Raw genomic sequence first — 96,282 nt, forward strand, 5'->3', positions numbered from 1 at the left:
GGCACTTGAAATGGTTCACAAAAAACATTTCTGCTTTTTTAATAATTTTATGTATCATCTCCATTTGTGATGTGTAAGCAAACAATTTTGCCGCATTGCATGATAAGAGAGATTGAAATAAGAAAACCTTACGATATTTGAGCTTTCTCATTAATATGCAAAATAACGAATTCTTCTTATAAATTGATAAAGCATTATTAAACTCTTAAAAGGATTTATACACATTTATAAAACCTTAAAAGCACCACAAAAATTCTATGTGGTGCTTCTAAATAATACTATACACATCATTTTGATGCGTTGCATGCGAATATTATTCCAATGCAAAACTATTTAGGTGCTATCACCATCATCATTTGCCGGCCTTCAAGCTTTGGCTCCAATTCGATTTTGGCAATTTCACTTGTATCTTCTTTCACACGCTGAAGAAGCTTTAATCCAAGATCTTGGTGAGCCATCTCACGACCACGAAAACGCAAAGTAATCTTTACTTTATCACCATGATCAATAAAGCGATGAACAGCCTTGAGTTTAACTCCATAATCATGGACATCAACATTTGGGCGCATCTTAATCTCTTTGATTTCGATGACTTTTTGCTTCTTACGTGTTTCAGCAGCTTTTTTTTGGGTTTGATATTTTAATTTTCCCAAATCGATGATTTTACATACAGGTGGCTCCGCATTTGGTACAATTTCAACCAAATCAAGTCCCGCATCTGCAGCCATAGCAAGAGCTTCTTGTATCGCAACAACTCCCTGATGTTGTCCCTCATCATTGATAAGCTGAACATGAGGTACCCGAATATCCTGATTTGAACGTGGTCCGTCTTTTTGGGTAGGTGTCATTTTAAACGGTTTACGAATGGTTTATGCTCCTTAAATTTTGATTCAACTACAGTTAATTTAATATACAATTATGTACCTAAAAACAACTATAATTCGTGTTATTTTCATTATTTGATTTATTACTTTTTGGAATGATTTAGATTATAAAAGTTTTTCTCTTAATTTACAGAAATTGTTTTATAGAGGATAAAAAATCATGGATCAAAATATTCCTTGTCAGTTTTTTTCATTTGAGAACACCGCACTTGCAGTACGCTATCGCAAGGGGCGCCAATCTCCAGGTTTGGTTTGGCTTCCTGGCTATCAATCCGATATGTTAGGAAGTAAGGCAACGTTAGTTGATCAGTTTGCTCAGAAGAATGATTTGTCTTGTTTACGTTTTGATTATTCTGGACATGGAGAATCTGAAGGTGATTTTTTTCAAGGAACAATTTCGCGTTGGGTTAAGGAAAGTTTAGCGACTTTTGAAACCTATTGTGAGGGTCCACAAATTTTGATTGGTTCCTCTATGGGGGGGTGGATTGCGCTAAGGCTTGCAATGATGCTAGCACAGAAAAATAAGAAGCTTGCTGGCATGATATTGATTGCTCCAGCACCTGATTTTACACAAACATTGGTGGAACCAAAATTAGGCCCAGAAGAATGGAAGATTTTGGAGGATAAAGGCTATATTGAACGACCTGCAGTTGATGATACAGAGCCAATGCCCTTTACAAAAACATTGATTGAAGATGGGCGCGAAAATTGTGTTATGAAAGGATGCATTGATGTTGGATGTCCAGTCCATATTCTACAAGGGATGGAAGATGAAGATATCCCCTATCAGCATACATTGACTTTACTTGATCATTTACCTCTCCATGATGTAACATTGACACTTGTTCGTGATGCGGATCATCGCTTTTCTCGTCCACAAGATTTAGATTGCCTTGAAACAGTATTGAGATCTTTTATTAATCAGATTAATGCAAAGTAAGGGGTACATTTATTGATGAAGATAAAAATATATGAGCATTTCTAAACAGCATTTTATTTTTTCTGAGCGCTCTGTACCTGTACGGGTGCGGGAAAATAAGTATGCGCGCCGTCTTACCTTACGTATTGATGCCAGAAGTCAGGAGATTTGTGTAACAACACCACCAGCAATAAATCTCTATGCGGTTGAAAATTTTATTGAAAAGCATCGATCTTGGATTGAGGCACGTCTTGCTCATGTACAAATCTCTCATAAAAATGCTTATCTCAAAGAGGGGGCGACAATTCCCTTATTGGGTGTTTCTCATACCATAAAGCATAGAGAGGGACGTGGGGTAACAGAAATCATTACAGCAGATGCGGAGCAAGGGCCTGAAATTATTGTTTATGGTCAATTAGAATATCTCCCAAGACGCATTGCTGACGTTTTGAAAAAACAAGCGGCGCTTATTATAACGCCTTTGGTGGCACATTATGCTCATCAGGTAGAGCGTAAAGTCAAATCCATTTGTTATAAAGATACGAGAAGTCGTTGGGGCTCTTGTTCAATCGATAAGCGTCTTTCTTTTTCTTGGCGCCTTATTATGGCACCAAAAGAAGTTGTTGAGTATGTTGTTGCCCATGAAGTTGCTCATCTTGTTGAAATGAATCATGGGCCAAGATTTTGGGCTCTTTGTGAAGAGCTATGTCCTGATAGTAAAACATATCGTGCTTGGTTGAAAGAAAATGCTCCTAGACTGCATGCAATTAATTTTGATTCATATAATTTAGAGGCGTAAAAAACTTTCAAATGAAGGCAATATTTAACGGAACTTTTTGTTGAGTGTTTTGTTGAGTGTGTGCTTGCTCATGCATAATGAGGAAGCCATTGAAGCTCTCAGCACGATTGTTCTCCCCTGCTTGGTTTGCTGAGTGTCTTCAATGTTTTGCTTTATCTTTTTTGTAATTCAGCGTAATAACCCTAAGTTCCGATGACTTATAAAAAAATGGGAAGGTTTTTTATGTCTGTTCTTACAGATCCACTTCAGCTATTACAGGCACTTATTCGTTGTCCTTCTGTTACACCTCATGAAGCAGGGGCTTTATCAACTTTGGAACAATTTTTGAAAAAAATGGGATTTCACGTCGATCGCCCTGTTTTTACGGATAAAAATACAGATAATGTTGAAAATCTTTATGCAAAAATGGGGAGTGAAGGACCCCATCTTATGTTTGCGGGTCATACGGATGTCGTACCGCCAGGTGCATTGGAAGATTGGACTTACCCACCTTTTGAAGCTGTTATAGATCAGGGGAAATTATATGGGCGGGGTGCTGTTGATATGAAGGGTGGTATCGCTTGTTTTATTGCGGCTCTAGCGCGAGTTCTTGAGAAACGACCCATTAAAGGAAGGGTAAGCCTTTTAATTACTGGTGACGAAGAGGGGCCTGCTGTTAATGGTACGGTAAAACTTCTCAAATGGGCAGAAAAAAAAGGCGAAAAATGGACTGCGGCTCTTGTGGGAGAACCAACAAGCGTAAAGACTGTTGGTGATATTATCAAAATTGGTCGCCGCGGATCGATTTCTGGTGTCATTACCGTGAAGGGTCGTCAAGGTCATGTTGCTTTTCCAGAGAGGGCTGCCAATCCCTTGCCTTTGGCAAGTAAGCTTATTCAAGCATTGACACAAACCGTTTTAGATAAAGGGACAGAAAATTTTCAACCCAGTAATTTAGAGCTAACAAGCATCGATACCGGTAATTTAGCGGTCAATGTTATTCCAGCGCAGACAACAGTTCATTTTAATATACGCTACAATGATCTTTGGACAAAAGAAACACTGATGAAGGAAATTGAAAAGCGTCTTGCTTTGGTGCAATCAAAAAACAATGGTGACCAATATCCCTCTTATCAGCTTGAATGGATTCCAAGTTTAGGAGATGTTTTTTTGACCAAAAATGATAAACTCATTCAAACTTTATCCAATGCTATTAAAAGTGTAACAGGGAATATACCAGAATGTTCCACTTCTGGTGGTACTTCAGATGCACGATTTATTAAGGATTATTGCCCAGTGGTCGAATTTGGCTTACCGGGGCAAACGATGCATATGGTAGATGAGTGTGTAGCCCTTGATGCAATAGAAACACTTACTACTATTTATGAGCGTTTTATTATTGAATTTTTTGCATAAAGAAAAGGTTGCTGGTTCAAAAATACCTTTATCTTGTTGTGCCATAAGATATTGCCATTTATGGTGTGGTGATACGAGACTCGTAAATTAATATATTAAGTAGTCTTAGAGTAAGTGATGAATATTCTTAAGTTGGGATTCTTGCCTGTAGAGTCTTTAGTTAAGTGAATTACATAATTGAAAAGCCAAAAGAGATCTGCTTGAAGAAGCAGAACTGTTTAGACCATATTGGATTGAAAATATTCGTTCTTTAAAGTGTAGAAAGGAAGTCACACGCAATCATATATGGAAAACAATGAATATTATATCATCATTGTGTGATGACAGGTTGATGCCATAAAGACACACAAAAACATGCTGCTATTGTAAAAAGTTCGTACAACATAAATGCGCTCATTCACAGCTCATGTTTTTATATGTTTTCTGCACTCGCATAAAAGGTACTTCTTGTTCCAATTAGACTCTCTTAGAATAAAGCCTATAGGAAAAGCGCTTTAAGTTTGTTTTATTTCATATATTTTGCTCTGCTTTTTTGTCCCCAAGAACTTCCGTTGCAAATCATTACGAGATAGAAGGTGAGCTTATTTAATCAGCTTTAATATTGGTTATGATAAAGATACACAGAATTTTTTGTAGCAGCAGGTTGATTTCTTTAACCAAAGATTGTCCTAGTATTATTCTCAATTTTTTAAATTAAATAACTTTAAAGGACGGGTACAGACACTTATAAGCATATACGCATACAAGTAAGATCATATGAGATTAACATCGTTTCGCTCGCTAACAAAGCAATACCGATTCATATTTAGTATATTTGCCATTTGAGCGCATTATTTGTTTAGTAAAGCTCATGATGTTGCTGTTACCTATAAATTAATACCGATCATACAGCCGCGTATCTCAAATAAATATTGGTTCAGTATTTTTTGCGACAACAGCTTTTATATGCCAAAATGGGATAAAAGCATTGTGTATATCTATTTTTTATAATCTCTGAAACAGACATACAATCTCATTGAGGAAAAATATAAAGGTATAAAGGTGAAAATCAGCGTGCTTTTTTACTTTCTTTTTTATTCGGCTTTACGGTTTTCAAAAGTAACTAGAGTAATATCTTTTTAAATAATCAGAGACTGATGCATGGCTTCATGCTTATTTCTCTGGTTCTTTAAATGGTGCCACGATTTCATAAAGAACAATACATTATCGTATTATGCATTCACATACTTGTTTTAAAGAAATTTTCTCAATGTTTATCACATTTGTGCTACTACGGTGCTTATGAATGTTGTAATATAAAATCTATAATGCCTCCCCATCTTTATGTTTATGAAAAATAAAGTTAGAGCACCATACACTTTCTAGCTCAAAATATTGCAATAGCTTTTAGCACTTAAGAGTGTTCATAAGAGGCCTTTTTACTCCTTTTTTATAGTTTTTATCCACAAGCTTCTCTATTTTTAAGGTGTAAGCAAATGGCGATAACTAACTTGCTATAAATAGTTTTGAAATGAGAGAATCTCACAATATTCTAGTCTCACCTTGCTATGAAAAATGATAATTATGATTAAAATAAGTATGTTGTTATAAAAACTTTAATTTGCAAGTTGGCTGATGATGTGATCAAGAACAATACGTCCTTTGGTTGTTGCTTTTAAGCGTTGGTTATCCACCATTTCTATCAATTCTTGGTGTTGTAAATCGATCAGTTTTTCCATTGGGATACGTTTAGGGCTTAAGGTTTCATAGCGTATAAGTTCTAAGCCTTCGCAAAGGCGTAATCCCATAAGGAGCATTTCATTTGCCTGTTGTTCAGTGGTTAAATGTTCCGTTTCAATACAGCCATGTCCTGTTGTTTCTACCAAATTAAGCCACTGTTCGGGATGCTTTTCATTTATTGTGACATAACGTTCGCGGTTTTCAAGGTGTGATGACAATGTTTTTGAACAGAAAGAGGAATGATTCGGTGCGTGCTCAATGAAACGTCCATGTGCTCCTGGACCAAAACCTGCATATTGGTGATAACGCCAATAAAGAAGATTGTGTGCTGATTCGGCACCGGGCATTGCATGGTTTGAGATTTCATAGGCAGGAAGTCCATGTAGTGCCGTTATTTCTTGAGTAAGATGATACAGATCTGCTGCTAGCTCTGATGGGGGAAGGATAAGTCTTCCTGCATCATGAAGCCGTTTAAAGGCGGTTCCTTCTTCGATCGTCAATTGATAAAGAGAAAGATGGTCCGCTGCTAAATCAATTGCTTGTACAAGTTCAGATTTCCATTGTTCAAGGGTTTGTTCGGGGCGGGCATAAATGAGATCAAAAGATAAACGTGGAAAAATTTGCCGTGCTAAAGTAATAGCGCAAAGAGCTTGTTCCACATTATGGAGTCGGCCAAGTTTGCGCAATGCTTTATCATTGAGCGCTTGTATCCCTAGAGATAAGCGATTAACACCTGCCGCACGGTATCCACGAAAGCGCTCTGCTTCCACACTGGATGGATTAGCTTCTAATGTAATTTCAACTTTATCATCGACTACCCATTTTTTTGCAAGTGCTTGCAATAGGGCATCGACAGTTTGCGGCTCCATAAGGGAAGGGGTTCCTCCACCAATAAAAATACTTGTAATATGGCGTGGGCCTATTTTGTGGTATTGCGTTTCTATTTCGCGCTTAAAGGCGGTGACAAAACGTGGTTGATCAACACCATGGATGCGAACATGCGAATTAAAGTCACAATAAGGACATTTAGCTACACAAAAGGGCCAATGAATGTAAATGCCAAAAGGTTCATTCATGAGAATGCTAAAAGGTTTTCTGCCAAAAGTTTGAAAGCACGTGCGCGATGTGAAAGAGGGGGAATATCATTACGTTTCCAGTTGTGTTTTTGCTCTGTTGACATTTCTCCAAAGGTATTTTCATATCCATCGGGTAAAAAAATAGGATCAAAACCAAAGCCTTTATCTCCCCGTGGAGGCCAAATGAACGTTCCTTCAACGCATCCACGGAAGTAATCTGCATGAGCATCAGGCCATGCAATGCAAATGACGGATATAAAACGGCATTTCCGTTGGCTTTTTTCTTGTGCTCCGACTTTTTGGAGTTCATTTTCTATTTTTTTCATAGCTTTTGGAAAATTACGTGTACCATCGGTTTGAATTGCCCAATCAGCGGTATAAACGCCTGGCGCACCTTCCAATGCATCTACCTCTAAGCCTGAATCATCAGAGAAGGCAGGAAGTCCTGTTTTTTTTGCTGCTGAAAAAGCTTTAATATAAGCATTTTCTTCAAATGTTTTTCCCGTTTCTTTTGGTTCTGGCAAGCCTAGTTCTTTTGCCGATTGTATTATTAAACCGAAAGGCGTAATTAAAGTAGTGATTTCATGCAATTTTCCGGTGTTATGTGTAGCAATGACAAGTTTTTTATCTGCTATGCTTCTCATATAGATTTCTCCAAAAATGAAAGGGGAATTATTTTTGTGCTAAAAAACGGTTTAAATGCTCATACACACATATTCTGCTTGATTTCACATAATATGATTATTTTACACGTTTTATGATATTTTATTCCAATAAAATTTTTTATCTTGCACGAAGATAACCTTGCAAAGATAGGAAAGACATGTCTTTTTTATGATAGCATTTTATGGTAAACTTCCAATTTTCTGCTTACTCTAAAGGGTGAAATTTTCTATTTACAGCGGTTTTTAATCAATCTAGATTCTCTTTACAAGTCCCTACAGCAGACCACTTTACAGATCAATTCTTAATCTTAAATATTTCTCACACACTCTAACAAAAATATTTCCTGCGTAATTTATCAAGCATCACTCTGAAAGGTAGCATTTTACAGCTCAATAGGATAATATGTTTTTATACTACTTTAGACTATTTGACCAAACCTTGGCAAAACTTATATAAGAGATGAGGATTTTAAAAGTAGTGAAACAATTGTGATGAAGCACAAAACTATTGATAATGAACTAAAATATCTTGATGAACGTTCGCGTGATATTTTTCGCCATATTGTTGAAGCTTATCTTAATGATGGTGAACCTGTAGGGTCACGTAATCTTTCGCGGCTTTTACAACAGACATTATCGCCTGCGACGATTCGCAATGTGATGAGTGATCTTGAACATCTCGGTTTGATTTATGCACCACATGTTTCTGCGGGTCGAATGCCAACACAATCAGGTTTACGCTTTTTTGTTGATGCATTTATGGAAGCGGGTGATTTGCCAAACGAAGAGCGAGAAAATATTGAAATGCAAGTCAAAGAGGCTGGTCATGCACAATCGGTTGAACATTTTCTTGTTCAAGCAAGCCGAGTTCTTTCAGATCTTTCACGTGGGGCAGGGCTTGTTTTAGCAACAAAACAAGAAGGAACATTGAAACATATTGAATTTGTGCGCCTTGATAGAGAGCACGCTCTTGCCGTTTTGGTGACTCAACAAGGTGAAGTTGAAAATCGTATTGTTCATTTACCAGAAGGGGTTACCCATGCACAATTGACGGAAGCAACGAATTTTCTCAATGCCCATATTCAAGGGCGTACATTGAGTGAAGCTAAAGGGGAAATTGCCCGCTTATGCGCAGAAACAAGGGCCGCACTTGATGATTTATCACATCATCTTGTTGAAACGGGATTAGCTCTTTGGGGAGGAGAAGATGCTGATCATAAAATACACCTCATTGTTCGCGGGCGTAGCAATTTACTTGAAGATGTGAAAGCAGAAGAAGATTTAGAACGGTTACGCCATTTGTTTGATGATCTTGAAACGCGCGAGAGTATGGCACAGCTTCTCGATTTAACGGATGAAGGTTCTGGGGTTAGAATTTTTATTGGTTCAGAAAATAAGTTATTTTCTCTTTCTGGTTCTTCTTTAGTTGTAGCACCTTATCGTGATTCACAACAAAGAGTCATTGGTGCTTTAGGTGTTATTGGTCCTACACGGCTTAATTATGCAAGGATCGTGCCCATGGTTGATTATACAGCTCAACTTGTGTCACAGTTATTGCGTTAAAACGATGCAAGTAAGTATTTGTACTATAAAAGCTCATTGTATTATATACATTGCTACCCCTTGATTTTTGTCTGTAGAATTTCGATATCGAGAATAACGAATCTTATGAAGGAATAAAATTTTTATGTCTGATGAAAAAAACAAATTTACTGACGCTTCATTTGAAAATTGTGATTTAAAAAATCCAGCTGATCGTAATACACTTAAACAGGCAGCCGATGAATTTTTAAAAACACATAAAACAGAGGAACACGAAGTCGTTGAAACAGAAAGCAATGAGGTTAGTGATCTTTTAGCGTCTTTGCAGGATGAAAATAAAGAACTGAAAGATCAGCTTTTACGTCTTGTTGCAGATATGGAAAATCTTCGACGCCGTACTATGCGAGATGTGGCGGATGCAAGAGCTTATTCCATTGCTAATTTTGCACGGGATATGTTATCGGTTTCTGACAATCTCAATCGTGCTTTGGAAGCTATTCCAGAAGGTGCACGGGAGAGTGATGCTGGTTTGAAATCATTGGCAGAAGGCGTTGAAATGACTGAACGTGCCATGATGGCAGCATTAGAACGTCATGGGGTGCAAAAAATTCATCCAGAGGGGCAAAAATTTGATCCTCACTTTCATCAAGCGATGTTTGAAATTCCCAATGCTGATGTTCCAGATAATACTGTTCAACAAGTGGTTCAGGCAGGTTATATTATCGGGGAAAGGGTGTTACGTCCAGCTATAGTGGGTGTAGCTAAAGGAGGAGCAAAAGAAGCTTCTGTTGAAGCTGATTCGGCTTAAAACACATCAATAACAAACCTCTATCGTAAAATGCAGTATTCCCTGCAGTTTCATATATATAGGGTCTTTTCTCAAAGAGTTTTTAAAGGGTGTGACAAACACCCTTTAATTTTTGAAGTGGCCAATTTCCTTTTACAATATAGGGAGCCTTATTTAAGGGAGAGGCCGATAACAATAAAACAAAATGATCAACTTCAAAAGGAGGGACAAAAAAATCATCTTGAAAAGATAGATAAGAAGAAAGATCTTTAAGATTAATATCAAATATTCGTGCAAGAGTGATATGCGGAATGAACAGTCTTTCATCAGGCTTTAACTCTAATTTATTCCGAATATATTGCATCTTTTCATGTAAAAGAGTAAGCTTTTCACAAGGTTCAATGCGAACCACAAGAGAATGAGGAGCATTTTCTGAACCCAAAACTTCAAAACCTTTTATCTGTAGCGTAAAAGAAGGAAGTTCTATAGTGTTAAAGGTATGCATAATTTCATCTGCTAAGGAGCTTTCAACTTCGCCAAAAAAAGATAAGGTGACATGAAAATTTTGCGGGTTGATCCATTGCGCTTTTGGTAAGCCATTTTGCAATGATACGAGGGCTTTTGTTGTTTGTTGAGGAATCTGAAGAGCACTAAATAGACGACCCATGATATTATCTCCTGATAATGAAAGATGCTATCCCAAGCACAATATAGATAATAAGGGCGGGGCACGTACCACAGAAAACAAGGCAATAATATAGAAAAAGAATGTCTAAAAAATGCTTACTATAATTATGAGCGTACAAAGCTTATTCGTTTTAAGAAAATGGTTATGACATTGATAAGAATTGCGTTTTCAGGATCTGTATCACAATGATGTGCAATGGAAGATTACTTGTGTATTATAAAGGCTACAAAGTTAGCAGAAAATAAGAAAAGTTGATAGATTTTTGATGTGCGAAATTATTTTGACATTTATCTTTAGCCTAAAATAAAGCATACTTTAATACAAGGTAAAGAGTACTCTTTTCTGTAAAAATTTAATTATATGATTAAGTCGGGGAATAGCCATAATACGCAAAACTATTCAAATTGGTCAAATAATGTTAGGAAAGGAAGAAAAAAATCGAGCATAACAAAATTACTATAAGCTTTTACATTTATGATAATTATGCCAATCTATAATGGATATGAATATTGGTATAAAAGCGGGAAGAGAAATTAAAATTCAAAATAATGACGGAAAGTTCCTATTTTCTAAGAATTATCATCTTTGTTTATGATGAAAAAGCACTAGTTTTCCTCTCCAAAGTTGTTATTGATGAGCTTTTCAAGAGCATTAAGAGCATCTGTTGCTTCTGGTCCTGAAACACGAATGGTGAGGTTGCAACCGGATGAAGCCGCTAGCATCATAAGTCCCATAATTGATGATCCGCCAACAATTTTCCCGTCCTTTTCAACTTCAACAGTAACATTAAAATTGTCAACAGTTTGTACAAATTTTGCAGAAGCACGTGCATGCAACCCACGTTTATTACAGATATTGAAATGACGACTTATACATGGGAGGGTATCTTTGGAAAACATTGGTATTTTATTATCCGCTATAAAATCATACTTGGTACATTAATATATTTACGCCCTGCTTCTTGTGCTATTCTTAACGCGTCTGATAATGAAATATCAGGACATTTGCGAATAGAAATCAGTTTAATAAGCATGGGCAAATTAACACCCGCAATCATTTCAACGCGTCCTTTTTCAATAGCAGGAATAGCTATATTTGATGGTGTTCCACCGAACACATCTGTTAATATGATGACGCCATGATCCGTATCTGTATCGGTTACTGCGGCTATAATATCACCTCGGCGCTGATCTATATCGTCATCGGGATAAACGCATATTGTTGCGAACTTTTCTTGTACTCCAACAACATGTTCCACGGCATGTAAAAATTCGACAGCCAGCTCACCGTGCGTTACAAGCACGAGTCCAATCATTTACGCAAACTCCTGTTAACTAATAAGACCCAACCATAGTTGGTGGGAAAGACATTGTACAAGGCTTTATCTTGCTGCCAAGAAAAATTTGCAAAAAAAAGGCAAAAATTGTGATTTTTTTATCTTTAGAAAAAAATTAGACAGATTTTTGCCATATTTTTCTAAACAAAAATGCTTCAATAGCTTGACAAATGGCTGTACAATCGGCTTCACGAAGAGAGGGAAGTTTTAAAAGAGGAATGTGCAAATTTTCAAATTGAAAAGTTTTATTTGTGGAAAAACGTTCATATTCCGGACCGAGAAAAATAACACAATCGATAGTTGTGTGCTTTTCAAATTCTATCATATAAAGACCAACGCCACGAATCTCGATGCCGCCCTCTAAATTATCAGGAGTGTATCCGTGAAGCTTTCCATTTTCCGCACGCAACATTGTATAATCATCACTGATAAGCTTCGCTTCACGTTTTGACCACTCAGCGCGGTCAAGCAAAGAAAGGGTGATGGTTGATTTTCCTGATCCAGATGGACCTATAATTAACAGCCCCTTGCCGCCTAGTTGAAGGCAATTTGCGTGGAGTATTTCACATTTTGTTTTCATGTTTTTTACTTTGGATAAAAGATTTATTTAGCAAGCGGAAGCATAATAGTAAAACGTGCACCAGTTTTACACTTCCCAAGTGTAGGATCAATAATATTTTCGGCTGTAATTGTCCCATTATGAGCCTCGATGATTTGCCGACTAATAGAAAGGCCAAGTCCAGAGTTTTGTCCAAAAGCATCTTCATTTGGTCGATCTGTGTAAAAACGTTCAAAAATGCGTTCAATATTTTCTGAACGAATACCTGGGCCATTATCTTCAATGGTTAAAATAAGGGTTGAAGCATGGCTTTTCATAGTAATGCAAATTTTGCCACGATTCCGAGGAATAAAAGAACGCGCATTTTCAAGAAGATTTGAAATCACTTGTCCTAAACGAAGTTCATGTCCCAATACAAGATAAGCTTTTCCATAAGGACGTGGGACAATATTAAGGCTTATATCAATAGTTTGCGTATTACGATACACTTCCTGAACAGCATGAACAAGACTTTCCAAAAGCGGTGTCATATCAACAATCTCTGCGGTTTCTCGTGCAAGCTCTGCATCGAGTCGCGATGCATCAGAAATATCTGTAATCAACCGATCAAGGCGGCGCACATCATGTTGAATAATTTCCAGCAATTTTTCTTGTGCTTCTTCATTTTTAGCCAGAGGGAGCGTTTCAACAGCACTGCGTAGGGAGGTGAGAGGATTTTTTAATTCGTGGCTTACATCAGCAGCAAAACGTTCAATGGCTTCAATACGCATATAAAGGGCATTGGTCATATCACGAATAGAAGTTGAAAGGTGACCAATTTCATCTTCACGCATTGAAAAATCAGGAATTTCTACACGCTGATTATTGCCATTACGCACTCGATTAGCCGAGGCAGATAATTTACTTAATGGATGGGCAATCGTATGGGCCAAAAAGAGAGAAAGAACCAAAAGTACGCTACCTACAACGGCAAAAACTTTAAAGATAACCAGTCTTTCGCCTTTTACAATGTTATCAATATCGGAACCAGTGGTTGAAAGAAGAAGAGCTCCAACCACTGCGCGATAGCGTTGAACAGGAACGGCAACAGAAACAATTAATTGCCCTTGTCTGTTGCGTCTTTTAGCCGTAGCAAGAGATCCGTTTAATGCGCGGTACACTTCTGGATAAGCAATACCACTGGTTTTTGTTTGTTCTCTGTCAAGAGCAATACCTTTGCCATAAAATGCGCTTGAATACCATGAAGTAAGGCGATCCCACATGTTTTGTTCTGTTTTAAGTGGGGGTAAATCATAACTAAAAACTTCTCCACTAGAATAAAGAACGCGCGAATCAAGAAGGAGAGTAGCATCACGATCATAGATACGTGCTCTTGTCGTTTTAGGTGTAATAAGACGCCGTAAAAGAGGGGCAACTTGCTCAGGGTTAATAGGAAAATCCCAAGAATCGGTTGATTGAGGAGCGGGTGTAACGCTTTCACCAGTCTGTAACTCTAAGAGTTTTTGAGGGTCAATGAGGATAGAATTTGTATCTACTGTTGCAGAAGCAGCAATAGCCCCAGCAATAATTTTTCCTTGGGTACATAAACTTTTGATTTTTGCTTCAATTAAACCATCGCGAAATTGGTTAAGGTATAAAATGCCTGTAACTAAAACGGCAAGAGCAGCAATGTTTAATATAACAATGCGACGTGTGAGGCTGGAAAAAAGCAATTGTCTAAAGAGACGTTGTGTTCGAAGATGCAAACGAGCGAACATAAGAAATGGCGTTGAGGATGTACCATTAACGGTTGTTTTTTGTAAAGTTTCCAGTTGAGAATTGTCTGTCATCGATTTGATTGCCATTCAAATTTTTGCGACAAAGTAGTTTTACACCTCGTGGAAACGATAACCTACACCATAAAGTGTTTCAATCATTGCAAAATCATCATCCACTTGTTTAAACTTTTTACGCAGACGTTTAATGTGACTATCAATGGTGCGATCATCTACGTAGACTTGATCACTATAAGCAGCATCCATTAAAGCATCACGACTTTTTACAACTCCTGGTCTTTGTGCTAAGGTTTGCAGAATCAAAAATTCCGTAACGGTTAAAATAACAGGTTTATCTTTCCATGTACAGGTGTGGCGTTCTTGATCCATCACAAGATCTCCGCGTTTGAGAGAAGAGGTGGAAGAAGTTCCTGTAGAAAGCGGTTGGTTACGTGCATTAGAACGGCGTAAAATAGCTTTCACGCGTTCAATAAGAAGACGTTGGGAGAAAGGTTTAGTAATAAAATCATCAGCTCCCATTTTGAGACCAAATAATTCATCAATTTCATCATCTTTAGAGGTAAGAAAAATAACTGGAAGATCAGATTTTTGACGCAAACGACGCAAAAGTTCCATCCCATCCATTCGGGGCATTTTAATATCAAAAATAGCTAAGTGTGGAGGGTGAAGTGTGAGACCCTTGAGTGCAGATGCTCCATCTGTATAGCTTTCAACCCGATATCCTTCTGTCTCAAGCGCAAAAGATAAAGATGTCAAAATATTGCGATCATCATCAACAAGTACAATCGTTTGCGTGATTGTTGGTGTATCTTTCATGGTTTCTTAGACCTTTCTATTGCTGTGGTAGCAAATTACCCACACTTATTTATATGGGAGTTCATATTTTTTTTGCAAAACAAATATGATACAAATTGTAGCAAAGTAAAAAACCTTTTGTCATTACTGTAAAATCTTGTTTTGCTTTCATAATTTATAATGTTTCTACGTCTATTAAGATCCCTTCATTTGAGAGAAAATTTTCATAAAGGCTTTTTTTATCAAGGTTTATTACAAAGTTTATTATTGTATTTGTCTCATAATTGAACAGATGTAGTTTTGATTGTTGAAGTTTAGAAAATCTGCCTATGTGTTTTAAGAGCAAAGAAAAGAATGTGGCAATATATGCACAAAAATTTGTTTCTGCTACACGAAAGGAGGTCGTAATGGGATTTTTTAATTTTATTAAAACTGTAGGGGAAAAGTTAGGTATTGGGGACCATGAACCAAAAGAAAAGGATTTTAAGAGAGCATTTGATCATTTTCAACTCGGTACAGAAAAAGTCAATATTCAAGTTGAAGACGGTAAAGCTATTTTAAGCGGTGAAGTTCCAGATAGGGAAACACTTGAAAAAGCACTGCTGGTTGTTGGCAATTCACAAGGTATCTCTTCTGTAGATGTTAATCAATTAAAGGTTATAGATACAACGCCTAGAAAAACTTCTCGCTTTTATGAGGTTAAATCTGGTGATAATCTTTGGAAAATTGCTGAAGAGGTTTATGGAAAAGGGCAAGGTAATAAAAACACATTTATTTTTGAAGCCAATAAGCCAATGCTAAAATCTCCCGATAAAATTTATCCTGGACAAGTTTTACGTATTCCTGAAATTGACCATAGTTAATTCATCAAAGGGGATAATTTTTTACTGATGGCATTAAACAAAAAATAAAGAAGCGTAAAAAAATTTCACGCTTCTTCATTTTATAAAGTGTGTATTTATAATAAAAGGAGCTTAGTGAACAGGAGAGGATTTAGAAGGTGATGGTACTTTCATAGCGTTTACAGAGAAATCAACATCAATGGTTCCTGCTTTCTCAAATGTTAATTTTGCGCTAATTTTATCACCTAACTTAAATGGTTGTGAAAGCCCCATGAACATAATATGATCACCGCCAGGCTTAAGCGTGATTTCGCCATTTCCCGGAATTTCAATGCCATTGTGCATTTTTTCCATTTTCATAATATCATTAACGACAGCCATAGAATGTATCTCTGTTGTTTTTACTCCGTTTGTGGAAATAGAAACCAAACGGTCTGGGGTATTACTGTGATTAATAATGTAGAGATAACCGCTACCAACTCTTATACCTCTAGGTGTTTCGCGTGTCCAAGGATTGAGAATTTCTATGTCGCCAAGTTTATATTGCTGAGCACCTGCTGGCAAGGTTATACCAGCAAAGAGAAGAGCACACACGATATTTATGATAACCTTTTTGTATGGATATTGTGTATGTATTATATTCTTAAAGATGAGATTTGTTATTTTTTTAATAATAGATGTCATCATTGATTTACCCTCCTTCATAAGATTCACACTTTGAATATTTTTATTTTAGCAGAGCTTTTATTTAAAATAAAAGAAAGAAATGCTAAAATGAAATTGATTTGAATATAAAAATCATAGAATTCTTGAAATTTAAAAGAAGACAGTAAGATTTACAATGACAACACACCTCTTAACGCTTCCGTGTTCATCTCATAAATAGTATTTGCAAATGGTATAAAATCTATGATGCACTACTATTTTACTTAATGAAGATATAATACAGAACAATCATCAACTACTTTACCAATTTTAATATTATGACAGCTCTTGGCATTTTAAAGCGTTTATACAGAGGTATTTTTATATATTTTCAAAGTTCAAAATTATACAGTTAAGAAAAAACGCTTTAGATGAATTTAAAGCACAGATTTCAAATAGCCGCAAACAATGAGACCGTTAGAAGGAGAATTTTTGAAAGGAGATCGATAGATAATACCTTTACTGATATGAGCATTAGATATGATGACTATTTTAGTCCAAGGAAAATTTATAATATTTGTGATATAAATTATTCGCCTTTTAAAAAGCTTTTACGTGAGTATGATTTTATCAATGATGAGAAGATCAAGAGCGAGAGTGCAATCATTCTTTTATTTTTTAATTTTTATAGAAAGATATATTTTTTGAGAATTGCAAGAAAAATATATTATGCTCTCAAGTCTCTCATAAATATGGTATTTATGGGTCATTAGAGTGCCTATTTTAAAATAAATTTTTTATTTTGGAGATGTTTCTCTCATTATTCTCTTGTAGCAATAAAAGCCTGTTCTTATATACGAGGCAGCAAGGCTTGTTGCGACTTGCAGTTTATTATTATTTATATTGCTTGAAGCAATATACGGGCTTTAGGTGTTATGAGGAGCTATCTTAAAAAGATGCTTTATGAAGGTTGAGGTAGCTTGCTGAATGGAGATTATAATATGGCAAAAGTAATTGGTATTGATTTGGGGACAACGAACTCTTGTGTGGCTGTTATGGATGGCAAAAACGCAAAAGTTATTGAAAACTCAGAAGGAGCGCGAACAACACCTTCCGTTGTTGCCTTTACTGATGGGGGGGAGCGGCTTGTTGGGCAGCCTGCTAAACGGCAGGCGGTGACAAATCCTGAAGGGACAGTTTTTGCAGTTAAACGTTTGATAGGGCGCCGTTTTGATGACCCTATGGTTGAAAAAGATAAAGCGCTTGTTCCTTATAAAATTGTTAAAGGTGACAATGGTGATGCATGGGTTGAAGAGGCGGGAAAGAAATATTCTCCGTCACAAATTTCAGCTATGATTTTGCAAAAGATGAAGGAAACAGCAGAATCTTATCTTGGTGAAAAAGTTGAACAAGCCGTTATTACGGTTCCTGCTTATTTTAATGATGCGCAACGTCAAGCCACGAAAGATGCAGGTAAAATTGCTGGACTTGAAGTTTTACGGATTATTAATGAGCCAACTGCTGCTGCTTTAGCTTATGGTTTGGACAAAAAGGACGGAAAAACAATTGCTGTTTACGACCTTGGTGGTGGTACATTTGATATTTCAGTCCTTGAAATTGGAGATGGCGTTTTTGAAGTTAAGTCAACCAATGGGGATACGTTTTTAGGGGGTGAAGACTTTGACATGCGCTTGGTCGGTTATTTTGCCGATGAATTCAAAAAAGAACAAGGAATTGATCTGAAAAATGATAAACTCGCTTTACAGCGCTTAAAAGAAGCGGCAGAAAAAGCAAAAATTGAGCTTTCTTCGTCACAGCAAACAGAAATCAATTTACCATTTATCACGGCAGATCAATCAGGTCCCAAGCACTTAACAATGAAATTGACTCGGGCAAAATTTGAATCTCTCGTTGACGATTTAGTGCAGCGTACCATTGAACCTTGTAAAGCTGCGTTGAAAGATGCTGGATTAAAGGCCGGTGAGATTGACGAAGTTGTTTTAGTGGGTGGAATGACACGTATGCCCAAGATTCAGCAAGTTGTGCAGAGCTTCTTTGGTAAGGATCCACACAAAGGCGTTAATCCTGATGAAGTGGTCGCAATGGGTGCTGCCATCCAAGGAGGTGTATTGCAAGGCGATGTCAAAGATGTGTTGTTGCTAGATGTAACACCTTTATCTTTGGGTATTGAAACCTTGGGTGGGGTTTTCACACGCCTTATTGAGCGCAATACCACTATCCCGACGAAAAAATCGCAAGTTTTTTCGACAGCTGATGATAACCAGAGTGCTGTGACGATTCGTGTTTTCCAAGGTGAACGGGAAATGGCAAGTGATAATAAGTTATTGGCTCAATTTGATCTTGTTGGTATTCCTCCAGCCCCACGTGGTATACCTCAAATTGAAGTTACTTTTGATATTGATGCGAATGGTATTGTTAATGTTTCGGCCAAAGATAAGGGAACAGGTAAAGAGCATCAAATTCGTATTCAGGCATCAGGTGGTTTAAGTGATGCTGATATTGAAAAAATGGTAAAGGATGCAGAAGAGCACGCGGCTGAGGATAAAAAACGCCGTGAAGGTGTTGAAGCTAGAAATCAAGCGGAGGCTCTTATTCATTCAACTGAAAAGTCGCTCAATGAATATGGCGATAAAGTATCAGCTGAAGAAAAGGGACAGATTGAAACAGCAATATCTGATTTGAAATCTGCGCTTGAAGGCAGTGATACGGAAGAAGTAACAACAAAGATGCAAAAATTAGCAGAAGTCAGTATGAAACTTGGACAGGCTATGTACGAAGCCTCACAAGCAGCGAGCGCTGACACTGAAACAGAGGCAAAGAATGATGATGTTGTTGATGCTGATTTTGAAGAAGTTAATGATAAGAAGAAATAGTGTCAGCATATGTGTTGATTAATTGATAAACCCGGCCTTTGAAATATAAGGCTGGGCTTTATTATTTGAGATAAGTTGCAACTTTGTTGCTAAAAATATAAATTAAAAGCAATATTATCCATAAAGATGGATGACAGAAAAATTATCAGGAATACATGATGAAGGTTGACTATTATGAAATTCTTGGCGTGACTCGCGAATGTGATGATAAAAAGTTGAAATCTGCTTTTCGTAAGTTGGCAATGCAATATCATCCTGATCGCAACGCGGGGGATAAAGAGGCAGAGCGAAAATTCAAAGAAATTGGCGAAGCCTATGAAGTTCTTAAAGATCCCCAGAAGCGTGCTGCTTATGATCGATTTGGCCATGCGGCCTTTGAAAATAGCGGTGGTCAAGGGGGAGCAAATCCCTTTGGTGGTTTTGCTGCTGGTGGTGGATTTGCGGATATTTTCGAAGACTTTTTTGGTGAGATTATGGGAGGGACACACCGTAAGCGTGGTGATAGTCGCGAACGTGGCGCAGATTTGAGTTATAATATGGAAGTGACTTTAGAAGAGGCATTTTCAGGAAAAACTGCAGAAATTAATATTCCCAGTTCCGTTACGTGTGATGTTTGTGAAGGATCAGGAGCGAGAAAAGGCTCTAAGCCGCAAGTTTGTGGAACATGTCATGGATCTGGTCGTGTGCGTGCTGCACAGGGTTTCTTTTCTATTGAGCGGACATGTCCTACATGTCATGGACGTGGTGAAACTATTACGGATCCATGCCCCAAATGTCAGGGGACACGGCGTATAGAGAAAAAACGTTCATTAAGCGTAAATGTTCCAGCTGGTATTGAAGATGGAACGCGTATTCGCCTTTCTGGTGAGGGTGATGCTGGTATTCGTGGTGGCCCCAATGGTGATCTTTATATTTTCCTTTCCATTAAACCGCATGAGTTTTTTCAGCGAGAAGGAGCAGATCTTCACTGTCGCGTTCCTATTTCAATGGTAACAGCTGCTTTAGGAGGAGAGTTTGAAGTTTCCGACCTTGATGGTGTTAAAGCACGCGTTAAGATTCCAGAAGGGACACAAAATGGACGTCAATTCCGCCTTAGAGGCAAAGGTATGCCCATGTTGCGCCATCAGCAAGCAAGGGGTGATCTTTACATCCATATCACGATTGAGACACCGCAGAAATTAACGCAAGAACAACGTGAATTGTTGCAAAAATTTGAGAAACTCTCAAATCATGAAAATTCACCGCAATCACATGGTTTTTTTTCACGTATGAAAGAATTTTTTGAAAATATTTCTGGTTAAAATTATGTGAATGTTCTCAGAATAATTAGAGAGAACTGTGGGAAAGTTATTTTCATTAAGCTTTCTATTGTCTCATTATCTTTGAAAAGCATTTTTTCTTGAAAAGAAAAGAGAGAGACAGCTAATTTAGGATAAATTCCTGCTGCTGATAGTTTTTATATTTCATGAGTTTTATGGATAAGTCTTATTTTTGAGTGTCTATGACATTTTAAAAAGGGCTTATCCATATAAGAACGCAATTGAGTGATTGATAATAAATATTGCCAGTGTCATGATAACTGCCTTTATGCATTCAGTATTTTTGGTGTTTATTTTTTCACTCAAAATTTCTTTTTAAAGGCTCTATAATAAAACTATAAAATAGGTAGCGGCTTGCCAAGAAACGCTAAATAAGCTGTTAGGCAATCCATCTTTTTCAAATAAAGTATCAACTTCTTATAACCGATTTTATTTTTGGCATTTTTCATAGTTTTAATCACTGCTTCCTTTAAAATAAGGATTATTTTGTTCGGAATAGCTTTTACATGCCTCATCTTAGCTTTTAGCAGTAATCATGTCTTTTTAGATGCGGATTTAGTTTTGTATTTCTGATGTCATAAATAGTTCTTCCAGATAATAAAAACACTATAATCAAGTTTATTTTGTTCCAAAGAAATTGTGGAATGAGATAATGTGTGTTGAATGCTAAAGAAGACATAACAAAACACTTTTTGAGGTATTCGATGTATCTCTCTTGTGGGGAAACAGATTCGATGGAATTCACTTAATTGAATTTATTGGCATAATAAAAAGTTGGTGGGAAGATAGAGGAAGTTACCTTTAAAAAGAAAAAACAAATACAATAAAAAAATAGCACAATATGCTTAGAAAACAGCACGATATATTGTTGAAATTGATTGGTGATATGGAAAGAGAAGTATACGAAATGAATCTTTTTTCATAAAATAACATAATTAAAAGAATTAAAAATTCTAAAAAACATTGAATAATTCAAGCATGTATTGCTATGCAAAAAGAAAAACTTAATGACAGATCATGAAAAATGAGAAATTTTATCAAATCTTACGAAGAGAGTAATCTAAACAATTAAATGCTTTTACGAAGATGCTTTTGAAGAGCTATCACAATATATGGATAATGTTGCAAAGCCTTTTTTCGATTTTACGATATAAAAAGATAAATTATTATTATAAATCAACTTATTATGATTCTCCATAAGGAGCGTTCAGTTGACATTTCCTCATGTTTTATGATTGAGAAAAAGTCAAATTTTTAAAACCAAAGTTATAGTTTATTGGGATAAGCTATAAAGCAGTTGAGTGATTTCTTATCTTAGGAATATGTTAATTTTATTATTATAAGAAACTTTATTTTTATCTTAAAAAATCAATGGTTGTATATATTCCTATTCATTGTTAAGTATCCATAGGGATAAACTAATGAGTTGAATGTGCAGCGTAGCTTCAAAATTTTGCTTTTCAATTTTATATATAAGATCATAAAATAATGACGTTTTTTTACGCCTATTTTGTTTAATTTTTCGCTGTCAATTTTTAAAGGAAGTTTTTGTATTTCATTTCGCTATTCCTTTTTCGTAATTTAGAGGAAAATTGACGATTTTCAGGGGGGGGGATAGAGTAAAGTTTGGTTTTATTGTTTTCACTTTTCCTAAATTTCATTAAGAGATGGTAAAAAGTGATGAGGAGGCTCTATTGATGGATGATGCTAAAAACGGTGATGTAGATGTTTTGGAAAAACAAGCAGCATTTTTATCGTCTGCTTTACCCTATATGCAAAAATATGAAAATGAAACGGTCGTGGTAAAATATGGCGGCCATGCTATGGGTGATCCTGCTTTGGGGCGAGCATTTGCGCGTGATGTTGCTCTATTAAAGCAATCGGGGATCAATCCTGTTGTTGTTCATGGTGGTGGGCCTCAAATTGCTGAAATTTTAATGAAAATGGGGATTGAATCGCGATTTGAAAACGGATTACGGGTAACCGATGAGCGGATCGTTGAAGTGGTTGAAATGGTTTTAGCGGGTTCCATAAATAAAGAAATTGTTGCTCTCATCAATGCTGAGGGAGAATGGGCAATAGGATTATGCGGCAAGGATGGCAATATGGTTTTTGCCGAAAAGGCTTATAAAACTGTTATTGATCCTGATTCGCATATTGAACGTGTTTTAGATTTGGGGTTTGTTGGTGAGCCTGTTGAAGTTGACCGCACGTTGCTAGATCTTTTAGCATGTTCTGAAATGATACCGGTTCTTGCTCCTGTGGCTCCAGGACGCGATGGTAAAACTTATAATATTAATGCTGATATTTTTGCTGGAGCTATTGCTGGTGCATTAGAGGCTAAACGCCTTTTATTTCTCACTGATGTTCCTGGTGTTTTGGATAAACAGGGTAAACTTTTAAAAGAATTGACAGTTTCTGAAGCTGAGAAATTTATTAAAAATGGGACAATTTCAGGAGGCATGATTCCAAAAGTAGAGACTTGCATAAAAGCCCTTCAAAATGGTGTGGAAGGTGTTGTCATTTTAAATGGTAAAACTCCTCATTCTGTTTTACTAGAGCTGTTTACCGAAAAGGGAGTTGGAACGCTTATTGTTTCATAAATTGTGGGGAAAATTGGAAGAGAAAGTTTTTCATGGTGAATCTAAAACAGTTTAAATATCCTTTATTAAGTAAGCCAGAATTGGCAATATTTACTGCGACAATATTGTGGGGCATTACATTTTTAGTCATTCACATTGCGGTACGCTATAGCGGTCCTCTGTTTTTTGTTGGATTTCGTTTTATTGTTGCATCTCTTATATGTGGGGTAGTTTTTTGGCGCTCTATAAAAGGGATAACTGTTTATGAAGTTTTCGCTGGGATGGCGATTGGTTTAGCCATGTTTTTGGGTTATGCTTTTCAAGCAGCTGGACTTCAAACGATTATTAGTAGTCAGTCGGCTTTTATCACAGCGCTTTATGTACCTATGGTTCCAATTTTGCAATGGATTGCTTTTAAAAAACCTCCCCGTTTAGCTTGTTGGATTGGCATTATTTTCGCTTTTATTGGGCTTGTATTTATTTCAGGACAAAAGCCGGGAAATTTTGATTTTTCAAAAGGCGAAATTTTAACTTTGTTAGGCGCTTTAGCGATTGCTGGAGAAGTCATACTCATCGGAATTTTTGCGAACAAGGTTGATAGTCGGCGTGTAACCATTATTCAGTTATTTTTTAGTGGTTTTTTTTCATTTGCTTGTATGCCGTTGATGGGTGAAAGCATCCCTGAATTTTCGTGGGTTTGGTTTAATATTGGTATAGGATTGGCATTAATGAGTGCCATCATTCAATTAGCTATGAATTGGGCACAAAAGTCTATTTCCCCTACGCGTGCGACACTCATTTACGCAGGTGAACCGGTATGGGCTGGTATTGTTGGGCGTTTGGCTGGAGAACATTTATCTCCCTTAGCTTTATTGGGCGGTTTGCTTATTCTGATTGGAATCATTGTGGCTGAATTACAACCTTCACAATGGCGTAAAAAAAATAAAGCAATTAAAAAAATTGATTAGCTATACATTTTTTTATTGTGATTTTATTGCATGAGCTTTTTGCTTGTAGAGTTTTCATTTTTGGAGCTTTTTTAATATTCAGATGATTAAGAAGTTCTATAAGTTATTCCAGCTTTTGCATACCAAATTGGAGAAATAGTATGCTTCTATCTGTTTGTCTGATTTCTGAACCGGGCAGACAACCTTCATTGAGCCAAAGCATGAGGTGATATAAAGGTAAAAATTAACGATCATGTTTAAATTTGGCTTTAACAACTTTCAAAAACATCTACGGTAATGTTTTTGAATAATGAAAATTACGCACTGTCGTACGTTATTTCTTTTGTCCTTTAATAGAGTTACGCTTCATAGAGTTACGCTTCATACGCAAAATAGAACGCCCAAAGTACCCCCATAACGTTGTACATTAAAGCGTTTTTTAAAAGATAATTTTCTCAATATACATCATATTCATTGACAGTCCGCATGAAGTATAGAAAAACCACAGAGCATCATCATTTTACTTAAAATAAAGGGCACTAGCATTTTCTTTATCAGTTCTCAATATTATGATAGCCTTTGGCATTTGAAAGAGAGAGGCTCGCGATATTCAGAGTTTTAATTTAAATCGCAAAACAATAAACGATCATTATAAATCAATGCGTTATCCAATGAATCGAAGAGGATTGGTGTGTTTTATGCTTAATGGAGGAAGGAAGGAGTTGTATAAAAAGTACATAAAAACATCATTCAATAGAGCATATTTCTAAATTTTTAAAAATTGAGAAGGAACTCCCTCGATATTCATGTTATTTTATATAAGATTACTAAAAAAGAAGATTATTGCGTACAAATAAAAAGCATTTCTTGCGAATTTTATTGCAAGCCTAAGTGATATACACGCCCATCATATAAATATGATAATACATTGATTTATAATTATAATATAGCATTATTCACAATTGAATTAGAACCCTGAATACCGTAAAATTTTCTCACGTCAAATCATTTTCATGTTAAATCAATCCAAATCACTTGCTTACACATCACAAGTGGGTGGGGGGCATGTGGGTAAAGACTGTACAAGAAAAGCATATCTCTTATAAAATTTTTCAAGTGTAAAGGATCGTCGTAATATTGGAGGCTGGCAAAGTGTGTGATGGTGCCGGCTTACTACAGATATGAGTTATCAAATAAGATGTGAAAGGATCATTTTATCACCCTTGGATTTAATTTAGCAAACAAAAGCCTCATTTTTTAGGCTATAAAAAGTTGTGTTTTGAGAAGATTTTTAGGTTTATATTCTTTTGATAGAAGCCGGAACATAATTGGTCTTTGCGTTTTGTATTATTCTTTGCTAAATCGCCTTATATGACAATAGATCGTAATTATATTCGTAATTTTTCCATCGTGGCGCATATTGATCACGGCAAATCAACTTTAGCTGATCGTTTGATTCAAATAACAGGTGGGCTTGATACACGTGAGATGAAAGAACAAGTACTCGATTCCATGGATATTGAGCGTGAACGTGGAATTACTATTAAAGCACAAACGGTACGTTTACACTATAAGGCAAAGAATGGTGAAACCTATATTTTAAATCTTATGGATACACCTGGTCATGTGGATTTTGCTTATGAGGTTTCGCGTTCATTGGCAGCTTGTGAAGGTTCTCTGTTGGTGGTGGATGCAAGCCAAGGCGTAGAGGCGCAGACGTTAGCAAATGTTTATCAAGCCATTGATAATTCCCATGAGTTGGTTGTTGTTCTCAATAAAGTTGATCTTCCAGCAGCAGAACCTGAGCGTGTTAAAGAACAAATTGAAGATGTAATAGGCATTGATACATCTCAAGCAGTAGAAATATCAGCAAAAACAGGTTTGGGTGTTCCTGATGTTCTGGAGGCAATTGTTGCACAATTACCACCTCCACATACAGGCGATGTTGCAAATCCCTTGAAAGCAATGTTGGTTGATAGCTGGTATGATGCATATCTTGGTGTCATTGTTTTGGTACGGGTGATAGATGGTATTTTAAAAAAAGGCCAAACCATTCGTATGATGGGTACAGGAGCAAAATATCCAGTTGAGCGCGTTGGGGTGTTTACACCTAAAATGGTACAGGTTGATGAATTAGGACCGGGCGAGATTGGTTTTATCACTGCTTCTATCAAAGAGGTAGCAGATACACGGGTTGGGGATACGATTACTGAAGAGCGCCGTCCTTGTGAAAATGCTTTACCTGGTTTTAAGCCTGCGCAACCGGTTGTCTTTTGTGGACTTTTTCCAATTGATGCTGCCGATTTTGATGATTTGCGTGCAGCCATGGGCAAATTACGCTTAAATGATGCGAGTTTTTCTTTTGAAATGGAAACATCTGCGGCTTTGGGGTTTGGTTTTCGCTGTGGCTTTTTGGGACTTCTGCATCTTGAAATTATTCAAGAGCGATTAGAGCGTGAGTTTAATTTGGATTTAATCGCGACAGCACCTTCAGTTGTTTATCGCATGAATATGAATGATGGTTCTGTTAAAGAGTTGCACAATCCAGCGGATATGCCTGATGTGGTTAAAATTTCTTCCATAGAAGAACCGTGGATTCGGGCGACAATCATGACTCCTGATAATTATCTTGGGTCAATTTTAGAGCTATGCCAAGAGCGGCGCGGGGTACAGGTTGGGTTATCCTATGTTGGAACCCGTGCTATGGTAACGTATGATTTACCACTGAATGAAGTTGTTTTTGATTTTTATGACCGGCTAAAATCAATCTCAAAGGGTTATGCTTCTTTTGATTATCAAATGACAGATTATGCAGAAGGTGATTTAGTTAAAATGTCTATTTTGGTGAATGGAGAGCCTATTGATGCATTATCGATGCTTGTTCACCGCACGATTGCAGAAAAGCGTGGGCGTTCAATGTGCGAAAAACTGAAAGATCTTATTCCTCAGCATATGTTTCAGATTCCAGTTCAAGCGGCTATTGGTGGTAAAGTTATAGCGCGCGAAACGATTCGTGCTTTGCGTAAAGATGTAACAGCGAAATGTTACGGGGGTGATGTTACGCGTAAGCGCAAACTTTTGGAAAAGCAAAAAGAAGGCAAAAAGCGGATGCGCCAATTTGGAAAAGTAGAAATTCCACAATCGGCATTTATTCAAGCGCTCAAAATGAACAAATAATGAAAAAAGGGGTATTTTCTCTCATTGATTGCGCTTTTGCTTTTGTCGATTGGTTCAGGTGTTTAAAGAACACTTTTAAATAGAATTGCGTCGTGCTTCATGTTCTTGTGTATTGCATAATGGTGTCACTTTCTCACGTAAAACAGAATGCTTTAAACAAAATACATTTATGTTGCATATTGGCGTGCTCGTTTTCGTAAATCATCACTCAATACATCAAACTCCATTTCACAACGGGGGCTGTGAAAAATATAACGTAAAATACACTGTGAATGATATAAAGTCCATTTGGCATTACCGCTTTTACGCGTCAGAAAGGTGCAAAGCGCACCCATCATACTCTTTTTCAGCTCAAAATATTATGACAGTCCTTATCACTTGAGAGAATTCATTAAAGGTATTTCACTCTTTTCTTGAAGTGTTTCTTACCCACATACCAACTGTGTTTGTAACGAGCAAGGAAATGATAGTGATTGATTCACTATGAAAGGATTTGAAATGAGAGAATCCTTGTATTCGAGGTTATTATTCAAGTTAAAAAACGAGGCAATATTATTATGCATTAATCTTGTGTCTAAGAACGTAAAAGATCATTAATAGATGTTTTTTCTCGTGTTTTTTGATCAACGCGTTTTACAATAACAGCACAATAAAGGTTTGGGCCTGCTTCACCATTTGGTAAAGGTTTTCCGGGGAGAGAACCTGGTACAACCACTGAATAGGCTGGTACTTCACCAATAAAAATTTCACCTGTTGTACGATCAATAATCTTTGTTGATTTTCCAATAAAGACTCCCATTCCCAAAACAGCACCTTCACGGATAATACAGCCTTCAACAATTTCAGAGCGAGCACCGATAAAGCAATGATCTTCAATGATTGTTGGATTTGCTTGCAGTGGTTCTAAAACACCTCCAATACCAACACCGCCAGAAAGATGGACATGTTTACCAATTTGTGCACAAGAACCAACGGTGGTCCATGTATCAACCATTGTGCCCTCATCGATAAAAGCACCAAGATTGACAAAGGATGGCATCAATATAACATTGGGTGCAATGTAAGCAGAATGACGTACAATGGCTCCAGGAACGGAACGGAAATCAGCACTTTTAAAATCTGCCTCTTGCCAACCAGAGAATTTTGAAGGAACTTTATCCCACCAATGTGTCCCATTGATTCCACCAGTAATAATTTGCATAGGATTAAGCCGAAAAGAGAGTAAAACCGCTTTTTTCAACCATTGATGAACATGCCATTGTCCATTTTTTTGTCGTTCTGCAACACGGATTTCACCTTTATCAAGAAGGTTCAATGCATGTTCAACACTCTCACGTATTTCGCCTTTTGTGGTAGTATCGATAGAATCGCGATCGTCAAAAGCTTGTTCGATAATAATTTCAAGTTGTGTGATATGGGTCATGACGAGAGTTCCGTTAAACAAGTTGAAAGCTTCAAGATTTATTCTCTATGAACTACGCGAAGAAATGTGTTCAGTCAATAAAACGATGAGGAAGTAGGACAGGTGCATGAAAAAAAGCTGTAAAGAAAAAAGAAAAAGGGAGCAAGAAAACTGGACGCCACTTCTCCATACGAAGGATGCTCTACAACAGATCCATAAAGTCTCTAATTCAGCACAGGTGCGTTCGTCTACTTATCGTTTAGCCTATATCGATCAAGATTTTATGATGCGTCCAGAGCTGCGTTCACAACGTATTAGTCTTGAATTTTTAAAGCCGGAAATAACCCTTAAAGAATATGATATTCAATCAACAGTTGTTTTATTTGGTGGTGCGCGTATTCCTGAACCTGGGCAAGCAGCGTGGGCTGCAAAGAATGAAATACAAAAGAAAAATTTGCATGCTATGTCACATTATTACGATGAAGCAAGAGAGTTTGCACGTTTGTGCTCACTTTATTCTGCTACGACACAATATCGTGAATTTGTGGTTGTTACAGGGGGCGGACCAGGAATCATGGAGGCGGGAAATCGTGGTGCTTGTGATGTTGGTGCCCCAACGATTGGCTTGAATATTATTTTACCACATGAGCAGGAGCCTAATTCGTATGTGTCACCGCATTTGTGTTTTAATTTCCACTATTTGGGGATGCGCAAAATGCATTTTTTAGTACGAGCGAAAGCCCTAGCCATTTTCCCTGGCGGATTTGGAACTCTGGATGAACTGTTTGAGACGTTAACTTTAGTACAGACGGGGCGTATGAAACAGGTACCAATTTTATTGTTTGGCAAAGAATTTTGGAGCAATACTGTCAATTTTGAGTATCTGTCTGCACAAGGTACAATTTCTCCTACTGATATTAATTTTGTGAAATTTGTTAATACAGCAGCAGAAGCTTTTGAAGAAATTCGTTCTTTTTATAAACTGCCTTAACGACTTTTGAGATGCTCACTCTTGAAGGATAATTAATACTCTACTTTGGTTAAATAAAGTCCTGAGGGGGGGGCAACAACACCACAACGTTTACGATCTTTAGCATGAAGAGCTGTTTCGAGATCTTGAGCTGTCCAACGTCCAATACCCACTTCCATGAGGCTTCCTGCGAATGAACGGATTTGATGATGAAGAAAAGAACGAGCTTGTGCATAAAGGAAAATTTCTTCACCTTCTCTTTGAATATCGAGACGTTCAAGGGTGCGAATAGGGCTTTTGGCTTGGCAATGTGCTGAACGGAAAGTTGTAAAATCATGTTGTCCTACAAGCTTTTGCGCAGCTTCATGCATGGCTTCAGCATGAAGAGGTTTTGGTATCCACCACACGCGTTTGGCATTTAAAGCTGGTGGAGAGCGACGATTAAGTATTTTAAAAAGATAATGGCGTTTTACAGCGGAAAATCGTGCATCAAAGTCATCAGGGACATTTTCTACATTTAAGATTGAAATCGCCTCTCCCTGTTTACGTAAAAGAGCATTGAGCGCGTCACGCACAGTATGGGAGAGCCAGTTTTTTTCAAAATCAACATGCGCAACTTGTCCCGTAGCATGTACGCCCGCATCGGTTCTTCCTGCTGTTGTTATGGTCAATTGTTGTCCACTAAAGCAAAAAATTGCTTGTTCAAGAGCTCCTTGTATCGTGTGAAGTTTTGCTTGACGCTGCCAACCAGCATAATTTGAACCATCATATTCAAGAGTGAGTTTAAAACGTGGCATCTTAAAAAACAGCAGAAATATGAGCACCTCGCAAAAAGGTTGCGCACTCAAGAATTTTACCGCCAGATCTTTGGAGAGAGGTTATTTCTATCCGTCCTTGCCCACAATGGATAATCAAAGAATCTGGTTCTATCCGTCCAATTTCAAGAGAAGGACCTGTTGTTAAACGACTATCAAGAATTTTTACACGTTCTTCTCGTCCACCGATATTCATATTGCACCAGCAACTAGGAGAGGGAGAGAGCGCGCGAATATGCCTATGAATAAACTCTGCAGGTTTTGTCCAATCAATGCGGGTCTCTTCTTTTCTAATTTTGGCGGCATAGGTGATGCCTTCTTCTGATTGTGGGGTCAGTTTAAGTTGTCCTTTTTCAAGAGTGGATAAAGTCTCTACCATAAGTTCTGCGCCAATATGTGAAAGTCTGTTTGAAAGCTCAGCAGTGGTGGTGTTATCAGTAATGGGGATGGAGCGAGAAAGAGCGATAGGCCCCGTATCAAGTCCTTCATCCATTTTCATGATCATGATACCTGTTTCTTTATCACCAGCCATAATTGCTCGTTGAATAGGCGCAGCACCACGCCAACGTGGTAAGAGTGAAGCGTGGGCATTAAAACAACCAAAACGTGGCGTTTCGAGAATAGCTTTGGGTAAAAGGAGTCCATAAGCCACCACAATAGCAGCATCAACAGAAAGTGCTGCAAATTGCTCCTGTTGTTCGATTGTTTTGAGTGTTTGAGGCGTGAAGACAGGAATGGATTTTTCTTTTGCTACGGTGTGAACAGCGGAGGGGATTAATTTAAGCCCTCGACGTCCTGCTGGGCGAGGGGGTTGACTATAAACAGCAACAACATCATGACCTGCATCCAATAAAGCATGTAAAATAGGAACAGAAAAATCTGGTGTTCCCATAAAACTTAATCGTAAAGCCATTACAAAACTGCTTCCTGCATGTTTTTTTCTTTTGCGCGTTTTTTAAATTTTCGTATCACCATATCGCGTTTGATCTTTGAAATGTAATCAATAAAAAGGCGCCCATCTAAATGATCAATTTCATGCTGTAAGCAAGTTGCTAAGAGATCGTCTGCTTCAATTTCTGTTTGTTTTCCTTCACGGTTCTGATAGCGAACACGAAGGCGTTTAGGACGTTCAACTTCTGCAAAATAATCAGGAATAGAAAGACAACCTTCTTTGTAAATATTACGCTCATCTGAAAGCCATAAAATTTCAGGGTTGATAATAACAAGTGGTTTTTCCTGCTCATCTTCAGAATTTCCAGAGACATCTATAACCAACATACGTAGCGGTATACCAATTTGAATAGCAGCAAGACCAACGCCCTTAGAATTATACATGGTTTCCAACATGTCATCCGCAAGTTTTTGGAGAGCTGAATCGACCTGCTCAACAGGTTTGGACACTTCCCGTAAAATCGGATCAGGTAAAGTAACTAAAGATCTCATTGGCATAAGTAGAGATTAATCAATGGTTTGTTATTGGTCAATATTGAATAACGGATTCTTGCGTTTTTTTACAATAAGAGCGTTATATTACAATTTATGTTTGATTCGTTTTTTTCCATACTCGCTGGTGATTTTTTTTCTAAACTAATGCTTTTGCTTTTATTTATACTTGTCTGTTTGGCATTTTTTATGTTGATACATTCTCATCGAAAAAAAGCATTTTTGGAAAATGAAATTGCTGAACGCGCACGTGAGGCACAAATGCAGATGGCTACCTTGCTGAAAACACAAGCTGAAATGCAAGGACGAATGCAAACGATGGCGGAAATTTTTGGTCAACGGCAGGCTGAATTGAATAAATCACTCAGTGAGCAACTCAATGGGATGACAACAAGCTTAGGCCAAACACTTCAGGTACAGACCAAATCCACTTATGAAAATTTGAATCGTTTGCAAGAGCGTTTAGCAGTGATTGATGCAGCACAAAATAATATTCAATCGCTTACGGGACAAGTTGTTCAGTTGCAGTCCATTTTAAGCAATAAGCAGACGCGTGGTACTTTCGGTCAAGGGCGGATGGAAGCAATTATTGCCGATGCCTTACCAACAAACGCTTATGCTTTTCAGGCTGTTCTTTCCAATGGAAAGCGCCCAGATTGTCTCATTCATATGCCCAATAAAGCTCCTTCTCTTGTTGTTGATGCTAAATTTCCTCTGGAAGCTTGGAATGCTATGCGTAAGGCAGAATCAGCGCAAGAGCGTCAAGAGGCAGAACGCCAATTTCGTACCGATATGGAAGTTCATATTCGTGATATTGCACAAAAATATTTGATTCCTGGAGAAACCCATGACACTGCTTTCCTTTTTGTGCCATCTGAATCGATTTTCGCAACAATTTATGAGGATTTTGAGGCATTGGTACAAAAATCCAATAGAGCCCATGTGATTATTGTTTCACCATCTTTGTTGATGCTCTCTGTCCAAGTGGTACAAACCATTATGAAAGATGCGCGTATGCGTGAACAAGCGCATTTAATTCAATCAGAAGTAGCAAAATTGATGGAAGATTTTGGACGAATGGATACGCGTGTTCGCGCACTACAGAAGCACTTTCATAAAGCAGGTGAAGATATAGAGGGAATTTTGATATCGTCCTCCAAAATCATGAAACGGGCAAATCGCATTGAAACTGTCGAATTAAAAGAAAATTACTCTGAACCAACAAAAATGACAACATTGGCTCAGTCGCAAACATTGCGTTTTGCTGATGAGGAATAAAGCAAAGCAAGCTTCTTAAATATTACAAGTTAGATCATGTTCTTTATTGATTGGTAATCATTTTTTAGTATCTCTATCTTGTTTTATTTCTTAAACGAGAGGAATAGGAATATGCGACACCTTTTGTTTTTAGGGGCACTGGTGTTTTTGCTAGAGGGATGCGCAACAACCACTCCCATCCACACAAATAATGCTTGTGCTATTTTAGCACAAAAAAATGGTTTTTTTGACAATTGGGGTAAGGTGTCTCAAAGAGCGGAAATGCGCTATGGAATTCCTATGCCTATTATTCTTGCAACCATTAGGATGGAATCGAGCTTTCGTCACAATGCACGTCCTCCACGCAAAAAACTACTTGGTTTTATTCCATGGAAGCGTCGGTCGACAGCTTATGGTTATGCTCAAGCGCTTGATAGTACATGGGCAATGTATCTTCGCTCTACAGGAAAGTCTTTTGCATGGCGTACGAATTTCGCAGATGCTGCTGATTTTGTTGCTTGGTATCATCGCCAAAGTGTTCAACGCAATGGGGTGAGGTTTGATGATGCATATAGCCTTTATTTAAATTATCATATGGGGCATGGTGCTTATGCACGTAGTGGTGGGCATGTCAGTGCTGCGCTTTCACAGACAGCACAGCGCATGGCAAGGATATCGAGGCTCTATGAACAGCAATTAAAAAGATGTGGATGGCATTAGGGAAGATTTTTGAAAATCTCAATCAGGGAATTGATGGGATAAAATTATTCGAAAGCAAAATTCCGCATGATATGATAAAATAGTGTCGTTTTTCCGATCGTTCAATGAAATAAATTGTTATTTTTTAGAATAAACTCAAGCAACAGAAAGTTTTTGCAATACACAATATATTTGAAGATACTCTCGACATTTTTACCTCCTTTGTTAAAAAAATTTATAATAGAAACCATTTTCTATTTAGTGTTGGCATTTCGCATTGGGCTAAGTACTAGAGGTTATTGAAGAAAAATTTTAAAATATAATATCATTTTTTATTTTCATTATGCGTATTACTGGCTGATTATTATATGAATATTTTCTTTGTTAAGTGTATAAAATAGCAATTAAAACAAATGCAATTCGGGCATCATAAAAAGGGTAAAATATTCAATATAAGAAAACGAGAAATGCATTAAACGAAAAAACGTTGTTTTGTATAAAGAGGGCGCTACAGTCTTCAAAAAAACTAAGTGTATTTAGTATTGTATGAAATAAAACATAGTCGTCCATCCAGTTCATCTTAATTGAAAGAAGTTATCTTATTGTATTGTAAAAACACTCCCGTTTATAGGATGATAAGGTATATGCAACTTTACACACAATGAATATTCAGGGTAGGGAATATTCAGAGAAAGATTTGTAACGCCTATGAAGTAACAAGTCAGTCTCCAATGTTGTGATAGCTTTTGCATTTGAGAATATTTATGAGAAGCATTTTTATTCTTTTTCTTAAATGGTTTAAGCATATTGATTTATAAAGATAATATATCGTTATTCATATTAAAGTAAGAATCTCGAATGGCGTAGGGTTTTATCGTTTCAGATCTCTTGAGGTTGAATCAATAAAACCATTGGCTTGCACATAACAAGCACAATGGGTATGTGGATAAAAACTGTGAAAGAAAAGACTAAAAATGTTTTTTTATGAACATACATTCTCAAATGTGAGAATTATCCGTAACATTGGGAATTAGCACATATAATGATAGCACCACTTTGCTCTTACACCTCGACCTTGTTTATGACGTGCAAGGAAAAAAATTAATTGATTCAATATATTATTTAAGTATTAATATACCTTAGTATTGAGCAGGTATACGCTACTCAAGGTGGATAATTTTTAATTGGCAGAACATCTGATCAGGCTAAAAATACTCGAAAAAAGTTCTGATTCGCAATAATTGAGAAGTATATTTTAATATTTTATTCTCTACTCTTTGTTTAAGTACTTCATATCTTTTAAAAAGATACCGGTAACCAACATATTATGATATTTGTGGAAATATTGTGGTAAAGGAAATTCAAATTTTGTCCTTTAAGACAAGGCGCAGGTTAAACAGCTCATTTTCTATTTCTGTGCAAAGCATAAAAAATTATCTACTTTCACGGTTGCGACAGTAAATTTTATAATCCAACAAATGATTAAAAATGTATTATAATATCATTAAGATGCAAGGAACAGGCGCTATTGGAATGATAATTAAATAGCACATAAACCTTTTAAATTGATGCACACATCTTTTATTGTAATTGATTCCCTTGATAGAACAGTTGGTCTTTTTGGTGGAGCTAAGCGGGATCGAACCGCTGACCTCTTGCATGCCATGCAAGCGCTCTCCCAGCTGAGCTATAGCCCCTATAAAAACAAATTGTCCCAAAAAGACAGTATACAATTCCAGCTTTTCTAGAACGATCAAAATTGAAGATCAAGAAGAATTTACATTCAATAGATAAAGATGTCCTCTTTTACTTCTTTTAAGCATCGTCATCATTAGAAACACCGCCTCCGAGAATATCAGTAACGTCATCATCTTCATCGTCACCATCATGAGACAAAAATGTATCATCATCATCACCAAGATCTACATCACTATCTTCTAAATCAGGAAGATCGTCATCTTTAGAATCCACATCATCATCTTCAAGAAGCATAAAAGCAGATTTTTCAAGTGCTGTATCAAGCTCCTCAGTATCAACTTCTTCTTCATTATTTGCTTCAGCTGCTGCAACTTCAAAGTAAGAACGCGGATAAGAAATTCCTGTATAGGGCGACACAATAGGATCGCGATTTAGATCGTAAAATTTTTTTCCTGTTTCTGGATCAACACGTTTAGTTCCAAGTTCTTGTTTTGCCATAAACCGTGCCTCTTTGATTAACTATTATTCCATTAAAAGATAAATTTTATGGTGCTTAATCGAAAAATAATACCTTTGTCAAAGATAAATACACTGTTCCACAGTGATTTTTTCATGACGTCTTTTAAAGCATGTGCTAAAGGATGCACAATTTCATAAAAGTTAGATAGAATTAAATAGAATTTCCATGCAAAAAGCAATCCCTATAACCACCTATAAATCGAGTAGTCTCTCTGGAAAAATTCAAATACCAGGAGATAAATCAATCTCTCATCGCTCTCTTATATTGGGAGGATTAGCAAGTGGTGAGACATATATTCATGGATTACTTGAAAGCGCTGATGTACTCAACACAGCTGCTGCTATGCAAGCTATGGGTGCCTGTATTATTAAAAAAGATGACTTCTGGATCATACGAGGAACAGGGAATGGTTGCCTTTTAGCTGCACAAAAACCTTTAGACTTTGGAAACGCTGGAACAGGTGCTCGTTTGGTTATGGGAATGGTTGGTCCGTATCATATGAAAACAACCTTTATTGGTGATGCTTCTCTCTCTAAACGTCCAATGGGACGTATCCTTGATCCACTGCGTCTCATGGGGGTTGAAATTGAGGCAACGCGCGACGATCACCTTCCTTTAACGCTTTATGGTCCGAAAATGGCTAATCCGATTCGTTACCGTGTTCCAATAGCTTCCTCCCAAATTAAATCAGCAATCCTGCTTGCTGGACTCAATACCGCCGGCACTACAACTGTTATTGAACCAGTTCTGACACGAGATCATACGGAAAAAATGTTAAAAGCATTCGGTGCGCAACTTGAAATAGAAAAAGATAACGAAGGTGCGCGTTTGATTCATCTTAATGGTCAACCCCATCTTACTGGACAAACGATTCATATTCCGGGTGATCCTTCTTCTGCTGCTTTTCCAATTATCGCAGCCCTTCTTATAGAAGACTCTGATATCACCATTGAAAATGTTTTGATAAATAACTCTCGAATAGGACTTATCGAAACATTGTGGGAAATGGGTGCTCAAATTGAATTTTTGAACCGACGTCAAACAGGTGGAGAGGATGTTGCTGATCTACGGATAAAATCATCGGTCCTTAGAGGCGTTACGGTGCCCAAAGAACGTGCTCCATCGATGATAGATGAATATCCTGCTTTGGCAGTAGCAGCAGCCTTTGCAGAAGGCAAAACAGTGATGCTAGGAATTGAAGAATTGCGTGTAAAAGAATCGGATCGATTGTCTGCTGTTACTCAAGGATTAAAAATTAATTGCGTAGACTGTGAAGAAGGTCAAGATTTTCTTATTGTTTATGGAAAAGGTTCTGCCAAAGGTTTGGGGGGTGGGTATGTTGCCACACATCTTGATCATCGAATTGCTATGTGTTTTCTCATTTTTGGGCTTGTATCAGAAAAACCTGTTACCATTGATGATAAACGAATGATCGCTACGAGCTTTCCAGAATTTATTCCTTTTATAAAACAACTTGGGGGAAAAATCGCTTGAAGCCTTTTGTTATCGCCATTGATGGACCTGCTGCCTCAGGCAAAGGAACCTTAGCACGCAAAATTGCTGCACATTATCGCCTTCGTCATCTCGATACTGGTCTTACTTATCGTAGTGTTGCTCATACGCTTTTACAACAAAATTTAGCTCTTAATGATGAAAAAAATGCTATTATTTATGCTAAAGAACTTGATTTTAATACCTTAAATCCTTCTCTTCTTTCTTCTCATGAACTTGGTGAAGCGGCTTCAAAAATAGCAATTAACCCTGCTGTACGCAAAATTCTTGTCGAAAAACAACGCAACTTTGCTAAAGTTTTGCCCGGCTGTGTGCTTGATGGGCGTGATATCGGAACTATTGTTTGTCCTGATGCCGATATCAAGTTTTATATTCTAGCCAATGTTCAAACACGCGCCAAACGCCGCTACCAAGAGATTTTAAAAAAAGGTGTTCAAGCAAATTATCATGAAATCCTAGCTCAACTTGAACAGCGCGACAGTCGCGATATAACGCGCAAACAAAGTCCACTAAAACCAGCAAAAAACGCCCACTTGCTTGATACGTCAGAATTGAGTATAGAAGCAACATTTGAAATTGCATGCAGTTTTGTTGATCCAATCATAAAAATGCATATAATTGGATAAATTCGTTAAGGTAACTTCCAGCCTAGCGCTAACTTTTTTCCTTTATTCAAGGAAAAGGCTAGGGAGTTACTTATGTTAACACTAACCTAGCGCTCATACCTTATAATACAAGGTATATATTAGGAGTTCTTATGTCACAATACAATCCCACAACAGCGGATTTTGAAGCCCTTTTAACAGAATCTTTTCAAACTAATGATCTTAATGAAGGATCTGTTGTTAAAGGTCGTGTTATTGCAATCGAAAAAGACATGGCCATTATTGATGCTGGTCTTAAAGTCGAAGGACGTATTCCTCTCAAAGAATTTGGAGCTAAAGCAAAAGATGGTTCTTTGCAAGTTGGCGATGAAGTTGAGGTTTACATTGAACGCATTGAAAATGCGATGGGTGAAGCTGTTTTATCGCGTGAAAAAGCACGGCGCGAAGAAAGTTGGGTCCGTTTGGAGGAAAAATTCAATGCTGGTGCACGCGTTGATGGAGTGATCTTTAGCCAAGTAAAAGGTGGTTTTACAGTCGATCTTGATGGTGCCGTTGCTTTCTTGCCTCGCAGCCAAGTTGATATTCGTCCCATTCGTGATGTTTCACCCCTCATGCATAATTCACAGTCCTTTGAAATTTTGAAGATGGATCGTCGTCGTGGCAATATTGTGGTTTCACGTCGCACTGTTTTAGAAGAAAGTCGCGCTGAGCAACGTTCAGAAATCGTACAAAATCTTGAAGAAAACCAAATCGTTGAAGGTGTGGTGAAAAATATTACAGATTATGGTGCCTTTGTTGATCTTGGTGGGATTGATGGTCTCTTGCACGTTACAGATATGGCATGGCGGCGTGTTAATCACCCATCTGAAGTGCTCACAATTGGCCAAACGATTAAAGTACAGATTATTCGCATTAATCAAGATACGCACCGTATTTCTCTTGGAATGAAACAGCTTGAAAGTGATCCTTGGGAAAGCATCAGTGTTCGGTATCCGATTGGTAAAAAAATTACGGGTGCTGTTACCAACATTACTGATTACGGTGGTTTTGTTGAAATTGAACCAGGAATCGAAGGGCTGATCCATGTTTCTGAAATGAGCTGGACAAAGAAAAATGTTCATCCTGGAAAAATTCTGTCTACATCACAAGAAGTAGAAGTGGTTGTTCTTGAGATTGATCCTTCTAAACGGCGTATTTCTCTTGGCTTAAAACAAACATTTGAAAATCCATGGGAAGCTTTTGCCAATAAATTTCCTGTCAATTCGCAAATTGAAGGAGAGGTTAAAAATAAAACAGAATTTGGTCTGTTTATTGGGCTTGAAGGCGATGTTGACGGTATGGTTCATTTGTCTGATCTTGATTGGAACCGTCCTGGTGAACAAGTTATTGATACTTATAATAAAGGCGATATCGTTAAGGCTGTGGTCCTTGATGTTGACATTGAAAAAGAGCGCATTTCTCTTGGAATTAAGCAGCTTTCCAGCGATAAAGTTGGAGAAGCAGCTGCTTCTGGCGAATTGCGAAAAGGTGCAGTTGTAACATGCGAAGTGATTGCTGTTAACGACAATGACATTGGTGTGAAATTGATTGACCACAACCTTGAGACAACCATTCGGCGTGCTGATCTTGCGCGTGATCGTGATGAGCAACGTCCTGAGCGTTTCGCAATTGGGCAAAAGGTTGATGCTCGCATCACAGCATTTGATAAAAAAACACGTAAAATTTCAGTATCGATTAAAGCTTTAGAAATTGCAGAGGAAAAAGAAGCTGTTGCACAATATGGTTCTACAGATTCAGGTGCTTCTCTTGGTGATATTCTGGGTGCAGCTTTGAAAAAACAAGAACAAGATTAATCATCAATCATTAAAGTTGGTTTTATTATTAAGGTCACTCATTAGGAGTGACCTTTTTATTTTATAAAAAAATTGTCTGCTTATTTTTAAATTATTGAAACAAAAATTATAAATGCTTGCAAATAAAAACAAAAAGTTTGTTTTTTGTCTAACAACGGTTCACTATTCAGATAAAATGCTTAAAATTTAAATAAAAAACAATGTAATTGAATAACAATGGGACACTATGACGTGCATAATACCTTTCATAAAGTGCTTTTTTTCTCAAAAAGAGAAAAAAGATCATTTTATTAATACGGATTTTCCTCTTCGTGCAATTTATAAGGTACAGGAAGATCTTTATAACTTAGGGCATGATATAGCTTCTGGTAAAGAAATTTTACTCCCTGAATATGAAGGAGTAGGAGATTTTCGCAAGAGATTGAATGAAAATGCTAAACTTATTCTTCATGCCTTTCATACCAGTGATTTTGCTGCTCGAAATGATGAAACCATCGCACCATCTGCTCAATGGCTCATTGATAATCATTACACCATTGATAAAACCATACAAAAGCTACGTCGTAATCTACCCAAGTCCTTCATAAAGCAACTTCCTCTTTCTACACACAAAGCCGGAATACCACGAATTTTTGCTTTAACTTGGCTTTATATTGCGCATACCGATAGCAGCTTTTCACAAGAAACACTCACTGCTATGACCAACGGATTTCAAGAAGTTTGTGCGCTCACAATTGGTGAATTGTGGGCTCTTCCTTCAGTTATGCAAATGCTGCTCATTGAAAATGTCCGTCGTCTTTCAGTACGTATCGAAAAAGCGCGACATATGCGCCATCTTGCTAGTCAAGTAGCTGATAAAATTTCTCTTGTAGAAAATAAAACAAATCTACACTCTCTTTTTACGCAGTATAAACCATTTACTGTTGATCCAACTTTTTCAGCACATTTATTCTATCGCCTGCGCAGTGCATCTGTCGATTCAACCGTAGCATTAACTTGGCTTGAAAAGCAATTGAAAAGCCAAGGCAGTAGCTTAGAGATTGCAACAGCTGATGAACATACCCGACAAGCAGCAGATGGTGTGACCATGGGAAATATTATCTGTTCTCTTAAAGCTATAGATGATGTTGATTGGACAGCATGGTTTGAAACAGTGAGTTGTGTCGATTCTATTTTGCGTAAAAATAGTGATTTTTCTGAAATTGATGCTCACTCACGCAATATTTATCGACAAGTCATTGAAAAAGTTTCTCGCTTTTCGCCTCTTAGTGAACTGGAAGTTGCACATAAAGTTGTAGAAATGGCAAATTCCACTTCTAAAGATATGCCTCATCATTCTTGTGTGGGGTGGTACCTTGTTGATGATGGTCGTGGCATATTTGAAAAGGCTTGTGGGTATATTCCGCCCTTTCTCATAAAATGGACACGCGCTTCCTGTTGCTCAAAATTGAGAGTCATCGCCGTTCCTGTCTCTTTTCTGACGCTTGCTCTTTTGCTGGTAATTTACGCCCTTTTACAGCTATCTGGCATGACACAATGGATGTCTTTTTGCTTTACTGGATTGGCGCTTTTTCCTGCTATCGATGCTGCTTTTGCTTTATTTAACACTGTTGTTTCGTGGTTTGTCCCATCAAAACAACTCATTGGTTATGAATATAAAGAAGGTATTCCAAAACATGCACGGACAATGGTTGTTGTACCTACTTTGATGACATCACGCGCTGACATTGATGAACAAGTGCGCAATCTTGAAGTGCACTATCTTTCCAATCCTAAAGGTGCCATTCATTTTGCACTCATTACAGATTGGGTGGATGCTCCATTGAGAGAAACGCAAGATGATCTTGATTTATTGCACTATGCGCAAAAGAGTATTGATAAACTCAATAGTCGTTATCATCGTGATAAACTTCCGCTTTTTTTCCTTTTACATCGCCGACGCCTTTATAATACAAGCGAAAAATGTTGGATGGGATGGGAACGAAAGCGAGGAAAACTTCATGAACTTAATCGGCTCTTAAGAGGCGATAAAAATACAAGCTTTTATCCTCCCAATCCACATCTTCCTATGGATTGCCGTTTTGTTATGACGCTGGATTGTGATACACGTCTTACTCCAGAGAGCGTCGCGAAACTTGTTGGAAAGCTTAACCATCCACTCAATTATCCCGTTTTTGATCCACAAAGTGGAAAGGTTGTAAAGGGCTATAGCATTTTACAACCACGCATTATTCCTTCTCTTACAACAGGAAAAAAAACATCAATTCTCCAACGGGTTTTTTCTATAAACCGTGGCATTGATCCTTATGTTTTTGCTGTTTCTGATACTTATCAAGATCTTTTAGGAGAAGGCACCTTTATCGGTAAAGGTCTTTATAATATTGATGCATTTGAACAAGCGCTTGATGGCAAAATTAAAGAAAATACTATTCTTAGCCATGATCTCTTAGAGGGAGGTTATGCTCGTACTGCTCTGGTAAGTAGCATAGAAGTCATTGAAGACTATCCAACTGCTTATAATATTGATGTTATGCGTTATCATCGTTGGGTCCGCGGTGATTGGCAGCTTTTGCCTTATCTTTTTCCCCACCGTCAAATAAGTTCCGTGACGCGTTGGAAAATGCAGGATAATTTACGTCGTTCTCTCACTCCACTTATGTGGTTAATCGCAGCATTTGCAGGATGGGCTTTTTTGTCTTTAAAGAGTGCAATCGTCTGGCAACTATTCTTGTTGTTTAGCTCCTTCATTTCACCCATTCTATGTGTATTAAAAACGCTTGTCTCATCCAATATAGATCATTCTTTGCGTGGACATTTTCAATTAATTTGGAACAAAATTGCTCTTACAAGCGCTGATATATTTCTTAAAACGACGTTTCTTGCTTATTCGGCGTATTTTATGACCGATGCGATTATTCGTACACTCTATCGTATGACGATTTCAAAACAGCATCTTCTTGAATGGAAAACTTCTGCCGCAACAAAATCAATACCCAATAGTTTGCGTTTCTATGTTTTTACAATGGCACCAGCATCGCTTATTGGTATTCTTACTATAGCACTCCCTCTTTTTTCTGATAGTTTTGCAAGCTTGGTTGCTTTGCCTTTTGGGATAGCATGGTTTTTTTCACCCTTCATTGCTTGGATTGTGAGTCAACCTTCAACCTTTCAAGATAGCCTTTATCTTTCTTCAAAAGATGAAAAAAAACTCCGTTCTATTGCACGGCGGACATGGCTTTATTATGCAACCTTTGTCAATGCACAAAACAACCATTTGCCTCCCGATAATTTTCAAGAAGATCCTGAACCTCTTGTTGCTCAACGTACATCGCCTACGAATATTGGGGTTTATCTCCTTTCTATTATTGCTGCACGTGATTTTGGTTGGATTGGTTTTGAAGAGACCATTACCCGTATTGAATGTACATTACGCTCTCTTGCAAAAATGGAAAAGTTCCGCGGTCATCTCTATAATTGGTATGAAACGGATACACTCAGGCCTCTTTTGCCTACTTATGTATCAACCGTTGATTCAGGAAATCTTGCCGGTCATTTGGTAACACTCTCTTCTGCCTTAAGTGAATGGGCTGAAAAACCTCATGTTTTTTTTCAAAGTGATCGAGAAGGCTTATCGGATGTTCTTGCTATTCTTGAAGAAACTGTCAGAGAAATTCCAGATCATCAACCCAGTTTACGCTCTTTACGCCAAAAAATCGAAGAAAACATCACTCGTTTTCATGATTCTATCTTCACTTTTATAGAACAAGAAAATACGATTCCTTCTCACATCATAGATCTTTCACTTGCAGCCCATGATATTGTGCACTTAGTCGGTGAACTTGACCACAAAATTCAAACGATAGAATCTGCTCGTGCGCTTTCTTGGGCTAAATGCCTTATCGACACCTGTAACGCTCATCATAATGATGCGACTGCTCATTGTGATACTGAAAAATTACGTAAAAAACTAAACAGGCTGGCTATAATGGCAAGGCAAATAGCCTTTGATATGAAATTTGACTTTTTAGAACAGCCTAAACGGCATCTCTTATCCATAGGATATCGTGTTCAAGAAAACAAACTCGATGAAAATTGTTATGACCTACTTGCTTCAGAAGCACGTCTTGCAAGCTTTTTTGCCATCGCAAAAGGAGATATAAAACTTAAACATTGGTTTCGTCTTGGTCGACTTCTCGTACCCATAGGTGGGAAAGGTGCACTCCTATCATGGTCTGGATCAATGTTTGAATATCTTATGCCATCTCTCGTAATGCATGAACCTTTAGGATCTCTCCTAGATCAAACAAATCGATTGATTATTCGTTGTCAAATACAATATGCCCATAAACGGGAATTGCCATGGGGTATTTCAGAAGCCGCATTTAATGCTCGCGATCATTTAATGAATTACCAATACGCTCATTTTGGTGTTCCAAACCTCGGACTCCAACGTGGTCTTTCACGCAATGCTGTCATTGCTCCCTATGCCAGCCTTCTAGCGGCACAATATGCTCCTGCTTGCGCTGTCGCTAATTTAAAACGACTCCGTGATCTTGGAGCTTTAGGAACATATGGTTATTATGACTCTGTTGATTTTACTCTAACACGCGTGAAAACAGGGGAAAAATACGCCATTGTACGCAATTATTATGCGCACCATCATGGTATGTCTATCCTTGCTCTTAACAATGTTATTTTTCAAGGGCGAATGCGTGATCGTTTTCACCGTGATCCCGTTATTGAAGCAACACAATTGCTCTTACAGGAAAGAGCGCCTCATCTCATTCCTATTATTCATACCAAAGCTGTTAATCGTATGCGCAATAAGTCTCAAGCATTTGACGCAGCCCCTTTGCACATTATTACAAACCCGTTACTCAAACCACGAGCAACTTTACTTTTGTCTAATGGCTTTTATTCTACCATGTTAACAGCGAACGGTTCTGGTTACAGCCGTTGGCACGATTATGCGATTACGCGCTTTATTCCTGATGCAACAGAAGATCAACAAGGTACTTTATTCTTCTTACGTGATACGCATAGTGGACGGTGGTGGTCTGTTACTGGTGAGCCAACACGTGTTATTGAAGAAGAAGCTGTCAGCATTTTTACAGATGAAAAGGCTGAATATACAAAAATGGTTGATGGTATTAAATCAACACTTGAATGTCTTATTACATCTGAAGGATGTGGCGAAGGGAGACGTATTCAACTGATGAATACGACAAATAAAGACCGACTCATTGAAGTGACTTCTTATGGTGAATTAGCGCTTGCCACGATGGATACAGACCAAGTTCATCCTGTTTTTTCCCGTATGTTTATAGAGACAGAAATTACTGAAGAAGGTAAAACAATTTTTGCCAAAAGGCGCAAACGCTCGCCTAGTGATCCTGAAATCTATGTTACCCATTTTGTTTCTAGTACAACAGATATTCTCCAAGAGACAGAAGCTGAAACAGATCGCTCTCTGTTTATTGGTCGGGGGCGATCCATTCATCGACCCGCTGCATTTGACCAAAATGCTCGTTTCAGTAACAGTCAAGGTTGTGTTCTTGACCCTGTTATGTCATTGCGATGCCGTATAAAAATTTCAGCCCATGAAAAAGCAGAACTTATTTTTTGGACTTTTGCTGCTCATACAAAAGAAGCGCTAAATAATCATATTAAACATTATCGACAACCTGATATGTTTCAAAAAGAACTTTCAATGGCATGGACGCGCTCACAAGTCGCACTGTATCAGAGCGGAACCCAGCTTAAAGAAGCTATTGTCTATCAAAAATATGCAACACCGCTTATTTATCCAGAAAGAACGTGGCGTCTTCCTTCTGAAATATTAGCAAAAACGCTAGGAAAACAGTCTAATCTTTGGCCCATGTCTATCTCAGGAGACAATCCACTCTGTCTTCTTAGATTAAATAACGAGGGAAATATAACTGTACTGCGCGAGCTCCTTAAAGCACATGAATATTGGCGTATGCGTGGACTCATTGTTGATTTGGTCATTCTTAATGAACAAACATTTTCTTATATACAAAGTACACAACGCGCTCTTGAGTGGGTCTGTGAATCTTATTATCACCACACGCAAAAAGCAGATGAACGCCAACATATTTTCATGCTTCGACGCGATCAAATGAGTGAACAGAGTTTTAAAACGCTTCTTGCATCAGCGCGTATCGTTCTTGATGCCCAAAATGGCTCTTTATCTGAACAACTTAAACGACTTGATGAGAATGATTTTAATCTCACAATTCGTAAAAATTATCAAGAACCTTATGATCAATTAGACTTGCCAAGATATAACGAAGGACAGCAATTTACAACACAAACTGAACAAAATCTTTTTTCTTCCATTGGTCTTATTAGCCAACAAAAACCATCCTCTTTTCTCCCAAATGGAGAAGATCTAAGGTATTGGAATGGTTACGGTGGTTTTAATCAGCACAATCATTATGTAATACGTCTTCATGGACGTACCACTACACCGCATCCGTGGATTAATGTCATTGCTAATCACAGATTTGGTTTTCATGTCTCTGCTGAAGGTGCAATTTTTACTTGGGCTAACAATAGCCGCGATTATCAACTAACTCCTTGGGCGAATGATCCAACGTCTAACCGACCAGGAGAAGCTCTTTATCTGGTTGATCGCCAGTCTTTAAAACGTTTCTCACCCGTTTCTACTGTTGAATGTGACGAAAATATTGTCTATGAGGCGTGTCATGGGTTTGGATTCTCAACTTTTAAATCAACACATTCAGAAATCGCATTAGAACTGACTCATACACTTGATCCCGAAAAACCTATTCGCTTTTCACGTCTTATCCTTACGAATGAAGGGAAAAAACCACGCAGTTTACGCCTTTATAATTATGTTGAATGGGTTTTGGGAAATGTCCGTACAAAATATGCCCCCTTTATTGTTTCCTCTTATGAGACCAGATGGGGTGCACATTTTATTCAAAATCCCTATCACATCGAGAAATCTCAACAAGTTACATTTTTATCAGCATCCGAAATGCCAACCAGCACGACGACCAATCGCGCTGAATTTATTGGTGCAACGGGAACCGTAACACGTCCAAATGCGATCCGTAAAGCCGCTGCTCTTTCAAATACCATTGAAGCAGGATGTGATCCTTGTTCAGCATTCGCCTATGATATTGATCTTCAACCAGGGCAAACAAAAGAAATCATCTTCTATCTTGGCAGTGCTGAAAATAGGCAAGAAGCTGAAAAATTACTCAATCAAGTACGTGCAAGTGATTTTGAAATTCAGCTCACAAAACAAAAACAGCAATGGAGTGATTTTGTTTCTCCTTTCCAAGTCAAAACACCTGATGCTTCTTTTAATCTTATGGTCAACCATTGGCTTCCTTATCAAATCTACGCATGCCGCATCATGGCACGCGCAGGCTTTTACCAAGCGAGTGGTGCATTTGGTTTTCGTGACCAGTTACAAGATAGCTTGTCTTTGTTATTGCTGGAACCACAATTAGCACGTGAACAATTGTTAAATGCAGCAGCGCACCAATTTCTTGAAGGTGATGTGCAACATTGGTGGTTGCCTGACACAAATGCTGGTGTTCGTACATACATTTCTGATGATATCGTTTGGCTTGCATATGCAACAGCTCTTTATGTCACTACCACTGGTGATGACGCTTTTCTTGATACGCTCATTCCTTTTATTGAAGGTGATGTTCTCAAAAGTGGGCAACAGGATGCTTATTTTCAACCCACCCAATCCCCAAAGGTTGCAACAGTTTATGAACATTGTGTTTTAGCTTTAGACCTTGCCATTAAACGCTGCGGACCACATGGTCTCCCTCTTATTTTAGGTGGGGATTGGAATGATGGCATGAATTTGGTCGGTGTGGAAGGAAAAGGCGAAAGCATTTGGTTAGGATGGTTTCTTGGGTACACATTACAAGCATTTATCTCTTTAGCCAAAAAACGTGGTGACAATAGCCATATGCAAATATGGAGTACGTACCTTGAACATTTAACAAAATGCCTAGAGAAAAATGGTTGGGATGGTGCTTGGTATCGACGTGGTTATTTTGATGATGGAACACCTCTTGGCTCTAAAATCAATGATGAATGTCAAATTGATACCATTGCTCAATCTTGGGCTATCATTTCTCAAATGGCATCGCCTGAACGTCAAAAACAAGCAATGACATCAATGTTGGAACATCTCTATGATAAAAAAGGCGGACTCATTCGCCTTTTTTGGCCGCCTTTTGATAAAAGTACGCTCGAGCCTGGTTATATAAAAGGTTATCCTCCAGGAATTCGAGAAAATGGTGGTCAATATACGCATGGTGCCATTTGGAGTATTTTTGCGTTGGCTGAAATGGAACAAAACGATAAAGCTTATGCTTTATTTTCTATGATAAACCCAATTACCCATGGACAAGATCCTGAAATTTATCGTGTTGAACCTTATGTAATGGTCGCAGATATTTATGCTGTTGAACCACGATGTGGTCAAGGCGGTTGGACTTGGTATACAGGTTCAGCCGGTTGGTTTTATCGCGCCGCAACACAAGCTATTCTTGGAATACAGCGTCAGGGAGACCTATTGTTTTTGCAGCCACATTTACCCTCTATTTGGCCAAAATATGAAGCAACAATGAAGTTTTATGATGCCGTTTATTGCATTAAAGTAAAATGGGGACCTAAAAATATGCTCTATATTAATAGCAAAGAATATACCGAAGTTCATATAGGGATAAAGTTACAAAAAACAGGTCAGCATGAAATTATACGTATTGTCAAATCTTAAAGATTAAAGATGAAAAAAGAGAGCAGACTTTTTATTCTTGTCCAAAACTGTAGAGTTGTTATATTGCACCGCCTATATTAGCCGTGTTGGTGCATAATATTTTAGATTTTATGAAAATGAAAGAAAAAGGTTATGAATCATCCGGATATTGCTAGACGTGTTTACAATCACACTTGGAAACTTGATCCCATTATTCGGTCACTTCTTGATACGGATTTTTATAAGCTTCTAATGGTGCAGATGATTTGGGGGTTATATCCTAATGTTAATGTTACTTTTTCCCTCATAAATCGCTCTAAAACAATACGTCTTGCCGACGATATTGATGAGAGTGAATTGCGTGCCCAACTTGATCATGCTCTTAGTTTGCGCTTTACAAAAAAAGAAATGATTTGGCTTGCTGGTAATACATTTTATGGACGCAAACAAATTTTTGAACCGGATTTTCTTCAGTGGCTTGAGAATTTTCAACTTCCAGAATATGAACTCACCCGCAAAGATGGCCAATATATCCTTCATTTTCATGGACCCTGGGCCCATAGTTCCATGTGGGAAATTCCTGCTCTTGCTATTATTAGTGAATTACGTTCACGTGCTGCTCTCAAAAAACTAGATCGTTTTGCTCTTGATGTACTTTATGCGCGTGCTAAAGCAAAAATGTGGAGTAAAGTTGAACGTCTCAAAAAATTGCCTGATATTAAAATATCTGACTTTGGGACAAGGCGTCGCCATTCTTTTTTATGGCAGCGCTGGTGTGTGGAAGCATTAAAAGAAGGCATTGGTCATTCTTTTACTGGAACTTCTAATGTTCTTCTTGCCATGGATACGGATTTAGAAGCTCTTGGAACCAATGCACACGAATTGCCTATGGTTATTGCGGCTCTCAGCAACAATGATGATGAATTACGCAGAGCTCCGTATCAAGTCTTGCAAGATTGGAATCGTTATTATGGTGGAAATCTTCTCATTGTATTACCTGATACCTTTGGTACAGAAGAATTTTTACGCAATGCACCAGATTGGGTCGCTGATTGGACGGGTTTCAGACCCGATAGTGCGCCTCCTATTGAAGGTGGTGAACGTATTATTCAATGGTGGAAAGAAAAAGGAAAAGATCCACGCAAAAAACTTTTAATTTTTTCTGATGCTCTTGATGTCAATACAATTGAAAAAACCTATCATCATTTCCATGGTAAAGTGCGCATGAGTTTTGGATGGGGCACGGATCTTACCAATGATTTTACAGGCTGTGCACCTCAGGAAATCGAAACTCTTGATGCTCTTTCCCTTGTTTGTAAGGTGACCTATGCCAATGGTCGACCAGCCGTAAAACTTTCAGATAATCCTGAAAAAACGATCGGTGATTCAAAAGAAGTACAACGTTATCTCAATTTTTTTGGTAATAAAAAACGAATTGCTAGACCTATAAAGACATAGTTTCCGGTTCTTTAAAACAAGTATATTGATCCATCATATTGTTTATAAGATTGATTTTTGTCCTACCCTAAGGACGAGGATTCTTAACCTTTGCTGGTCTGTAAACAGTTCGGCTGTTTTTGAGCAGATTCTACTTGGCCTACCACGCATACGCTTCACTTACATAAGGCGCGATAGATAAGACTTAAAAATATTTACGACGCATTAAAAAAATACTTAACGGGCCAAGGAAGTTTAGCCAAGGAGATTTTCTCATTTTAACCCTGTTAAATCAAGCACACTCATCTCCTTGCATGTATGAAGGTTTTCAAGTTCTAAGGGTTATTGTTGTAGTTTGACAGTAGGTTTTATACTAAGTGGGAAGAGGTTGGATTAAGTAGGAATACGTGGTAATTTGTTGTTTTTATGTACAATTTTGACCATTCAATGCGCGTTTTATCAAAATAGATTTTGACACCTAAAATTGCAAAAATTACCGAAAATCAGAAAAAAGTGCGTTTCCATAAGTAAAAATGAGAAAAGGCTTTCAAAACCCTTTGAGAACATCTTTAAACTCTTTGAAAAAATAAATTGGTACAAAATCTAGTGTCAAAATATACAAAACCAGATGACAAGCTATAATTGTAGCATTAGGAATTACTAAGGCAACATTGGAGGATGACAAATAGCATGGTGACTATTGGTGTGCATTTTGAAAGGCAAGGATGATGGTGCTCAAATAGATTTTATACACGTTACAATGAGATTTTACTTTATCCATGTATGGTCTGCTATTATGAAATGAGTAAAGTGTTGGGAGATGTTTCATTAAAATAAATGTGTAAATAACATGATTTGGGAGACCTTTTGTTTTACGTGAGGGGCATGACTTTATTAAAAACAGAGAATGCAATAATATTTTTATTTCGAATAAGCTTTATACAAAGACAGAGAAATTATTTATTCGCATATTATAATAAGAATGCGTGTATATATAAAACCATTTGAAAAACTCTGTTGTTTCTTATGAATTATTCTTAAGTTAATAACAGATGTAACATTAAAGATTGATATAATAGACCGGCTTCTTAACTGTATAAGTATAAAAATGATGGTGTTTAGTAAGCTTTGTATTATATCCTCATTAAGAGATATGAAAACAAACGAAATGTCTTTTAGAAAGAAATGACTATCATATCAATGACTTTTTAATGATGTATATGTAGAGATTCATACAAACATGCTTTACAAAAATAATGACTCTCTTCCATGAATGTGATTTATCATTGTTTACCAAGTGAGAACATTTTGAGTGTTCATAAAAATTATTTCACAAACATATTATTAATTAATTGCGTTCAAAAAGCTTGCTATTTCATATGCATTTTGGAAATGGAGAGCTTATATTCAAAACTTAAAAGTTCTCATAGTTTTTACAAATAAGTTGAAGCTAAAAAGAGTATCCCATAAAGCCTTTTTTATCATTAGGAAGATGGACGTGTTACAATATAAATGGCAATCAGCAATAATATAACCGCAACAAGTAAAGAAATCCACAAAGGAGGGTGTAGCATTACAAAAAAGGATAAAAATCCTCCTGTCATACTCATCATTGCAAAAACTTTAACGAATGGAGAGATTGCTTTTTTTTCTTCCCATCGCTTAATAGGGGGACCAAAAATACGATGATTATTCAACCATTGATGAAAACGTGGAGAAGAACGCGTAAAACACCATGAGGCAACCAATAAAAAAGGCACAGTTGGCATAATAGGTAATACGACACCGATAATACCTAATATAACCATCGCCCACCCTGCTATATAATAGCAGATACGTAAAGGGTGCGATATCTTCAAATCTTTTTTCATTTTCTCGTACTATTTTCCTCTACGCAAAACCCTATACAAAAACATTGTATCTGTTTTTTTCTGTTTACATGTCTGAGTGCACAATTACGCTCTACCCCTTCATGCGTAAGTGTCTTTGCTGTTATAAGTTCCTTGAAAATACCGAATAGCTTACACAATATTATAATCATTTTAAATGATTTCAAGAAAAGAGGAGAGATTTTAGAAAAACAAAAAAATAAAAAGGCTGCAGAAGAAATCAATGCAGCCTCTTAATTAAGAATGCAGTGTTGGGGGGGAGAAAATTTACTGCATTCACCTGCTAGATATTAGGAGGAAAAATAACCTAGCACCCCAAACTCTAATTAAAATAAAAATGAGAAACAATATATAAAAATGCATGGCTGATATGCATGAATTTTAACACTTTCAAGTCTCTTGAACTGTGTTTCGACGAAAGAAAATCATCATGAAAATAGCCATAAAAATCAACGTCAAGATCAACACAATTGTGGAAGCAGAATCAGAGCCGATAAATAAGCTGAGATAAATCCCTAAAAAACCAGAAAAAGCTGCAACAAGTATCGCGATCATTAACATAAAAGAAAACCGCTTTGTGACAAGATAGGCAATTGCTCCTGGTGCTATCAGTAAAGAAATAACGAGTACGATACCTACAGCTTTCAAAGCCGCAACAATTGTAAGAGAAATCATCGTTAGCAGGGTATAGTGGAGTAGAGATATTGGTAACCCCATTGCACGTCCTTGAACTGTGTCAAAAATATACAGCATAAAGTCGCGCCATTTTGCTGCTAAAATAAAAGTGACAACAGCAGAAATGATTGCCGTCTGCGTTATATCAAGCCAGTTAACACCCAAGAGATTACCAAATAGAATATGATTCAAATCTAAGCTACTATAAATAGACGTGGCTAAAACAAGCCCCAAACCAAACATTGAAGAAAAGACCACACCCATCACCGTGTCCTGTTTGATACGGCTATTGCTCCCTAAAAAACCCGTTAATAGTGCACACACCATTCCTGCAACAAAAGCACCGCAAGTAATCAAAGTCATTGTAATATTCTCTGGACGCATATGCTGAAACCAAGCAAATGGCAAAGAAGTTAAAAATGCGATTACCCATGGTGTTGTCATATAACCAACAACAACACCTGGAAAAACTGCATGAGAAATGGCATCGCCTAACAGCGCCCATCCTTTCAAAATAAGAAAACAGGAAAGCATCGCCATGGGAATAGAAAGAATCATGACAATAAGCATACCCTTAAGCATAAAAGAAAACTGAAACGGAAGCAGTAATTGATCAATCATGATAATATTACACCCTTTTTTGCCGCATTTATGCGTAAGCGCGCAGCAATAAACCCATGTTTAGGAGCAAAAATAAAAGCCAAAACAAATAAAGATGCTTGAAAAAGCACTACAACCCCCCCCGTTTGTGCATTCAAAAAATAACTCACATAAACACCCAAGACACTTGTGAAGGTTCCAATTACAACTGCAATAACCAAGATGTTTACGAAACGATCACTTAAAAGATAGGCCGTTGCCCCAGGTGTCACAACAAGACAAATGACTAAGAACGCTCCAACGGTTTGCATCGCAGCAACGGTACAAGCGGCAAGCAATGTGAAAAAGAGAATCTTTAAAAATTTTACGTTTAATCCAATGGCATGCGCATGCGTTTCATCAAATAACGAAACAAGAAGATCTTTCCATTTCAAAAGCAATATAAGCAACGAAACAAAGCCGATAAAAGCCAATTGTAGAATATCTGTTGAACTCACTGCTAAAATATTTCCCAAAACAATCGTATCAATATTAACAGCCATTGGTTTTAATGATTTGAGAAACAACCCAAAGGCAAAAAAGGAAGAAAAAATGAGCCCAATAATGGTATCTTCTTTAAGCTTTGTCCGGTGGTTAAAAAAGAGCATTGCTGCTGCTGCAAGACCACCAGAAAAAAAAGCGCCGAGTGAAAAAGGTAACCCTAAAAGGTAAGCTCCTGCTACACCAGGAACAATCGAATGGGAAAGTGCATCACCAATCAATGACCAACCTTTTAACATCAAAAAAGCTGAAAGAAAGGCACAAACACACCCAACTAACCCAGAAACCCACATTGCATTCACCATATATTGATAGCTCAGTGGCTCAAGCAACCAAGAAATCATGCAACGTGCTCCACTCTTTCAATATCTTCACAAACTGCAGACTGCTTTCTTCCCATGAAAACATCATTTTTTTTTGTGGTTTGAAGATCAAAAATATGGTGATGCAAAGACCCTCCAAAAGTTTTCTCCAGATTTTCCTTTGTAAAGATTTTTTCTGTTAACCCAGAAGCTAAAACAGTACCTTTTATTAAAACTGTATGATCACAAAATTCGCGAACAGAACCCAAATTGTGAGTTGAAACCAAGATCACTGCTCCTTCTTTACGAAGATCTTGTAGCAAAGCAATGATTTTATCTTCTGTTGTAACGTCAACCCCTGTAAACGGCTCATCTAATAAAATAGCTTTTGCTTTCTGTGCAAGAGCGCGCGCTAGAAAAACACGCTTTTTCTGTCCACCAGAAAGTTCTCCAATTTGGCGCTTGGCAAAAGCCAGCATATCAACACGTTCTAAGGCAATACGAACGGCTTCATAATCTTGTGTACGGGCATAGCGAAAGAAATTCATATGACCGTACCGCCCCATCAATACAACATCTTCAACCAAGACAGGAAAATTCCAATCAACATCTTCACTTTGAGGAACATAAGCAATAAGATTTTTTTTCAAAGCTACATCAACGGGCAAATCAAACATGCGAATTTTTCCCTTTGAGGGGCGTACAAACCCCATAATCGCTTTAAATAACGTTGACTTACCGGATCCATTAACACCAACCAATGCCGTAATAGAACCCTTTGGACTTTCAAAATTCACTTCGCGTAAAGCTGTATGTCCATTACGATATGTTACCGTTACTCCTTGGGCAAAAATTCCACATTCCGTCATTGGTTTTTTACTCCCTCTACTAAAGCATTGCTAATACGCCCACTCGTGACACGTAATAAATCAATATAAGTGGGTACCTCACCATTTTTTTCACTTAAAGAATCAACATAAAGAACACCACCGTATTTAGCTCCTGTTTCTCTGGCAACCTGCTTAGCAGGCGCAGGGGAAATAGTGCTTTCAGAAAAAACTGCATGAATATTGTATTTGCGAACCATATCAATAACATGCTTGACCTGCTGTGGTGTTCCTTGTTGGTCAGCATTGATGGGCCATAAATAAAGTTCTTTTAGATCAAAATCACGCGCCAAATAGCTAAAAGCCCCCTCACTGGTCACAAGCCAACGTTTATCTTGCGGTACAGCTTCTAATTCAGCCCTAATTGGATCAATCGTTGCACGAATTTTCTGTTTATAAATTTCAGCATTCTGTTTATAAATTTCAGCATGTTCAGGATCATATTTTACAAAAGCATCGCGAATATTATCAACGTAAATCAAAGCAGAGGTCGGTGACATCCACGCATGAGGATTGGGTTTACCGCTAAAGGGGCCCTCACCAATTTTAATGGGTACAATACCTTTTGAAACAACAACACTTGGAACATCCTTGATATTTTGAAAAAACTTTTCAAACCAAAGCTCTAACTCTAAACCATTCCACAATACAAGGTTAGCTCCCTGAGCACGCATAAGATCGCGTGGGGTGGGTTGGTATTCATGAATTTCCGCACCTGGTTTTGTAATGGATTCAACATCAGCGGCATCACCTGCTACATTGCGTGCCATATCAGCAATGATAGTGAATGTCGTAACAGCTTTAAATTTACCAGCACACAAAGCAAAATTGGGTGTAAAAAAAATAACACTTCCAAAAACTATGGTGAAAAACGTTCTTACGTTCATTGATTCTCTCTTTCCTTTATATGCCTTCTTTTTATTGCAAATAATTTGCATTATCATTTAGCAATAGCAGTTATCTTTTACATTTGCAATGAAGGATTAAGAGAAAAAATAACTTTTCAAGATGTTTAAAAACAGTTTTTTCATATTGAAAAAATTGATGATTTAAGCAGCTTGTTTTGGTAAGGAGGTCCCCTTTCAAGAAGTTCTATAGCTCTTGAATGCCAAACAAAAAGGGAGCACGCAAAGATGCTCCCACTTCATGTAAAATATCTCATAAAAAATGAGTATACTCAGTAGCGCAAATATGCACCTGTCATTTTGGTAACATTATCCACGATCTTTGAGGCAAGCTTTTCTAAATCTTCATCTGTTAGAGTCCGTTCTATGGGCTGAATAGTTACTTCAATTGCAACAGATTTTTTATCTTCACCAAAGCTTAAATCTTCAAAAATATCAAAAACCTGCACTGAATGAATAAGTTTTTTATCGGCTCCGCTTGCCGCCCGAATAATAAGAGAAGAGGCAACAGTTTTATCCGCTATAAAGGCAAAATCACGCCGCACCGTTTGAAAAGGTAAGAGTTTCAAAGGAGGACGGCTTTTGGTCGTTTTTTTCTTTGATTCTGGAATTCGATCTAGAAAAATTTCAAAGCCGCATAAAGGTCCACTGACATCTAACTTTTCTAATGTAGCAGGATGAAAAACACCAAAAAAACCAAGAATAATCTTTGATCCAAGTTTTATGACACCTGAACGACCAGGATGATACCAATCCGGTGCTCCAACTTCAATCTGCACTTTCCCAACATCCATATCGCATGCTTCTAAAATAGCTAAGGCATCTGCTTTGGCATCAAAAACATCAACGACGGTTGCATTTCCATTCCAAAAACGCCCAGCCCCTTTAAATTGCTCTGTTCCGCGACGAATTCCACTAACAACACGGTGTTGTTTATCAGGGGTGTCGCCCTCATAAATACTTGAAACTTCAAACAAAGCAAGATCGGAAAAACCACGATCAGCATTTCTTTGTGCCGCCATAATCAAGCCAGGTAAAAGGGAAGGACGCATCATTGACATATCAGCAGCAATAGGATTAACTAATTTAAGCTCTTCTTGACCTCCTCCAAAAGCAAGAGCTTGATTTTCAGAAATAAAAGACCATGTCACCGCTTCTTTCATACCACGTTGCACTAGAGCCAAACGTGTAGCACGTGAACGAATTTGTGCGCATGTTAAAATTTGATCTTTTCCTTCTGCAAAGTTTTCCAAAGGAATAGGTTTAATTTCATCTAACCCATAAATTCTCATAACCTCTTCCACCAAATCGGCTTTACCCATAATATCAGGGCGCCATGATGGTACTTTTACCGTAACGACTTCTCCTTTTCCTTCAACAAAAAATCCAAGTTTTGTTAAAATAGAGATGACTTTTTCAGGTTCTATTTCCAAATTTGTTAAACGTTTAATTTCAGAAAAAGGAAAAGCGATCTGTTTGATTTCTTGTTGCTGATAGCCAACGATCTTCTTTTTAGATACTTCACCACCACAAAGACGTAAGACCAATTCTGTTGCAATCTCAAGTCCTGTTTCTATAAAATCCGGGTCAACACCTCGTTCAAATCGATAACGTGCATCACTGATAAGACCTAATGCTCTTCCTGTTTGTGCAATGCTTCGCGCATCCCAAAGCGCCGATTCAATAATAATGCGATGTGTTGTTTCATCACAACTCGTTCTTTCACCGCCCATGATACCGGCAATCGAAACAACCCCCTCGTCATCTGCAATGACACAATTTTTAGGGCCCAGATGATAGATTTTTCCGTTCAGTGCTTGAAGCTGCTCTCCTTCACGCGCGCAACGTACACACAAATTACCTTTAATTTTATCTGCATCAAAAACATGGAGTGGACGACCAAGGTCAAAACTGATGTAATTGGTCATATCAACAAGCGCATTAATCGGTCTCAGACCAATTGCATTCAAACGCTGTTGCATCCACTGTGGTGATGCACCATTTTGAACATTGCGCACTTCACGCCAAGCAAAACCTAAACATAATGATGAATCTTGCGAAAAATCTAATGAAACATCGAGAGGTGTTTCAAAGGAAGAATCAAATTTTGACAAGGATAATTCTTTTAATTTTCCCATTCCAGCGGCAGCAAGATCACGTGCAATACCACGAACACCTGTGCAATCGGAACGATTAGGGGTCAAACCAATATCAATAACCGGATCATCTAAACCAGCATAAGCTGCAAATGAACCTCCAATAGGTGCATCTTCTGGAAGTTCAATAATCCCATCATGCTCATTTGATAATTCAAGCTCCGCTTGTGAACACATCATCCCAAAACTTTCAACACCTCGGATTTTTCCTACAGATAATGTTACATCAAGTCCTGGAATATAAGTGCCTGGTAGTGCCAGAACACCAACAAGACCTGCGCGTGCATTTGGTGCTCCACAGACAACTTGAACAGGTGTGGAAGTCCCTGTATCGACTGATAAAATTTGAAGTTTATCTGCATCAGGATGCTTTATTGCTGTTAAAACTTTTGCAATCACAAAACCTTTTAAAGAAGACCGATCATCAACGTAATCAACCTCAAGACCTATAGCGGTTAATTTTTCACAAATTTCATTCAAAGATGCATTTGTTTCTAAGTGATCTTTTAACCAGGACAATGTAAACTTCATTTTAAAACCTCACATGAAAGCGATGACTAAGATCACACATTTCTATTAGGAAAAAAAGCAGGCATATCAAAGCAACGAAAGCCATAATGGTCTAACCAACGCAGGTCAGCATCAAAAAAAGCCCGCAAATCAGGCATACCGTATTTCAACATGGCAATACGATCAATGCCCATGCCCCATGCAAAACCTTGATATTCATCTGGATCTAAACCAACATTTTTCAACACCTGGGGATGCACCATTCCGCATCCTAAAATTTCCAACCAATCCTGCCCTTCTCCGAACTTTACTTCTGAACCAGAACGATCACATTGAATATCTACCTCCATAGATGGTTCGGTAAAAGGGAAAAAAGAGGGACGAAAACGCATTTTTACAGAGGGAACTTCAAAAAATGCTTTACAAAAAGTTTCATGCAGCCACATCATATGTGCAATGGTGGAGGTTTTATCAATGACAAGACCCTCGACCTGATGGAACATGGGAGAATGTGTTGCATCCGAATCCATGCGGTAAGTTTTTCCAGGAATAATGATTCGTATCGGTGCTTTTTGTTTTTCTAGTGTGCGAATTTGTACGGGTGATGTATGGGTTCGCAATAATTTTCGTTCTCCCATTTTATCAACATCAAAAAAGAAGGTATCATGCATTTCACGCGCTGGATGCCCTTCAGGAAAATTCAATGCTGTAAAATTATAATAATCTGTTTCAATATCAGGTCCCTCTGCAAGAGAAAAACCCAACTTTGTATAAATGGCAATAATTTCCTCAATCACTTGTGAAATAGGATGAATGCGTCCCCGTTCTATAGGTGAAGAGCGAACAGGCAAGGTAACATCAACTGTTTCACGAGAAAGACGGGCATCCATTGCCTGTCTTTTCAGAAGATCACGCTTTTGTGCCCATAATTCTAAAATGCGATTTTTTAATCCATTAAGAACTGGTCCAACTTTATGGCGCTCGCCAGCATCCATTTTTCCTAATTCTTTTAATTTTTCAGAGATACTACCTTTTTTACCCAATGCTGCAATACGCACTTCTTCAAGTGCTTGTTCATCACCTGCTGCCTCTAAGGCTAAACAAATTTCTTGTTCCAGACGCTCAATATCATTCATATTTTTGCCTATTTTTTAATAAAGAAAAACCCGCACTCGCAATAGCCAGCACGGGACCTCGAATAAATGAATGCTTTAAGAGAACACGACTGGCTTATTTGACAGCGCCTTCGAAAGCATTAGGTGTCGTATCTTTTAAATATTCTAAAGCTTTTTTTGCCGAAGCAACTAAAGCAGAAAATGCTTCTGCCTCATGGATTGCTATATCTGAAAGAACCTTACGATCAACCTCAATACCGGCTTTTGATAAGCCATCAATAAAACGTCCATAAGTTAAACCTTCTGCGCGAACAGCCGCATTAATTCTCTGAATCCACAAAGCACGGAAAGTACGTTTCCTATTTTTGCGGTCACGATAAGCGTATTGCTTTGAACGATCAACCGCTGCTTTAGCTGCACGAATGGTATTTTTACGACGACCGTAAAAACCTTCAGCCTGTTTAAGAACTTTTTTGTGCTTAGCGTGTGCTGTCACACCTCTTTTCACACGAGCCATATTATAATCTCCTCAAAATCAAAAGCGTAAGGTTTAAATACCATTCGGCAAATAATGCTGAATGACTTTTTTAGCATCTTGTTCACACAAAACCATTGTTCCACGTGCATCGCGAATAAATTTATTCGAACGCTTAATCATGCCGTGGCGCTTACCGGCAGCTGCTACTTTAATTTTGCCTGACGCAGTGATTTTAAACCGCTTTTTAGCGGATGATTTGGTCTTCATCTTGGGCATTTTGCTACTCCGTACATTAATTTATTCAATCAAACATTTTATTCACTCAAGCGGACCAACGCTTGAACAAGCATTTAAACAGCCACGGCATGCCCTGCCGGGCGGCTCTTAAAGACGTTTTCATAAGCTAGTATACACAAAATAGCAAGACCGTATTACAAAAAAATCGGCGCTCCATTGTCTTGAAGCTCAACCAAAGGTGCTGGAATTGCATTTGTTTTGATGGCTGCTTTACATAAATCGGCAATAATGCATTGCGTACATTGTGGTTTACGGGCTTGACAAATATAGCGACCATGTAAAATCAGCCAATGATGCGCATGGCGAATATAATGAACCGGTATAATCTTTAATAATTTTTTCTCAACAATTTCTGGTGTTTTTCCAGGCGCCAAACCAAGACGGTTGCTTAAGCGAAAAATATGTGTATCTACTGCCAATGTAGGCTGACCAAAAGCAACATTCAAGACCACATTAGCCGTTTTGCGCCCAACTCCAGGAAGGGCCATGAGTGCTTCACGCGTATCGGGTACTTGACCACCATATTGATTAATTAAACAGTTGCAAAGCGCATAAACATTACGTGCTTTTGCACGCCAAAGGCCAAGTGAACGGATATGATTTGCTATTTCTTCTTCCCCTAATGCAACCATTTTTTCCGGTTGATCAGCAAGGAAAAATAATTCTTTTGTCGCTTTATTAACGCTTACATCTGTCGCTTGAGCCGAAAGCACAACGGCAACTAAAAGTGTAAAAGTATTTATATAGTTAAGATCACTCTTAGGTGTTGGGCGTTGCACAGAAAAACGGCGAAATATTTCCGCAATTTCATCTTTATTATACAATATACTAGATAAATTTCGCACCTTTGATAATTTTATGTTACTTTGAGGCATTGAACTCTCTTAAATCTTCTCTCTTGAAGTTATCATTCACGCTCGCCATATGAGAGGAGTGCAGCGAACACTTTTATAGAGTTTGGTCAAGTAAAGCCGTTTTAAAGAGGATACTCATGAATGACACATGTGACGCCTTTCTCCAATCCTTTTCTTTTAGGGTTTGAAACCGTAGAAAAAATATTGCAACGTATCGGTAAAGCTGATGAGGCTTACCCAGCCTATAATATTGAACGTTTGCATAAAAGTGATGATGCAAATCATATCCGGATAACTTTGGCTGTTGCTGGATTTAAGATTAACCATCTTAATATTTTACTCGATGATAATCAATTGGTTATTCATGGTAAACAAACAGACAACCAAAATCATCAATATTTATATCGCGGTATAGCTGCGCGACAATTCCAGCGAATCTTTGTTCTCGCGGAAGGGATGCATGTTACAAATGCAGAGTTGAAAAATGGTCTTTTATCAATTAATCTGTATCAACCAAAATTAAAAAAAGAAATAAAACAGATTCCAATTAAAGTCAGTAGTGGTGAGTCATAAAAGTTAAGGCGTAAAGGAACAGTGAAATGGGAGAACACAAACAAAACTTGTCGTTTCAGAACACATCCTACTCTGATGCGGGACAGATTGCCTATTTAAAAAAAGTTTGTACAGATGATCTGGCTAAAAACTTTCCAGATCTTCCACCAATGACCCCAGGCATTACGATATGGGCTCTCTTTGGTGAAACAGGTTATCCTATCATTTTATCCGATGAGCGTTCTATCGCCCTTGCTGGAGCCAATGAGCATGAACTACAAATTGTAACTCTGCACTAGATTACCTTACGAGAAAAAGCTGTACTCTTTATAAATTCTATCTGTTTTTTCGTAAAGGGTGTAATGTGAGTTATAATTAGATTAAGTATTGATTTATATTCATAATTAATTTTTTACAACTGGAATGAGAGTCCCGAATATCATAAGGTTCTCTCATTTGAGATCTTCTTATATTGAAACAATTAAAGTCACTTGCTTGATGTCATAAGCAGGGAGAGCCATGTGGATAAAAACACTTGAAGAAAGGAATAAAAATATCTCTTTTTAATTGTCTCAATTACCAAGGACGTTCACGATATGGGGATAAAAAAATGTATGATGGTGTCAGTTTTCTTCTTCATAAGTGTGAAGATGTCCCTTATAGATTTATATTATTCACGGGGGCTGTTATACCATTCATAGGCGCTATCGTGAAATGGGCTCGAGTGCATTGAAAGATGTCTCTTTAAAATGAGTATAAAGGCTATACAAGTGTATTTTGTTTGGTGTGTTTTGTTCTTCCTTAGGGGAGTAGCTCTATTGAAGAGTGTAAAAACAAAAGCATGAGATAATGCGTCATCATTATTTAAAAGATATTTTTTATGAATGCGTTTGAAAGGTGTAAAGCTGAATTATAAGGAGATGATAGATTTTTATCACGATTTCTTTATATTCTTTCCAATTCCAGAAATTACGCAAACAGATAGATGCAATATGCTAACCAAATCTGGCATACAAAAATCTGGAACAGTTCGTGTCATACTGAAGCGTTTTGATATTTGTCTCAAACGTGGACTTGCACAGGGATTAGATGTTGATTAACAGGTAATAAAAAACAAAGGCTTTATGAAAAAGTTTATGCAGAGCTTTTAATTTTGTGCTTCAAATGCCGCAGTACAAGGTATTTTTCTCTTTTGAATATTAAAGCTCTTGTTTTTATAATGAAGTTACAGCACAACAAGCAAAATGGAATTATTTGAGGGGAAAAAAATAATGCCTTCTTACCGTTCAAGAATATCAACCCACGGGCGTAATATGGCAGGAGCCCGCGGACTTTGGCGTGCAACAGGGATGAAAGATACTGATTTTGGTAAACCCATTATTGCGATTGCGAATTCTTTTACACAATTTGTACCAGGGCATGTCCATTTAAAAGATCTTGGGCAATTAGTCGCACAACAGATAGCAGTTGCCGGTGGTGTTGCGAAAGAATTTAATACCATTGCTGTAGATGATGGAATTGCGATGGGGCACGATGGAATGCTCTATTCGTTGCCCTCACGTGAAATCATTGCTGATTCTGTAGAGTATATGGTTAATGCACACTGTGCAGATGCACTTGTTTGTATTTCTAATTGTGACAAAATTACACCTGGTATGTTAATGGCTGCTTTACGGTTGAATATTCCGACAATCTTTGTTTCAGGCGGTCCTATGGAAGCAGGTAAGATTAAATGGAAGGATCAAGATCTAACGGTTGATTTGGTCGATGCCATGGTTGCAGCAGCTTCAGAACAAAATTCAGAAGAAGAAGTTGCTGAAATGGAGCGTGCTGCTTGTCCTACATGTGGTTCTTGTTCAGGAATGTTTACGGCCAATTCTATGAATTGCTTAACGGAAGCATTGGGGCTTTCTCTTCCCGGAAATGGATCAATGTTAGCAACACATGCAGATCGACGAATGCTTTTTGAAGAAGCTGGAAAACAGATTGTTGCATTGGTTAAACGTTATTATGAAGAAGATGATGAAACAGTTTTGCCGCGCTCTATTGCTTCACGCAAGGCTTTTGAAAATGCAATGACCGTTGATATTGCCATGGGGGGATCAACCAATACAGTACTGCATCTTTTAGCTGCAGCGCAAGAAGGTGAGGTGGATTTTACCATGACGGATATTGATCATCTTTCACGTTGTGTTCCTGTTTTATGTAAGGTTGCTCCTGCTGTTGCAAATGTACATATGGAAGATGTTCATCGCGCTGGTGGTATTATGGGGCTTTTAGGTGAACTGGATGCGGCAGGACTCATTGATACATCAACTTATACGGTTCACGCAAAAACAATGAAAGAAGCTCTTTACCGCTGGGATGTAAAGCAAACTAATGAGCCAACAGTTCATGCATTTTATCGTGCCGCTCCAGGTGGTATTCCAACACAGACAGCTTTTAGTCAATCTTGTCGCTATGAGACCCTTGACCTTGATCGTGAAAAAGGTGTGATTCGCGATAGGGAACACGCATATTCACAAGATGGAGGATTGGCAGTTCTTTATGGGAATCTTGCAAAAGATGGCTGCATTGTAAAAACAGCAGGCGTTGATCAATCAATTTTAACTTTTAAAGGTCCGGCAAGAATTTTTGAAAGCCAAGATTCAGCTGTTTCAGCTATATTAACTGATAAGATTAAAACAGGTGAAATTGTTTTAATCCGTTATGAAGGCCCACGTGGTGGACCTGGAATGCAAGAAATGCTTTATCCAACGAGTTATCTCAAATCTAAAGGATTAGGCAAGGTTTGTGCACTTGTTACAGATGGACGTTTTTCAGGGGGAAGTTCAGGGCTCTCAATAGGACATATTTCACCAGAAGCTGCTGAAGGAGGAGAAATTGCGTTGGTGGAAGAGGGGGATATCATAGAAATTGATATTCCAAATCGTAGAATTCATATGTTGGTGGATGACGTTGAGATGAAGCAGCGCCGTTCTAAGATGGAAGCAAAAGGAAAAGGCGCTTGGCAACCGATTGAGAAGCGTCAGCGTAAAGTTTCAAAGGCTCTCAAAGCCTATGCAGCGATGACCACATCTGCTGCAAAGGGTGCAGTACGTAATATTTGATGAGTTGAATAGAGATAGTGCTCTGATTTTTTGCATCTTTTGCACGATATTCTAAGCTAATTATTTTATGAGTTTATGAACTTTTATCAGAATATTTCGAGTCATGATGAGTATGATTAAAAAGCTATCAATACAACTAAAAACTGCGGTAGATTGCTTATTTTAGCAGCTATGTAAGACAGATACAGTATAATTACTTTTCATATCATATTCCAATCTTATATGAGATTATGATTTCTTATTACTCATAATTTATGAAAGATATTTATTGTACTGGTGGCATTATCTTGTTGTACCGTAAAAACACTGTCATTTAGAGCTGTGATATACGGCATCTTCCTTAAATATTAAGTGTGTTTTTAGTGTGTGGTGAATATTCTTAGACTTGTTTGTAAAGCTTTGAGTTTAAGAGAAGCGCATGATTAGGAAGTCAAGGAAAATCCGTTAGAAGCTGGACTATTTGCAGACTTTATTCGAATGAAAATCCTTATCCATTAAGGTGTGGGAAGGAGTTGAAGGATGTTTATGAAAATAAAGTACAGCTGTGATATATCTGATTATATGTTTCATATGAAAACAGTAAAAGAGCTCTTTATAACTTAAAATGTGAAGAAAATACGAGACCCATTATCCATGAATTTATTATGCAAAATGGGATGGTATTCCAACACTGACAGTTTTAAACTAAAAATATTGCTATGATAACAATAATATTGATCGTGAAAAAGCATAATTCATTAAATATGGCGTATTTGCAACGTGGAGGAGATTTCATGACAATCTTTACAAAAAACGACTATCTTGTAAAAATAGTCGATCTTGACCAATTTTTTGTATAAGAGCCAATATTAATCTAAGGGAATATGAAATATAATGCATAGGGTTTTGCCTATAGGCAATTACACTTATCAAAATATATTATGTAGAAAAGCGATGGGAATACGATAAATAACTGTTTATGCTGTGGTATATCAAAAATGGTTACGTTATCTCCTATTAAGAAGGTTTTTTAATAAAAAATAACATCTGTTTTCTATAAAGGGTTACTCTTTTCAAGCTGTTTGAGGTGGTAAATTGCTTCTAAAGCTTGTTTAGGAGAGAGTTCATCGGGATGAATATTTTTTAAAGCTTCGTGAAGTATACAATGTTTGTTTTTTGCTTCATTGACGGGAGATGTTGCTTTAAGAGAAAAGAGTGGTAAATCATCAATGAGTTTATGTCCTTTTCCAGCCATTTCGCCTTGTTCTAATTGATGGAGTACATCTGTTGCTCGTGTAATAACGGCTGGGGGAAGTCCAGCAAGCTTTGCGACTTGTACACCATAGGAACGGTCAGCGGCTCCTGGTGTGACCTCATGAAGAAAAACTACATCACCATCCCAATTTTTGACTTTCATGGTTACATTATGCAGTCTGTCAAGTTTTTCGGTAAGTGCAGTCATTTCATGAAAATGGGTAGCAAGAATAGCACGACAATGGTTAACTTCATGGAGATATTCAACAGCAGCCCAAGCAATAGAAAGTCCATCAAAGGTTGATGTTCCACGTCCTATTTCATCAAGAATAACAAGGGAATGGTGGCTAGCATGATTGAGAATCGTTGCTGTTTCAACCATTTCCATCATAAAGGTTGAGCGCCCTCGTGCAAGATCATCGGAAGCCCCAACGCGACTAAATAGGCGATCAACGACACCAATATGTGCTGAAGTTGCTGGAACGAAGGACCCCATTTGCGCCATAATAGCAATAAGAGCATTTTGCCGCAAAAAAGTTGATTTTCCTCCCATATTAGGCCCTGTCAACAGCCAGATTGCTGCATATTGCTGATTTTCTTGCACAGAGAGATCACAATTATTGGCAATAAAGGGTTCTGCGGCTTGTTTGCGGAGTGCTTGCTCGACGACAGGATGGCGTCCTGCTGTAATGCGAAAGGTAAGTGAAAGATCAATTTTAGGGCGGCAATATCCTTGTTCTTCAGCAAGATATGCTAAAGCGACAGAGACATCTAAAATAGCAAGTGCTTCAGAGGCTTTACGAATAAAATCAACTTGTTCGGTAATTTCCTGAACGAGAATATCAAAAATCTCTAGTTCAAGTGTCAATGCGTGATTGGCAGCATGGGCAATACGGCTTTCAAGGTCAGCAAGCTCTGTTGTCGTAAAACGCATGGCGTTTGCCATTGTTTGCCGATGAATAAAACGTGCTTTAGCTTCTGGATTATTTGTAAGAGCAGATGCTTGTGTGCTGGTTACTTCAATGAAATAACCTAGAATATTATTATGCTTTATTTTAAGCGTCTTAATATCTGTTTCTTGGGCATATTGCGCTTGAAGTTCAGCAATGACACGGCGAGATTCATCACGTAAAGCACGCATTTCATCGAGCTCTTTATGATAATTAGAACGAATAAAACCACCATCACGTTTAAGAAGTGGGAGATCATCAGCTAATGCCTGTTCTAAATGAAAGTATAACGCTGTGGGTAATTTTGAGAACACCTGTTGTACATCACTTATTTCTTGAGGCAGAAGCTCATTATCAAGAAGTTGATGCAATTCACGAATGATTTCAAAGCCACGCTGGATTGTCGCCATATCACGGGGACCTCCTCGTCCAAGAGCCAAACGTGAAACGGCGCGGGGCATATCTGGTCCCCCCTTTAAAATAAGCTTTATCGCTTCTGCAAGAGAAGGATTACGTAGAAAAAAATCGATAGAATCCAAACGCGTATCAATAGCTGAAGGAGTGGTGAGGGGAGCAATAAGGCGGTCAATAAGAAGGCGTGATCCTCCTCCTGTTACAGTGCGATCAATAGCTTTTAATAAACTTCCATCCCGTTGACCTGATGTCGTTCGAATAAGTTCAAGGCTTAGTCTGGTTGCGGCATCAATAAAAAGAGTTGCACTTTCATTTTGGCGTTCAGGCTGCATGAGGGGAGGGCGATGCGTGATTTGTGTTTTTTCGATATAACGAATAGCAGCTACAATTGCAGAGAGTTCACAGCGTGAATAATCGGCAACGCCTTCAAGAGTTGAGAGTTTAAAATAATTGCAAATATCGCGTTCAGCGGTGAGTGCATCAAAGAGACAAGCAGGTTGAGGTGAAACGATACGATCAAGAACACTAAAAAGTGACTTGTGAGATTTATCATGAAAAAATGAATCAGAAACAATAATTTCTTGTGGATCCACACGCATAATATCTGCTAAAAGTTTTTCTTGGCGGCTCTCTGTTACACGAAATATGCCTGTTGAGATATCAATCCAAGAAAGAGCAAATTCCTCTCCATCGCTAGTTTTTATACGGGAAAGTGTCATCAAATAATTTGCGCGTGTTGGATCAAGGAGTTTTTCTTCTGTTATTGTTCCAGGTGTTACAAGACGAACAACATCACGCCGAACAACAGATTTTGAGCCACGTTTTTTTGCTTCAGCAGGATCTTCTATTTGTTCACAAACAGCAACTCGGTAACCACAAGCAATCAGTTTTTGTAAATAATCATCTGCAGCATGAACGGGAACACCACACATAGGAATATCTTGTCCTAAATGTTTTCCGCGTGCTGTGAGTGTGATTCCTAAAGCCTGAGCAGCTTCAATCGCATCATTAAAAAATAATTCATAAAAATCCCCCATTCGGTAAAAGAGAAGGGAATCATGATGGACGGCTTTGATTTCTATGTACTGCTCCATCATAGGTGTAAGACGTTCTTGAGAGGAAGCAGATGGGGAGGCAGGCTGTGGAATTAAATTATTTTTATGATTGTTTTTTTTATCCATTTGTACGAGGCCTGTTTCCTTTAAGTGAAGTTTTTACTCTTTTTTGTTTACTTCAATATCTATTTATCTCTAAATTGCAACGCATCATCAGATTTGCTAAGGCAAGAATAGCGATTTCTAATATATGAATCAAATTTAATGACTATACGCATTATCAAGCAAAATTTACACTGTTTTTGGAGAAAATAAAGTGAGATGAAAAAGAGCGAGCAAGATCAGAAAATGTCTCAAACTGTTTACAGTGCGAGCGAAAGAGAAGCTCTAGATTTTCATAGTCGTGGTCGACCAGGAAAGCTTGAGATTGTTGCAACAAAGTCTATGGCAACACAGCATGATTTAGCACTTGCTTATTCACCAGGTGTTGCAGTTCCAGTTAAGGCAATTGCTCAAAATCCAGCGCTAGCTTATGATTATACAGCAAAAGGTAATCTTGTTGCTGTTATTTCAAATGGAACCGCTATTTTAGGGTTAGGCAATTTAGGTGCACTTGCCTCTAAGCCGGTCATGGAAGGCAAAGCAGTGCTGTTTAAGCGTTTTGCGGATATTGATTCCATTGATTTAGAAATTGATATAAACGATACAGAAAGTTTTATCAATTTGGTGCGCCATTTAGAACCTTCTTTTGGTGGAATTAATCTTGAAGACATTAAGGCGCCAGAATGCTTTATGATTGAAAGCCGCCTACGCGAGGTGATGAATATACCTGTTTTTCACGATGATCAACACGGTACAGCGATTATTGTTGCTGCGGGTGTTCTCAATGCTTTGACTTTAACAGGGCGTGATATGCAAAATACGCGGTTAGTTTGTAATGGTGCTGGTTCTGCAGGGATTGCTTGTATTGAATTGATTAAAGCGATGGGCTTTCGTTCCGAAAATATCATATTATGTGACACAAAGGGTGTGGTCTATGAAGGCCGCAAAGAGGGAATGAATCAGTGGAAATCTGCGCATGCTATTCAAACAGATAAACGTACGCTTATGGAAGCAATGGAAGGTGCAGATATATTTTTTGGGGTTTCTGCTAAAGGTGCTCTTACTCCTGAAATGGTAAGATCCATGGCACCCCAGCCGATCATTTTTGCTATGGCTAATCCCGATCCAGAAATTACGCCGGAAGAGGTTATGCAAGTGCGTCATGATGCCATTGTAGCAACAGGACGTTCCGATTATCCAAATCAGATTAATAATGTTCTTTGTTTTCCTTATATATTTCGTGGTGCGCTTGATGTGCGTGCAAGAGTTATTAATGAAGACATGAAGATTGCTGCGGCAAAGGCTCTTGCTAATTTAGCGCATGAAGAAGTGCCTGACAGCGTTGCAGAAGCTTATCATGGAAAGCGATTAAAGTTTGGTCCTAACTATATCATCCCTGTTCCTTTTGATCCGCGTTTATTTACGGTTGTTTCAATAGCGGTAGCAAAAGCAGCAATGGAAAGCGGTGTTGCGCAAAAGAACATAAATGATTTAGAGTCCTATGAGCGCGATTTGAATGCGAGACGTGATCCTACTTCCTCGATGATGCGTGGGGTTTATAACCATGTTCGTCAAGCGCCAAAACAAATTGTCTTTGCAGAAGGTGAAGAAGAGCAAGTTATGCGGGCAGCCGTTTCCTATGTTCATCAAAAATTAGGACAAGCAATTTTGGTTGGTCGTGAAGAGCAAGTAAGAGAAGCGGCTGTTATCGCTGGAATTGATCTGGAGCGTGAAGGTATTTCTATTATGAATGCTAAGCTTTCTTGCCGTACAGATGCTTATGCGAATTATCTTTATAAAAAAATGCAGCGTCAAGGTTGGCTGTTGCGTGATTGTCATCGTCGTATCAATAATGATCGCAATTATTTTGCTGCGTGTATGGTGGCACTAGGAGATGCTGATGCAATGGTTACAGGGGTGACACGCAATTATGAAACAGCGTTGATCGATATACGTCGTGCAATTGATGAAAAACCAAAAGAACGATTGATTGGTATTTCAATGGCTATTTGCCGTGGACGAATTGTGTTTATTACGGATACAGCCGTTTATGAAAATCCTAATGCTGAAGAACTTGCAGATATAGCTGAACAAGCAGCTTCATTTGTGCGAGGATTTGGATATCAACCACGGGTAGCATTTTTAGCATTTTCTACATTTGGTTATATGAAAGGGAAGACGACGCAGCAAATTCAGGATGCGATTAATATTTTGCATGAACGCAAAGTTGATTTTGAGTTTGATGGAGAAATGAGTGCTGATGTGGCACTCAATTCCAAATTGATGCAGCAATATCCATTTATGGGATTAACGGAGCCTGCTAACATTTTGGTTATGCCTGGATATCACGCATCTTCCATTGCAAGCAAAATGTTACAAGAACTCGGTGAAGCAACTATCATTGGTCCTATTTTAATTGGATTGGAAAAATCTGTCCAAATTGTACCGTTTAGTGGGAGCGATACAGATGTTGTCAATATTGCAATGCTTGCGGCTTATCATGCCGCAAAAGTCGTCTAAAGGAAAAAAGCCCCTAATATACCAATAATATATCAAGGGGCTTTTTGATAGCAAAAAAAATAAATTTTTTAAGAGGGCTGTATTTGATTGTCTTTTTGCTCTTCAGAAAGACGCTTTTGGAAGAGTGCTGCAAAATCAATAGGATCAATCCACAAAGGTGGAAAACCACCACTTTGAGTAGCATCAGATATAATTTGGCGAGCAAATGGAAATAAAAGACGGGGACATTCAATAAAGACCAGTGGCATAACATGTTCTTGTGGAATGTTTTTAAGGTGAAAAACACCACCGTAAATAAGTTCTACATGAAATAAGGTTTCAGTTTCATCATTGGCTTTGACGGAGAGAGACAAAACGACATCATAATTGTCATCACCAATTGGGTTAGCATTGACGTTAATATTGATATCAATTTGTGGTGATTTTTCACGTGTACGTAATGAACGAGGAGCACCAGGGTTTTCGAATGATAAATCTTTTAAATATTGAGTTAATACAGCAAAAACCGGCTCTCCACCACTGTTATTCATTTCATCTTCGGCCATACGACAAACCTCTTCCATTATAATATGTATATTTATTTTAGATCTAAAGACCAGATTGGTTATCACGCCTTGCAAAAGGTTGCAAGAAATGCGCTCTTTATCTTGAATATTTTTTTAGTTTGTTACAGATTTTTTAGGCATTTCAATGGTTATCATCATTTTTGCGCCATGGAGATTCTGTCGTATCATGAATTGTGTAATCTTCTGCTTTAAGATCAATTATTTTTTCAGAGTTATTTTTTCTTTTAGTATTGGGATTCATTTTGTTTTTTAATGATGCAAAGAAATGCCAAGCAACAGAGCGAATTGGTTTAATAAGAAGTAATATTCCCAAGAGATCAGTGACAAAGCCGGGAAGAATAAGTAAAATTGCACTAAACATGATGAAAGCATCATTAATAATATTATTCTCTAATGTGCGTCCTTGGATAAGTTCATTTTGTATATTTTTTAAAAGGCTAATCCCTTGAATTCGCAATAAAACAACCCCAACTATGGTTGTGAGAATAACCAAACTCAAGGTTGCCAAAATACCAATTTCTTGACCAACAAAGATAAAACCAGCAATCTCGATTAAAAGAATGCAAAGAAAGATAACAACAAAAAAACGAGGATTTATAGAATAAAGTTTTATCACATGAAAGTTTCCTTCTAGATGAGTAGGGGGAGAAATTCTTAAGAGAACTCCGTTTAAATACAAAATCTATAAAAATATTTGAATGATAAGATTCCTTATTTTACATATTTATTGATAAATGGTATTGACTGCAATGTTTATTAGAGACTTAAGCTTTGGAGATTGACAGCGCCTATGGAATTTGACGTTATACTTGTCATAGCTCTTGTTGTTATGGTTGTTATTTTTGTGCAACTCCGTAATGTATTAGGGAAACGAATTGGGTTTGAAAAGCCACCCTTTGATCCTTATTCACGACGTTCTAAAAAACAAGTTGAAGCAGAAACGGCTGATAATATTGTTTCGTTCCCTCATCAGAAAAATTCACAAAAAGACGACTTTAGTGAAATTGATAAAATTTCACCGGAGGGGAGTGTTTTGAATAAAAATTTGCGGGAATTTCATAGAATTGATCCTCATTTTTCTCCTCAACTTTTTATAAAAGGTGCACAAATTGCGTATGAAATGATTGTAACAGCTTTTGCCAAAGGTGATCGCAATCAACTTAAAAGCTTGCTTTGTCAGGATGTTTTTGAGAGCTTTTGTATGGCTATTGAGCAACGAGAAAAAAATAAAGAAAGAATAGAATTCACTTTTGTTGGAATTAATAAGGCTGAATTTGTTGCGGCGGCAATACAAGAAAAAGATGAACTTTTAACGATACGTATTGTCAGTGAGATGATTTCTGTTACTTATAATGAACAGGGCGAGCGTATAGACGGTGATCCTGATGCTATTGTAGAAATCAGGGATATTTGGACTTTTGTTCGCAATAGTTTATCGTCAGATCCCAACTGGAAGCTTTTTGCTACAGAAAATGAAAATTAAAATACTTTTTGTTTTTCTTCCATAAGCATTCAATGATTTATGAGAAATTAAAATGTCCTCAAGTAAATGGAGACAAAAAAGAGATTTATTGGCTTCACAAGATCGTCTTTTATGGGAGATGGTTTGTCGTACGATAACACCGCTTCACGGTAAGATGCTCTCTTCTGCTTCAGAAACTATTGCAAATATTAATGATAAAAAACAGCCTGTAACTCAAAACTCCTCATTGTCTCAGGAAAATCAACAACCCTCGACAATTATTAAAAGAGAAAAGAGGTCAGTTACACAAGCACAAAAGATTCATTTCTTTGATCATGTTGCATATCGTAAAATTTCCCAAGGTCGTTGTCCTCTTGAGGCGCGTCTTGATCTCCATGGTTATATGCAGGAAGAAGCTTATTTTTTCTTAAAAAAATTTCTACAGTCCTCTCAGCAGAGAGGATTGCGTTATGTCCTTGTGATTACAGGAAAAGGACGATCCGTTGGGAGCGATGGAGCTTTGTATAGATTTGTTCCGTATTGGTTATCAACACCAGCTTTTCGATATTATGTCCACGCGTTTGAGCAAGCAGCGCGTCAGCATGGCGGAGAAGGTGCGCTTTATGTTTGGTTGCGCCGTTTTGTGTCGGGAGAAGGAAAGTGATGTTATTGTGGTCGCTCTAGATTTTATATTTATTTATACTTATAATTTATTGTTTTTGTATATTTCGTAAGAGCCTTGAATACAATACTCCCTTCTTTATAATTTTTTATAAAAAATTATAAAGATATTATTTTACATTCTACGTATTGCTTCACGCTTTTGTTTATCGCATTCTTTAACGGGGCACATCCCTCACGCAAAACAGAATGATATTGAATTGCATATATTCACAGGCTTGTTTTAAAGAAACATTTCTCAACGCTCCCAAGCCTATTTTGCGACGGCATCCGTGAAGAGTATAATGATAAATCCATGAAGCACCCCCTATCTTTATACTTAATAAAAGGGCAATCTGGCATCATCATACACTTTGCCATCTCTCAATGTTGCAACAACCCTTTAAGTCCTTGGCACTTGAAAGCATTTATAAGAGGCATGCTTTTCTTTAAGTGTTTTTAACTCTCCACAGTTCTCATCTCGCTCGTGACGCCCAAACAAAAGATTTTGATTGTTTCAATATAAGAGGACTTAAAATGAGAGAGATATAAATGGATCTCATTCAGGTTGCAAAGCGATAAATTATTTTTATAAACCACAGCATTACTCTATTAAATACACGAAGCATAAAAACATGAGAAATTGAGAAACTAGCTTATTCAAAAGATGTCGCTATGGATAGTGTTAAAAGCAGTACAACTAAATTAAAGAAAATTGTGAAAATAAACAGGAATATAACTTTACAACACACAGCTGCGCAATAGCACCAAAAGATACAGTTTCGTTGAATAGTTTCATGAAGAAATTTTTTCATTCATTAAAAGCTCCATTAAATTTCTTTCTCATAATAATTCGATAATTAAAATTTAATAGCGAAGCGCAGAAGGCGTAGAATACGAGATTCAATTGAGGATATTACACTCTTATCCGACGTCTTTCAGATATTGGTTGAAATGCTAGCTTAGCATGAAAGGCACAATAGGGGCTATTTTCATCAGAATCTGCACCACAAAAATGAAAATCTGCTGATAATGGATCGCCAACCGGCCATCTACATGTATTTTCACTCAATTGTAGAAGATTAAGTTGACGTGATATAGGCACAACTACATTGGATTTTGTGGACATATCAACTTCTTTTACATCTTCCACTACAAATTCTGTCTTTAAAGCGGTTTCTTCAATACTTACAGATGATGTGTTTATTGGCGATACCGTGGATGTGTTGCGACGCACACGTGGAGATGATGGGCTGCTACTTCCCACGGGAGTTTTTTGCGCACGCGTGGTGCTTCCTTGTGCTGTCTTACCACGTCCTGGTAACTTTAATCGATGTACTTTGCCGATGACTGCATTTCTGCTGACCCCACCCAATTGAGCAGCAATTTGACTTGCACTTAACCCTTCACTCCAAAGCTTTTTAAGAAGCTCAACGCGTTCACATGTCCAACCCATACCAGCACTCCATTCCGATTACGTCACTAAGATGCTCTTCCCCGTTGCATCTTCAAATGTTTAAATAATGTTTTCATTACGCTGAATGAAAGAACTTTACACTCTACGTGAGCATAAAAAAATCATCCAACCTGTGGATTTACAAATCAAAACACATCATCTTGCTTATTATATTGTAAATTACAATATGCACTCACTCTATGACAAGAGTCTTTACCTCTTAAAGAGTTTATTTAGAATGTTTTCCCCAACTTGCAAATCAATCATAGGTTAAACTTTCACTTTTGTTTAAGGCTTTTTCCCAAAATGCTTATTTGTAGAACCTTCATTGACTTTTTTTCAATTGGTGTAATGATCTATTCTATAGGTGTAATCACTAATCGTAATGAAATGTTGAAAGCACCGTAATGAAATATACCATGCTGTTTTATTTGTAGTGTTGCTTTGTATATATATATATTGAAAAGACTAAAATATAAAGGGAATTATGATGGATGCCGTCTCTATACAACCACTTTATGAATGCTTCGCAAGACGAAATTTGCATTTTGAACAAGGGCATGGTGTATGGCTTATTTCCGATAAAGGAGAACATTATCTTGATTTCACATCTGGTATTGCTGTTAACGCATTAGGGTATTCACATCCAAAATTGGTTGATACGCTCAAAATACAAGCTGAAAAACTTTGGCATATTTCTAATATTTTTCAATCTCCTGAACAGGCATCTTTTGCCACGCGGCTTTGTGCAAATAGTTTTGCGGATAAGGTTTTTTTCTGCAATTCAGGTACTGAAGCATTGGAGTGCGCATTCAAAACGGCACGCCATTATTACTATGCTGCTGGTCATTCAGAACGCATTGAAATAATTACTTTTGAAGGGGCATTTCATGGACGTACACTTGCTGCACTTGCTGCGACTGGGCATGAAAAATATCTTGAAGGCTTTGGACCTAAAGCTGGTGGATTTATTCAAGTACCTTTTTGTGATGAAGTCGCTTTGCGTAACGCTATTAATAAAAATACCGCCGCTATTCTTATTGAACCTATTCAAGGAGAAGGAGGAATACGAACGGTCCCTCATGAATATTTAAGATTTTTGCGCAAAATATGCGATGATAATGGTCTGTTATTGATTTTAGATGAAGTCCAAACGGGTATAGGACGAACAGGAAAGCTTTTTGCTTATGAATGGAGTGATATCACGCCTGATATTCTTACCCTCGCAAAAGGATTAGGAGGGGGATTTCCATTAGGCGCTTGCCTTGCAACGGATAAAGTTGCAAAAAGCATGACACTTGGGACACATGGTTCAACCTTTGGAGGAAATCTTCTTGGAATGGCTGTAGGAAATAGTGTTCTTGATATTTTGTTAGAGCCAAGTTTTCTCAACCATGTTCAGCGCATGGGGGATAAACTAAAAAGTAGACTTTTGCATATTCTCAATATCTATCCTGATATTATCTATGCAGTTCAGGGGATGGGGCTAATGTTGGGTATTCAGTGTGTTGTGTCTTCAAATCTTGTCGTTAATGCTTTAGAAAATGAACATCTCTTAAGTGTTGCTGCCAACAACAACGTTGTGCGCTTATTGCCTCCTCTTATCATTAGAGAAGAAGAAATAGATGAAAGTTTGCATCGTATTGAAAAAGCAATAGCTTATCTTTCGCAAGTAAACAAAGAAAGACAAATATCACACACATGACAAATGCTCTTCGTCATTTCACGGACTTATCCATTTTAACGCCAGCAATAGCACGCGCACTGATCGATTATGCGAAGATCCTTAAAGCATCTTTTAAAGCAGGAAAAGGTTCAAAACCTTTTATAGGTAAAACACTTGCGATGATTTTTGAAAAACCATCCACACGAACCCGTATTTCATTCGATATCAGTATGCGCCAGCTTGGCGGAGATACAATCATGCTCACGGGTTCAGAGATGCAGCTTGGTCACAGTGAAACTATAGCTGATACGGCTCGTGTTTTATCTCGTTTTGTGGATATCGTGATATTACGAACAACAAAACATCAACGTATGCTCGAATTGGCACAATATGCACAAATTCCTGTCATTAATGCCCTTACAGATGATACACATCCTTGCCAAATTCTAGCAGATATATTAACCTATGAGGAGCATCGGGGGCCTATTTCTGGTAAAATATTTGCGTGGATGGGGGATGGTAATAATGTACTCCATTCCTTAATTGAAGCTGCTGCTCTTTTTGATTTTCATTTGCGTATTGCTACTCCAAAGGGAAGTGAGCCACAGGAAAAATTTATCCATTGGGCACGTGAACGAGGAGCGCATCTTACACTAACCCATAATCCCCAAAAAGCAGCTCAAGATGCTGATTGTATTATGACCGACACATGGGTCTCCATGGGACAAGAATTTCGTGCTCGCAGTCGTTCTACTTTTCAGCCTTATCAAGTCAATGAATCTCTCATGAAATTAGCAAAATCTGATGCTCTTTTTATGCATTGTCTTCCTGCTCATCGCGGTGAAGAAGTTGTTGATTCTGTGATTGATGGACCGCACTCCGTTGTTTTCGATGAGGCTGAAAATCGTCTTCATGTTCAAAAAGCAATTCTTTCTTGGTGTTTACAAGATGCGTTTTTCTCTCCACAATAGCCTCCCTACAACAAATTATATAAAAAAGGCAAAGCTATGAGTGAACAAGCTAAAGATGAAGCCTCTCTCAACAACAACTTCTTGCATGAAGATGATAGTGTTATTCCCTTTCAAGTTGAAGAACTTGATATCCGTGGACGTGCCGTACAACTTGGGGAAACTTTAAATTCTATTCTTAACAGACATCAATATCCTGAACCGGTTTCTTATCTTCTAGCAGAAGCTTTACTTTTAACGGTTCTGCTTGGAACTTCTCTAAAACTTACGGGAAAATTTATTCTACAAACCCATTCCGATGGACCGGTTAATATGTTGGTGTGCGATTTTTCGCCTCCTTCCAGTTTACGTGGATACGCTCGTTTTGATAAAGAACAGCTGAAACAAGCCATAGACAATGGTCAAACCTCTTCAGAAACACTTTTAGGAAAAGGCACTTTAGCCTTCACCATTGATCAAGGTCCCCATATGCAACCCTATCAAGGGATAGTTGCATTAGATGGATCAAATTTACAAGAAGCTTCTCGTATTTATTTTGATCAATCAGAACAAATTCCTACCGATATCCGTCTGGCTGTTGCTATATTAATTAATCGTGACCAACAAGGAAAACCGCAGAAAAGCTGGCGAGCTGGAGGTATTTTGATCCAACTTTTACCCCAAGAATCGTCTCATCATAAAATAGAAGCCCTTCATCAAAAGCGAGAAGAAACGAAAACTCATACCCAATTGGATAACCAATGGCAGGAATCTAAAATACTCATGGCAACGATTGAAAGTTCAGAATTAACAGATCCCCAAGTCGGTAGTAAACAGCTCTTGTTCCGTCTTTTCCATGAACCAGGTGTTAGAGTTTTTAACCCTTTTTCTCTTGTCGATCAATGTTCTTGTTCACACGAAAAAATTAAAGGAATCCTAGAAGGCTTTTCTATTGATGAACGCAATAAAATGGTTAAAAATAAATATATTTCAGTCACATGTGAGTTTTGCTCAAAAACATATTGTTTTACACCGCAAGAATTTTTAGAAGAAAAAACATAATCAAATATTTTTCATAAAAAATGATGATTGCAACAAAAGCCTATTTTATTTGCGTCATAAAAGTTTACGCATAAGCTCATATGAACTTCTAGAATATTTCTTGTCTTAGAGTTTTTTTAGTGTATACGAGTGATCGTTCTGTTGAGATCGGTAATTACGTCATAGAGTGCTTAAAAAAGAGTTCTCTGTAAAATATATTTTCTCCTCTCGAAAAAGCTTCTTTTGTACTTTTTACATCTCAAAAGTTTATTTCTTACAATGAATTCTTTTATAATTTTCATTGATAAATTGATTATGTACTCATAACTTATCTTCTCTGTTAAATGAGACTTTTTGATTGTAGTCATATTTTCTTACTCGAATTTATCTTATTAAGACTCAATAAAGCTTATTAGTTATAATCATAAGGGAAATTATCGAGAGAATAAGAATGTATAGATTCAATATAGACTTTATGGAGTCTATTACGAACAGATAAGTGTAATGGGAATAAATATAACAATGACGCTGCAAAAGAGCAGATTTATTATTTTATAAAGATGAGAATAGTGGTGAAGTCCCCTCATAACAATGTGTATTTCAGATAAAAAAGCGGAGAAAAAATACTATATGATTTTGAAAACAATAGTTGGTTGCTGTCACTGAGCTAACGATGGTTCTATAGCAATATTGTTTTGTCCAAATAATCAAAAATAAAGCTCCCAAACAGATATTTCTTTACACATGTTTTTGAATCAATAATGGTAATGCTCTTGTAAAATTTTTCTAAGAAGAATGATGGTCCGTATAAATAAAATAGCATACATAGCATGATAAAACGTTATGTTTTTACAAACCTGCATTATTTTTCTTCTGTCATAATCGCTTGTTCAATTTTTGGTAGAATTTTTTTTTGATAAATTTGCCATGTTAAGGGACCAACATGTTTGGCAATAATGATGCTCTCTTTATTCAAGAGAAAGGTTTCTGGAGGTCCATATATTCCCCAATCAATGGCTGTATATCCTGAATCATCAAAGCCAATAAATTTAAAAGGATTACCAAAACTGTTTAAAAAGCGCAGGGCGTTTGTTTTATTGTCTTTGTAATTAATACCAATCAGATCAAAACGTTTATCTTGTGCAATTTGCATAAGAATAGGATGCTCTTCGCGACAGGGCAAACACCAAGAACCCCAAAAATTGACCAATGTGACACGTCCTTTAAACTGTTTTGAATTGAGATAACTTTCTTTATCAAGAAGAGGAAGATAAATATTGGGAGCAGGTTTTTCAGCTAATGCGTTTGGGAGAAGAGAAGAATCTTGAAGGTGTTTTTTATCCATAAAGTTGAAAAAAAACATCATGAGAAGAAGAAAAAGCACAAATGGTCCAAAAAAAACAAGCAGAACAGGCAAAGATATATTTTTTTTAAGTTTTGGAGGGATGTTTTTCATTATACTTTTCTTTTTGTGACAGCTCTTTTTTGTTTAGCTGTTGGAGAATTTTTTTTTGGTAGAGGGCTTTGCAAAGAATATATCCAATAAGACATAAGAGGGATATTGCAGAAAGCACATAGCTTAAAACAACAATTTGCTCGTGTTTAAGGGTGCTCAGGAAAAAATCAATTTTCTGAGATAGATTTCCTAAAAGTTCGCCGTGGATGCCATTTAGGTCGAGCATGATGAAGCGTCCTGTTGTTGTGCACGACGGGATTTTTTAATCTGAAGTATTCGGATATAATGACGATTGATTTCATTTCGCATAGCCATCAAATAAAGAGCAATAAACATAAAGATGAAACAAAAGAGCATTGTTATAAGGGGCCATAACATAGCATTGTCGATTGTTGATCCTCCAGCACGTAACAATGATGCTGGTTGATGCAATGTATTCCACCAATTAACGGAAAATTTAATAACAGGGATATTAACAAATCCAACAAGTGTAAGAATTGCAGTAGCACGAGCGGCTTTTACTTGGTTGTCAAAAGCACGCCCAAGCAGGATAATGGAGAGATAGATAAAAAGCAGAATTAAAACTGATGTTAATCGTGCATCCCAGACCCACCATGTTCCCCATGTAGGTCGCCCCCAAAGCGCTCCTGTCATGAGAGCCAAGGCGGTAAAAATTGCCCCAATAGGCGCTCCACATTTAAGTGCTACATCAGCAAGATGATATTTCCAAATCAGATTTCCTAAAGCCGCTGCACTCATCGTTACATAGCAGAATGTAGACAACCACGCAAAGGGTACATGAAGGTACATAATCTTAACAGTAATGCCTTGTTGATAGTCATCAGGGGAATGCATCACTAGAATAAGCCCTAAGATAAGGAAACACAATGTTATGCCGGCCAACCAAGGTAAGACGACTCTGCTTATTTTCATGAAAAGGGTGAAACTTGCAGGGAGTAACCTGATTTTATATGTACGAGATAGTTTATTCATAAAATTCATAATAGGCAGAGTTTTGCTATGCGGCAATCATCTTTTATTATTCTGATAAAAGTTTAAGCGTTATCGCAGCAACAAAAGAGCTAAAGAGACTCAAAAGAAGTGAAAAAGCGCTGAGAAGAGCTAGAGAAGTGAGAAAAGAGGTATTTGGGTTTATTGGGGCTGTAGCAGCGGAAACACCAAAAATCATAATTGGAATGATCCACGGCAAGATAATGATAAAAATAAGCAAAGTACTGTGCAACAATGAGGTTGCGAGTGCAGCGCCTATAGCACCAATAAAAATAATAGCTGGTGTTCCGCATAAAAGGGTAAGTATTGTTGTAAAAGTTATTACTACATCTAAATGGAGCATGAGGGCTAAAATAGGTGTGGCAAAAATAAGAGGAAGCATTGTTCCTACCCAATGGGCAAGACATTTTGTAAAGACAATTAGTGTAAAACTTTGTCTTTTTCCTGAAAGGATAAATTGGTCGAGATTACCATCATCGCGATCGATTTGGAAAAGTTTGTTCAGATTGAGGAGTCCTGCAAGAAGGGCTCCAAACCACAATATACCTGGTCCTATTTGTGCAAGAGTTTTGGGATCTGGTCCAATGGCAAAGGGGGTTATGACAACAACAGCGATAAAAAACAATAATCCTGTTAGTGAAGTGGCTTGTAGCGCTAATAATAGTTTAAGATCACGCCAGAACAGTGCTTTCATTTTATTCTCTCCTAGAGAGGTAAAAATTTTTCCAGAGCGATTTTATGGTTTTCTGGAATGCCTATGGAATTATGAGTTGCAGCGATAATCATACCACCTTGATTGAGATGACGCTGGAAAATACGAGCAAGGAGTTTTTGAGCATGGTTATCAAGCCCAGATATTGGTTCATCTAAAATCCAAAGAGGACGATAGGAGAGCAAAAGGCGCGCAATAGCTACGCGTCTTTGTTGTCCAGTTGACAGAGCGTTAAAGGGTAAATGTTCAAGGTTAGAAAGACCAATATCGGCAAGAGCTTCATGCGCAAAACGTAAATGTTGACCGTAAAAATCTGCCCAAAATTGCAAATTATCAATGACAGATAAGAGAGGTTTCATAGCATTTTGAGGACCAAGATAATGACAAGCAGTTGCAACAGGGTATATTTGATCATGGTCTTTAAGTATTATATGACCTTCAGCAGCCTCAAGAAGACCGACAATGATTCGGAGTAATGTAGACTTTCCGATACCATTAGGACCGGTGATTGTCATAAGTTGCTGTGAAAATAAACAAAAAGAAAGACCTTGAAACAGAATTTCCTCGTTTCTGTAAGCGGCTAAATCTTTGCCTGATAACACCATGTGATTGCCTATTTTATTTTTATTTTCATATTCTTTATTGCATTATAGAATAAAAAACACATTTTTTATGCAATTGTACCTAGAATAGTTCTAGAAATAGTTCTATAAGGGATACCTTACATCAATATCTGGTGTAAAATGGTTTCTGGCGCTGATTTCCGCATTATGCCTAGAGGGTGGAGGGGGAAATGGATGGCGGAGGTAATTGCGTCTGCGCTCAAGCTGCGACCTTGACTCGTAGTTTGTGTTGTTCATTCCTGGAAATTGGGTGGTTATAGTATGAGGGTGGACAGTCATGACTCAAATTGATAGCTTTAATTGTCGTAGAGTATTAAATGTTGGTGGCAAAGAATATACTTATTATAGCTTGATTGAAGCGGAGAAGAACGGACTTGAAGGTGTTTCTCGTTTACCGTTTTCGATGAAAGTTATTCTCGAAAATTTATTGCGATTCGAAGATGGTCGCACAGTTAAAAAAGAGGATATCTTCAATGTTGCTAAGTGGTTAAACGACAAAGGGAGCGCTGGGGCAGAAATTGCTTACCGTCCTGCACGTGTTCTTATGCAGGATTTTACAGGTGTTCCAGCAGTTGTTGATCTTTCTGCAATGCGTGATGCTATGGTTAAACTTGGCGGTAACGCTGAAAAAATCAATCCTCTCATTCCCGTTGATCTCATCATTGATCACTCAGTTATTGTTGATGCTTTTGGCAATTCCATGGCTTTTAAGGAAAACGTTGAGCATGAATATGAACGCAATGGTGAACGCTATCGTTTCCTTAAATGGGGGCAACAAGCCTTTCAAAATTTTCGCGTTGTTCCTCCAGGAACAGGGATTTGTCATCAGGTTAACTTAGAATATTTAGCACAATGTGTATGGATGAAGAATGAAGAGGGCTGTGAGACGATTTATCCTGACACCTGTGTGGGAACTGATTCGCATACGACTATGGTAAATGGTTTAGGGGTTTTAGGTTGGGGGGTTGGTGGTATTGAAGCAGAAGCAGCAATGTTAGGCCAACCTGTTTCTATGTTGTTACCTGAAGTGATTGGTTTTCGTCTAACAGGTAAACTTAAGGAAGGTGTAACAGCCACCGATCTCGTATTAACGGTGACCCAAATGCTACGTCGGAAGGGTGTTGTCGGTAAATTTGTTGAGTTTTTTGGTCCTGGTTTGGAGCATATGACGCTTGCTGATCGGGCAACGATTGGAAATATGGCACCTGAATATGGAGCAACGTGTGGTTTTTTCCCAATTGATAAGGAGACAGTGCGTTATCTCAATATGACAGGGCGTGATGAAAGTCGGATTGCCTTAGTGGAGGCTTACACCAAAGCACAAGGGATGTGGCATGATGAAATGGTGGCTCATCCCATTTTTAGTGATACAATTGAATTAGATATGGGAACCGTTGTCCCTTCTATGGCTGGTCCTAAACGTCCTGAAGGACGTATTGCATTGGAAAATGTTGGGCAGGGTTTTGAGAAGGCATTGGTCGAAGACTATAAGAAGACTTCTGGACAAGATAAGCGTTATCAGGTTGAGGGTGAAGAATATACGCTTGGTCACGGTGATGTGGTGATCGCTGCGATTACGTCGTGTACGAATACATCGAATCCAAGTGTTCTTATTGCTGCGGGTCTTTTGGCACGAAATGCTGTGGCAAAGGGTCTTAAGAGTAAACCATGGGTAAAAACTTCTCTTGCACCTGGTTCACAAGTCGTTGAAGCTTACCTTCAAAATTCGGGTCTGCAAAAAGATTTAGATGCATTAGGATTTAACTTAGTAGGATTTGGGTGCACAACATGTATTGGGAATTCTGGTCCTTTGCATCCAGCTATTTCCAAAACGATTAATGACAATGGTATAATTGCATCTGCGGTTCTTTCAGGAAATCGTAATTTTGAAGGGCGTGTTTCCCCTGATGTGCAAGCGAATTATTTAGCTTCACCACCGTTAGTTGTTGCACATGCGCTCATCGGGACGGTGTGTAAAGATTTAACCAAGGAGCCTCTAGGTGAAGATTCAAATGGCCACCCCATTTATTTGAGAGATATTTGGCCAACTTCTCAAGAAATACAGGAGTTTATCGAAAAAAATGTCACGCGGAAGGTTTTTGCCGAAAAGTACGCAGATGTTTTTAAGGGAGATGAAAATTGGCAAAAAGTTCAGATTCCTACGGGTTCTACCTATTCTTGGGATGAGCAATCCACCTATGTACGCAATCCACCTTATTTCGATGATATGCAGAAAACACCTGATATCTTACCAGATATTAAAGATGCACGGATTTTAGGTTTATTTGGTGATAAAATCACGACGGATCATATTTCTCCTGCTGGTTCTATTAAAGCAGCTTCTCCTGCCGGAAAATATTTAATGGATCATGGTGTTAAAGTGGCTGATTTTAATCAGTATGGAACGCGTCGTGGGAATCATGAAGTTATGGTGCGTGGGACCTTTGCCAATATTCGCATTCGTAATTTCATGTTAGGGGAAAATGGTCGAGAAGGAGGTTATACGGTTCATTATCCGTCAGCGGTAGAACAAACCATTTACGATGCAGCAATGGCGTATAAACAAGAAGGTATTCCACTCGTTGTTTTTGCAGGTATTGAATATGGTAATGGATCATCCCGCGATTGGGCTGCCAAGGGGACCAATCTTCTTGGTGTCAAAGCAGTGATTGTGCAGTCTTTTGAAAGGATTCATCGCTCTAATCTTGTTGGTATGGGCATTGTCCCTTTTGTTTTTGAGGAGGGGCTAAGTTGGAAATCTTTAGGCTTAAAGGGAGATGAAAAGGTGACAATTGAAGGGATTCATAACTTGAAACCTCGTCAAAAGACTGTAGCGAAAATTACTTTTTCTGATGGTACGGTAAAAACCGTTCCATTATTATGCCGTGTTGATACTGAAGATGAGCTAGATTATTTGCATCATGGTGGAATTTTGCAATATGTCTTGCGTAAGTTAGCCGTTTAAATTCTTTTGTTTGTTAAGGAATATCTATTATTAAGCTATAAAGTTGCGGATCAAAGAGTTTGGCTTCGTTTTTTTATGGCTATCTTTGAAAATCTAATTGACGTTAGCTTTAGGATTGCGCTATAACCCACACGGTTATAGGCAGCTTTATAGTTTTGCTTGGGTTGGATTTATTTATATTGGTAGAGTTGTTATTGAGACTTATTTTACCAAGGTGTTGAAAGAGAGATTATATTTATGGCGAATACACCTTCTGCTCGAAAAGCGGTGCGCAAGGTTGCGGCGCGCACACAGGTTAATAAGGCCCGCCGTTCACGCGTTCGTACTTTTATACGTAAGTTTGATGATGCTTTAGCGGGTGGCGATAAGGCATCTGCAGAGATTGCATTTAAGAATTTTGAGCCTGAAATTATGCGTGCAGTTTCTAAAGGGGTTTTTCATAAAAATGCTGCTGCGAGGAAAGTATCGCGTTTAGCTAAACGTTTGAAGGCTCTCAGCGTTTAAGCTTTTTCTCCTTTAATTGAGAACAAAGCCAGTATCCATGAGGATGCTGGCTTTTTGTTTATTATTTCAAAAAGTTTCTATTGAAAATAAGAATCGATAATGATTCTCCACTTGAAAAAGGAGAGAAAGTTTATAGAGGGAGGTATGGTTATCCACAAGCTTTGTGGATTTGTACAGAGTCTTTTTTGTCAAGCATTTTATTTTTTTTTTTAAATCTGAAGAGATTCTTTAATTATTGGTAAATTTAGAGAAAAAAAATGAATTGAATCAATATTTTTTTCAGTCCTCATTAATATAAGCATTTTTTTCGGGTTTTTTGATTTTATTTTGACCTCTTGCATTTTACCTCTGCTGTTTTGTATGGTTCTTATGAAGACTAAGAAGCATGAAGGGGTCACATCAGCGCATTATTCTGTATTTTGTTGAATACAAGATGTTTTGATTTAGGCTTTTCGAAACTTTTGTGTTGGAGAGGTTTTCTGACGGTTTTTTAGTTTTCTTAATGGATATGTTTACCATTTTAGAAGGGTGGGTCATATCATGAGTGCAAGTAAATCTTATTGGTCATCTTTGTTAGTAGGGTTGTGATGAGGCTATCCTAGGGGAGGGTGAGTAATCTTATTTGGGGTAGGGCGTTTTGCCTTCGCTAGATTTATTTTAGTTGTTTGGCAGGACAAAATTTTATTTTTATCAGGATGGAAGATGGTGGATAAATTGAACTCTAAAGCTAGTTCCTTTAAAAGGGTTTCGGTAAATATCCTGTCGGCAGAGAACATAATAAAGAATAGGATGACGGAAAGTGATGAGAACGTTTGTAGAAATGCTTCTATAGGGCATTCTATTGTTTCAGAGGAGGAAAGTGCGGCGGCTTTTATACGTGTTATGGCGCAATTAAAGGTGCAGGTTGGTGTTGAGGCTTATACCAGTTGGTTTGGACGTGTGAAGCTTGCTGAATATAGTCATACTCTTGTAAAGCTTTCTGTTCCTACTGCTTTTTTACGTTCATGGATTAATAATCACTATGGTTCTCTTTTGACTCATTTATGGAAACAAGAGAATTCAGCAATTCTTCGTGTTGAAGTTATTGTTCGTGGTATGGAACGCGTTTCAAGAGATGTCGTTTGTAAAAGAAGTGTTCCTCCTGTTGTGCTAGAGGAGCAGGCGACTTCATCTTTTGTTGAAAGTTGCGCAGAGCATTCAGTTAAGAATTCTCAAACGGGAGTTTTTGGATCTCCACTTGATTCTCGCTATACTTTTGAAAGTTTTGTTGAGGGGGCTTCTAATCGTGTTGCTTTAGCAGCTGCGCGTTCCATTGCAGAGGGGCATAAAAGTGCCTTACGTTTTAATCCTCTTTTTATTCACGCATCTGTTGGCTTAGGAAAAACACATTTGCTTCAAGCGATTGCTGCTTCTGCATTGAAGCGTTTAACGTCTGCGCGCGTTATTTATTTAACTGCTGAATATTTTATGTGGCGTTTTGCAACAGCTATTCGTGATAATGATGCTCTTTCTTTTAAAGAACAGCTTCGTGATATCGACCTTTTGATTATTGATGATATGCAGTTTTTGCAGGGTAAGTCGATACAACACGAGTTTTGCCATTTGCTTAATATGTTGCTTGATAGTGCAAAACAGGTTGTTGTCGCTGCAGATCGTCCACCAGCAGAATTAGAATCGCTTGATCTTCGCGTTCGCTCTCGTCTTCAGGGAGGGGTAGCTCTTGAAATTGAAGCACCAGATTATGAAATGCGTTTGCAAATGTTGCGCCAGCGGTTGAAGGTGGCACAACAAGATGATGGCATGGTATCAATTTCTGATGATATCTTGGAATATATTGCGAAAACGGTTTTAGGGTCGGGGCGTGATATTGAAGGTGCGTTTAATCAGCTCTTGTTTCGTCAATCTTTTGAGTCTGATTTATCTTTAGAGCGGATTGATGAGTTATTAGGTCATTTGACACGTCCTGGTGAACCTAAGCGTATTCGGATTGAAGAAATTCAGCGTACGGTAGCACGCCATTATAATGTTTCTAAACAGGATTTGTTATCTAATCGTCGAACACGTACGGTTGTGAAGCCACGGCAAGTTGCAATGTATTTAGCAAAAGTATTAACTCCTCGCTCATTACCAGAAATTGGGCGCCGTTTTGGTGGGCGTGATCATACAACAGTTTTACACGCTGTGCGTAAAATTGAAGATTTGGTTTGTGGTGATCAGACCTTGGCTAAGGAACTTGAGTTGCTTAAGCGGTTGATTGGAGAACAGGCTGTATAGTGTTTATCGTTTCTTTCTTTGGAGAGACTTTAAAGAATTTAATGAAAAGATTTATTTTTTCTTATGCAGGAGTGACTTGCCATTTTAAGAGAGGTTTAATAAACTCTAGCAGGCGATTCTCTAAAGGGATCTATTCTTTAATTCTAAGGAATTCTTATAGTTTTTAGTAAATCATACGGGGCTTTTATGCGTATTACAGTTGATCGCAGTCAATTTCTCAAGTCTCTTGGTCGGGTTCACCGTGTGGTAGAGCGCCGTAATACTGTTCCTATTTTATCGAATGTGTTGATTGATGCAGAAAATGGCCGTGTACAGTTAAAAGCAACAGACCTTGATTTAGAGGTTATGGAATCTTTTGCAGTTAATGTTAAACAAGCTGGAGCAACAACTGTTCCGGCACATTTGCTCTATGATATCATTCGAAAACTTCCTGATAGCAATGAAGTTGTATTATCCCTCGATGAGAATCAAGCAGGTACAATGTCCGTTGTTTCGGGTTGTGCACATTTTCAGCTTCAATGTCTTCCGAAGGCAGACTTTCCAGAGTCGCTTCCTGGGCAATTTGGTTATCGTTTTTCTTTATCGGCATCAGGCTTAAAACATTTACTTGATTGTACACAATTTGCCATTTCTACTGAAGAAACCCGTTATTATCTTAATGGTATTTATTTCCATATTATTAATGATGGTGTTTTGAAATTGCGTTTGGTTGCAACTGATGGTCATCGTTTGGCACAAGTTGAGATGGAAGCTCCTTCGGGAGTTGAGGGAATGCCTGGTGTTATTGTTCCCCGTAAAGCTGTAGGAGAATTGCAAAAACTTCTTTCAGAAGAAAATGATAGCGATGTATGTATAGAGCTTTCGGAGACAAAAATTCGTTTTTCTATAGGCTCTGTGATTTTTACATCAAAATTAATTGATGGAACATTTCCAGATTATCAACGTGTTATCCCTCTTGGAAATGATAAAGAATTAATTGTTAATAGGCAGGACTTTTCTTCTGCAGTTGATCGTGTTTCAACGATTTCAAGTGATCGGGGGCGTGCAGTTAAATTAACGATTGAGCATGGACAGTTAAGGCTTGTTGTTAATAGCCCAGATTCGGGCAGTGCAGAAGATCAATTATCAGTAACTTATGCATCTGAACCGCTTGAGATAGGATTTAATTCACGTTATCTTTTGGATATTGCTGGGCAGCTTTCAAGTGATGAGATGGTTTTTATGTTGGCTGAGGCTGGAGCACCAGCTCTGATTCGTGATAATGATGATGCGGATGTGCTCTATGTACTGATGCCTATTCGCGTTTAGGGGCCGTTGTTTTGCAATGCATGGCCAGTCATGTGCACAAAGTGGCAGTGAGGCAGCTGAAGCTTTTACGTTATCGCAATTATTCTTTTTTCAATATTCATTTTTCTGGTCAGCATGTGGTTTTTACTGGCCATAATGGTGCTGGTAAGACGAATCTTTTAGAGGCGTTATCTTTTCTTTCTCCTGGTCGTGGTTTGCGGCGTGCTGTTTATTCTGACGTTAGTTTTGTAGATGGTGGTGGTGGAGGATTTGTTGTATTTGCGCGTCTTGAATGCGCTCTTTATGGTGAAGTAAAGATTGGTACAGCTTTTGAGGTTAGCGATAACAGTCGAAAGGTCCATATTAATGGTGTGAATGAGTCGAGTGATTGCCTAACAGATTATTGTCATATTAGTGTCCTAACACCGTCTATGGATGGTCTTTTTACAGGTCCTTCACTTGAGCGCCGTAGTTTTTTGGACCGTATGGTTTTGGCGATTGATCCCTTGCATAGGCGCCGCATAGCCGATTATGATAGAGCTATGCGCGCACGTAATCGTTTGTTTTTAGATGGAAATGAAGATTGTGCTTGGTTTGATGCTTTAGAAAAGCAAATGGCAGAATTGGCGACAGCTATTTCTGCGGCGCGTGTTGATGTTATTCGTCTTTTAAATGACATGTTTACACAAATGCCCTCACAGATACCTTTTCCACGAGCTTTTTTGCAAATTGATGGTTTTTTAGAAACAGCTCTTAGTGAAATATCAGCAACTGAAGTTGAAGAACAATTTTGTGATCGATTGCGGCATAATCGCGCAATGGATCGTGCTGCTGGTCGGACGTTAGAAGGACCACATCGTGCAGATTTGCAGGTTTTTTATGCTGATAAAAATAGAGCAGCAACATCTTGTTCAACAGGTGAACAAAAAGCGCTGCTAACAGGTTTAGTTTTGTGTCATGCACGTCTAACAGGTATGATGTCGGAAAGATCTCCCATTCTTCTTCTTGATGAAATGGCTGCCCATCTTGATTCGCATCGACGTGCTGCTCTATTTGATATTCTTGATGATTTAGCTGTACAAACATTTATGACAGGAACAGATCGTCTTTTATTTGATGACTTAAAAGGACGCGCAGAATTCTTTGAGATTAAGGATGGAGCTTTATTGCCGTAAAAACATGCTAAATATTTTTTTAATAAGTGATAGGTCTGAAAGAAAAGGCTTGCTATGTCAGAGATAATAACGATTTTAAATGGTCCTAATTTAAATTTTCTAGGTCAACGTGAGCCAGAAATTTATGGAACTGAAACTCTAGAAGATATTGAAAAAAGATGCAGAGAATGGGCAAAAAAAAATGATATTATAATAAATTTTTATCAAAGTAACTATGAAGGGCAATTAGTGGCATGGATACAAGAAGCAATAGAGGCAAGTTCTGGATTGATCATTAACCCAGCGGCTTACAGTCATACATCTGTTGCACTTCTTGATGCCCTAAAAATGTTTTCAGGGCTGAAAGTAGAAGTTCATTTATCTCATATTTATCAGCGTGAAGCTTTTCGTCACCATTCTTATACATCTGCAGGTGTAGACGCTATCATAATTGGGTGTGGAGGTGATGGATATCGGTTTGCACTTGAGTATATTGCAAAACAATTAAGCAAAACAATTAAATTGTGATAGGTAAAGAGTAAGCGTTTAATAAGAGTAATATAGGCATTTAATTCTCTTGATAATTATTTTCAAATCTGTACAATGTGAGGTATATATTTATGACAGTTTTTAGTGCGTATGACGGGGGTAAATAGAGATGAAAAGCTTTGTTAGACAATTAGAAATGCTTGTGATTTTAGGGGGAGCACTGCTTTTGTCTGGTTGTAAAATTGATGTTATGCAGCCATCAGGTTATGTTGCACGTCAACAGCTCATTTTGATCGTTGTTTGTGTGGTGGTGATGCTTTGTATTGTTATCCCAGTTATGGTGAGTGTGGTATTTTTAGCTATAAAATATCGTGCATCGAATATGAAAGCGGACTATTCTCCTGATTGGGCACATTCAAATAAAATTGAAGCATTGATGTGGGGTATTCCAGTTGTAATTGTAATGGTTTTAGGTTCATTAACAGCTTATTATACCTATAAGCTTGAACCTACAAATCCTCTTCCAGTGGAAGTTGTAGGTGAAGGAAAGCCATTACAGATTGATGCTGTTGCTCTTGATTGGAAATGGCTTTTTATTTATCCTGAATACGGTGTTGCATCGATTAATGAGATTTATGCGCCTGAAGGACGTCAAGTTTTATTGCAATTGACGTCAGAGAATTCTGTCAATGCTTTTTGGGTTCCCAAATTGGGTACAGTTCTTTACGCTATGCCGCAGATGAATGCTAAGTTGCATTTGGTCGCTGAAGAGCAAGGAGTATTCAAAGGAGCCTCAGCAAATTATAGTGGTGATGGTTTTTCGGGTATGCGGTTTAAGTGGCATTCTGTGTCTTTGCAGGATTTTGAGGATTGGATTGTAAAAGCTCGGGCTAATGGTCGAGTACTTGATCGTTCATCTTATCGTCAACTTTCTATTGCGCCTCGTATGGGTGATATTGCTGCGAAGGAAAAAGATGCTGAAGTTCGTTATTTTGCACCTGTTGAGAAGCGGCTTTACTATCGTGTTGTTAATCGATGTGTCGATGAAAAGACGGTATGTAATGAAGATTTAATGAAACGTGCTGCTGCTCAGACGCTATGGGGTGCACTATGTTCAGTATTTGATCCTGATGTTATTTAACAGAGTCAATAAAGTAAAGAGCCCTTTTAACAAAGGTTTCTTTTAAACTTGAATTTCATTTGAAATGGGTTGAGAAATGTTTGGAAGACTTACAGATCCTACGGCAGGTGCTTTTCATGCGCTTGCACATGAACCGATCGTTTTGTATACATGTATTGCGATTGTTTTGGTTGGTTTAATTGCTGTTATTGCTCTAACAGTACTTGGGTGGTGGGGGATTCTATGGCGAAATTGGATTACAACGGTTGACCATAAACGCATAGGTATTATGTACATCGTTCTTGGAATTATTATGCTTGTTCGCGGTTTTGCGGACGCACTTATGATGCGAACGCATCAAGCTTTAGCTCTTGGGAGTGAAACAGCAGGTTATTTGCCCCCTGAGCATTTTGATCAAATTTTTTCGGCGCATGGTACGATCATGATTTTTTTCATGGCCACGCCTATTTTATTTGGTCTTTTTAATTATCTTATACCACTTCAAATTGGTGCGCGTGATGTTGCTTTTCCCTTTGCAAATAATCTAGGTTTTTGGATTACGGCTGCAGGGGCGATATTGATTAACATATCCCTAGGTGTTGGGAATTTTGGTCGTGGTGGTTGGTTGATGTATCCACCTTTTACAGAATTGCAAACGAGTCCAGATACAGGGGTAGATTATTATTTATGGTCACTTCAGCTTTCTGGTATTGCAACAACAATGGGATCAGTGAATTTTATTGCAACGATGATTAAAATGCGTGCTCCTGGAATGACAATGATGAGAATGCCTATTTTTTGTTGGAGTGCTTTTGTCAGCAATGTTCTTATTGTAGTCATTTATCCTGTTTTGGCTGTAGCATTTGCACTCTTGGCATGTGATCGTTATTTGAACATGAATTTCTTTACCAATGTTGGTGGCGGAAATCCGATGGTATGGATTAACTATGTTTGGGTTTTTGGTCATCCTGAGGTTTATGTTTTGGTTGTTCCTGCTTTTGGAATTGTTTCTGAAGTTGTATCAACTTTTTCTTCAAAACGCCTCTTTGGTTATACTTCAATGATATGGGCCATGTTGGTTATTTTGATTCTTTCGCTTCTTGTTTGGGGCCATCATTTCTTCACAATGGGTGGGGGTGAAGCTGTAAATACCTTCTTTAGTATTGCTACGATGATTATTGCAGTTCCAACCGGTGTAAAAGTTTTTAATTGGCTGCTTACGATGTATAGAGGTCGGATTCGCTTTGAGCCTCCTATGCTTTGGTGCATGGGTATGATCTTTACATTTGTTGGTGGCGGATTAACAGGTGTTTTATTATCTATTGTTCCTGCTGATTGGCAGTTTCATAATTCGCTCTTTTTGATAGCACATTTCCATCATACAATTATTGGAGGTGTGGTTTTTGCGTACTTAGCGGGGATTGCATTTTGGTTTCCAAAAGTTTTTGGTTATAAACCAAATCGCATACTAGGTATTACATCTTTTTGGTGTTGGTTTATTGGTTTTTACCTTGCCTTTTTCCCCGTTTATGCGCTTGGTTTAATGGGGGCGACGCGTCGTCTTCAGCATTACATGGAACCTAGTTGGCAGCCGATGTTTATTATTGCTGCATTGGGTGCTTGTATTATCTTACTTGGTATCCTTTGTTTTGTGCTACAGGTTGTTTTGGCGATTTGGTACGGTATTAAGCATAAAGGGCACTTACCGGTAACATTAAATGATTCTTGGGGTGATGCACGTACACTTGAATGGTTTACCTCTTCACCGCCTCCTTCTTATAATTTTGCCCTCCTTCCAAAGATACAGTCTGATGATGCTTATTGGAATATGAAGAAAAGTGGTTATCAACGGCCAACAAGTGGATTTACAAAAATTCATATGCCATCGAATACATCGGCTGGAATTATTGCTGGCTTCTTCTCATTAGTTGTTGGTTTTGCGCTTGTTTGGCATATTTGGTGGCTTGTTGCGGTTGGACTGGTTGGTTTTATTGCAACGCTTGTGTGTCATTCATTAACAGGTGATCATCATGGTTACTATATTCCAGCTGAAGAAGTGCAAAAAACTGAAGATGCCTTTACGGCTGTTCTTAAAGAACAAGGAGTGACAGTATGAGTGCTGTAACAATGAATAACGCGAGTACTATAGATGAACTTCACCACGATAGTAGCTCGGTAATGACGTTTGGTTTTTGGGTCTATATTCTTTCAGACTTAATCCTGTTTTCGACACTGTTTTCAAGTTTTGCTGTATTTTCTGCTTCTTATGGTGGTGGTAAAGCGGGCAGTGAGTTTATAGATTTAAAGTTTGTTTTGGTTGAGACTGCTTTCTTGTTGTTTTCATCCGTCACTTATGGCTTTGCAATGGTACAAGCACATAAAAATAACATCAGTGGTGTGCGTTTATGGATGGCTGTTACCTTTGTATTGGGGTGTTGCTTCATTGGTATGGAACTTTACGAATTTCATGAACTTTTGAGTGAGGTTTTTTATTTCGATCCAAATGCTTATGCGGGTATTGATCCTGCAACAGGTTTACAGCTTTTTGGACGGGAAATTCTCTCTGCTTATTGGTCAGCATTTTTTGCTTTGGTTGGCACTCATGGACTTCACGTAAGTGTTGGCCTTCTTTGGATGGTTGTGATGTTTTTTCATCTTCGTCGTAATGGCTTGGATCAGAACAATAAAACACGTTTAGCATGTCTTTCCATTTTTTGGCATTTACTTGATATTGTATGGATTGGTGTTTTCACCATGGTTTATCTATTAGGAGCGTTGTGATGAGCGTGCAAAATGAAACACATGGTCCCAGTACTGGTTCCTATTTGGTTGGTTTTATTCTGGCTGTATTTTTCACTTTGGGTTCTTTTATTCCTGTGATGTATGGAATGATGGAAAGTTGGGCAGTTAGTACAAAGGTTGCGTATCTTATTGGGATGGCGATTATTCAGATTATAGTACAAATTGTTTTCTTTTTGCACTTGAATTCTGGTCCAGACGCCAAGTGGAATTTAAGCGCGTTGTGGTTTGCTGCTATTTGCGTTTTTGTTATTATTGGGGGAACTTGGTGGGCTATTTCTCATTTGAATTATAATATGATGGGTGGTTCAGGACGTGTTATTGAACCGGAAATATCAAGTAGAGATGATTCTTCAGTGTCTGAGCAGTTATCAAACAAAGATATATCCGTAAGAAAACAGCCAGAAAAGATACAGGGCTCAGAGGTTTCGATGGAGCAAGGTGCAAGTACGCAAACTCCTGTAGATCAAGCACCTAGTTCAGAAATGCCTATGGGGCAGGGTCTAAGTACGCAAACTCCTGTAGATCAAGCACCTGGTTCAGAAATGCCTATGGGGCAGGGTCTAAGTACGCAAACTCCTGTAGATCAAGCACCTGGTTCAGAAATGCCTATG

73 protein-coding genes and 1 tRNA gene are annotated in these 96,282 nt (G+C 37.9%); 39 read left to right on the plus strand and 35 right to left on the minus strand.

Going from position 1 to position 96,282, the window contains the following annotated elements:
• Positions 1-329: 329 nt before the first annotated feature.
• Positions 330-848, minus strand: coding sequence for a translation initiation factor IF-3 (gene infC, locus ACFINR_RS01995; protein WP_026500140.1), 519 nt, complete (start codon positions 846-848; stop codon positions 330-332).
• A 196-nt stretch (positions 849-1,044) separates the two neighbouring features.
• Here infC and ACFINR_RS02000 point away from each other — a divergent pair, with 196 nt between their 5' ends.
• From ACFINR_RS02000 to dapE, 3 genes are all read left to right on the plus strand, one after another.
• On the plus strand, positions 1,045-1,824 hold the full coding sequence (locus ACFINR_RS02000; RefSeq protein WP_375652391.1) for an alpha/beta hydrolase: 780 nt from the start codon (positions 1,045-1,047) through the stop codon (positions 1,822-1,824).
• A 31-nt stretch (positions 1,825-1,855) separates the two neighbouring features.
• On the plus strand, positions 1,856-2,602 hold the full coding sequence (locus ACFINR_RS02005) for a M48 family metallopeptidase (protein WP_375611379.1): 747 nt from the start codon (positions 1,856-1,858) through the stop codon (positions 2,600-2,602).
• A gap of 222 nt (positions 2,603-2,824) precedes the next feature.
• Positions 2,825-3,997, plus strand: coding sequence for a succinyl-diaminopimelate desuccinylase (gene dapE / locus ACFINR_RS02010; RefSeq protein WP_375652392.1), 1,173 nt, complete (start codon positions 2,825-2,827; stop codon positions 3,995-3,997).
• Between the two features lie 1,595 nt (positions 3,998-5,592).
• Here the strand turns inward: dapE and hemW are convergent.
• Together hemW and rdgB are read right to left on the minus strand one after the other, a co-directional pair.
• Complete coding sequence (gene hemW / locus ACFINR_RS02015; RefSeq protein ID WP_375652393.1) at positions 5,593-6,792, minus strand: radical SAM family heme chaperone HemW; 1,200 nt, start codon at positions 6,790-6,792, stop codon at positions 5,593-5,595.
• Positions 6,789-7,436: an RdgB/HAM1 family non-canonical purine NTP pyrophosphatase gene (gene rdgB / locus ACFINR_RS02020; protein WP_375652394.1), complete on the minus strand. Its 648-nt coding sequence runs from the start codon at positions 7,434-7,436 to the stop codon at positions 6,789-6,791. Before rdgB ends, hemW begins: the two co-directional genes overlap by 4 nt.
• Positions 7,437-7,949: 513 nt before the next feature.
• On the opposite strand from rdgB, the gene hrcA reads away from it, so the two are divergent.
• Together hrcA and grpE are read left to right on the plus strand one after the other, a co-directional pair.
• Positions 7,950-9,020, plus strand: a complete 1,071-nt coding sequence (gene hrcA / locus ACFINR_RS02025) for a heat-inducible transcriptional repressor HrcA (protein WP_273790224.1) — start codon at positions 7,950-7,952, stop codon at positions 9,018-9,020.
• Between the two features lie 124 nt (positions 9,021-9,144).
• The gene (gene grpE / locus ACFINR_RS02030) at positions 9,145-9,807 is read left to right on the plus strand and encodes a nucleotide exchange factor GrpE (protein WP_375611384.1); all 663 of its coding nucleotides are present in this window, start codon (positions 9,145-9,147) and stop codon (positions 9,805-9,807) included.
• A gap of 82 nt (positions 9,808-9,889) precedes the next feature.
• Here the strand turns inward: grpE and thpR are convergent, their stop codons facing one another.
• The 6 genes from thpR to ACFINR_RS02060 form a co-directional block, all read right to left on the minus strand.
• A complete protein-coding gene (thpR, locus tag ACFINR_RS02035) occupies positions 9,890-10,453 on the minus strand; it encodes an RNA 2',3'-cyclic phosphodiesterase (RefSeq protein WP_375652395.1) in 564 nt (187 codons plus the stop codon).
• Positions 10,454-11,079: 626 nt separating this feature from the next.
• Positions 11,080-11,373 (minus strand): HPr family phosphocarrier protein, encoded by a 294-nt coding sequence (locus ACFINR_RS02040; RefSeq protein WP_012754483.1) that lies wholly within the window; start codon positions 11,371-11,373, stop codon positions 11,080-11,082.
• 17 nt (positions 11,374-11,390) lie between these two features.
• Positions 11,391-11,789 carry a PTS sugar transporter subunit IIA gene (locus tag ACFINR_RS02045; protein ID WP_375611386.1) on the minus strand — a complete coding sequence of 133 codons (399 nt, stop codon included), beginning with the start codon at positions 11,787-11,789 and terminating at the stop codon, positions 11,391-11,393.
• A 136-nt stretch (positions 11,790-11,925) separates the two neighbouring features.
• On the minus strand, positions 11,926-12,390 hold the full coding sequence (locus ACFINR_RS02050; RefSeq protein ID WP_375611387.1) for an HPr kinase/phosphatase C-terminal domain-containing protein: 465 nt from the start codon (positions 12,388-12,390) through the stop codon (positions 11,926-11,928).
• Between the two features lie 23 nt (positions 12,391-12,413).
• Positions 12,414-14,198 (minus strand): stimulus-sensing domain-containing protein, encoded by a 1,785-nt coding sequence (locus tag ACFINR_RS02055; RefSeq protein WP_375649062.1) that lies wholly within the window; start codon positions 14,196-14,198, stop codon positions 12,414-12,416.
• A 39-nt stretch (positions 14,199-14,237) separates the two neighbouring features.
• On the minus strand, positions 14,238-14,960 hold the full coding sequence (locus ACFINR_RS02060) for a response regulator transcription factor (RefSeq protein WP_005774392.1): 723 nt from the start codon (positions 14,958-14,960) through the stop codon (positions 14,238-14,240).
• 386 nt (positions 14,961-15,346) lie between these two features.
• Here ACFINR_RS02060 and lysM point away from each other — a divergent pair, with 386 nt between their 5' ends.
• Positions 15,347-15,802 carry a peptidoglycan-binding protein LysM gene (gene lysM / locus ACFINR_RS02065; protein WP_375611389.1) on the plus strand — a complete coding sequence of 152 codons (456 nt, stop codon included), beginning with the start codon at positions 15,347-15,349 and terminating at the stop codon, positions 15,800-15,802.
• A 111-nt stretch (positions 15,803-15,913) separates the two neighbouring features.
• Here the strand turns inward: lysM and ACFINR_RS02070 are convergent, their stop codons facing one another.
• Complete coding sequence (locus tag ACFINR_RS02070) at positions 15,914-16,468, minus strand: copper chaperone PCu(A)C (protein WP_375611390.1); 555 nt, start codon at positions 16,466-16,468, stop codon at positions 15,914-15,916.
• Positions 16,469-17,427: 959 nt separating this feature from the next.
• Here ACFINR_RS02070 and dnaK point away from each other — a divergent pair.
• The 5 genes from dnaK (at position 17,428) to lepA (ending at position 27,345) form a co-directional block, all read left to right on the plus strand.
• On the plus strand, positions 17,428-19,320 hold the full coding sequence (dnaK, locus tag ACFINR_RS02075) for a molecular chaperone DnaK (protein WP_273790233.1): 1,893 nt from the start codon (positions 17,428-17,430) through the stop codon (positions 19,318-19,320).
• A 158-nt stretch (positions 19,321-19,478) separates the two neighbouring features.
• Positions 19,479-20,621, plus strand: a complete 1,143-nt coding sequence (gene dnaJ / locus ACFINR_RS02080; RefSeq protein WP_375632170.1) for a molecular chaperone DnaJ — start codon at positions 19,479-19,481, stop codon at positions 20,619-20,621.
• Between the two features lie 1,715 nt (positions 20,622-22,336).
• Positions 22,337-23,242, plus strand: a complete 906-nt coding sequence (gene argB / locus ACFINR_RS02085) for an acetylglutamate kinase (RefSeq protein WP_375652396.1) — start codon at positions 22,337-22,339, stop codon at positions 23,240-23,242.
• A gap of 32 nt (positions 23,243-23,274) precedes the next feature.
• Positions 23,275-24,189: a DMT family transporter gene (locus tag ACFINR_RS02090; protein WP_375632140.1), complete on the plus strand. Its 915-nt coding sequence runs from the start codon at positions 23,275-23,277 to the stop codon at positions 24,187-24,189.
• 1,350 nt (positions 24,190-25,539) lie between these two features.
• The gene (lepA, locus tag ACFINR_RS02095; RefSeq protein WP_375611467.1) at positions 25,540-27,345 is read left to right on the plus strand and encodes a translation elongation factor 4; all 1,806 of its coding nucleotides are present in this window, start codon (positions 25,540-25,542) and stop codon (positions 27,343-27,345) included.
• 574 nt (positions 27,346-27,919) lie between these two features.
• On the opposite strand, the gene dapD is transcribed toward lepA, so the two are convergent.
• Complete coding sequence (dapD, locus tag ACFINR_RS02100) at positions 27,920-28,768, minus strand: 2,3,4,5-tetrahydropyridine-2,6-dicarboxylate N-succinyltransferase (protein ID WP_375611393.1); 849 nt, start codon at positions 28,766-28,768, stop codon at positions 27,920-27,922.
• Between the two features lie 106 nt (positions 28,769-28,874).
• On the opposite strand from dapD, the gene ACFINR_RS02105 reads away from it, so the two are divergent.
• On the plus strand, positions 28,875-29,738 hold the full coding sequence (locus ACFINR_RS02105; RefSeq protein WP_375611394.1) for an LOG family protein: 864 nt from the start codon (positions 28,875-28,877) through the stop codon (positions 29,736-29,738).
• A 32-nt stretch (positions 29,739-29,770) separates the two neighbouring features.
• On the opposite strand, the gene truA is transcribed toward ACFINR_RS02105, so the two are convergent.
• From truA to def, 3 genes are read right to left on the minus strand one after another with little or no spacing between them, the layout of a single operon-like run.
• Positions 29,771-30,514, minus strand: coding sequence for a tRNA pseudouridine(38-40) synthase TruA (gene truA / locus ACFINR_RS02110; RefSeq protein ID WP_375612809.1), 744 nt, complete (start codon positions 30,512-30,514; stop codon positions 29,771-29,773).
• 1 nt (position 30,515) lies between these two features.
• Positions 30,516-31,445 carry a methionyl-tRNA formyltransferase gene (gene fmt / locus ACFINR_RS02115; protein ID WP_375620855.1) on the minus strand — a complete coding sequence of 310 codons (930 nt, stop codon included), beginning with the start codon at positions 31,443-31,445 and terminating at the stop codon, positions 30,516-30,518.
• Positions 31,445-31,981 (minus strand): peptide deformylase, encoded by a 537-nt coding sequence (gene def / locus ACFINR_RS02120; RefSeq protein WP_375612811.1) that lies wholly within the window; start codon positions 31,979-31,981, stop codon positions 31,445-31,447. The genes fmt and def overlap by 1 nt, the downstream gene beginning before the upstream one ends.
• A 90-nt stretch (positions 31,982-32,071) precedes the next feature.
• On the opposite strand from def, the gene ACFINR_RS02125 reads away from it, so the two are divergent.
• Both ACFINR_RS02125 and ACFINR_RS02130 read left to right on the plus strand, forming a co-directional pair.
• Entirely contained in the window at positions 32,072-33,253 is a 1,182-nt protein-coding gene (locus ACFINR_RS02125) for a DNA recombination protein RmuC (protein WP_375612812.1), read from the plus strand.
• Positions 33,254-33,364: 111 nt separating this feature from the next.
• Positions 33,365-33,952 carry a hypothetical protein gene (locus ACFINR_RS02130; protein WP_375652397.1) on the plus strand — a complete coding sequence of 196 codons (588 nt, stop codon included), beginning with the start codon at positions 33,365-33,367 and terminating at the stop codon, positions 33,950-33,952.
• A 1,600-nt stretch (positions 33,953-35,552) separates the two neighbouring features.
• On the opposite strand, the gene ACFINR_RS02135 is transcribed toward ACFINR_RS02130, so the two are convergent.
• Positions 35,553-35,628: transfer RNA gene (locus ACFINR_RS02135), tRNA-Ala, on the minus strand.
• A 118-nt stretch (positions 35,629-35,746) separates the two neighbouring features.
• On the minus strand, positions 35,747-36,127 hold the full coding sequence (locus tag ACFINR_RS02140; protein WP_375611400.1) for a TIGR02300 family protein: 381 nt from the start codon (positions 36,125-36,127) through the stop codon (positions 35,747-35,749).
• A gap of 187 nt (positions 36,128-36,314) precedes the next feature.
• Here ACFINR_RS02140 and aroA point away from each other — a divergent pair, with 187 nt between their 5' ends.
• The 5 genes from aroA to pncB all read left to right on the plus strand — a co-directional run bounded on the left by aroA (position 36,315) and on the right by pncB (position 50,353).
• On the plus strand, positions 36,315-37,643 hold the full coding sequence (gene aroA / locus ACFINR_RS02145) for a 3-phosphoshikimate 1-carboxyvinyltransferase (protein WP_375652398.1): 1,329 nt from the start codon (positions 36,315-36,317) through the stop codon (positions 37,641-37,643).
• Positions 37,640-38,287 carry a (d)CMP kinase gene (gene cmk, locus ACFINR_RS02150; protein ID WP_375611402.1) on the plus strand — a complete coding sequence of 216 codons (648 nt, stop codon included), beginning with the start codon at positions 37,640-37,642 and terminating at the stop codon, positions 38,285-38,287. The genes aroA and cmk overlap by 4 nt, the downstream gene beginning before the upstream one ends.
• A 131-nt stretch (positions 38,288-38,418) precedes the next feature.
• Positions 38,419-40,119: a 30S ribosomal protein S1 gene (gene rpsA, locus ACFINR_RS02155; RefSeq protein WP_026500132.1), complete on the plus strand. Its 1,701-nt coding sequence runs from the start codon at positions 38,419-38,421 to the stop codon at positions 40,117-40,119.
• A 226-nt stretch (positions 40,120-40,345) separates the two neighbouring features.
• Positions 40,346-48,916: a GH36-type glycosyl hydrolase domain-containing protein gene (locus ACFINR_RS02160; protein ID WP_375652399.1), complete on the plus strand. Its 8,571-nt coding sequence runs from the start codon at positions 40,346-40,348 to the stop codon at positions 48,914-48,916.
• 132 nt (positions 48,917-49,048) lie between these two features.
• Complete coding sequence (gene pncB, locus ACFINR_RS02165) at positions 49,049-50,353, plus strand: nicotinate phosphoribosyltransferase (protein WP_375611404.1); 1,305 nt, start codon at positions 49,049-49,051, stop codon at positions 50,351-50,353.
• 1,463 nt (positions 50,354-51,816) lie between these two features.
• Here pncB and ACFINR_RS02170 read toward each other — a convergent pair.
• The 10 genes from ACFINR_RS02170 to nth all read right to left on the minus strand — a co-directional run bounded on the left by ACFINR_RS02170 (position 51,817) and on the right by nth (position 61,561).
• The gene (locus ACFINR_RS02170; RefSeq protein ID WP_375611405.1) at positions 51,817-52,203 is read right to left on the minus strand and encodes a YbaN family protein; all 387 of its coding nucleotides are present in this window, start codon (positions 52,201-52,203) and stop codon (positions 51,817-51,819) included.
• 408 nt (positions 52,204-52,611) lie between these two features.
• Positions 52,612-53,517, minus strand: a complete 906-nt coding sequence (locus ACFINR_RS02175; RefSeq protein ID WP_273790250.1) for a metal ABC transporter permease — start codon at positions 53,515-53,517, stop codon at positions 52,612-52,614.
• A complete protein-coding gene (locus ACFINR_RS02180; protein ID WP_375611406.1) occupies positions 53,514-54,380 on the minus strand; it encodes a metal ABC transporter permease in 867 nt (288 codons plus the stop codon). Before ACFINR_RS02180 ends, ACFINR_RS02175 begins: the two co-directional genes overlap by 4 nt.
• Positions 54,377-55,207: a manganese/iron ABC transporter ATP-binding protein gene (locus ACFINR_RS02185; RefSeq protein ID WP_375639725.1), complete on the minus strand. Its 831-nt coding sequence runs from the start codon at positions 55,205-55,207 to the stop codon at positions 54,377-54,379. The genes ACFINR_RS02180 and ACFINR_RS02185 overlap by 4 nt, the downstream gene beginning before the upstream one ends.
• On the minus strand, positions 55,204-56,112 hold the full coding sequence (locus tag ACFINR_RS02190; RefSeq protein WP_375611408.1) for a metal ABC transporter substrate-binding protein: 909 nt from the start codon (positions 56,110-56,112) through the stop codon (positions 55,204-55,206). Before ACFINR_RS02190 ends, ACFINR_RS02185 begins: the two co-directional genes overlap by 4 nt.
• Positions 56,113-56,402: 290 nt before the next feature.
• On the minus strand, positions 56,403-58,817 hold the full coding sequence (gene pheT / locus ACFINR_RS02195; protein WP_375652400.1) for a phenylalanine--tRNA ligase subunit beta: 2,415 nt from the start codon (positions 58,815-58,817) through the stop codon (positions 56,403-56,405).
• A gap of 32 nt (positions 58,818-58,849) precedes the next feature.
• Positions 58,850-59,932 carry a phenylalanine--tRNA ligase subunit alpha gene (pheS, locus tag ACFINR_RS02200; RefSeq protein ID WP_375612817.1) on the minus strand — a complete coding sequence of 361 codons (1,083 nt, stop codon included), beginning with the start codon at positions 59,930-59,932 and terminating at the stop codon, positions 58,850-58,852.
• A 94-nt stretch (positions 59,933-60,026) separates the two neighbouring features.
• Positions 60,027-60,428, minus strand: a complete 402-nt coding sequence (gene rplT / locus ACFINR_RS02205) for a 50S ribosomal protein L20 (RefSeq protein WP_012754515.1) — start codon at positions 60,426-60,428, stop codon at positions 60,027-60,029.
• A 33-nt stretch (positions 60,429-60,461) separates the two neighbouring features.
• Positions 60,462-60,665: a 50S ribosomal protein L35 gene (gene rpmI / locus ACFINR_RS02210; protein ID WP_183193590.1), complete on the minus strand. Its 204-nt coding sequence runs from the start codon at positions 60,663-60,665 to the stop codon at positions 60,462-60,464.
• 155 nt (positions 60,666-60,820) lie between these two features.
• Entirely contained in the window at positions 60,821-61,561 is a 741-nt protein-coding gene (gene nth, locus ACFINR_RS02215; protein ID WP_375652401.1) for an endonuclease III, read from the minus strand.
• A gap of 120 nt (positions 61,562-61,681) precedes the next feature.
• Between nth and ACFINR_RS02220 the strand changes: the two genes are divergently transcribed.
• The 4 genes from ACFINR_RS02220 to ilvD all read left to right on the plus strand — a co-directional run bounded on the left by ACFINR_RS02220 (position 61,682) and on the right by ilvD (position 65,202).
• Entirely contained in the window at positions 61,682-62,113 is a 432-nt protein-coding gene (locus ACFINR_RS02220; RefSeq protein ID WP_375632150.1) for an Hsp20 family protein, read from the plus strand.
• 26 nt (positions 62,114-62,139) lie between these two features.
• Positions 62,140-62,391 carry a DUF1150 domain-containing protein gene (locus ACFINR_RS02225; protein ID WP_012754519.1) on the plus strand — a complete coding sequence of 84 codons (252 nt, stop codon included), beginning with the start codon at positions 62,140-62,142 and terminating at the stop codon, positions 62,389-62,391.
• Between the two features lie 621 nt (positions 62,392-63,012).
• Positions 63,013-63,192 carry a hypothetical protein gene (locus ACFINR_RS02230; RefSeq protein WP_375652402.1) on the plus strand — a complete coding sequence of 60 codons (180 nt, stop codon included), beginning with the start codon at positions 63,013-63,015 and terminating at the stop codon, positions 63,190-63,192.
• 171 nt (positions 63,193-63,363) lie between these two features.
• Entirely contained in the window at positions 63,364-65,202 is a 1,839-nt protein-coding gene (gene ilvD / locus ACFINR_RS02235; protein WP_375611414.1) for a dihydroxy-acid dehydratase, read from the plus strand.
• 1,033 nt (positions 65,203-66,235) lie between these two features.
• Here ilvD and mutS read toward each other — a convergent pair.
• Complete coding sequence (gene mutS / locus ACFINR_RS02240; RefSeq protein WP_375632151.1) at positions 66,236-68,980, minus strand: DNA mismatch repair protein MutS; 2,745 nt, start codon at positions 68,978-68,980, stop codon at positions 66,236-66,238.
• Positions 68,981-69,175: 195 nt separating this feature from the next.
• On the opposite strand from mutS, the gene ACFINR_RS02245 reads away from it, so the two are divergent.
• Complete coding sequence (locus ACFINR_RS02245; protein ID WP_375632152.1) at positions 69,176-71,476, plus strand: NADP-dependent malic enzyme; 2,301 nt, start codon at positions 69,176-69,178, stop codon at positions 71,474-71,476.
• 68 nt (positions 71,477-71,544) lie between these two features.
• Here the strand turns inward: ACFINR_RS02245 and secB are convergent, their stop codons facing one another.
• Together secB and ACFINR_RS02255 are read right to left on the minus strand one after the other, a co-directional pair.
• Positions 71,545-72,021 (minus strand): protein-export chaperone SecB, encoded by a 477-nt coding sequence (secB, locus tag ACFINR_RS02250; RefSeq protein ID WP_375632153.1) that lies wholly within the window; start codon positions 72,019-72,021, stop codon positions 71,545-71,547.
• 142 nt (positions 72,022-72,163) lie between these two features.
• Positions 72,164-72,658, minus strand: a complete 495-nt coding sequence (locus ACFINR_RS02255) for an FxsA family protein (RefSeq protein WP_375632154.1) — start codon at positions 72,656-72,658, stop codon at positions 72,164-72,166.
• Between the two features lie 174 nt (positions 72,659-72,832).
• Between ACFINR_RS02255 and ACFINR_RS02260 the strand changes: the two genes are divergently transcribed.
• Together ACFINR_RS02260 and ACFINR_RS02265 are read left to right on the plus strand one after the other, a co-directional pair.
• The gene (locus tag ACFINR_RS02260) at positions 72,833-73,525 is read left to right on the plus strand and encodes a Tim44/TimA family putative adaptor protein (protein WP_375612823.1); all 693 of its coding nucleotides are present in this window, start codon (positions 72,833-72,835) and stop codon (positions 73,523-73,525) included.
• A 52-nt stretch (positions 73,526-73,577) separates the two neighbouring features.
• A complete protein-coding gene (locus ACFINR_RS02265; protein ID WP_375652403.1) occupies positions 73,578-74,168 on the plus strand; it encodes a Smr/MutS family protein in 591 nt (196 codons plus the stop codon).
• A gap of 912 nt (positions 74,169-75,080) precedes the next feature.
• Here ACFINR_RS02265 and ACFINR_RS02270 read toward each other — a convergent pair.
• A complete protein-coding gene (locus ACFINR_RS02270; protein ID WP_375612825.1) occupies positions 75,081-75,620 on the minus strand; it encodes a GcrA family cell cycle regulator in 540 nt (179 codons plus the stop codon).
• A gap of 490 nt (positions 75,621-76,110) precedes the next feature.
• On the opposite strand from ACFINR_RS02270, the gene ACFINR_RS02275 reads away from it, so the two are divergent.
• From ACFINR_RS02275 to ACFINR_RS02285, 3 genes are read left to right on the plus strand one after another with little or no spacing between them, the layout of a single operon-like run.
• Entirely contained in the window at positions 76,111-77,325 is a 1,215-nt protein-coding gene (locus ACFINR_RS02275) for an aspartate aminotransferase family protein (RefSeq protein ID WP_375652425.1), read from the plus strand.
• Positions 77,322-78,257, plus strand: a complete 936-nt coding sequence (gene argF / locus ACFINR_RS02280) for an ornithine carbamoyltransferase (RefSeq protein ID WP_375630517.1) — start codon at positions 77,322-77,324, stop codon at positions 78,255-78,257. The genes ACFINR_RS02275 and argF overlap by 4 nt, the downstream gene beginning before the upstream one ends.
• 36 nt (positions 78,258-78,293) lie before the next feature.
• Positions 78,294-79,295, plus strand: coding sequence for an Hsp33 family molecular chaperone (locus ACFINR_RS02285; RefSeq protein ID WP_375652404.1), 1,002 nt, complete (start codon positions 78,294-78,296; stop codon positions 79,293-79,295).
• Positions 79,296-80,136: 841 nt separating this feature from the next.
• Here the strand turns inward: ACFINR_RS02285 and ACFINR_RS02290 are convergent.
• The 5 genes from ACFINR_RS02290 to ccmA are packed head-to-tail and all read right to left on the minus strand — an operon-like array spanning position 80,137 to position 83,058.
• Positions 80,137-80,730, minus strand: a complete 594-nt coding sequence (locus tag ACFINR_RS02290) for a DsbE family thiol:disulfide interchange protein (protein WP_375652405.1) — start codon at positions 80,728-80,730, stop codon at positions 80,137-80,139.
• Positions 80,705-80,956: a hypothetical protein gene (locus ACFINR_RS02295; protein WP_375652406.1), complete on the minus strand. Its 252-nt coding sequence runs from the start codon at positions 80,954-80,956 to the stop codon at positions 80,705-80,707. The genes ACFINR_RS02290 and ACFINR_RS02295 overlap by 26 nt, the downstream gene beginning before the upstream one ends.
• Entirely contained in the window at positions 80,944-81,723 is a 780-nt protein-coding gene (locus ACFINR_RS02300) for a heme ABC transporter permease (protein ID WP_375611426.1), read from the minus strand. Before ACFINR_RS02300 ends, ACFINR_RS02295 begins: the two co-directional genes overlap by 13 nt.
• Before the next feature lie 46 nt (positions 81,724-81,769).
• Complete coding sequence (gene ccmB, locus ACFINR_RS02305) at positions 81,770-82,435, minus strand: heme exporter protein CcmB (RefSeq protein ID WP_375611427.1); 666 nt, start codon at positions 82,433-82,435, stop codon at positions 81,770-81,772.
• An 11-nt stretch (positions 82,436-82,446) separates the two neighbouring features.
• A complete protein-coding gene (gene ccmA, locus ACFINR_RS02310; protein WP_375611428.1) occupies positions 82,447-83,058 on the minus strand; it encodes a heme ABC exporter ATP-binding protein CcmA in 612 nt (203 codons plus the stop codon).
• Between the two features lie 295 nt (positions 83,059-83,353).
• On the opposite strand from ccmA, the gene acnA reads away from it, so the two are divergent.
• The 10 genes from acnA to cyoD form a co-directional block, all read left to right on the plus strand.
• A complete protein-coding gene (gene acnA, locus ACFINR_RS02315) occupies positions 83,354-86,041 on the plus strand; it encodes an aconitate hydratase AcnA (protein ID WP_375612829.1) in 2,688 nt (895 codons plus the stop codon).
• Positions 86,042-86,278: 237 nt separating this feature from the next.
• Positions 86,279-86,545, plus strand: a complete 267-nt coding sequence (gene rpsT, locus ACFINR_RS02320) for a 30S ribosomal protein S20 (RefSeq protein WP_273790272.1) — start codon at positions 86,279-86,281, stop codon at positions 86,543-86,545.
• Between the two features lie 702 nt (positions 86,546-87,247).
• Positions 87,248-88,819, plus strand: a complete 1,572-nt coding sequence (gene dnaA / locus ACFINR_RS02325) for a chromosomal replication initiator protein DnaA (RefSeq protein ID WP_375611430.1) — start codon at positions 87,248-87,250, stop codon at positions 88,817-88,819.
• 186 nt (positions 88,820-89,005) lie between these two features.
• The gene (dnaN, locus tag ACFINR_RS02330; RefSeq protein ID WP_375606188.1) at positions 89,006-90,127 is read left to right on the plus strand and encodes a DNA polymerase III subunit beta; all 1,122 of its coding nucleotides are present in this window, start codon (positions 89,006-89,008) and stop codon (positions 90,125-90,127) included.
• 20 nt (positions 90,128-90,147) lie between these two features.
• Positions 90,148-91,281, plus strand: a complete 1,134-nt coding sequence (gene recF / locus ACFINR_RS02335) for a DNA replication/repair protein RecF (RefSeq protein ID WP_375611469.1) — start codon at positions 90,148-90,150, stop codon at positions 91,279-91,281.
• Positions 91,282-91,335: 54 nt separating this feature from the next.
• Positions 91,336-91,788, plus strand: a complete 453-nt coding sequence (gene aroQ, locus ACFINR_RS02340; protein WP_375652407.1) for a type II 3-dehydroquinate dehydratase — start codon at positions 91,336-91,338, stop codon at positions 91,786-91,788.
• A 130-nt stretch (positions 91,789-91,918) separates the two neighbouring features.
• Positions 91,919-92,890 (plus strand): ubiquinol oxidase subunit II, encoded by a 972-nt coding sequence (cyoA, locus tag ACFINR_RS02345; protein ID WP_375611432.1) that lies wholly within the window; start codon positions 91,919-91,921, stop codon positions 92,888-92,890.
• 76 nt (positions 92,891-92,966) lie between these two features.
• Positions 92,967-94,985, plus strand: a complete 2,019-nt coding sequence (gene cyoB, locus ACFINR_RS02350; protein WP_375611433.1) for a cytochrome o ubiquinol oxidase subunit I — start codon at positions 92,967-92,969, stop codon at positions 94,983-94,985.
• Positions 94,982-95,650 carry a cytochrome (ubi)quinol oxidase subunit III gene (locus tag ACFINR_RS02355; RefSeq protein ID WP_375611434.1) on the plus strand — a complete coding sequence of 223 codons (669 nt, stop codon included), beginning with the start codon at positions 94,982-94,984 and terminating at the stop codon, positions 95,648-95,650. The genes cyoB and ACFINR_RS02355 overlap by 4 nt, the downstream gene beginning before the upstream one ends.
• A partial coding sequence (gene cyoD, locus ACFINR_RS02360) for a cytochrome o ubiquinol oxidase subunit IV (RefSeq protein ID WP_375652408.1) occupies positions 95,650-96,282 on the plus strand: 633 nt, incomplete at its 3' end. The genes ACFINR_RS02355 and cyoD, both read left to right, overlap by 1 nt.

The organism is Bartonella sp. AP19HLJMH, assembly GCF_042196245.1.
Classification (GTDB): Bacteria; Pseudomonadota; Alphaproteobacteria; order Rhizobiales; family Rhizobiaceae; genus Bartonella.

What these genes read in the sequence shown, in the direction of transcription:
- ilvD (WP_375611414.1), top strand. Translation starts at nt 63,364, where the DNA reads ATGCCTTCTTACCGTTCAAGAATATCAACCCACGGGCGTAATATGGCA.
- ACFINR_RS02260 (WP_375612823.1), top strand. Translation starts at nt 72,833, where the DNA reads ATGGAATTTGACGTTATACTTGTCATAGCTCTTGTTGTTATGGTTGTT.
- dnaN (WP_375606188.1), top strand. Translation starts at nt 89,006, where the DNA reads ATGCGTATTACAGTTGATCGCAGTCAATTTCTCAAGTCTCTTGGTCGG.
- ACFINR_RS02130 (WP_375652397.1), top strand. Translation starts at nt 33,365, where the DNA reads ATGCGACACCTTTTGTTTTTAGGGGCACTGGTGTTTTTGCTAGAGGGA.
- acnA (WP_375612829.1), top strand. Translation starts at nt 83,354, where the DNA reads ATGACTCAAATTGATAGCTTTAATTGTCGTAGAGTATTAAATGTTGGT.
- pheS (WP_375612817.1), bottom strand. Translation starts at nt 59,932, where the DNA reads ATGAATGATATTGAGCGTCTGGAACAAGAAATTTGTTTAGCCTTAGAG.
- ACFINR_RS02045 (WP_375611386.1), bottom strand. Translation starts at nt 11,789, where the DNA reads ATGATTGGACTCGTGCTTGTAACGCACGGTGAGCTGGCTGTCGAATTT.
- aroQ (WP_375652407.1), top strand. Translation starts at nt 91,336, where the DNA reads ATGTCAGAGATAATAACGATTTTAAATGGTCCTAATTTAAATTTTCTA.
- ACFINR_RS02295 (WP_375652406.1), bottom strand. Translation starts at nt 80,956, where the DNA reads ATGCTCGACCTAAATGGCATCCACGGCGAACTTTTAGGAAATCTATCT.
- ACFINR_RS02160 (WP_375652399.1), top strand. Translation starts at nt 40,346, where the DNA reads ATGACGTGCATAATACCTTTCATAAAGTGCTTTTTTTCTCAAAAAGAG.
- argF (WP_375630517.1), top strand. Translation starts at nt 77,322, where the DNA reads ATGACAAATGCTCTTCGTCATTTCACGGACTTATCCATTTTAACGCCA.
- ACFINR_RS02190 (WP_375611408.1), bottom strand. Translation starts at nt 56,112, where the DNA reads ATGAACGTAAGAACGTTTTTCACCATAGTTTTTGGAAGTGTTATTTTT.
- ACFINR_RS02230 (WP_375652402.1), top strand. Translation starts at nt 63,013, where the DNA reads ATGATAGATTTTTATCACGATTTCTTTATATTCTTTCCAATTCCAGAA.
- ACFINR_RS02275 (WP_375652425.1), top strand. Translation starts at nt 76,111, where the DNA reads ATGGATGCCGTCTCTATACAACCACTTTATGAATGCTTCGCAAGACGA.
- thpR (WP_375652395.1), bottom strand. Translation starts at nt 10,453, where the DNA reads ATGGGTCGTCTATTTAGTGCTCTTCAGATTCCTCAACAAACAACAAAA.
- ACFINR_RS02040 (WP_012754483.1), bottom strand. Translation starts at nt 11,373, where the DNA reads ATGTTTTCCAAAGATACCCTCCCATGTATAAGTCGTCATTTCAATATC.
- ACFINR_RS02245 (WP_375632152.1), top strand. Translation starts at nt 69,176, where the DNA reads ATGAAAAAGAGCGAGCAAGATCAGAAAATGTCTCAAACTGTTTACAGT.
- ccmB (WP_375611427.1), bottom strand. Translation starts at nt 82,435, where the DNA reads ATGAAAGCACTGTTCTGGCGTGATCTTAAACTATTATTAGCGCTACAA.
- ACFINR_RS02300 (WP_375611426.1), bottom strand. Translation starts at nt 81,723, where the DNA reads ATGAATAAACTATCTCGTACATATAAAATCAGGTTACTCCCTGCAAGT.
- lepA (WP_375611467.1), top strand. Translation starts at nt 25,540, where the DNA reads ATGACAATAGATCGTAATTATATTCGTAATTTTTCCATCGTGGCGCAT.
- ACFINR_RS02070 (WP_375611390.1), bottom strand. Translation starts at nt 16,468, where the DNA reads ATGATGACATCTATTATTAAAAAAATAACAAATCTCATCTTTAAGAAT.
- rplT (WP_012754515.1), bottom strand. Translation starts at nt 60,428, where the DNA reads ATGGCTCGTGTGAAAAGAGGTGTGACAGCACACGCTAAGCACAAAAAA.
- recF (WP_375611469.1), top strand. Translation starts at nt 90,148, where the DNA reads ATGGCCAGTCATGTGCACAAAGTGGCAGTGAGGCAGCTGAAGCTTTTA.
- infC (WP_026500140.1), bottom strand. Translation starts at nt 848, where the DNA reads ATGACACCTACCCAAAAAGACGGACCACGTTCAAATCAGGATATTCGG.
- hrcA (WP_273790224.1), top strand. Translation starts at nt 7,950, where the DNA reads ATGAAGCACAAAACTATTGATAATGAACTAAAATATCTTGATGAACGT.
- dapE (WP_375652392.1), top strand. Translation starts at nt 2,825, where the DNA reads ATGTCTGTTCTTACAGATCCACTTCAGCTATTACAGGCACTTATTCGT.
- ACFINR_RS02055 (WP_375649062.1), bottom strand. Translation starts at nt 14,198, where the DNA reads ATGACAGACAATTCTCAACTGGAAACTTTACAAAAAACAACCGTTAAT.
- ACFINR_RS02265 (WP_375652403.1), top strand. Translation starts at nt 73,578, where the DNA reads ATGTCCTCAAGTAAATGGAGACAAAAAAGAGATTTATTGGCTTCACAA.
- ACFINR_RS02005 (WP_375611379.1), top strand. Translation starts at nt 1,856, where the DNA reads ATGAGCATTTCTAAACAGCATTTTATTTTTTCTGAGCGCTCTGTACCT.
- ACFINR_RS02090 (WP_375632140.1), top strand. Translation starts at nt 23,275, where the DNA reads ATGGTGAATCTAAAACAGTTTAAATATCCTTTATTAAGTAAGCCAGAA.
- nth (WP_375652401.1), bottom strand. Translation starts at nt 61,561, where the DNA reads ATGCCTCAAAGTAACATAAAATTATCAAAGGTGCGAAATTTATCTAGT.
- dapD (WP_375611393.1), bottom strand. Translation starts at nt 28,768, where the DNA reads ATGACCCATATCACACAACTTGAAATTATTATCGAACAAGCTTTTGAC.
- def (WP_375612811.1), bottom strand. Translation starts at nt 31,981, where the DNA reads ATGCCAATGAGATCTTTAGTTACTTTACCTGATCCGATTTTACGGGAA.
- grpE (WP_375611384.1), top strand. Translation starts at nt 9,145, where the DNA reads ATGTCTGATGAAAAAAACAAATTTACTGACGCTTCATTTGAAAATTGT.
- ACFINR_RS02355 (WP_375611434.1), top strand. Translation starts at nt 94,982, where the DNA reads ATGAGTGCTGTAACAATGAATAACGCGAGTACTATAGATGAACTTCAC.
- ACFINR_RS02050 (WP_375611387.1), bottom strand. Translation starts at nt 12,390, where the DNA reads ATGAAAACAAAATGTGAAATACTCCACGCAAATTGCCTTCAACTAGGC.
- ACFINR_RS02225 (WP_012754519.1), top strand. Translation starts at nt 62,140, where the DNA reads ATGGGAGAACACAAACAAAACTTGTCGTTTCAGAACACATCCTACTCT.
- dnaK (WP_273790233.1), top strand. Translation starts at nt 17,428, where the DNA reads ATGGCAAAAGTAATTGGTATTGATTTGGGGACAACGAACTCTTGTGTG.
- argB (WP_375652396.1), top strand. Translation starts at nt 22,337, where the DNA reads ATGGATGATGCTAAAAACGGTGATGTAGATGTTTTGGAAAAACAAGCA.
- rpsA (WP_026500132.1), top strand. Translation starts at nt 38,419, where the DNA reads ATGTCACAATACAATCCCACAACAGCGGATTTTGAAGCCCTTTTAACA.
- pheT (WP_375652400.1), bottom strand. Translation starts at nt 58,817, where the DNA reads ATGAAGTTTACATTGTCCTGGTTAAAAGATCACTTAGAAACAAATGCA.
- ACFINR_RS02185 (WP_375639725.1), bottom strand. Translation starts at nt 55,207, where the DNA reads ATGACGGAATGTGGAATTTTTGCCCAAGGAGTAACGGTAACATATCGT.
- secB (WP_375632153.1), bottom strand. Translation starts at nt 72,021, where the DNA reads ATGGCCGAAGATGAAATGAATAACAGTGGTGGAGAGCCGGTTTTTGCT.
- ACFINR_RS02220 (WP_375632150.1), top strand. Translation starts at nt 61,682, where the DNA reads ATGACACATGTGACGCCTTTCTCCAATCCTTTTCTTTTAGGGTTTGAA.
- hemW (WP_375652393.1), bottom strand. Translation starts at nt 6,792, where the DNA reads ATGAATGAACCTTTTGGCATTTACATTCATTGGCCCTTTTGTGTAGCT.
- ACFINR_RS02285 (WP_375652404.1), top strand. Translation starts at nt 78,294, where the DNA reads ATGAGTGAACAAGCTAAAGATGAAGCCTCTCTCAACAACAACTTCTTG.
- truA (WP_375612809.1), bottom strand. Translation starts at nt 30,514, where the DNA reads ATGCCACGTTTTAAACTCACTCTTGAATATGATGGTTCAAATTATGCT.
- ACFINR_RS02105 (WP_375611394.1), top strand. Translation starts at nt 28,875, where the DNA reads ATGAAAAAAAGCTGTAAAGAAAAAAGAAAAAGGGAGCAAGAAAACTGG.
- rdgB (WP_375652394.1), bottom strand. Translation starts at nt 7,436, where the DNA reads ATGAGAAGCATAGCAGATAAAAAACTTGTCATTGCTACACATAACACC.
- ACFINR_RS02175 (WP_273790250.1), bottom strand. Translation starts at nt 53,517, where the DNA reads ATGATTGATCAATTACTGCTTCCGTTTCAGTTTTCTTTTATGCTTAAG.
- pncB (WP_375611404.1), top strand. Translation starts at nt 49,049, where the DNA reads ATGAATCATCCGGATATTGCTAGACGTGTTTACAATCACACTTGGAAA.
- ACFINR_RS02270 (WP_375612825.1), bottom strand. Translation starts at nt 75,620, where the DNA reads ATGGGTTGGACATGTGAACGCGTTGAGCTTCTTAAAAAGCTTTGGAGT.
- ACFINR_RS02125 (WP_375612812.1), top strand. Translation starts at nt 32,072, where the DNA reads ATGTTTGATTCGTTTTTTTCCATACTCGCTGGTGATTTTTTTTCTAAA.
- ccmA (WP_375611428.1), bottom strand. Translation starts at nt 83,058, where the DNA reads ATGGTGTTATCAGGCAAAGATTTAGCCGCTTACAGAAACGAGGAAATT.
- fmt (WP_375620855.1), bottom strand. Translation starts at nt 31,445, where the DNA reads ATGGCTTTACGATTAAGTTTTATGGGAACACCAGATTTTTCTGTTCCT.
- ACFINR_RS02060 (WP_005774392.1), bottom strand. Translation starts at nt 14,960, where the DNA reads ATGAAAGATACACCAACAATCACGCAAACGATTGTACTTGTTGATGAT.
- dnaJ (WP_375632170.1), top strand. Translation starts at nt 19,479, where the DNA reads ATGAAGGTTGACTATTATGAAATTCTTGGCGTGACTCGCGAATGTGAT.
- cyoA (WP_375611432.1), top strand. Translation starts at nt 91,919, where the DNA reads ATGAAAAGCTTTGTTAGACAATTAGAAATGCTTGTGATTTTAGGGGGA.
- ACFINR_RS02140 (WP_375611400.1), bottom strand. Translation starts at nt 36,127, where the DNA reads ATGGCAAAACAAGAACTTGGAACTAAACGTGTTGATCCAGAAACAGGA.
- ACFINR_RS02290 (WP_375652405.1), bottom strand. Translation starts at nt 80,730, where the DNA reads ATGAAAAACATCCCTCCAAAACTTAAAAAAAATATATCTTTGCCTGTT.
- ACFINR_RS02000 (WP_375652391.1), top strand. Translation starts at nt 1,045, where the DNA reads ATGGATCAAAATATTCCTTGTCAGTTTTTTTCATTTGAGAACACCGCA.
- ACFINR_RS02180 (WP_375611406.1), bottom strand. Translation starts at nt 54,380, where the DNA reads ATGATTTCTTGGTTGCTTGAGCCACTGAGCTATCAATATATGGTGAAT.
- mutS (WP_375632151.1), bottom strand. Translation starts at nt 68,980, where the DNA reads ATGGATAAAAAAAACAATCATAAAAATAATTTAATTCCACAGCCTGCC.
- dnaA (WP_375611430.1), top strand. Translation starts at nt 87,248, where the DNA reads ATGGTGGATAAATTGAACTCTAAAGCTAGTTCCTTTAAAAGGGTTTCG.
- aroA (WP_375652398.1), top strand. Translation starts at nt 36,315, where the DNA reads ATGCAAAAAGCAATCCCTATAACCACCTATAAATCGAGTAGTCTCTCT.
- rpmI (WP_183193590.1), bottom strand. Translation starts at nt 60,665, where the DNA reads ATGCCCAAGATGAAGACCAAATCATCCGCTAAAAAGCGGTTTAAAATC.
- cyoB (WP_375611433.1), top strand. Translation starts at nt 92,967, where the DNA reads ATGTTTGGAAGACTTACAGATCCTACGGCAGGTGCTTTTCATGCGCTT.
- rpsT (WP_273790272.1), top strand. Translation starts at nt 86,279, where the DNA reads ATGGCGAATACACCTTCTGCTCGAAAAGCGGTGCGCAAGGTTGCGGCG.
- ACFINR_RS02170 (WP_375611405.1), bottom strand. Translation starts at nt 52,203, where the DNA reads ATGAAAAAAGATTTGAAGATATCGCACCCTTTACGTATCTGCTATTAT.
- lysM (WP_375611389.1), top strand. Translation starts at nt 15,347, where the DNA reads ATGGGATTTTTTAATTTTATTAAAACTGTAGGGGAAAAGTTAGGTATT.